Source organism: Desulfobulbaceae bacterium DB1 (assembly GCA_001914235.1).
Classification (GTDB): Bacteria; Desulfobacterota; Desulfobulbia; order Desulfobulbales; family SURF-16; genus DB1.
Genome location: MQUF01000002.1, coordinates 115,343 through 230,312 on the forward strand (window position 1 = coordinate 115,343; position 114,970 = coordinate 230,312).

115 protein-coding genes, 1 tRNA gene, 2 pseudogenes and 1 CRISPR repeat array (2 of these 119 cut by a window edge) are annotated in these 114,970 nt (G+C 53.4%); of the genes and pseudogenes, 70 read left to right on the forward strand and 48 right to left on the reverse strand.

Annotated elements, in window-relative coordinates:
• The 3 genes from BM485_01290 to BM485_01300 form a co-directional block, all read left to right on the forward strand.
• On the forward strand, positions 1-629 hold the 3' portion of the coding sequence (locus BM485_01290; GenBank protein ID OKY76733.1) for a microcin ABC transporter ATP-binding protein. It extends 970 nt beyond the left edge of the window; only the last 629 of its 1,599 coding nucleotides appear in the window; the start codon falls outside the window, past its left edge; its stop codon occupies positions 627-629.
• 87 nt (positions 630-716) lie between these two features.
• On the forward strand, positions 717-1,574 hold the full coding sequence (locus tag BM485_01295; GenBank protein OKY76734.1) for a hypothetical protein: 858 nt from the start codon (positions 717-719) through the stop codon (positions 1,572-1,574).
• A 20-nt stretch (positions 1,575-1,594) separates the two neighbouring features.
• The gene (locus BM485_01300; protein OKY76735.1) at positions 1,595-3,343 is read left to right on the forward strand and encodes an NAD-dependent malic enzyme; all 1,749 of its coding nucleotides are present in this window, start codon (positions 1,595-1,597) and stop codon (positions 3,341-3,343) included.
• 21 nt (positions 3,344-3,364) lie between these two features.
• Here the strand turns inward: BM485_01300 and BM485_01305 are convergent, their stop codons facing one another.
• Together BM485_01305 and BM485_01310 are read right to left on the reverse strand one after the other, a co-directional pair.
• Complete coding sequence (locus BM485_01305) at positions 3,365-3,871, reverse strand: hypothetical protein (GenBank protein OKY76736.1); 507 nt, start codon at positions 3,869-3,871, stop codon at positions 3,365-3,367.
• Between the two features lie 27 nt (positions 3,872-3,898).
• Positions 3,899-6,037, reverse strand: coding sequence for a hypothetical protein (locus BM485_01310; protein ID OKY76737.1), 2,139 nt, complete (start codon positions 6,035-6,037; stop codon positions 3,899-3,901).
• Positions 6,038-6,403: 366 nt separating this feature from the next.
• On the opposite strand from BM485_01310, the gene BM485_01315 reads away from it, so the two are divergent.
• The gene (locus BM485_01315; GenBank protein OKY76738.1) at positions 6,404-6,727 is read left to right on the forward strand and encodes a hypothetical protein; all 324 of its coding nucleotides are present in this window, start codon (positions 6,404-6,406) and stop codon (positions 6,725-6,727) included.
• 93 nt (positions 6,728-6,820) lie between these two features.
• Positions 6,821-8,809, forward strand: coding sequence for a hypothetical protein (locus tag BM485_01320; protein ID OKY76739.1), 1,989 nt, complete (start codon positions 6,821-6,823; stop codon positions 8,807-8,809).
• A 65-nt stretch (positions 8,810-8,874) separates the two neighbouring features.
• Here BM485_01320 and BM485_01325 read toward each other — a convergent pair whose 3' ends face one another.
• Positions 8,875-9,915, reverse strand: coding sequence for a lysine 2,3-aminomutase (locus BM485_01325; protein OKY76740.1), 1,041 nt, complete (start codon positions 9,913-9,915; stop codon positions 8,875-8,877).
• Positions 9,916-9,993: 78 nt separating this feature from the next.
• Between BM485_01325 and BM485_01330 the strand changes: the two genes are divergently transcribed.
• The 7 genes and pseudogenes from BM485_01330 (at position 9,994) to BM485_01360 (ending at position 15,308) form a co-directional block, all read left to right on the forward strand.
• Entirely contained in the window at positions 9,994-10,947 is a 954-nt protein-coding gene (locus BM485_01330; protein ID OKY76741.1) for a radical SAM protein, read from the forward strand.
• A gap of 400 nt (positions 10,948-11,347) precedes the next feature.
• The gene (locus BM485_01335) at positions 11,348-11,578 is read left to right on the forward strand and encodes an addiction module antitoxin RelB (protein ID OKY76742.1); all 231 of its coding nucleotides are present in this window, start codon (positions 11,348-11,350) and stop codon (positions 11,576-11,578) included.
• Positions 11,575-11,898: a hypothetical protein gene (locus tag BM485_01340; GenBank protein ID OKY76743.1), complete on the forward strand. Its 324-nt coding sequence runs from the start codon at positions 11,575-11,577 to the stop codon at positions 11,896-11,898. The genes BM485_01335 and BM485_01340 overlap by 4 nt, the downstream gene beginning before the upstream one ends.
• A gap of 272 nt (positions 11,899-12,170) precedes the next feature.
• Complete coding sequence (locus BM485_01345; protein ID OKY76744.1) at positions 12,171-12,866, forward strand: transposase; 696 nt, start codon at positions 12,171-12,173, stop codon at positions 12,864-12,866.
• Positions 12,867-13,172: 306 nt separating this feature from the next.
• Positions 13,173-13,247, forward strand: a pseudogene (locus BM485_01350) (hypothetical protein).
• An 800-nt stretch (positions 13,248-14,047) separates the two neighbouring features.
• Positions 14,048-14,743: a transposase gene (locus BM485_01355; protein ID OKY76745.1), complete on the forward strand. Its 696-nt coding sequence runs from the start codon at positions 14,048-14,050 to the stop codon at positions 14,741-14,743.
• Between the two features lie 145 nt (positions 14,744-14,888).
• Positions 14,889-15,308 carry a hypothetical protein gene (locus BM485_01360; protein ID OKY76746.1) on the forward strand — a complete coding sequence of 140 codons (420 nt, stop codon included), beginning with the start codon at positions 14,889-14,891 and terminating at the stop codon, positions 15,306-15,308.
• Between the two features lie 3 nt (positions 15,309-15,311).
• On the opposite strand, the gene BM485_01365 is transcribed toward BM485_01360, so the two are convergent.
• Entirely contained in the window at positions 15,312-15,932 is a 621-nt protein-coding gene (locus tag BM485_01365) for an IS630 family transposase (GenBank protein OKY76747.1), read from the reverse strand.
• A gap of 5 nt (positions 15,933-15,937) precedes the next feature.
• Positions 15,938-16,444 carry an IS630 family transposase gene (locus tag BM485_01370; protein ID OKY76748.1) on the reverse strand — a complete coding sequence of 169 codons (507 nt, stop codon included), beginning with the start codon at positions 16,442-16,444 and terminating at the stop codon, positions 15,938-15,940.
• 656 nt (positions 16,445-17,100) lie between these two features.
• Between BM485_01370 and BM485_01375 the strand changes: the two genes are divergently transcribed.
• From BM485_01375 to BM485_01400, 6 genes are all read left to right on the forward strand, one after another.
• Positions 17,101-17,652 (forward strand): isochorismatase, encoded by a 552-nt coding sequence (locus tag BM485_01375; protein ID OKY76749.1) that lies wholly within the window; start codon positions 17,101-17,103, stop codon positions 17,650-17,652.
• A 72-nt stretch (positions 17,653-17,724) separates the two neighbouring features.
• Complete coding sequence (locus BM485_01380; GenBank protein ID OKY76750.1) at positions 17,725-17,976, forward strand: hypothetical protein; 252 nt, start codon at positions 17,725-17,727, stop codon at positions 17,974-17,976.
• A 176-nt stretch (positions 17,977-18,152) separates the two neighbouring features.
• A complete protein-coding gene (locus tag BM485_01385) occupies positions 18,153-18,800 on the forward strand; it encodes a hypothetical protein (protein ID OKY76751.1) in 648 nt (215 codons plus the stop codon).
• 5 nt (positions 18,801-18,805) lie between these two features.
• A complete protein-coding gene (sdhA, locus tag BM485_01390) occupies positions 18,806-20,722 on the forward strand; it encodes a succinate dehydrogenase flavoprotein subunit (protein OKY76752.1) in 1,917 nt (638 codons plus the stop codon).
• A gap of 6 nt (positions 20,723-20,728) precedes the next feature.
• The gene (locus tag BM485_01395; GenBank protein ID OKY76753.1) at positions 20,729-21,493 is read left to right on the forward strand and encodes a succinate dehydrogenase/fumarate reductase iron-sulfur subunit; all 765 of its coding nucleotides are present in this window, start codon (positions 20,729-20,731) and stop codon (positions 21,491-21,493) included.
• A gap of 98 nt (positions 21,494-21,591) precedes the next feature.
• On the forward strand, positions 21,592-22,563 hold the full coding sequence (locus BM485_01400; protein ID OKY76754.1) for a C4-dicarboxylate ABC transporter substrate-binding protein: 972 nt from the start codon (positions 21,592-21,594) through the stop codon (positions 22,561-22,563).
• 193 nt (positions 22,564-22,756) lie between these two features.
• On the opposite strand, the gene BM485_01405 is transcribed toward BM485_01400, so the two are convergent.
• Entirely contained in the window at positions 22,757-24,598 is a 1,842-nt protein-coding gene (locus BM485_01405; GenBank protein OKY76755.1) for a hypothetical protein, read from the reverse strand.
• A gap of 9 nt (positions 24,599-24,607) precedes the next feature.
• Entirely contained in the window at positions 24,608-25,303 is a 696-nt protein-coding gene (locus tag BM485_01410; GenBank protein ID OKY76756.1) for a DNA-binding response regulator, read from the reverse strand.
• Positions 25,304-25,787: 484 nt separating this feature from the next.
• Between BM485_01410 and BM485_01415 the strand changes: the two genes are divergently transcribed.
• The 6 genes from BM485_01415 to BM485_01440 all read left to right on the forward strand — a co-directional run bounded on the left by BM485_01415 (position 25,788) and on the right by BM485_01440 (position 32,638).
• Positions 25,788-26,837 (forward strand): phosphate ABC transporter substrate-binding protein, encoded by a 1,050-nt coding sequence (locus tag BM485_01415; GenBank protein ID OKY76757.1) that lies wholly within the window; start codon positions 25,788-25,790, stop codon positions 26,835-26,837.
• 351 nt (positions 26,838-27,188) lie between these two features.
• A complete protein-coding gene (locus tag BM485_01420) occupies positions 27,189-27,848 on the forward strand; it encodes a phosphate transport system regulatory protein PhoU (GenBank protein OKY76758.1) in 660 nt (219 codons plus the stop codon).
• Between the two features lie 17 nt (positions 27,849-27,865).
• Positions 27,866-29,254 (forward strand): phosphate ABC transporter permease subunit PstC, encoded by a 1,389-nt coding sequence (locus BM485_01425; GenBank protein ID OKY76759.1) that lies wholly within the window; start codon positions 27,866-27,868, stop codon positions 29,252-29,254.
• A 24-nt stretch (positions 29,255-29,278) separates the two neighbouring features.
• Complete coding sequence (locus BM485_01430) at positions 29,279-30,556, forward strand: phosphate ABC transporter, permease protein PstA (protein OKY76760.1); 1,278 nt, start codon at positions 29,279-29,281, stop codon at positions 30,554-30,556.
• Between the two features lie 33 nt (positions 30,557-30,589).
• A complete protein-coding gene (locus BM485_01435; protein OKY76761.1) occupies positions 30,590-31,639 on the forward strand; it encodes a phosphate ABC transporter substrate-binding protein in 1,050 nt (349 codons plus the stop codon).
• A 135-nt stretch (positions 31,640-31,774) separates the two neighbouring features.
• Complete coding sequence (locus BM485_01440; protein OKY76920.1) at positions 31,775-32,638, forward strand: phosphate ABC transporter ATP-binding protein; 864 nt, start codon at positions 31,775-31,777, stop codon at positions 32,636-32,638.
• Between the two features lie 21 nt (positions 32,639-32,659).
• Here the strand turns inward: BM485_01440 and BM485_01445 are convergent, their stop codons facing one another.
• From BM485_01445 to BM485_01455, 3 genes are read right to left on the reverse strand one after another with little or no spacing between them, the layout of a single operon-like run.
• Entirely contained in the window at positions 32,660-33,091 is a 432-nt protein-coding gene (locus BM485_01445; GenBank protein ID OKY76762.1) for a hypothetical protein, read from the reverse strand.
• Positions 33,088-33,648, reverse strand: coding sequence for a hypothetical protein (locus BM485_01450; GenBank protein ID OKY76763.1), 561 nt, complete (start codon positions 33,646-33,648; stop codon positions 33,088-33,090). Before BM485_01450 ends, BM485_01445 begins: the two co-directional genes overlap by 4 nt.
• A 6-nt stretch (positions 33,649-33,654) precedes the next feature.
• Positions 33,655-34,536, reverse strand: a complete 882-nt coding sequence (locus tag BM485_01455; GenBank protein ID OKY76764.1) for a hypothetical protein — start codon at positions 34,534-34,536, stop codon at positions 33,655-33,657.
• Positions 34,537-34,676: 140 nt separating this feature from the next.
• Between BM485_01455 and BM485_01460 the strand changes: the two genes are divergently transcribed.
• Complete coding sequence (locus BM485_01460; GenBank protein ID OKY76765.1) at positions 34,677-35,168, forward strand: DtxR family transcriptional regulator; 492 nt, start codon at positions 34,677-34,679, stop codon at positions 35,166-35,168.
• Between the two features lie 179 nt (positions 35,169-35,347).
• Positions 35,348-35,533, forward strand: coding sequence for a hypothetical protein (locus BM485_01465; protein OKY76766.1), 186 nt, complete (start codon positions 35,348-35,350; stop codon positions 35,531-35,533).
• A gap of 200 nt (positions 35,534-35,733) precedes the next feature.
• Here the strand turns inward: BM485_01465 and BM485_01470 are convergent, their stop codons facing one another.
• The 5 genes and pseudogenes from BM485_01470 to BM485_01490 all read right to left on the reverse strand — a co-directional run bounded on the left by BM485_01470 (position 35,734) and on the right by BM485_01490 (position 39,968).
• Complete coding sequence (locus BM485_01470) at positions 35,734-36,927, reverse strand: aspartate aminotransferase (GenBank protein ID OKY76921.1); 1,194 nt, start codon at positions 36,925-36,927, stop codon at positions 35,734-35,736.
• Between the two features lie 31 nt (positions 36,928-36,958).
• Positions 36,959-37,768: a tRNA pseudouridine(38-40) synthase TruA gene (locus BM485_01475; GenBank protein ID OKY76767.1), complete on the reverse strand. Its 810-nt coding sequence runs from the start codon at positions 37,766-37,768 to the stop codon at positions 36,959-36,961.
• 22 nt (positions 37,769-37,790) lie between these two features.
• A complete protein-coding gene (locus BM485_01480; protein OKY76768.1) occupies positions 37,791-38,828 on the reverse strand; it encodes an N-acetyl-gamma-glutamyl-phosphate reductase in 1,038 nt (345 codons plus the stop codon).
• 107 nt (positions 38,829-38,935) lie between these two features.
• Positions 38,936-39,775: pseudogene (locus tag BM485_01485) on the reverse strand (hypothetical protein).
• A 118-nt stretch (positions 39,776-39,893) separates the two neighbouring features.
• Positions 39,894-39,968: transfer RNA gene (locus BM485_01490), tRNA-Gly, on the reverse strand.
• A 240-nt stretch (positions 39,969-40,208) separates the two neighbouring features.
• On the opposite strand from BM485_01490, the gene hisB reads away from it, so the two are divergent.
• The 3 genes from hisB to BM485_01505 are packed head-to-tail and all read left to right on the forward strand — an operon-like array spanning position 40,209 to position 42,215.
• A complete protein-coding gene (hisB, locus tag BM485_01495) occupies positions 40,209-40,802 on the forward strand; it encodes an imidazoleglycerol-phosphate dehydratase (protein OKY76769.1) in 594 nt (197 codons plus the stop codon).
• Positions 40,803-40,829: 27 nt separating this feature from the next.
• Complete coding sequence (locus tag BM485_01500) at positions 40,830-41,465, forward strand: hypothetical protein (GenBank protein OKY76770.1); 636 nt, start codon at positions 40,830-40,832, stop codon at positions 41,463-41,465.
• Between the two features lie 30 nt (positions 41,466-41,495).
• Positions 41,496-42,215: a hypothetical protein gene (locus tag BM485_01505; GenBank protein OKY76771.1), complete on the forward strand. Its 720-nt coding sequence runs from the start codon at positions 41,496-41,498 to the stop codon at positions 42,213-42,215.
• 6 nt (positions 42,216-42,221) lie between these two features.
• Here BM485_01505 and BM485_01510 read toward each other — a convergent pair whose 3' ends face one another.
• Positions 42,222-42,644 carry a hypothetical protein gene (locus BM485_01510; protein ID OKY76772.1) on the reverse strand — a complete coding sequence of 141 codons (423 nt, stop codon included), beginning with the start codon at positions 42,642-42,644 and terminating at the stop codon, positions 42,222-42,224.
• Positions 42,645-43,053: 409 nt separating this feature from the next.
• On the opposite strand from BM485_01510, the gene BM485_01515 reads away from it, so the two are divergent.
• The 14 genes from BM485_01515 to BM485_01580 all read left to right on the forward strand — a co-directional run bounded on the left by BM485_01515 (position 43,054) and on the right by BM485_01580 (position 58,680).
• Positions 43,054-44,679, forward strand: a complete 1,626-nt coding sequence (locus BM485_01515) for a hypothetical protein (GenBank protein OKY76773.1) — start codon at positions 43,054-43,056, stop codon at positions 44,677-44,679.
• Positions 44,663-45,538 carry a hypothetical protein gene (locus BM485_01520; protein ID OKY76774.1) on the forward strand — a complete coding sequence of 292 codons (876 nt, stop codon included), beginning with the start codon at positions 44,663-44,665 and terminating at the stop codon, positions 45,536-45,538. Before BM485_01515 ends, BM485_01520 begins: the two co-directional genes overlap by 17 nt.
• Positions 45,525-45,995 (forward strand): hypothetical protein, encoded by a 471-nt coding sequence (locus BM485_01525; protein ID OKY76775.1) that lies wholly within the window; start codon positions 45,525-45,527, stop codon positions 45,993-45,995. Before BM485_01520 ends, BM485_01525 begins: the two co-directional genes overlap by 14 nt.
• A 231-nt stretch (positions 45,996-46,226) precedes the next feature.
• On the forward strand, positions 46,227-47,300 hold the full coding sequence (locus BM485_01530; protein OKY76776.1) for a hypothetical protein: 1,074 nt from the start codon (positions 46,227-46,229) through the stop codon (positions 47,298-47,300).
• Positions 47,301-47,389: 89 nt separating this feature from the next.
• Positions 47,390-49,132, forward strand: coding sequence for a hypothetical protein (locus BM485_01535; protein ID OKY76777.1), 1,743 nt, complete (start codon positions 47,390-47,392; stop codon positions 49,130-49,132).
• A 31-nt stretch (positions 49,133-49,163) separates the two neighbouring features.
• Positions 49,164-49,538, forward strand: coding sequence for a hypothetical protein (locus tag BM485_01540; protein OKY76778.1), 375 nt, complete (start codon positions 49,164-49,166; stop codon positions 49,536-49,538).
• A 94-nt stretch (positions 49,539-49,632) separates the two neighbouring features.
• Positions 49,633-50,082 carry a four helix bundle protein gene (locus tag BM485_01545; protein OKY76779.1) on the forward strand — a complete coding sequence of 150 codons (450 nt, stop codon included), beginning with the start codon at positions 49,633-49,635 and terminating at the stop codon, positions 50,080-50,082.
• A 296-nt stretch (positions 50,083-50,378) separates the two neighbouring features.
• A complete protein-coding gene (locus tag BM485_01550; GenBank protein ID OKY76780.1) occupies positions 50,379-50,822 on the forward strand; it encodes a hypothetical protein in 444 nt (147 codons plus the stop codon).
• Entirely contained in the window at positions 50,791-53,217 is a 2,427-nt protein-coding gene (locus tag BM485_01555; GenBank protein OKY76781.1) for a hypothetical protein, read from the forward strand. The genes BM485_01550 and BM485_01555 overlap by 32 nt, the downstream gene beginning before the upstream one ends.
• Positions 53,214-53,984 (forward strand): hypothetical protein, encoded by a 771-nt coding sequence (locus BM485_01560; GenBank protein OKY76782.1) that lies wholly within the window; start codon positions 53,214-53,216, stop codon positions 53,982-53,984. The genes BM485_01555 and BM485_01560 overlap by 4 nt, the downstream gene beginning before the upstream one ends.
• Positions 53,981-55,909 (forward strand): hypothetical protein, encoded by a 1,929-nt coding sequence (locus tag BM485_01565; GenBank protein ID OKY76783.1) that lies wholly within the window; start codon positions 53,981-53,983, stop codon positions 55,907-55,909. The genes BM485_01560 and BM485_01565 overlap by 4 nt, the downstream gene beginning before the upstream one ends.
• Before the next feature lie 53 nt (positions 55,910-55,962).
• Positions 55,963-57,123 carry a type I-C CRISPR-associated protein Cas7/Csd2 gene (locus BM485_01570; protein OKY76784.1) on the forward strand — a complete coding sequence of 387 codons (1,161 nt, stop codon included), beginning with the start codon at positions 55,963-55,965 and terminating at the stop codon, positions 57,121-57,123.
• Positions 57,120-57,815 carry a CRISPR-associated protein Cas4 gene (locus tag BM485_01575; protein ID OKY76785.1) on the forward strand — a complete coding sequence of 232 codons (696 nt, stop codon included), beginning with the start codon at positions 57,120-57,122 and terminating at the stop codon, positions 57,813-57,815. Before BM485_01570 ends, BM485_01575 begins: the two co-directional genes overlap by 4 nt.
• Before the next feature lie 34 nt (positions 57,816-57,849).
• Positions 57,850-58,680: a phage antirepressor protein gene (locus BM485_01580; protein ID OKY76922.1), complete on the forward strand. Its 831-nt coding sequence runs from the start codon at positions 57,850-57,852 to the stop codon at positions 58,678-58,680.
• A 38-nt stretch (positions 58,681-58,718) separates the two neighbouring features.
• Here BM485_01580 and BM485_01585 read toward each other — a convergent pair whose 3' ends face one another.
• Positions 58,719-58,988 (reverse strand): addiction module toxin YoeB, encoded by a 270-nt coding sequence (locus BM485_01585; GenBank protein ID OKY76786.1) that lies wholly within the window; start codon positions 58,986-58,988, stop codon positions 58,719-58,721.
• On the reverse strand, positions 58,978-59,256 hold the full coding sequence (locus BM485_01590) for a prevent-host-death protein (GenBank protein OKY76787.1): 279 nt from the start codon (positions 59,254-59,256) through the stop codon (positions 58,978-58,980). Before BM485_01590 ends, BM485_01585 begins: the two co-directional genes overlap by 11 nt.
• A 124-nt stretch (positions 59,257-59,380) precedes the next feature.
• On the opposite strand from BM485_01590, the gene BM485_01595 reads away from it, so the two are divergent.
• Positions 59,381-60,370 carry a hypothetical protein gene (locus BM485_01595; GenBank protein ID OKY76788.1) on the forward strand — a complete coding sequence of 330 codons (990 nt, stop codon included), beginning with the start codon at positions 59,381-59,383 and terminating at the stop codon, positions 60,368-60,370.
• Positions 60,371-60,415: 45 nt separating this feature from the next.
• Here BM485_01595 and BM485_01600 read toward each other — a convergent pair whose 3' ends face one another.
• Complete coding sequence (locus BM485_01600) at positions 60,416-60,805, reverse strand: twitching motility protein PilT (protein OKY76789.1); 390 nt, start codon at positions 60,803-60,805, stop codon at positions 60,416-60,418.
• Entirely contained in the window at positions 60,792-61,061 is a 270-nt protein-coding gene (locus BM485_01605; GenBank protein OKY76790.1) for an AbrB family transcriptional regulator, read from the reverse strand. Before BM485_01605 ends, BM485_01600 begins: the two co-directional genes overlap by 14 nt.
• Positions 61,062-61,145: 84 nt before the next feature.
• Here BM485_01605 and BM485_01610 point away from each other — a divergent pair, with 84 nt between their 5' ends.
• Genes BM485_01610 through BM485_01620 form a run of 3 tightly spaced genes read left to right on the forward strand, consistent with a single transcriptional unit; the run spans position 61,146 to position 63,109 of the window.
• Entirely contained in the window at positions 61,146-61,787 is a 642-nt protein-coding gene (locus BM485_01610; protein OKY76791.1) for a CRISPR-associated protein Cas4, read from the forward strand.
• A complete protein-coding gene (locus tag BM485_01615) occupies positions 61,784-62,815 on the forward strand; it encodes a subtype I-C CRISPR-associated endonuclease Cas1 (GenBank protein OKY76792.1) in 1,032 nt (343 codons plus the stop codon). Before BM485_01610 ends, BM485_01615 begins: the two co-directional genes overlap by 4 nt.
• Positions 62,816-62,818: 3 nt before the next feature.
• Complete coding sequence (locus tag BM485_01620) at positions 62,819-63,109, forward strand: CRISPR-associated endonuclease Cas2 (protein OKY76793.1); 291 nt, start codon at positions 62,819-62,821, stop codon at positions 63,107-63,109.
• A 184-nt stretch (positions 63,110-63,293) separates the two neighbouring features.
• A CRISPR array of direct repeats spans positions 63,294-67,094; the repeat unit is 32 nt; unit sequence GTCGCCCCCCGCGCGGGGGCGTGGATTGAAAC.
• 40 nt (positions 67,095-67,134) lie between these two features.
• Here BM485_01620 and BM485_01625 read toward each other — a convergent pair.
• The 7 genes from BM485_01625 to BM485_01655 form a co-directional block, all read right to left on the reverse strand.
• Positions 67,135-68,760 carry a hypothetical protein gene (locus BM485_01625; GenBank protein OKY76794.1) on the reverse strand — a complete coding sequence of 542 codons (1,626 nt, stop codon included), beginning with the start codon at positions 68,758-68,760 and terminating at the stop codon, positions 67,135-67,137.
• Positions 68,761-68,803: 43 nt separating this feature from the next.
• Entirely contained in the window at positions 68,804-69,736 is a 933-nt protein-coding gene (locus BM485_01630) for a cobalt ECF transporter T component CbiQ (protein OKY76795.1), read from the reverse strand.
• Complete coding sequence (locus BM485_01635) at positions 69,726-70,346, reverse strand: cobalamin biosynthesis protein CbiM (protein ID OKY76796.1); 621 nt, start codon at positions 70,344-70,346, stop codon at positions 69,726-69,728. The genes BM485_01630 and BM485_01635 overlap by 11 nt, the downstream gene beginning before the upstream one ends.
• Positions 70,347-70,353: 7 nt before the next feature.
• Positions 70,354-70,716, reverse strand: coding sequence for a hypothetical protein (locus BM485_01640; protein OKY76797.1), 363 nt, complete (start codon positions 70,714-70,716; stop codon positions 70,354-70,356).
• 9 nt (positions 70,717-70,725) lie between these two features.
• A complete protein-coding gene (locus tag BM485_01645) occupies positions 70,726-71,052 on the reverse strand; it encodes a hypothetical protein (protein ID OKY76798.1) in 327 nt (108 codons plus the stop codon).
• A 23-nt stretch (positions 71,053-71,075) separates the two neighbouring features.
• A complete protein-coding gene (locus BM485_01650) occupies positions 71,076-71,879 on the reverse strand; it encodes a hypothetical protein (GenBank protein OKY76923.1) in 804 nt (267 codons plus the stop codon).
• A gap of 160 nt (positions 71,880-72,039) precedes the next feature.
• Entirely contained in the window at positions 72,040-73,302 is a 1,263-nt protein-coding gene (locus BM485_01655) for a hypothetical protein (GenBank protein ID OKY76799.1), read from the reverse strand.
• A gap of 249 nt (positions 73,303-73,551) precedes the next feature.
• Here BM485_01655 and BM485_01660 point away from each other — a divergent pair, with 249 nt between their 5' ends.
• Genes BM485_01660 through BM485_01670 form a run of 3 tightly spaced genes read left to right on the forward strand, consistent with a single transcriptional unit; the run spans position 73,552 to position 75,979 of the window.
• Positions 73,552-73,971: a nickel-responsive regulator gene (locus BM485_01660; protein ID OKY76800.1), complete on the forward strand. Its 420-nt coding sequence runs from the start codon at positions 73,552-73,554 to the stop codon at positions 73,969-73,971.
• A 32-nt stretch (positions 73,972-74,003) separates the two neighbouring features.
• Positions 74,004-75,143 (forward strand): cysteine desulfurase NifS, encoded by a 1,140-nt coding sequence (locus BM485_01665; protein OKY76801.1) that lies wholly within the window; start codon positions 74,004-74,006, stop codon positions 75,141-75,143.
• A gap of 17 nt (positions 75,144-75,160) precedes the next feature.
• On the forward strand, positions 75,161-75,979 hold the full coding sequence (locus BM485_01670) for a hypothetical protein (protein ID OKY76802.1): 819 nt from the start codon (positions 75,161-75,163) through the stop codon (positions 75,977-75,979).
• A 663-nt stretch (positions 75,980-76,642) separates the two neighbouring features.
• Here BM485_01670 and BM485_01675 read toward each other — a convergent pair.
• Entirely contained in the window at positions 76,643-77,263 is a 621-nt protein-coding gene (locus BM485_01675; protein ID OKY76803.1) for an IS630 family transposase, read from the reverse strand.
• A gap of 5 nt (positions 77,264-77,268) precedes the next feature.
• Complete coding sequence (locus BM485_01680) at positions 77,269-77,775, reverse strand: IS630 family transposase (GenBank protein ID OKY76804.1); 507 nt, start codon at positions 77,773-77,775, stop codon at positions 77,269-77,271.
• On the opposite strand from BM485_01680, the gene BM485_01685 reads away from it, so the two are divergent.
• The 9 genes from BM485_01685 (at position 77,774) to BM485_01725 (ending at position 85,983) form a co-directional block, all read left to right on the forward strand.
• Positions 77,774-79,009 (forward strand): hypothetical protein, encoded by a 1,236-nt coding sequence (locus BM485_01685; protein ID OKY76805.1) that lies wholly within the window; start codon positions 77,774-77,776, stop codon positions 79,007-79,009. The genes BM485_01680 and BM485_01685 overlap by 2 nt on opposite strands.
• 2 nt (positions 79,010-79,011) lie before the next feature.
• The gene (locus BM485_01690) at positions 79,012-79,521 is read left to right on the forward strand and encodes a hypothetical protein (protein ID OKY76806.1); all 510 of its coding nucleotides are present in this window, start codon (positions 79,012-79,014) and stop codon (positions 79,519-79,521) included.
• Positions 79,522-79,950: 429 nt separating this feature from the next.
• Positions 79,951-80,259 (forward strand): hypothetical protein, encoded by a 309-nt coding sequence (locus tag BM485_01695; protein OKY76807.1) that lies wholly within the window; start codon positions 79,951-79,953, stop codon positions 80,257-80,259.
• A gap of 103 nt (positions 80,260-80,362) precedes the next feature.
• Positions 80,363-81,874, forward strand: a complete 1,512-nt coding sequence (locus tag BM485_01700) for a cytochrome B (protein ID OKY76808.1) — start codon at positions 80,363-80,365, stop codon at positions 81,872-81,874.
• 62 nt (positions 81,875-81,936) lie between these two features.
• The gene (locus tag BM485_01705; GenBank protein OKY76809.1) at positions 81,937-82,845 is read left to right on the forward strand and encodes a hydrogenase; all 909 of its coding nucleotides are present in this window, start codon (positions 81,937-81,939) and stop codon (positions 82,843-82,845) included.
• A gap of 18 nt (positions 82,846-82,863) precedes the next feature.
• Positions 82,864-84,525: a hypothetical protein gene (locus tag BM485_01710; GenBank protein ID OKY76810.1), complete on the forward strand. Its 1,662-nt coding sequence runs from the start codon at positions 82,864-82,866 to the stop codon at positions 84,523-84,525.
• A gap of 96 nt (positions 84,526-84,621) precedes the next feature.
• The gene (locus BM485_01715) at positions 84,622-85,065 is read left to right on the forward strand and encodes a hypothetical protein (protein OKY76811.1); all 444 of its coding nucleotides are present in this window, start codon (positions 84,622-84,624) and stop codon (positions 85,063-85,065) included.
• A gap of 17 nt (positions 85,066-85,082) precedes the next feature.
• Positions 85,083-85,415 carry a hypothetical protein gene (locus tag BM485_01720; protein ID OKY76812.1) on the forward strand — a complete coding sequence of 111 codons (333 nt, stop codon included), beginning with the start codon at positions 85,083-85,085 and terminating at the stop codon, positions 85,413-85,415.
• Complete coding sequence (locus tag BM485_01725) at positions 85,363-85,983, forward strand: hypothetical protein (protein ID OKY76924.1); 621 nt, start codon at positions 85,363-85,365, stop codon at positions 85,981-85,983. The genes BM485_01720 and BM485_01725 overlap by 53 nt, the downstream gene beginning before the upstream one ends.
• A 69-nt stretch (positions 85,984-86,052) precedes the next feature.
• On the opposite strand, the gene BM485_01730 is transcribed toward BM485_01725, so the two are convergent.
• The 6 genes from BM485_01730 to BM485_01755 are packed head-to-tail and all read right to left on the reverse strand — an operon-like array spanning position 86,053 to position 91,835.
• On the reverse strand, positions 86,053-88,197 hold the full coding sequence (locus BM485_01730; protein ID OKY76813.1) for an alpha-glucan phosphorylase: 2,145 nt from the start codon (positions 88,195-88,197) through the stop codon (positions 86,053-86,055).
• Positions 88,198-88,227: 30 nt separating this feature from the next.
• Positions 88,228-88,518, reverse strand: a complete 291-nt coding sequence (locus tag BM485_01735; protein ID OKY76925.1) for a MerR family transcriptional regulator — start codon at positions 88,516-88,518, stop codon at positions 88,228-88,230.
• Between the two features lie 26 nt (positions 88,519-88,544).
• A complete protein-coding gene (locus BM485_01740; protein OKY76814.1) occupies positions 88,545-89,492 on the reverse strand; it encodes a cytochrome C biogenesis protein in 948 nt (315 codons plus the stop codon).
• Positions 89,493-89,506: 14 nt separating this feature from the next.
• Positions 89,507-90,232 (reverse strand): hypothetical protein, encoded by a 726-nt coding sequence (locus BM485_01745; GenBank protein ID OKY76815.1) that lies wholly within the window; start codon positions 90,230-90,232, stop codon positions 89,507-89,509.
• The gene (locus BM485_01750; protein ID OKY76816.1) at positions 90,217-91,587 is read right to left on the reverse strand and encodes a CoA-binding protein; all 1,371 of its coding nucleotides are present in this window, start codon (positions 91,585-91,587) and stop codon (positions 90,217-90,219) included. Before BM485_01750 ends, BM485_01745 begins: the two co-directional genes overlap by 16 nt.
• A 2-nt stretch (positions 91,588-91,589) precedes the next feature.
• Positions 91,590-91,835: a hypothetical protein gene (locus tag BM485_01755; GenBank protein ID OKY76817.1), complete on the reverse strand. Its 246-nt coding sequence runs from the start codon at positions 91,833-91,835 to the stop codon at positions 91,590-91,592.
• Between the two features lie 212 nt (positions 91,836-92,047).
• Here BM485_01755 and BM485_01760 point away from each other — a divergent pair, with 212 nt between their 5' ends.
• The 3 genes from BM485_01760 to BM485_01770 all read left to right on the forward strand — a co-directional run bounded on the left by BM485_01760 (position 92,048) and on the right by BM485_01770 (position 95,264).
• On the forward strand, positions 92,048-92,464 hold the full coding sequence (locus tag BM485_01760) for a secondary thiamine-phosphate synthase enzyme (protein ID OKY76818.1): 417 nt from the start codon (positions 92,048-92,050) through the stop codon (positions 92,462-92,464).
• Positions 92,465-93,021: 557 nt separating this feature from the next.
• Entirely contained in the window at positions 93,022-94,827 is a 1,806-nt protein-coding gene (locus tag BM485_01765) for a hypothetical protein (protein OKY76819.1), read from the forward strand.
• A 41-nt stretch (positions 94,828-94,868) separates the two neighbouring features.
• Entirely contained in the window at positions 94,869-95,264 is a 396-nt protein-coding gene (locus BM485_01770) for a hypothetical protein (protein ID OKY76820.1), read from the forward strand.
• A 126-nt stretch (positions 95,265-95,390) separates the two neighbouring features.
• On the opposite strand, the gene BM485_01775 is transcribed toward BM485_01770, so the two are convergent.
• The 8 genes from BM485_01775 to BM485_01810 all read right to left on the reverse strand — a co-directional run bounded on the left by BM485_01775 (position 95,391) and on the right by BM485_01810 (position 101,554).
• Positions 95,391-96,797, reverse strand: a complete 1,407-nt coding sequence (locus tag BM485_01775) for a sodium:proton antiporter (protein OKY76821.1) — start codon at positions 96,795-96,797, stop codon at positions 95,391-95,393.
• Positions 96,798-97,243: 446 nt separating this feature from the next.
• Positions 97,244-97,537: a hypothetical protein gene (locus BM485_01780; protein ID OKY76822.1), complete on the reverse strand. Its 294-nt coding sequence runs from the start codon at positions 97,535-97,537 to the stop codon at positions 97,244-97,246.
• Between the two features lie 240 nt (positions 97,538-97,777).
• Positions 97,778-97,975 carry a hypothetical protein gene (locus tag BM485_01785; protein ID OKY76823.1) on the reverse strand — a complete coding sequence of 66 codons (198 nt, stop codon included), beginning with the start codon at positions 97,973-97,975 and terminating at the stop codon, positions 97,778-97,780.
• A 23-nt stretch (positions 97,976-97,998) separates the two neighbouring features.
• A complete protein-coding gene (locus BM485_01790; GenBank protein ID OKY76824.1) occupies positions 97,999-98,253 on the reverse strand; it encodes a hypothetical protein in 255 nt (84 codons plus the stop codon).
• A 273-nt stretch (positions 98,254-98,526) separates the two neighbouring features.
• Positions 98,527-99,384, reverse strand: coding sequence for a hypothetical protein (locus BM485_01795; GenBank protein ID OKY76825.1), 858 nt, complete (start codon positions 99,382-99,384; stop codon positions 98,527-98,529).
• Positions 99,377-100,498, reverse strand: a complete 1,122-nt coding sequence (locus BM485_01800) for a hypothetical protein (protein ID OKY76926.1) — start codon at positions 100,496-100,498, stop codon at positions 99,377-99,379. The genes BM485_01795 and BM485_01800 overlap by 8 nt, the downstream gene beginning before the upstream one ends.
• Before the next feature lie 286 nt (positions 100,499-100,784).
• Positions 100,785-101,018, reverse strand: a complete 234-nt coding sequence (locus BM485_01805) for a hypothetical protein (GenBank protein OKY76826.1) — start codon at positions 101,016-101,018, stop codon at positions 100,785-100,787.
• 62 nt (positions 101,019-101,080) lie between these two features.
• Positions 101,081-101,554 (reverse strand): hypothetical protein, encoded by a 474-nt coding sequence (locus BM485_01810; protein OKY76827.1) that lies wholly within the window; start codon positions 101,552-101,554, stop codon positions 101,081-101,083.
• A 335-nt stretch (positions 101,555-101,889) separates the two neighbouring features.
• Here BM485_01810 and BM485_01815 point away from each other — a divergent pair, with 335 nt between their 5' ends.
• The 4 genes from BM485_01815 to BM485_01830 all read left to right on the forward strand — a co-directional run bounded on the left by BM485_01815 (position 101,890) and on the right by BM485_01830 (position 107,627).
• The gene (locus tag BM485_01815; protein OKY76828.1) at positions 101,890-103,332 is read left to right on the forward strand and encodes a hypothetical protein; all 1,443 of its coding nucleotides are present in this window, start codon (positions 101,890-101,892) and stop codon (positions 103,330-103,332) included.
• Positions 103,329-104,702, forward strand: a complete 1,374-nt coding sequence (locus BM485_01820; GenBank protein OKY76829.1) for a Fis family transcriptional regulator — start codon at positions 103,329-103,331, stop codon at positions 104,700-104,702. Before BM485_01815 ends, BM485_01820 begins: the two co-directional genes overlap by 4 nt.
• Positions 104,703-104,858: 156 nt before the next feature.
• Positions 104,859-105,260 carry a hypothetical protein gene (locus tag BM485_01825; protein OKY76830.1) on the forward strand — a complete coding sequence of 134 codons (402 nt, stop codon included), beginning with the start codon at positions 104,859-104,861 and terminating at the stop codon, positions 105,258-105,260.
• A gap of 48 nt (positions 105,261-105,308) precedes the next feature.
• Positions 105,309-107,627: an endopeptidase La gene (locus BM485_01830; protein ID OKY76831.1), complete on the forward strand. Its 2,319-nt coding sequence runs from the start codon at positions 105,309-105,311 to the stop codon at positions 107,625-107,627.
• Positions 107,628-107,639: 12 nt separating this feature from the next.
• Here BM485_01830 and BM485_01835 read toward each other — a convergent pair whose 3' ends face one another.
• Complete coding sequence (locus BM485_01835; GenBank protein ID OKY76832.1) at positions 107,640-107,927, reverse strand: hypothetical protein; 288 nt, start codon at positions 107,925-107,927, stop codon at positions 107,640-107,642.
• 488 nt (positions 107,928-108,415) lie between these two features.
• On the opposite strand from BM485_01835, the gene BM485_01840 reads away from it, so the two are divergent.
• The 4 genes from BM485_01840 to BM485_01855 all read left to right on the forward strand — a co-directional run bounded on the left by BM485_01840 (position 108,416) and on the right by BM485_01855 (position 110,504).
• Positions 108,416-108,901, forward strand: a complete 486-nt coding sequence (locus BM485_01840; protein ID OKY76833.1) for a hypothetical protein — start codon at positions 108,416-108,418, stop codon at positions 108,899-108,901.
• An 11-nt stretch (positions 108,902-108,912) separates the two neighbouring features.
• The gene (locus BM485_01845) at positions 108,913-109,137 is read left to right on the forward strand and encodes a hypothetical protein (protein ID OKY76834.1); all 225 of its coding nucleotides are present in this window, start codon (positions 108,913-108,915) and stop codon (positions 109,135-109,137) included.
• Between the two features lie 295 nt (positions 109,138-109,432).
• Positions 109,433-109,750 (forward strand): hypothetical protein, encoded by a 318-nt coding sequence (locus BM485_01850; GenBank protein OKY76927.1) that lies wholly within the window; start codon positions 109,433-109,435, stop codon positions 109,748-109,750.
• 19 nt (positions 109,751-109,769) lie between these two features.
• Positions 109,770-110,504 (forward strand): hypothetical protein, encoded by a 735-nt coding sequence (locus BM485_01855; GenBank protein OKY76835.1) that lies wholly within the window; start codon positions 109,770-109,772, stop codon positions 110,502-110,504.
• A 109-nt stretch (positions 110,505-110,613) separates the two neighbouring features.
• Here the strand turns inward: BM485_01855 and BM485_01860 are convergent, their stop codons facing one another.
• The 4 genes from BM485_01860 to BM485_01875 all read right to left on the reverse strand — a co-directional run.
• Complete coding sequence (locus tag BM485_01860) at positions 110,614-112,893, reverse strand: hypothetical protein (protein ID OKY76836.1); 2,280 nt, start codon at positions 112,891-112,893, stop codon at positions 110,614-110,616.
• Between the two features lie 13 nt (positions 112,894-112,906).
• On the reverse strand, positions 112,907-113,092 hold the full coding sequence (locus BM485_01865; GenBank protein ID OKY76837.1) for a hypothetical protein: 186 nt from the start codon (positions 113,090-113,092) through the stop codon (positions 112,907-112,909).
• Positions 113,093-113,230: 138 nt separating this feature from the next.
• Positions 113,231-114,622: a hypothetical protein gene (locus BM485_01870; GenBank protein ID OKY76928.1), complete on the reverse strand. Its 1,392-nt coding sequence runs from the start codon at positions 114,620-114,622 to the stop codon at positions 113,231-113,233.
• Between the two features lie 241 nt (positions 114,623-114,863).
• Positions 114,864-114,970, reverse strand: partial view of a ribosome biogenesis GTPase Der gene (locus BM485_01875; protein ID OKY76838.1) — the 3' end only. It continues 1,237 nt past the right edge of the window; the window shows 107 of its 1,344 coding nt (coding positions 1,238-1,344); its start codon lies off the right edge, out of view — the gene reads right to left on this strand; its stop codon occupies positions 114,864-114,866.

Consider the following 114,970-nt stretch of genomic DNA (forward strand, 5'->3'; position numbering starts at 1 on the left):
CCACCCTTGGTCTCGCCATTCTCAGGCTGGTCCACGGCACGGGAACGATTCTCTTCCAGGGTGACGATATTCTCCGAAAAAAAAGCGGAGAAATGCAGACCTTGCGCAGCCGGCTGCAGATCGTTTTCCAGGACCCCTTTTCTTCCCTTTCCCCGCGTTTCACCGTTTTTCAGATCATTGAAGAGGGACTGAAGGTGCACAAGATCGGCGGCACGAAAGAAAAAAGGCGGGAAATCGTTGAATCCGTGCTGCACGAAGTCGGTCTGACCGCCGAAATAGCCGACCGCTACCCCCACGAATTTTCCGGCGGACAACGCCAGAGAATCGCCATTGCCCGCGCCATTGCCCTGAAGCCGACGTTCATTGTGCTTGACGAGCCAACCAGCGCGCTTGATATGACCATCCAGGCGCAGATCATCGATCTGCTCCGTGAATTACAGAAAAAATACGCCATCACCTATCTCTTTATCTCCCATGACCTGCGGGTGGTCAAGGCCCTGGCCGAGGAGGTGGCGGTGATGAAGGACGGCAAGATTGTCGAAAGCGGCCCCTCAGCCCGCATCTTCGCCGATCCGGCCCATCCGTATACGCAAAAACTGTTCGGCGCGGCTTTTGACCTCAAGGCCTAAATAACGCTTGTTATTCATTTTCTTTTTCCAGTATCATGACTGGTAAAATTACTCATTTTTTTCAACCCCGATAATGAAGGATCAACGATGAACAAAACATTTACCCTTGTTGCCTCCCTGCTGTTTGTCAGCTTCTTTTTCACCTGTCCCGCCATGGCGGCCCAGAACCCCTGGGAAATGAAGCTGCCCTTCCAAGAGGCAACCATCGACTACACCCTCACCGGTTCGGAAAACGGCACGGAAACGCTTTATATCCGGGATTACGGCAAGGAGCGCGCCAGATACCGCAAGACAACCACCAAGGTCATGTTTGTCACCACAGACACCAATGAGGCCGAGATTACCACCCCGGACTGGATTTACACCATTGACCTGAATGCAAAAAGCGGAACAAAAACGACCAATCCCGTTAAATTCATGGTCGAGGAATACAACCGGCTGTCAAGCAATGAACAGCAGATGGTCGATAAGAACGCCGAGGAAATAGGCATGTCCGCCCTCCAGGGCATGCAGGGGTCCGTGCAGCAGAATGCCGGAGAAATCCTGGGATATAACTGCGACCTGGTCACGGTTGCCGGCACCACCAGCTATTCCATCCACGGCACGGATATCCCACTGAAATCGGATGTCAACCTGATGGGCATGCAATTTTCCTCCGCCGCCACCGCCATCAACAAAGGGCCGGTGAACGGGGATGTCTTTACCCCGCCCGCCGGTGTCGCCGTCGAACATGATGTGCAGGCTGACGAAGCTGCCCGCGCCATGGCAAAATCAACCATCGACACCCTGAAATCCCCGGATGCCAAAGAGAAAATGCAGCAGCAGGCCGCCTCGATGGGAGCGGCGCGACAGGATGCGGGTACGCCGCCGGCAGGCCAGGGCGGCACAAACGATCAGGATGTGCGGAAGGCGATGGATGCAATCAAGGGCCTCTTCGGCAATTAACAAAAAACAGGGTTGAAATTATGACGGAAGACATGTACGCATTCAAGTATGGCGAATACGGCAATACCGAATCAATTATCGTCAAAAAAACCGGGCTTGCGCTCCAGTATTTCAACCACATCAACAAAGGAACGGCCTTTACCGAAGATGAACGCAAACGTCTCGGCCTTGACGGCGCTTTTCCGCCCTCTCCCCGTCCCCTTGCACTGCAGGTGGTCAACAGCGCGGAAAAGGTGCGAAACAAGGAAAACGACATTGAGCGCTACATTTACATTCGCGCCCTGTACGACCGCAACACCACCCTGGCCCACGCCCTGATTCAAAGCGACATCGAAAAACTGATGGGCATCATCTACACCCCCACCGTGGGACTCGCCTGTCAGCGTTATTCCTCCATTTTCCGCACCGCCAACGGCATCCATTTTTACCCCGGCAACATCGACCGGGCCGAGGAAATCCTGCGCAGCTACGTGCACCTGGGAATCAGGGTGGCGGTGGTCACCGACAACCAGGGAATCCTGGGCATCGGCGACCAGGGAGCGGGCGGCATTGCCATCTGCCTGGGCAAACTGATGCTTTATACCCAGGGGGCGGGAATTGCCCCTTGGCACTGTCTGCCGGTTTCCCTTGATGTGGGCACCAACAACAAGGCCCTGCTGGAAGATGAATACTATCTCGGCTGGCGTCATTCCAGGCTCTCCGGCGACGAGTATGTCAGATTCGTCCAGCGCTTTGCCAAGGCGTTCCGGGCCGTCTTTCCCAACGCCCTCTGCCAGTGGGAGGATTTTTCCAAGCAGAACGCCTTTGCCATTCGCGACGCCTACCTGCATGACCTGATTTCCTTTAATGACGATATCCAGGGCACGGGTGCGGTAACATTGGCCGGCATCCTGACCGCCATGCGAATTAAAAAAGAAAAGCTGGAGGATCAGGTCTATCTCATCCATGGTGCCGGTGCAGGCGGGGTGGGCATTGCCGAACAGATTGAAACCGCGTTGCGGGAAAAAGGCTTAAGCCCCCAGGAAGCCCGGCGCCGGATCTTTACCCTGGACAGCCGCGGACTGGTGACGACAACACGCAACCTTGAACCCTATAAGGAAAAATTCGCCAAGGATCCGGCCGGACTCCCCTGGTATCAACAGGACGGGGACGGCTCCCTGGTCAATGTGGTGAAAAACGAAAAGGTGACGGTTTTAATCGGCACCTCCGGTCAGGGTGGTTGTTTTACCGAAGATGTGATAAAGGCGTCTCTCGGCAATACGTCACGACCGGTCATCCTGCCGCTCAGCAATCCCACCTCCATGACCGAGGCCCTGCCCGAGGACATTTACCGATGGACGGATGGCCGGGCGCTGGTCGCCACCGGCAGCCCCTTCCCGCCGGTAACCCATAACGGCCGGACATACAGGGTCGCGCAGTGCAACAACGTTTTTGTCTTTCCCGGCGTCGGACTCGGCATCATTGCTTCCGGGGCCAAGGAGGTGTTGCCCTCCTTTTTCACCGCCGCGGCTCATGCGGTTTCCCGCTGCGTCACCGATGAGGCCATGGAACGGGGTGAACTGCTGCCGCCGGTGGCAACCCTGCGAGAGGTCAGCCAAAAGGTGGCCCAGGCCGTGGGCCTGACGGCAATCACCGCCAATGTGGGTCGTCTTTGCGCCTTCAGCGACTTCCAGCATGACAATGACCCAAAGCGGCTGGCCGCCCTGATTGCCGGCATGCGCTGGGATCCCGAGTACCTGCCCATCGAGGTGAGGCACTTTTCACTTTAGCGCACTTCAGGCACTTCCCTGTCACTCCTTGCCGTGACGGCGGAGAAAGGGCACCCTGTCAATTTCCGGCAGGTGGGAGCTGCCGACCGCCGTGATCAACCAGAACCGCTCCGGTGTTTTCTTGATCTGCGCCATCAATGATTCCGACACCCAGTGGGAATCATCAATCAAATTATAAAAGGCGGAGTCAACCCCGAAAAAACCGTCCAGCATGTGGGCCACGGAGTGGACGATCTTGCTGAGATACCCTTGCGGCATGGCGTTCCAGCGGCCCATATCACCAAAACCTTCCTCCTCGAGTTCACCGAGCAGTTTGGCAAGCAAACTTTTATTGCCGGCAATTGCCTTGGCAAGCATTCCGGCAAACCCCGCATCCACCCCGGCACGGGCTTGCCCTTCGTCCACCGTCACCTGTTCATAGCGGATCAGTACCGTGGCGGCAAAAAAATGGTTCACCTTGTTTATGGCCGCTCGCAGATCAGGCCCATCGACCAGAAAATAATGGGTATTGATGAAATCGGAATCCATTGTCTCCTCATTTTTTTACGAGACCGGTTACAGCGCCTCATTTTTCGGCCGATACACAATCAAGAGAGGCCGGTGAATCGATCGGGCCACGGTTTCAGCCAGAGAACCAAAAAAGAGCCTCTGCAAAACGTTTTTGCGCAATGTGCCCATGATCACCAGGTCATGTTTTTCCGCTTCCTTGAAAATGGTTTCCTGGCGGGCCTCTGTTTTTTCCACCTGGAAACGCATTTGCGCGCTGATGTCAAGACGCCTCATCCATCTTTTTATCTCTTCTTTTTTTACGACGGCCTTATCATCGGATTCATCCGCCGAAAGCAGATACAGGATGGTGATCTGATGACTGCCGACACGGGAAAAGGCATGGACAATCGCTTCAACATCGGCGAGTTCATCCATGCTTCTGACCGGGACGAGAATCTTCTCCGTATGCAGTTCGCCGTAAAACCTTACCACCACAACCGGGCAGGCAACATTGCCCGCCACTTTTTCAAGAATTTCATGAAATCCCTGGGCGGTTCCCTCCAAGGGATAACCGAGCACCACCGCCTTTGCCCGGTTGTACTCGACCGCGGCCACCAAACCGGAAGCGACACTTTTGTCAGGGATCAGTTCGGTGACGAGTTCATAGCCGAGGCTTTTGGCCTCCTCTTTTTCGTCGCGAAACAGATTTTCAACAGCAGCCGCGTGCGCCACTTTATTTCGATCAGGCCCCACAACCCGCACCGCCAAGGGTATTGCATGATAATGATGGGCGAGTATTGTCGCGATCCGCGCCAAACCACATACGGTCAAGGGGTGAGAGGCGCCGAAGGCGACAACGCCGTCAGGCGCGGGATGGGGTTGCAGCTTTTCCCAGCTCCAGGGCACCAGGGAAACATCGGCATAGGGTCGCGGATCTTTCCCGTTCCGCTTGGTTTTCCCCCCTGTCGTTTGTTTCCGGTCCAGCCTGGAGGCTGGGACTTCACCGGCCTGCTGCGCGGCAAACCTGGCACAGAGAGGACCGGTGAGCTCGGAGAGCATGACGCCGACCAGCACCACCGGGGCGACAATCTGGGAAAAAACCGCAAGCTTCGGCTCGCTGCCGATCAGTATCACCAGACCGATGGCGACCTCGGCCTGGGGCACCAGCGCCAGGCCGAGATATTTTCGCACCGCGACCGGCGCTTTGGCAAGCAATGCCCCGCTGTATGCCCCGCTGTATTTGCCCATGACCCTGAAGGTGTAATAAACAAGTCCCAGCCAGCCGGCCTTACCGATCGCGGTGAAATCGAGATGGGTGCCGGCCAGGGTAAAAAAAAGCACATAGATGGGTGGTTCAAAGGCATTAAGCGCCCGGAACAGCCGGACATCGCGGGTCACACGGTTGATGACCGCAAAACCGGCCGCCATGCCCGCCAGCAAGGGGGAAAAATGAAAATAACGGCACAGCTCGCCGCCGAGCAGCAGCAGGGCCAGCCCGGCGGTCAGCATCTCGCCCTGCCGCCGCAGGTAACGAGACACAAACGATATCAAAAGCCCGGTGACGACCCCGGTCAGCAACGACATCCCGACTTCGTACAGGCCACCCAGCAAGGGGCCGGCCAGCCAGCCGCCGCCGTCGCCGATCAACTGCCCGGCAAGGGACGTGGCCATGCCGAAAAAGACAATTGCCAATCCGTTATCAATGGCGATGACCGCCATCAGGGTGGAGGTCAATGGCCCTTTCGCCTTGATGTCCCGCATGACATGCAGGGTGGTGGCAGGGGCCGTTGCCACGGAAACGGAACCGAGGAGAAGGGCCATGACGAGATAATCAAGGGGCTGCTGAAAGTGGGAATTGATACCGAAAAACCGGGCAGCGGCATAGGAACCGCAGCTGACCAGGAGAAAAGCCCCCATGGCCTCAAAGCAACCGATCAGGGTAATACTTCTGGCCGCGGCCAGAACACGTTTCAGCTCGATCTGTTCGCCGATGCCGAAGGCGATCAGCATCAACGCGATCCGGGTGAAATGATCGAGCTGCCGGCCGAGGCTTTCCGCCGTCACCAGGCCGAATCCGCCCGGACCGAGAAGAAAGCCGGCCAGGATGTAGCCGGTGACGGAAGGCAGTTTGAGCAGCTGTCCCGCCTTGGCAACGAACATTCCCGTTGCCAGTAAAACAGCCAATCCAAGGGTAACTTCCTGCATGAAACAGCGCTCCGCGTATTTGCAAAATTTGTAACTACTCAGGTGTTGAGGCTATAGACTGAAGACTGTCGGGCTGTCTGTACTGCATACGTTCATATTTTGTGACGTCTTTCCTTCAGCCTACAGCCTTTCGCCTATCTACCTGAATAGTTACCCAAATTATATAAAAATCAGCCTGCTTTTATTGTAATGGCAAAAAGACGATTTCACCACCCAAGAATGTTTTCCGACAAACTTCTTCTTGAATGAATCAAAAACCATGTGATAAAATTTTCGTGACACGTTCATCCAATTCCCCTCTTTCCGATTCGTAAGGATTGCCGCCGATGATCGACTTCATGCAACGGATTAAGGGAGGAAACAGTTATGCGGAAAATATTCAGCAACATTATCCCGGCCCTTGTCGGGATCGTTTTTTGCGGGGCCCCCGTTTTCGGGGCAACGGATTACAGCGCGATGTCCACCGAGGAACTGGCGCAGATGAGAGGAACCATGCGAGAGGCTCCGGCCGAGGAACGCGAGGCATTCCACCGCGAGTGGCAACAAAGATTCATGAATATGACGGCTGAAGAGCAGCGGAAATACGGTGGTCCGCCGGAAAATGCCCCACGGGACGGCTCCGGGGACGGATATGGTCGAGGCGGACAGGGAATGGGACCCGGCTCCGGCATGGGGGGAGGCAGAAGGTAAAAAAAGGATGGCTGTTTTTTTTGACAACACTACCACAATGTACTAAAAATTTAATAATACATACTGTTCCCAATTTCTTTCCAAGGAGGCCCCATGCGATTCGGACTGCGTTTCAAGGTAATGGTTATCCCCCTGCTCCTCATGACTCTTTCCACAGTTTTCCTGATCAGCGTCTCCCTGTGGGTAGAGAATCACCTCTGGTCGAAAAAAATCGAAGAACTGTCGCAGAGCCAGGCCCGGCTTGCCAAGAAAAGTCTTGCCGCCATCGAGCAGCAGGCCATCACCATCGCGGCCCTGGTATCGGAACTTCCCGGGGTGGATGAAGCGTATCAACTGGCCAAAAGCGGCCAGGAAGGCGAAGGCCGCACCCTGCTCCGCAAAAGCACGGATCCGATGCATCACAAGGTCACCGAGGTGCTCGGCGTCAAGAAATTCAAAATCCATTTCCACCTGCCGCCGGCCAGAAGCCTCCTCCGCATCTGGGAGGAACCGGGCAAAAAAGACGGTGGAGATGATATTTCCAGTTTCCGCCCCAGCATCCTGAAGGTCAATGAGGAAAAAAAGCCGCTGTCCGCCATCGAGGTAGGACGCGGCGGTTTTGAGGTGCGGGGCATCGTCCCGGTTACCGGGCCCTCGGGCGAGCATCTGGGCTCCGTCGAGACCCTGCTTGAACTCAATAAGGTTTTCGAGACGGCCCATGTTCTTGAATCGGACAACATGGCGGTCTACATGGACATCAAGGAACTTGAAATCGCCAGGGATTTCAAGGACAAACAGCTGCCGGAAACCGCCGGGTTCGTCCGCATTTATTCTTCAAAAAGTGAGGAAACCGATCCCTATGTCACGGCCGATTTCCTGCGGGAAACCGCATCCGGCCAAGCTGCGGCGGAAAAAGACGGACGTCTGCTCACGGCAATCCCTTTGCTTGATTTTTCCGGAGACATCAAAGGCGCGCTGGTCTTTGTCAGGGATGCCAGCGAAGAATTATCCTTCATCAAAAAACTGGAATGGTTTCTCATTATCGGCGGCGCCTCCCTGCTCGTCCTTGTCTGCCTCTTTCTTTACCTGTCAAGTTCGACAATCGTCAAAGGACTTTCCTCGGCCATGAGCCGTCTTGAAGAGAGCAGCAGAAACGTCACTTACTCCTCCAATGAAATCAACGAGTCAAGCCAGGCGGTTGCCTCCGGCGCCTCCGAACAGGCCGCGGCCCTGGAAGAGACATCCGCCTCCATGGAAGAAACAACCTCCATGATCAAGGCCACGGCCGCCAACTCCAACGAGGCGGACAATTTGATGAAACAGACGGCGGAAATCACCGAGCGGGCGAAAAAATCAATGGAAGAACTCATCGTCTCCATGGGAGAAATTTCCCGGGCAAGCGAGGAGACCTCGAAAATCATCAAGACCATCGATGAAATCGCCTTTCAAACCAACCTTCTCGCCCTCAATGCCGCTGTCGAGGCTGCCCGCGCCGGTGCCGCGGGCAGCGGTTTTGCCGTGGTGGCCGACGAAGTGAGAAGTCTTGCCATGCGGGCAACCGAAGCGGCCCGCAACACCGCAACCCTCATCGAATCCACCGTGGAAAAAGTAAAACGAGGCGAGATCATCGCCGGCAGTTCCAATGAGACGTTCAACGAAGTTGCCACCGCCAGCCGGAAAATCGGTGAACTGATCAACGAGATATCCATCGCCTCCCGCGAGCAGGCCCAGGGTGTCGACCAGATCAACAAAACAATCTCGGAAATGGAATCCGTCACCCAGAATAACGCGGCTTCCGCGGAGCAGTCCGCCGCCGCCTCCGAAGAACTGAAAGCGCAGGCTTTCCACATGCAGGAAATAGTCCTTGCCCTGCAAGGGATTCTGGAAGGCAAAAGCGACGGCAAAGCCGAGGCTGCCGGAAAAAACAAGGGGGGAGCCCCCCCGAAAACAATGAAAAAGAAGGCGGCTGCCGCTGCCGCACCCGGCCAGGCCAGACTGCCTCACCCCGAATCATCATTGCGGGGCACGGGGAAAGCGGCAAAGCAAAAACGGTCCCCGGAAGAGGTCATTCCTTTGGACGATGATAATTTCCAGGAATTTTAGGGGCCGTGGCCGCGCAAACCGTTTCTTTTTTCCGGCGCTGCCCGGATCAAACGGCAACGCCCTGCTTACCCGGCGTTCTCATAGAAGCAGGTTTTGCCGCAGTAATTGACGAACTCGAGCCGACTGCCGACTTTTGTCACATAGTCGGGTGAAAGAGGGATCTTGCCGCCGCCCCCCGGCGCATCAAGGGCAAAGGTGGGCACGGCAAGTCCCGAGGTGTGGCCGATCAGCGCACGCATGATTTTCATGCCATCGCTGATCGGCGTGCGAAAATGATTGGTGCCGCGGGTCATGTCGCCCTGAAACAGATAGTAGGGGCGAACCCTGATCATCAAAAGCCCCTGCATCAAATCCCGCATGGTTTGCGGATCATCGTTGACCCCGCGCAACAGCACGGTCTGGCAGCTCAGCGGAATGCCCGCGTCCGCCAAGCGCCCGCAAGCCCCGGCAGCTTCCGGGGTGATTTCCCGCGGATGATTGAAATGAGTGTTGATATACAGCGGATGGAATTTGCGCAAAAGCTTTACCAGCTTTCCCGTCACCCGCATGGGCAGGGTGCAGGGTACCCGGCTGCCGATGCGGATAATCTGTACCGAGGGAATACTCCTTACAGCGGTGAGAATCTCGTCCAGCAGTTCATCTGCCAGCAGCAGCGGATCGCCGCCGGAAACCAGCACATCCCTGATTTCCGGATGCTTCCGTATATAATCGATACCCGCCCTCACCGTCTCCCGGGAAATAACCATTCTCTCCGTCCCCACCTTGCGTTTGCGGGTGCAGAAACGGCAGTACATGGCACACTGGGAGCTGACGAGAAAAAGAACCCGGTCAGGATACTTGTGGATCAGGTTGGGCACCGGACTGAGATTTTCCTCGTCAAGCGGATCGTCAAAACAGACATGGTCTTCCAGTTCAAGACCCGAGGGCACCGCCTGTTTCCAGATCGGGTCGTCTTTGGCCTCAATCAGCCCGAAATAATACGGGTTGATCCGCATGGGATAAATCTCGGCGGTGCGGGCTATTTCCTCTGCGTCCGGCGATAAGTGAGCCGGGATGTCTTTTGCCCTGATAATGCTTTTTTTTAGAATGTTTTGCCAGCCTTGCATGGACAGACCTGAAGGATTCCTGTTAAAATATGTGAATGAAACAGACTGCTACACTATCATTTTTGACGGCAGGGCGAAATGGCAAAAAACAAAAAAAAGGCCGCGTATCTTACGCTTTATGAGTCAGGGGAGCTTGAGCGGAGAATATCCCGGCTAACGGCAGTTCTCGATGAATGCAGGCTTTGCCCCCGTCAGTGCCGGGTAAACCGGACAGCGGGAGAAACCGGTTTCTGCCGCACCGGCAAAAAGGCCATGGTCGCCAGCTACCACCCCCATTTCGGCGAGGAATCCTGCCTGGTGGGCGTCAGCGGTTCCGGCACCATTTTTTTCAGCAATTGCAATCTGGGCTGTGTTTTTTGTCAAAATGACACCATCAGCCACCAGGGGGAAGGCGTTGAAGTTGACAGCGGCCAGCTCGCGGCCATCATGATAAGCCTGCAGAAACAGGGATGTCATAATATCAATCTGGTCACCCCGAGCCATGTGGTTCCCCAGATCACGGCAGCGCTGCCCATTGCCGTACAAAAGGGACTGACCCTGCCGCTGGTTTACAACAGCAGCGGCTATGACGGGCTTGCAACACTCGGCCTGCTTGACGGCATCATCGATATCTACATGCCGGATTTCAAATTCTGGGATGCCAGTTCCGCCAAACGTTATGCCAATGCACCGGATTACCCGGAAGCGGCACGATCAGCGCTGACCGAAATGCACCGCCAGGTCGGTGATCTGGTCATGGATGACAACGGCATTGCCGAAAGAGGGCTTCTGGTTCGCCATCTGGTGATGCCCGGCGGCCTGCAGGAAACAAAAGAGATCATGGCATTTCTCGCCTCCCTCTCCCCCGCCACCTATGTCAATGTCATGGAACAATATCGCCCGCAATACAAGGCCCATGAATTTCCCCCCATCGACCGACCGCTGGATCACGGGGATTACCAAAAGGCCCTGCAGCTTGCCAAGCAGGCCGGCCTGCAAAGGCTGGAACAAAGCGGCCTGCTGTTGCTGTTGAAAAAAATGGCCCTGACCTGATCGGATTTTTCCATTTCGTTGTATGGAATGAAACATGAGATGTCGCAAGCGACACCTGGGCAGGAATAGTCTTTCGTTCTGGGAAGCCTTCCAGATCTTGACCTTCCCATTTCACATCTCTATTATATTGTTTAGTAATTCAAAAAATATGCGTCATATTTTCTTTGCAAAGTATTGCACCTAATAGAATAATGGCATTGTTGGGTTTGGAAGTATTGACTTTTATGTGCGGATAAAAGCCAAAAGCGGGCTTGACCACTTTTTTCAGTTTTCTTTTGCCGACCTCAATGCTGGTATGCATTTTTCATTTATCGCCAACACCACAAATATGGCTATTGATAGAACGAATTCCGTCCAGCTAATAACTTGTTCGGCCAAACAGAGAAAGGAGAATATGCATATGTCCACGAGACTAACTGAAGCAATGGCGGTGGCCATGGAACTGACCCTTGAAGAACGAGCCCAGCTTGCGGGAAAACTCTTGATGAGTCTGGATGAACCTTCTGAATCGGAAATCGAACGGCTTTGGCTCGAGGAGGCTGAACGCCGGATCGAGGAATTCCGGTCCGGAAAAGTTAAGGGCATTCCCGCGGACGAGGTGTTTCGCCGCGCTATTGCGGACATCTCATGAACACGGAGTTCCTTCCTGAGGCCGACGCGGAGTTTCGTGAGGCAGTTCGGTACTATGAGGAAGAGGCTCCTGGCGTCGGCATGGCCTTTATCGCAGAGGTTCACAGGGCGATCTCGTTAATCGTTCAGAACCCCGACGCGGCCGTTGCAGTCGTCAGTGGCATCAGGAGGAAGGTTCTCCATCATTTCCCTTACAACGTCATGTACTCCGTGGAAGCCGCATTGGTCGTGATCGTGGCGGTGGCTCACCAGAAGAGACGCCCGAGATACTGGCGAGGCAGAGTCAAGAAGCTGAAGGAACGAAGAGGCCAAATAGGGTAGCCGGGGGATTCTCTTCCCCAGCCCCCACACCACCTAGCAAGCGCATGCGCAAAGGCGTGAACCTTTTCGTGTATGTCCCCTTTTCGTGGTGATATCTACTTGGTGGTCCGAAACAATGTATACCGTATTTCCAGATGGCGAAATTGATGACCAAGATATGGAGCAACTGAAAGAGCTTCTTGATGTCCTGGACCATCAATTGGATAAAAAATGGATAAAAAAGGGACAGATTTATTTTTGACATTCCTTTCGGCGGATGGTAAGTTTTTTTTATGCCACGTCGAGCCCGAATAGTTCTACCAAACTGTCCGCACCACATCATTCAGCGCGGTCACAACCGACAGGTGGTGTTTGCTGGAGATGCTGATTACCTGTATTACCTTGATAATCTCCGGGAATGGAAAATCGAGTTGGGATGTAAAGTTTACGCCTACTGCCTGATGACCAACCATGTCCATCTCGTTATCGATCCGGGAGATCAAGCTGAAAATCTGGGTCTGCTCATGAAACGGGTAGCTGGCCGCCAGACCCGCTATGTCAACAAGATGGAGAAACGGAGCGGTTCGCTCTGGGAAGGCCGTTTCAAATCAAGCCCGATCAATGCAAATGAATATCTGCTTGCCTGCTGCAGGTACGTGGAGTTGAATCCAGTACGTGCGGGTATGGTTGAAGACCCTTCTCAATATGCCTGGTCAAGTTGTCCTGCAAAGACCGGCATCAAAGAACAGTCATGGCTCGATCTCGATCTTTTCTATCTGGGCCTTGCTGATACTGCAAATGAAAGGGCTGAGAAGTACGCAAAATGGCTTTGTGGGACCGTTCCAGATGGGGAATGGAAATTGATCCGTGAGGCGACTCAACGGGGACAATTGACGGCGAACAGCAAGTTTGAAAAAGAAATTTCACGAAAATTGGGTCGCCGAATTGAATTGCGCGGCCCAGGACGGCCCAAGAAGAATAAAAAATAAATCTGTCCCCTTTTCGCTTTATTTCACATCTCAATTATATTGTTTAGTAATTCAAAAAATACGCGTCATATTTTCCTTGCTAAGTATTGCACCTAATAGAATAATGGCATTGTTGGGTTTGGAAGTATTGACTTTTATGTACGGATAAAAGCCAAAAGCGGGATTGACCACTTTTTTCAGTTTTCTTTTGCCGACTTCAAATACCGGTATGCATTTTGCTTTTATCGCTAACACCACAAATATGGCTATTGATAGAACGAATTCCGTCCAGTTAATAACTTGTTATGGCAGTAAACGGAGATCGTTGTGAGCAAGCCTGGCAGAAATGATTCTTGCCCCTGTGGTAGTGGTAAAAAATACAAGCGGTGCTGCATAGACAAAAAGCCACGCGAGCGCTCCGTAATGATTGGGTCTTCCGAGCCCCTTCGCGGTGTCTACTACGACAAAGAAAAAATGGAGTTTACCGGAATAACCCATGACAATCGTTTGATCAAGCCTGTCGTGACTTATTCGCAAACGCACTACGAAAGTGAGTCGGGAAAAGAAAGGGTCATCACTCGCATCCATGACAAGGTTGTGGACGGCGAACCTGATATCCTCCGGCACCTGTCTTCCACTTTTGACGTCATTGTAGCCATGGACACAAATACAAAAGAAATTGCGGGCGAGAGAATATCGGCATGTGGCATCGTTCACTGCATTCTGCAGCGTCTTCCTGATGCCGAGCGTGAAGGCTACTATGCGAGCTTTCCTTGGCAGAACACGCTCTTGTTTAGAAACTCCTCAGTCGTTCCCGATTTGGCCATGTTGCCCAACAAGCGCAAAGGACTAACAGCCGGTTTCGAGTTTTACCAGTGGCCCACCAGGGCCGATAGTGCCTCGTTGCCGCTTTCAGTGGCCAAACTGGCTGGATTATAGCCGATTTTGCTGTTTTTAGACAACACCGCTCCATTGCAGCTGCGGGCTAGCCCCGGCAAGCTTTCTGATCTTTGACAAACTATCCCCCCGGCCAGCCGCCGGCGACAGTTACTCCAGTTGCTGCAACTTGCCGCCCCGACCGACAACGGATAAAACGGATAAAAAGGGGACAGATTTATTTTTGACATTCCTTTTTCAGCGGAGGATAAAAAAGGGACAGATTTATTTTTGACATTCCTTTCGGCGGATGGTAAGTTTTTTTTATGCCACGTCGAGCCCGAATAGTTCTACCAAACTGTCCGCACCACATCATTCAGCGCGGTCACAACCGACAGGTGGTGTTTGCTGGAGATGCTGATTACCTGTATTACCTTGATAATCTCCGGGAATGGAAAATCGAGTTGGGATGTAAAGTTTACGCCTACTGCCTGATGACCAACCATGTCCATCTCGTTATCGATCCGGGAGATCAAGCTGAAAATCTGGGTCTGCTCATGAAACGGGTAGCTGGCCGCCAGACCCGCTATGTCAACAAGATGGAGAAACGGAGCGGTTCGCTCTGGGAAGGCCGTTTCAAATCAAGCCCGATCAATGCAAATGAATATCTGCTTGCCTGCTGCAGGTACGTGGAGTTGAATCCAGTACGTGCGGGTATGGTTGAAGACCCTTCTCAATATGCCTGGTCAAGTTGTCCTGCAAAGACCGGCATCAAAGAACAGTCATGGCTCGATCTCGATCTTTTCTATCTGGGCCTTGCTGATACTGCAAATGAAAGGGCTGAGAAGTACGCAAAATGGCTTTGTGGGACCGTTCCAGATGGGGAATGGAAATTGATCCGTGAGGCGACTCAACGGGGACAATTGACGGCGAACAGCAAGTTTGAAAAAGAAATTTCACGAAAATTGGGTCGCCGAATTGAATTGCGCGGTCCAGGAAGGCCCAAGAAGAATAAAATATAAATCTGTCCCCTTTTCGTGAAGTTTAATATTTCTTATAACCACTGCTTTCACTGCGACGGCAAAAAGTTGCCGCGCGTGAAGCTGGCGTTAGGCAATCAAAATGAACCAATCAGAAAGTTGTGTTGCTCATATTGATATTCTTGGCATGTCAAAGTTAGTGGAGAAGAACTTTGATGATGCATGGGGGGTGCTGTCTGACTTAGTTCATGTTCGAAACGAACAACGATTCAATCAATATGAATTTACCGATAAAGGCGAAATATTTAAGGTAGCTGAAAACATTCACTTCATTACATTTTCTGACACACTTTTTTTATTTACAAACAGCACATCGCCTATCGAATTAAAATCATTAATTATTCTAGTAACAGAAATTTTCCATAAGGCATTATTCAATTGTGTTCCTGTCAGAGCTGGAATTGGCCTTGGCCGATTCAATGTCAATTTTGAAGAATCTATGTTTGCTGGCCCAGCTTTAATTGATGCCTATTACGCAGGAGAAAATGCAAAATGGCTTGGGATCACATTTTCAGAGCCAGCTGGCAAAGCGGCTAGTACTAAGTAACTTTTATATTTTCGGATACAGATGTTGGAGCTTTATACGAGCATCCGATGTTTTGAACTGCCAAACAATTTTCTTCGCGCTATTGTTTCTCGCTTTTTCCCAGGCAGCAACATGGGCCTGCATGACCGCCATTTCTGGTATCCGGCGATCAAGACACTGTCCCTTGAGAACACTGAGTTCGATTTCCGCCATGTTGAGCCAGCTTCCGTGCTTGGGTGTGTAATGAATTTCGAGTCTTTCCGCCAACCGCCTCGCCTCTTGGGGTTCGAAGGCTTCATAGAGTGAGGCGATATTATGCGTGTTCAAATTGTCCATAACCAGACGAACCTTGCAAGCATGAGGATAACGCTCATCCAGCATTTGCTTGATCTGTGCCGCCCAATCTTTACGGGTTCGCCGTTCCGTGACCGCTACATGGCGCCGACCGGTCAGCGGTTCAACTTCCATAAATATTTCTGCCACGCCATTTCTGACGTATTCATCGTCGATGCACCGCGTTTGGCCTGGTTTTCCTGGTATTGGCTCTCGAACTTCACCAATCAGCTGTTTGGAAGATTCGTCCATACAAACCACTGGATACTCAGGATCATATGGGAAATGGTACACTTCCAAAACATCTTCCATCGCCGCTACAAAGGCTGCGTTACCTTTCGGCGGGATTTTCCAGTATTTCTTGCGGTGAGGTTGAAGTTCATTTTTTTTAATGCCCGCTGCACTGTCATGTGCGAAACCTTATCAGCAAAACCCAATTCAACTGCTTTTTCCGCAAGTAGCCTGACTGTCCATCGCTGGCGTCCTTCCGGTGCTTCGGAACACGCCAACGCAATCAATCGTGCCTCAAATGCCCCGTCAAAGATAACCTCTCTTGGCGGCTTCTCGCTTGGCTTGCGCTCCAAAGCAGCCTCGAGTCCTTCTTCGACAAAGCGCTTCTTCAGGTGTTCAATTGAGCGGCTGGTTACCCCCAGGGCATCAGCTACATCAGCGACTTTCCATGCCAAACCTTCTGGACCGGCGTCACATAGAAGCAAAGCACGGGCGTGTCTGAATCGCCTGGCCTCGATTCTCCCCCTTTTCGTCAATGCCTCAAGCTCGCTGCGTTCCTCTTTGGTCAAAGTAACTCTGTATCTCGGTGACATGATGGCCTCCTTATGTTGGATGCCATCAGTATATCACCACGGACAATAAATGCGAACTAATTAAGGTTACATGGTACTAGTTCTTTAGACCTAACTTCTGGCACACAACCCTCAATCATTGAGTGGGATGTACCAATTAAGAATGGGACAAAGCCCTCTTACGTCGTCAATTGGCCAGCTATATTCGCAACTGACTTAAAGGTGGCACCGCCTATTTCTGTTGAGCTTTTTTATAAGGCTTTTGAAAGCTCATTTGGTCCTTTTTCATCATTAGATGAAGATATAAGAAGAAAGTACGAAAATACCGTTGAGTTCATGAACAATAGGCTATTAAAAGTCAACATGCCTAACGAACAAGGTCAGATTGTGCAAGCGTAGCGCGCCACAATCTGACCTTGTTCGTTAAACACGCATTAAACACGCAAAGGGGGACAGATTTATTTTTGACATTCCTTTCGGGTCCTTTTTCTCGGCGGATTGGCCGTATTCGAGCATCCACCGGTATATCGAGGCGGGGATGATGAATCACGATTGGAGCGGTGGAATCTGCGGCAACGATCAAAACGGCTATGGAGAGAGAGAATGATGTTGTTGGGGTTCGTTCCTCACCCCAACCGTGCTGAAAAAATCATTTCATGGTTGCAGGAGTTGGAAAGATGAAGCGTGCATTGTTAGTTATTGATGTTCAGAACGAGTATTTCACAGGGAAACTGCCAGTGTCTTATCCTCCTGGAAGCATGGACAATATTCTGGCAGCAATGGACACCGCAACGACGAATCAAATCCCCGTGGTGGTGATCCAGCATGCGGCCAAGTCGCAAACCTCGCCTGTCTTTCGGAAAGGCAGCCCGGAATGGGAACTTCACCCCGATGTCAACAGGCGGCACAGAGACACGCTGATTGAGAAAAACTGGCCGGATAGTTTCACGGAAACGAAACTGGAAGAATGGCTCAAAGGTAACGGCATCGATACACTCACCATATGCGGATACATGACGCAAATGTGTTGCGATACCACGGCGCGACGCGCTTTCCATCTCGGCTATGCCGTTGAGTTTCTCTCCGACGCCACGGGAACTTTGTCGTTCGAGAACGAGGCTGGGGCCGTGACAGATGAAGAACTTCATCGAGCCATACTGGTGACGCAAAACCGCTTCAGCAAAGTGATGAAAACCAACGATTGGGTCAGTGACGTCCGGAGCGAGTAAACCAACAACGCGCCCAACAAAGCAAATCAACTCGTGAAGAACCAATAGGGACGTCCCCATCAACTCCCACGGGTGATTTACACGACCAACACCATTGAATCGCTGAACATGTCTCTGCGAAAGGTAACCAAAAACCGGGGCTCCTTTCCTGATGATGAGTCGATGTCCAAACTGCTTTACCTGGGGCTGACGAATATTTCGAAACGCCGGACAATGCCGATCAAGAACTGGAAATCAGCCTCTTTTGCTTTATTCTGCGGCAACATATGGTTAATTCCACCCGTTGCCAGCAACAATCCCACTCATTCTTTTTCATTTGATTAGGTATTTCTACTGGTCATTTTTTTGATGATACAGTATAGTTTTTCTTCTTTGACTTGCCCGAAACACGTATCATTCTCATGCGAGGATAGAAAAACAATTCAGAGCGCTTGTCGGCAGCCGAAACCCCTTGTTTTTCAAAGGAATCTCAAGGCAGCAACAGCGCACAAACATTTCAAATGATCATTACACGCTTTTTCCGAACATCCGTCGGCCGCAAAAGTATCATGGCGGCAAGCGGGGCCTTTCTCAGCCTCTTTCTCATTATGCACGGGCTGGGCAATGCAACTGCATTTTTCGGACGTGAGGCGTTTCTTGCCTATGCCTCCCGGCTGCACTCACTGGGCGTCCTGATCCATGTTTTTGAATTCATCCTGCTTGCTGTTTTTCTCCTCCACATCGCAACCGGCCTGACCCTGTTTGTGGAAAACATGCAGGCCCGCCCCGTTCGTTATCTGGTAACGAAATCATCCGGCGGACGCACCCTGGGATCACGCTCCATGCCTTACAGCGGCATGGTTATTCTTATTTTTCTTGTCATCCACCTGATAAATTTTCAATTTACCGACCACCCCGGCTCCGTTGCCGAGATGATGCGGGATCTTTTCCGCATCCCGGTGTATGCCTTTTTTTACATAGCCTCCCTGGCCGTCCTTTTCTTCCACGTCAGCCACGGTTTCTGGAGCCTGCTGCAGACCCTGGGGGTAAACCACCCGACTTATGACGCGACCATGCGCAACGGCGCCCTGATGATATCGCTGCTCGTGAGCGCCATATTCATCTTCATCCCGTTCTGCACCCTGCTGCTTGATAATTTCCTTCTCTAAAGATCATGACTATACTGGACGCCAAGATACCCGAAGGACCGCTCGCTGAAAAATGGGACAGCCATTGCTTTAAAAGCAGGTTGGTCAATCCGGCCAATAAACGCAAATACCGGATTATCATCGTCGGTTCCGGGCTCGCCGGCGCCTCGGCCGCGGCAACGCTTGCGGAACTGGGCTACAATGTCGAGGTTTTCACCATCCATGACAGCCCGCGCCGGGCCCACAGCATCGCCGCCCAGGGCGGTATCAATGCGGCCAAGAATTACCGGAACGACGGCGACAGCGTCTTCCGCCTCTTTTACGACACCATCAAGGGCGGCGACTTCCGGGCTCGGGAGGCCAACGTGTACCGCCTGGCCCAGATCAGCAACAACATCATCGATCAATGCGTGGCCCAGGGTGTGCCTTTTGCCAGGGAATACGGCGGCACTCTCGCCAACCGCTCCTTTGGTGGGGCCCAGGTCTCCCGCACTTTTTACGCCAGGGGCCAGACCGGCCAGCAACTGTTGCTGGGGGCGTACAGCGCCCTGATGCGGCAGGTTGAATCAGGCAGGGTTGTCATTCATTCGCGCCGGGAAATGGTTGATCTGGTGGTTGAAGAAGGAAAAGCGCGCGGCATCATCACCCGCGATATGCGCAGCGGCGCAATCAGCAGCCATGCGGCCCATGCGGTCGTGCTGGCCACCGGAGGCTACGGCAATGTTTACTACCTGTCCACCAATGCCATGGCCTCCAATGTCACGGCGGCCTGGCGCGCCTGTAAGAAAGGCGCCTTTTTTGCCAACCCCTCCTTTGTCCAGATTCATCCCACCTGCATTCCCGTGCATGGGGACTACCAGTCAAAATTAACCCTGATGAGCGAAAGCCTGCGCAACGACGGCCGGGTCTGGGTGCCGAAAAAAGCCGGCGACAACCGTCCGCCCACGGAAATCCCTGAAGAAGAACGGGATTATTATCTGGAAAACAAGTACCCCGGTTTCGGCAACCTGGTGCCCCGGGACGTGGCCTCACGCAATGCCAAGGAGCAATGCGACCGGGGCAAGGGGGTCGGCGCGACCGGCCTGGCCGTTTATCTCGATTTCGCCGATGCCGTCAAACGGGACGGCATGGAAATCATCCGGCGCAAGTACGGCAATCTCTTCCAGATGTATGAAAAAATCACCGCCCAGAACCCCGGCGTTCAGCCGATGATGATTTATCCGGCTGTTCATTACACCATGGGCGGTCTCTGGGTCGACTATAACCTGATGAGCACGATTGACGGGCTTTTCGTGCTGGGTGAAGCCAATTTCTCCGATCACGGCGCAAACCGGCTCGGCGCAAGCGCCCTGATGCAGGGGCTGGCCGACGGCTATTTTGTCCTGCCCAACACCATCGGCAATTATCTGGCCGCATGCAGCCGTGACCAGCCCTGCCCCACCGCTGCCCCTTTTGTCGAGGCCGAAGGAAAAGCAAAACGGACCATTGACGACCTTCTTGCCGTTAAGGGAAAACGGACGGTGGACGACATCCATCGTGAACTCGGGAAACTGATGTGGGATGCCTGCGGCATGGCCCGAAATAAAGCCGGTCTTGAAGCTGCCCTGCAAAAACTGCCCGAAATACGTGGCGAATTCCGAAACAATGTGCTGATACCCGGCAAACCGGACCAGCTCAACCAGTCCCTTGAACGTGCGGGACGATTGGCCGATTATCTTGAATTTGCCGAAGTGATGCTGCTTGACGCCCTAAACCGGCAGGAATCATGCGGCTGCCACCTGCGCGAGGAAAGCCAGACCGAGGAACACGAAGCCAAACGTGACGATGAAAAGTATTGCTACGTGGCGGCCTGGGAATATCGGGGAAATGAAAAATCACCCCGGCTGCACAAGGAGCCCCTGGCCTTTGAAAATGTCACGCCGAGCCAAAGAAGTTACAAATAGAGACGTATGGGAAAAAGCGAAAAAATCAACATAACACTTGAAATCTGGCGTCAGGAAAATGCCGTTGCCAAGGGCGACTTTGCCCGCTACAGCCTGGACGCAATTTCAACCGACATGTCCTTCCTCGAAATGCTTGATGTGCTGAACGAAAAGCTGACCCTGGAAGGCCGGGAGCCGGTTGCCTTTGATCACGACTGCCGGGAGGGGATCTGCGGCATGTGCGGCGCGGTGGTGAATGGCCGCCCCCATGGTCCGCAAAAAGGCACCACCCTTTGCCAGCTGCATATGCGCCATTTCAACGACGGCGACCATCTGGTCATCGAACCTTTCCGTTCGCGAGCCTTCAAAGTGGAACGGGATCTGATGGTTGACCGCGCAAGTCTTGACCGCATCATCCGGGCCGGCGGCTATGTATCGATCAATACCGGCAGCGCGCCTGACGCAAACGCGCTTCCCATTTCCCAGAAAATCGCGGAACAGGCCATGGACGCAGCCGCCTGTATCGGTTGCGGCGCCTGTGTTGCCGCCTGCCCCAATGCCTCGGCCATGCTGTTTGTCAGCGCCAAGGTTTCCCAGCTGGCCCTTTTGCCCCAGGGGCATCCGGAGCGGCGGGAAAGAGCGCTCAACATGATCCGCCGGATGGACGAGGAAAAATTCGGCAACTGCGGCAATGAAAGGGAATGCGAGGCAGCCTGCCCCAAGGGCATCAGTATCCGCCACATTGCCAGATTAAACAGAGAGTTTCTCAAGGCGGCCTTCCTGGCGGAATAAAAACCGCACATTACCCAACCAACCGTCGAGAGCGTTGTGCCGAGATCCGCACGAACAAAAAACAAAACCCGGATGATTAAAACAAAAGGTGGCAGATCATGAAAAACAAAGCGATCAAGACTCTGCTTGCTGTCTGCGCAATGATGGTTGCAATCATGGCACAGCCCGCAACCGGTCACGGCAAGGACGTTTACATCTTCGGCAGCGGTCCGGCGGGCGGCACCTTTCAGTTCATGACGTCGGCAATCGCCACCTATGCACCGGTGAAAGAGATCCGGGAATTCAGCCTGGTTACCAAGGCGTCGGCCGGATCCGTGGAAAATCTGCGCAAGGTTGATTCCGGCAGATATGCCATGGGTGTTGTTTATTCCGGCGAGGTCTACATGGGGCGAAACGGCCTGCTGCAAGATGATCCGACCAAATATGAAAACGTCCTTGCCGTCAGCTACTTCTATGGCGCGCCGGCTCAGCTTGTTGTCGGCAAGGATTCAGGTGTCAAAAAGGTACGCCAGCTTGTCGGCCTTAATGTCGGTGTCGGCAATACCGGCTCCGGGGCCTTCGCCAACTGCGAACGTTTTTTCAGCCATCTGGGCATGTGGGACAAGATACAAAAAAAGAGCATGGGATATAACGATGCGGCCATCTCCTTCGGCAACAACCAGCTCGATGCCTTCTGGCTTTTTGTCGGTTATCCGGCAAGTGCCATTACCATGCTGGCCGAGTCCAACAACATCGATTTGGTTGATCTTTCCCAAGAAGCCGAGGAATCGGGTTTTTTTAAGAAATATCCTTTTTTCACCAAGGTTGTCATTCCGGCCGGAACCTATAAAGGCGTTGACAGGGATGTACATTCCTACCAGGACTCCGCCCTGTGGGTGGCAAACAAGGACGTTCCCGAAGAGGTCGTTTACACCCTGCTCTCCAAGATTTACACCGATGCCGGCCTGGCTCACATGCGCAAGGTAAAGAAAACAGCCGCGGCCATGAGCATCAAGGACGGCATCAAGGGAATCGTCACCCCGCTCCATCCCGGAGCCATCAAATTCTGGAAGGAAAAAGGGATTATGTGATGTGCTTTCAATTCCCCTTCCAAAATAAATCAACGGGAAGAGAAAATTCCTTCCCGTTGATCCCCGCGCAGGCTTATAACTACAGAAAATCATAGTATCATTTGCCGGCGAATCGGCAAGCGGGTTGCCTTCCCCAATGGATGACACATCATCTTTTTGCCGGGCTGTGTTGATGAACCGCAAGCCCCGTTCATCACGCAGCCGGCAGGATGATGGAAAATATTGATCCCTCGCCTTCGCGGCTTTGCACGGAAACATCCCCGCCGTGAGCCTGGACAATATGCTTGACGATGGCAAGCCCCAGACCGGTGCCGCCGAGCTTGCGGCTGCGGGCCTTGTCACTGCGGTAAAAGCGTTCAAAGAGGCGGGGCAGATGTTTTTTGGCGATACCCACGCCGAAATCCCGGACGCTGATGACGATTTGCCCGGTCCCATCCGCAAGCTGTTTTTCTTCGGCCCGGATGATCACCTCGCTGCCCTCCTCGCTGTATTTGATGGCATTGACCACCAAATTAACCACCGCCTGCTCCAGCAAAGTGGCATTGATTCCGGCCTGCAGATTCTCGGGGCAGGAAAGGGTGATGCGGATATTTTTTTGCGCCGCCTTCATCGTGCAGGTCAGCACGGATTCTTCCAGCACCGGATACAGCGTTTCCCTTTTCAGCTCCACCCCGCTGTCGTCAGACTGCTCTTCGATCCGGGAAAGAGACAGCAGATCCTCGATGATGGCATGAAGCAGGTCACTTTGCTTGAGAACAATCTTGAGGAAGGAAACGGCTTCCTCCCTGTTGTCTAGTGCCCCGTCGAGCAAGGTTTCGATATATCCCTTGATGGATGTGATCGGTGTTTTCAATTCATGGGAAACATTGGCGACAAAATCTCGCCGCACATTCTCCAGACGCCGCAGACGGGTGACATCATTGAACACCACCAGCACGCCGTTATTCTTGCCGCTGCCGTCGTTCAGGGGCACGCCGTTGGTTTGCAGATACCGCTCCTGCTGCCCTTCCAGGGAAACGATTTCGCCCTGAAGAGGGTTGAGGCCGGCAAGAATCTCCTTGATCTGCCGCTGCAGCTCAACATTTCGAATTATCTCCTGGAGAAGTTTGCCCTCGGCTTCTTCCTGATCAACATCAAAAATTTTAGCCGCCGCCTGATTCATTCTGATAATCCGCTCTTCATTGTCAACGGCAAGAACACCCTCGGTCATGCAGGCAAAGACGGTTTCCAGTTCACTGCTCTGCCGGCTGATGGTTTCAATGCGCTCATTGAGTTGGGCGGCCATCCTGTCGATGGAGTCGGCCAGAGCGGCAACCTCAAGCGACGCGGATTCACTTTTCCGCAGGGACATGCCCTGGGTGAAATTGCCCTGGGAAAAACGCGCGGCACTTTGCCTGATCTCCTCAAGTGGCTTGCTGATTCTGCGCGACACAAGAAGCGTCATGAAAGCGGCAAGAAAAACCACCGCAACAGCGCCCATCGCAATTTTTGTCCGCACATCACGCAGCGTCCGGCTGATCACCGTGACGGGAACCGCCACCCGTAAAACGCCTGCGACCCTGCCGCTGACTCCTTCCGTTCGTTCCGGGATGTGCCCGGTTGCCGGGAGAGGAAGGGCCACATACAGCATATTTTCCTTCAGGGTTGTGCTGAAACGGACGGAATGCCCGATTGCGCCGCCGTAAGCGGCCATGATTTCCGGTCTGAGCTTATGGGGTTCCATGACATCCGGATTCTCACTGGAATCGGCAACAACTTTACCGGAAAGGTCAACAATGGTTATCCGTATTCGCGCATCACGTCCGGATTTGCGGGTAAAGCTGCGCAGCTCGTCAATCCGGCCGGCGGAAAACAATTCGTTCATCCGGTCTTTCACCAGATATGCCTTGGCTTCCAGCGAAGAGGTCCTCTGCTGGTAAAAAAAATTCCGCAGAGTGGCGGATCCATACCAGGCAACGGCCAGCATGGCGATCAAAGTAATGACCAGGTTGGCGGGAAAAATCTGCCAGATCAGCTTTTTATGTTTATACTGCATCGTTTCCCCTCACGCCTTGAAGCGGTACCCTACCCCGCGGACGGTTTCAATAGAGCCGCCCGCCTCACCCATTTTTTTGCGCAACCCGAATATCTGCACATCTATTGCCCTGGGAGTGACAAGAAAATCATAGCCCCGCACCGCATCAATGATCTGCTGCCGGGTATAAACCCAGCCCGGCTTGCCGGCCAGCAGATGCAGAATACCGAATTCGGTCATGGTCAATTGCAGGAGTTCGCCGTTCAGCCTGACCTCATGCCTGCCGGGATGAATTTCAAGTCCGTGAAGCAGAATTGCAACCGCTTTCTCTTCCGCGACCTCCCCTGTTTCCTTCTTGCGTCGCAGCAGCGCCTTGATCCGGGCGATGAGCACCTTCGGGCTGAATGGTTTTGTCACATAATCATCGGCGCCGCAGTCAAGACCCGCAACCACATCATCCTCTTCTCCCTTGGCGGTGAGCATCAGAACGGGAACTCCATGCGGATTTTCACTTTTCTTGATGGCCCGGCAGACATCAAGCCCGCCCATGCCCGGCAGCATCAAGTCAAGCAGGATACAATCAACATCGCCGCCCTTGAGTTTTTCCAGGCCTTCTTCACCCGTATCAGCGCAGACGACATGAAACCCGGCTTTGATGAGGTTATAGCTGACCAGCTGCTGAATATCCTCATCATCTTCAATTATGAGTATGTTCGCCTTGCCCATATCCGACTCCTGCTTGTTGACCCATCATATAAAAAAACAGCGGCGCCGAGGGTACCGCTGCGCTTTCTCTAAATACCCCGTAACTATCCAGCAGCACCGCATCTGCTTTGTCATCGGCCTGCCCGCATACCCAGTGTATAGCGGCCAAGCCTCTCTCGGAGTCTGCGCTTACCGGCGCATCTGCGGCACTACTGAACAGTTACAGTGCGTGGTTTTATGTACTTTGTCGCCACTACGCTGGATAGTTACAATACCCCTTTACCTTTATGCATATTTTTTCTTCCCGCAAGCCGATTCCCAACCCCTCATCAAATATTAACCATCTCCTAACCAAGTCCCAATAATACTCTCGTATTCTGACAAAAGTAAAAGCGTCAATAATTATTCCAAATTTTTCATGGACGCTGGGATGGTTCCCTTACAAAAACGATTTGCAATCAAACGGCAGCAGTATTTTTTATTCACATTCTTTATGGAGCAAACTATGAAAAAGAAAAGCATCTTTCTGGCAGCAGCATTCATGGCCGGCATGTTCAGCGCATCAGCGGTTCAGGCGGCGGGACGGGACTACATCAGCATCGTCGGCTCTTCCACCGTCTATCCGTTTGCCACTGTAGTGGCGGAACAACTCGGCAAGACATCGAATTTCAAAACCCCGAAAATCGAATCAACCGGCACAGGCGGCGGCTTCAAACTGTTTTGTGCCGGGGTCGGGGTTGAACATCCGGACATGACCAATGCCTCCCGCGCCATCAAAAAATCTGAATTCGACACCTGCCAGGACAATGGCGTAAAAAATATCGTTGAAGTCAAAATCGGCTATGACGGAATCGTGCTGGCCAATTCCAAGAAAAGCGCGCCCATGCAGGTGTCGCGCCGGGATATCTTCCTGGCCCTGGCCAAGGAAGTTCCTGACCCGAAAGGCGGCGACACGCTTGTTCCCAACCCCTATAAAACATGGAAAGAAGTCAATTCTTCCCTGCCGGCCGTTAAAATCGAGGTGCTCGGCCCGCCCCCCACCTCCGGAACCCGTGATGCCTTTGTCGAGCTCGCCATGGAAACCGGAGCCGAAACATTTGACTTTATCAAGGATATGAAAAAATCGGACAAGGACCGACATAAGGCGGTTACCCAAAGCGTGCGGGAAGACGGCGCCTATGTTGAAGCCGGTGAAAACGACAACCTGATCGTGCAGAAACTTGATGCCAACCCCAATGCCTTCGGCATTTTCGGCTTCAGCTTTCTTGACCAGAACGGCGACAAGATCCAGGGTTCAATGGTGGAAGGCAATGCCCCCACCTTTGACAACATCGCCGCCGGCTCGTATCCGGTTTCCCGTCCCCTTTTCTTCTACGTCAAGAAGGATCATGTGGGGGTCATTCCCGGCATTGCGGAATATCTTGCCGAGTTTACCAGTGAAAAAGCCTGGGGAAATGAAGGATATCTGGCGGACAAGGGCATGATCCCCATGCCCGAGGAAGAAAGAAAATCCGTTGCCAAGGACGTGAAGGATCTGAAACCGCTCAGCTTGTAATTTTTTTCTCGCCCTGAGAAAAGGTGCCGCAGGGATTGGGAAGACAACGTTTTTCTTGAGTCGTCCTGATCTCTGCGGTAATAATTTGGGGGCAGAATGCGGCAATGGATGCACCATCCGATACCCATCCCCGGCGGGATGAGAGGCAAGCAACCACATGGTTCCGCTTGGAATTATCCATTCTTTATATGCATATTTTCCCGGGCCCCGCAAGTTGATTCACCGAGCCTAACGCAATCTTAACAATCTCCTAATCAAACCTAAATTTTTCTCTCGTAGTATCGCTGAATGTGGTAGCTTTAAAGAAAATTAACGATAACTATCACAACATAAGCAAAGGAGAAAAACTTCATGGCCCGCCATCACACCTTTCATCGAGAACTTGAAAAACTGAACCAGAAGCTGTTGAGCATGGGAGCACTGGTGGAAGAACGGGTCCGCATGGCTGTCACGGTGATTGAGACCCATGATGAAGAGATGATCCAGAAAATTATCCGCTCCGACTATGAAGTCGATGACATGGAAGTGGAAATCGAGGAGGAATGCCTGAAAATCCTCGCGCTGCATCAGCCGGTGGCAAGCGACCTCAGGCTTCTCATCACCGTCATCAAAATCAACAATGAAATTGAACGCATCGGCGACATGGCCGTCAATATCGCCAAACGGGTGGAAGGTATCAGCAAAAGCAGCTGCGCCGTCAAAAGCGGTTTCGACTACAGTGAAATGTCGGAGCATGTCATCACCATGCTGAAAATGAGCCTTGACGCCCTGGTGCATCGCGACGCCGCGCTCGCCAGAAAAATCTTTTTCATTGATGACGAAGTGGACGCCCTGCGCAACCTGGCCTATGAAACGGTTATCAAAATGCTGGGCAAATTCCCGGAACACCCGGGATGCATGATCAATAATTTTCTTCTCGCCCGCCATCTCGAACGTATTGCCGATCGCGCAACAAATATTGCCGAAGAGGTGATTTACCTTGTTGAAGGCGAAATTGTCCGCTTCCGCTGATACCCAGGGCAACGATTATGATTTCCTCATATATTTTGCCGACCATTCTTTTGTTTGCCGTCAGTTTCTATTTTCTCGGCCGTTCCAAGGCGTTTGCCGTGGCGAAAAACCGCGGCGGCGTCAAAGGGCTCCATTCCCTGCCCGCGCACTACGGCATGTTGACGGCTCTCTGGTGCGCCCTGCCCGCTTTGCTCATCCTGGCAGTCTGGCAGACAAGTGAATCACCGATTATCAGCTCGCTGGTTGCCGCCGCTCTGCCGCCGGAAATCGCCGCTCTGCCGGAAAGCCGGCTTGGCCTGATTCTCAACGACATAAAAAATATTGTTTCGGGCAACATCGTTTCCGGGGAACCGGAACCTTATGTGCTGCAGGCCGCCGAGCACTACCGGGCCCTGCAGTCTCTTTCCGGCAGGGCCATGGCCGCGGTTATTCTGGCCTTTATGATGGCCGCGGGCTCACTTATTTACCGAAAAATCACCCCCTCACTGCAAGCCCGCAACAAGGTTGAAAAAGTTTTCCTTTTCCTGCTCTTTCTTTGTTCAGCCTTTGCCATCCTCATCACCGTGGGAATCATCCTTTCCGTTCTTTTTGAGGCGATCCGTTTTTTCAAGGTGGTTTCGCTGCATGAATTTCTTTTCGGCCTTGACTGGAGCCCGCAGACCGCGATGCGCAGCGATCAGGTCGGATCGAGCGGGGCGTTCGGGGCCGTGCCCGTCTTTGCCGGCACGGCGCTTATTTCACTGATCGCCATGATGGTTGCCGTGCCGGTTGGCCTCATGTCGGCAATTTACCTGTCGGAGTATGCAACCAACCGCACGCGCTCTTTTATCAAACCCCTGCTTGAGATACTGGCGGGCATCCCCACCGTGGTGTACGGTTTTTTCGCGGCCCTGGTCGTTGCCCCCTTTCTCCGGGACAGCGGCGCCGTTTTCAACCTGCCGATTTCTTCCGAAAGCGCCCTGGCCGCCGGTGTGGTCATGGGAATCATGATTATCCCCTTTGTCTCATCGCTTTCCGATGATGTCATTCATGCCGTTCCCCAGTCAATGCGGGACGGCTCCCTTGCCCTGGGCGCGACAAAATCGGAAACCATTAAAAAGGTGGTCATCCCCGCCGCCCTGCCCGGTATTGTCGGCAGTATTCTTCTTGCGGTATCACGGGCCATCGGCGAAACCATGATCGTGGTCATGGCCGCCGGACTTTCCGCAAACCTGACGGCCAACCCCTTTAAGGCGGTGACCACCGTCACCGTTCAGATTGTCACGCTGCTGGTGGGCGACCAGGAGTTTGACAGCCCGAAAACACTTGCCGCCTTTGCCCTTGGCCTGTTTCTTTTCATCTTTACTCTTCTGCTCAACATTATTGCCCTGTACGTTGTACGCAAATACAGGGAGCAATATGAGTAGCCGTCCGCCGGAAGGAGACACTTTATGAACAGTTCTCGGCAAAACGCCGCCACCATCGATAAAGTCAACAAGGGACTGCAACGCCGCTATCGGTCCGAACGCCGCTTTCGCAGATTCGGCATGACGGCAATCATCCTTTCTCTCGGTTTTCTCGCCCTGCTCTTTTTGTCTATTGTTTCAAAGGGATACACGGCATTTTTGCAAACTTATATTCAGATTGATGTCTTTTTCGACCCGGCTGAATTTGCCGACGAAAACCTGGCCACGGCGGATTTTCCCGGCCTGGTTAAATCATCACTGCGGGAGATGTTTCCCGATGTAACGGACCGACGCGGCAAAAAGCAACTTTACGACCTTGTCAGCTCAGGCGCGGCATTTCGCCTGCAGAATATAATCAAGGACAATACCAGCCTCATCGGCACCAAACAGAAAATATGGGTTCCCGCCAATGATGATGTGGACATGCTCTCTAAAGGCTACATCGACCGGTCGGTTCCTGAATCGGAAAGACGTATCACGGATAATCAGCTCGGCTGGCTGGACCGAATGGAAAACGAAGGCCGTATTGAAAAAAGATTCAACATGATATTGCTCACATCCGGTGATTCACGGGAACCTGAACTTGCCGGTATCTGGGGAGCAACGAGAGGATCATTCTACGTCCTGCTTATCACCCTGTTTCTTTCCTTCCCTGCCGGTGTCGCCGCCGCTGTCTATCTCGAAGAGTTCGCGCCCAAAAACAGATGGATCGACATTATCGAGGTCAACATCAACAATCTGGCCGCAGTGCCGTCCATTGTCTACGGCCTGCTGGGGCTTGCCGTGTTCATCAACTTTTTCGGCATGCCGCGCTCAACATCCCTGGTGGGAGGCCTGGTCATGACCCTGATGACCCTGCCGGTTATTATTATTGCCAGCCGCGCGTCCCTGCAGTCGGTTCCTCCTTCGATTCGTGAAGCGGCTCTCGGTATCGGCGCCTCAAAAATGCAGATGGTGATGCACCATGTTCTGCCGCTCGCCCTGCCCGGCATGCTGACCGGAACCATCATCGGCATGGCCCGCGCCCTTGGCGAAACCGCGCCTCTGCTGATGATCGGCATGGTCGCCTTTATCGTCGACATCCCCGGCGGATTTACCGACCCGGCCACCGCCCTGCCGGTGCAGATTTACCTTTGGGCGGACAGCCCGGAACGGGCCTTTACCGAAAGGACATCAGCGGCGATCATGGTGCTTCTCGCCTTCCTCATTTTCATGAACGCGGGAGCGGTTTATTTACGAAAACGTTTTGAAATTAAATGGTAGGGATTTTTTTCACTTTGTCCCAAGGAGAGCACAATGAAAAAGAAAAGCATTTTCTGGGTTTCCGCATTCATGGCCGGCATGTTCGCCACCTCGGCGGCCCATTCGGCAGGCCGCGACTACATCAGCATCGTCGGTTCTTCCACCGTCTACCCCTTTGCCACGGTGGTGGCGGAACAACTGGGAAAAACGACGAATTTCAAAACCCCGAAGATCGAGTCAACCGGCACCGGCGGCGGCTTCAAACTGTTCTGCTCCGGAATCGGCGTGCAGCATCCGGACATGACCAATGCCTCCCGCGCCATCAAAAAATCCGAATTCGACACCTGCCAGGCGAAAGGAGTCAAGGATATCATCGAGGTAAAAATCGGCTATGACGGAATCGTGCTGGCCAATTCCAAAAAAAGCGCTCCCATACAGGTGTCGCGCCGGGATATCTTCCTGGCCCTGGCCAAGGAAGTTCCTGACCCCAAAGGCGGCGACACGCTTGTTCCCAACCCCTATAAAACATGGAAAGACGTCAATCCTTCCCTGCCGGCCGTTAAAATTGAAGTGCTCGGCCCACCTCCCACCTCCGGAACCCGTGATGCCTTTGTCGAGCTCGCCATGGAAACCGGAGCCGAAACATTTGCCTTTATCAAGGAAATGAAAAACTCCGACAAAGACAAACACAAGGCGGTCTGCCAAAGCGTGCGTGAAGACGGCACCTACATCGAAGCCGGTGAAAACGACAACCTGATCGTCCAGAAGCTTGATGCCAATCCCAGTGCCTTCGGCATTTTCGGCTTCAGCTTTCTCGAACAGAACGCAGATAAGATTCAAGGGGCGATCGTGGAAGACTATGCTCCAACCTTTGAAAACATCGCAGACGGCACATATTCCGTTTCACGTCCCCTCTTCTTTTATGTCAAGAAAGCCCATGTGGGGGTTATTCCCGGCATCACGGAATATCTTGCCGAGTTTACCAGCGAAAAAGCCTGGGGTGATGAAGGTTATCTGACCGACAAAGGCATGATCCCCATGCCGGAGGAGGAAAGAAAATCCGTTGCCGCGGACGTCAAAGAGCTGAAAGCGCTCCGCATGTAACGATGAGGCCATCGTTTCCTTGATGACTTCCAAACACCGGGGGATCAGGGGGCATCGCAATTTTTTTTTATGCCTTTCCCTGGTCTCCGTGATACTATTTCAGGATAAATCAGAAAAATGGAAGCAACATTCAATATGACCCGCAACCAATCATCCATCCAAACCAAGGAGAATGTTTTGTCGCAAAGCCAGGACAAGGTTCTTCACAAGAAACGTGAAACAGTCGGCAACCCCTTCGTGGAAACCCCCCGCATGACCTGCCGGGAGGTCTATGTCTATTACGGCGAGAAGATGGCGATCAACAATGTCAGCATTGATATCGCCCGCAACGAGGTGATTGCCATGATCGGCCCTTCCGGCTGCGGCAAATCCACCTTTCTTCGCTGTCTGAACCGGATGAATGATACGGTGGAAGGCTGCAGGGTCACCGGGGATATCCGGATCGACGACATGGATATTCACGATAAAAGCGTGGATGTTGTGCCGCTTCGCGCCAGGGTCGGCATGGTTTTTCAGAAACCGAATCCCTTTCCCAAATCCATTTACGACAATGTCGCTTATGGTCCGAAAATTCACGGGCTGGTGCAGAACAAGACGGAACTCGATGAAATCGTCGAAACGTCCCTGAAAAAGGCCGGCCTGTGGGAAGAAGCAAAAGACCGACTGAACCAGCCCGGCACCGGACTTTCCGGCGGCCAGCAGCAGCGGCTTTGCATTGCCCGGGCCATTGCCGTGAGTCCCGAAGTGATTCTCATGGATGAACCATGCTCGGCCCTGGACCCCATCGCCACCGCCAGGATCGAAGAGCTGATCGCGGAACTGCGGGAACACTACTCCATTGTCATTGTTACCCACTCCATGCAGCAGGCAGCCCGGGTTTCCCAGCGGACCGCCTACTTTCACCTGGGCGACTTGATTGAAGTGGGAAAAACGGAGCGGATATTCACCAACCCGCGCCATCAACTGACCGAGGATTATATCACCGGCCGTTTCGGTTGATTTCTTGTTGTATTTCCGAGTCTAGAGACTCTGCAGAATATTTTTCACCATGTTGCCGTCCGTCATACCCGCGAAATGAGCCATGATCGGCTTCATGGCCTGCATCTTGTTGCCGAACTTGGCAAAATCGATATTGGCGGCGATCCATTGCTTAATTTCTTCCTCGCTTGCCTGCCTGGGCAGATATCCCTCCAGAATCCGCATGTATTCGGATGGCTCCTGCCCGGTATGGGCCAGGGTTTCGGCTTCCGATTTGATCAGCTTGCGAATGATGCTGATCACCTCGGCATCATCGAGCTCCTTTTTCGCCTGCCGGCCGAACTCGCCGAGCAACACGCGCAGCGCCGAGGTCCTGGCCTCGGTTTGGGCCTTCATCGATTGCTTTAAATCACTTTTTATTTTTTCCTGCAGCGACATGTTTTTCTCCTTTTCTCTTTTCAAATCCAAATTCATTGCCCTTCCAGGCGGATATTATCAAAAAAAAGCACAATTGGTTTTTCCGGTTGATGGACAAAAAGAGCCAGACTGGTGAGCGATGCGGCATCCATCAGCCGGCCGGTGCCGGAAGTCCGCAGCCCGGCAAGCTCAACAGCAAAAACATTGGCTCCCGGCAGGGCGTCAAAACGACCGTTTGCCCGGTCTTCATAAGGCGGGCCGTCCTTGCGGTCGTCTATTCGATAGGAAAGCCGTATCGCCTGTTCTCCCGGATTGTAAATATCAACCAGCAAGCGTTTCCCGCCCCGGCAGCCTTCTTCCAGGTAGCATTTGAAGCCGGGATAGTCAAAATGAGGATACATCTCCAGCCTGAGGCTGTATTGACCGGAAGTGGCATGGCGCGTATCCCGCTCCATGAACGTGCCGCACTCCCAGTGCAGATGATCGAGCTCCAATTCATTTTCAAAGTCGAAAATCGAACGATTTGCCGATTCATCATATCCCCCCGACGAACAGGAGACAATGGCCAAAAACAGGAAAAGAGCAAAAAAAACGCGGATGAAAGCAAAGCGCATATCTCTTTACCTCCCTTGAAAGCTGATGACGGTTATTTCCGGCGGTACCCCGAATCTGAAAGGAAAAGAGCCGGTGGTGCCGATACCACGGTTCACATACAACCACTTGTGACCGCCATCGCTGAAAAGCCCTGCCCGGTATCGGGGATAATCGACGACATGGAGTCTTTCCCAAAGAAAATCAGGCAACCGTATCTGTCCTCCATGGGTGTCGCCGGCAAGCCAGAGCCGCGGCCTATCCCCCAATGCCTCGTCCCAGCCGTCCGAAAAATGATTGAGCACCAGGAGCGGACTGTTCTGGTCGGGCAGGCCGTGAAAGGGTGTTTGCCGATCAACGGCATTCCCCTCGTCTTCGACAAAAAAACCGGCAACAACCATCGTCCGTCCGGACTCGTCAAGATCGACCGTGCGGCATGAGTTCTTAAACATTCTGGGATGATCTCGCTGTTGATGTACATTGCCGGCGGTATGACAGAAAAGGCACTGCTGCCTGCCGGCAGACATGTCGGAATCGCCGAGCACGCAATAGACCCCGAGCGGCGCATGCAGGCTCTCGACAAACGCCATGGCCGGGGCCGGATTTTTCTCCCATTGCACCATGTCCCCGGTGATGACGATGAGATCCGGCTTGAGGTCGGTCACCATCCGGGCGAGCTTGGCTTCACGTTTGCCCGGATGATCAATGTGGAGATCGGAAAGCTGGACGATTTTCGTTTCTCCCCAGGCGCGCCATAATATTTCATCAGGGATGACGACATGTTCAACCACGATCCTGTTCGGCTCGATCCAGCAAGCATAAGAGAAAGCAATCATTCCGATAAATAACGACAAAAGAAAAAATCGACGCATGAAAAAAACCATTTTCAACAGGATAGACGGCAGCGGCAAAAGGGCAAATGGATCTTTTTTACCCCGTCAAACAAAAAAAACTGGCATCAACGGCAACTCAACTGTATGATATTAACTACTTACAGGTGTCAATTTAACTTTTTGGTGTTGCTTTCAGATGCGGCATATCGCAAAATATCATGAAAAAAGAAACACGCCTGAGTGCAAGTCTTGAAGACTACCTTGAGGCGATTGCCCTCATCATCAAAGAAAAGAAGGTGGCCAGGGCAAAAGAAATCGCTTCCCGACTCAATGTCAGTCGGTCATCAGTGACCGAGGCGTTCAGAGCTTTAGCCCAGAAAAAACTGATCAACTACGCCCCGTATGAGGTCATCACCCTCACCACCACGGGGCAGGAAATGTCGGCGGACATCATCCACCGTCATCAGGCCCTGAAGAATTTTTTCATCAAGGTCCTTGATGTGGATGAAAAGCTTGCCGACATCGGGGCCTGCAAAATAGAACATGCCGCACCCAGAGAAATTATCGACCGCATGATCAGTTTTGTCCAATTTCTTGAACAATGCCCCCGCGGCGGCACGGATTGGATTGAAAGTTTCAGTTTATTCTGCAGGGACGGCAAAATCAGCGATGACTGCCGCAACTGTATCACGAAATGTCTTGTGAAATAATGACGTCTTTGCCGCAAGCCATGGCGCCCGATTTTCGTATCGATTCATAGAGTTATCGTTTACGATACGGCGGACCAAGGTTTTTTGCAAGACCGTTGCATAATGGGCCGGCATTTGATTGCCGATCGGCTCTTTATTTGCTGCTTGAAAAAAGGACAAGAACTTACCGAGGAACGGAGATGGACGGACAATACAAACCGGGATGGTACATTCACCCCAACCTTGCCTTGATCAAAATATACCAGAGTGGTCAGAGCTGGGTGTATCGCTGCTACAGCTCAAGCGGCCAGAAAGCACTTTCCAAGGAGCGGCCCCTTGACCAATGGACCTGGGCTCTCAGCGAACCCAGCCCGGAAGAATATTGAGACCGTCGTCAAGGCGGGAAGGGCTCACCCTGTTGCAATCAAACGCGTCCGCATCGACCATCCGCCGCAATGGCACCACGACACAAAGAGCCGCAACGAATGAATTTCGTTGCGGCTCCTGATTTTTCCCGACAATGCCGCTCTTTACGGCCAAAAAACTTCGATCGCAGTCATTACCCCAAAACCGATTCAACCCTGAATCAGTCAAGCTTTCCCAGCGCCTCTTTCAACCTTTTCATCCCATCGGTTATTGATTCCATCGAAGTGGCAAAGGAAAAGCGCACAAACTCATCGGCACCAAACGCTGCGCCGGGAACCGTCGCCATAAAACTTTCTTCCAGCAGATACTCCGACATCTCGACCGAGCCGCTGATGACCTTGCCTTTGAACTTACGGCCGTAATAGGCGGTAAAATTCGGAAAAACATAAAAGGCGCCGCTTGGTTTCACACAGGTGATCCCTTCAATCGAGGTCAATTCCTTGACGATATAATCAAGCCGGGGCACAAACGATTCCTTCATCATCCCCGGAAAATCCTGCGGTCCTTCCACAGCGGCCAGGGCTGCCTTCTGGGCGATTGAAGAAGCATTTGAGGTCGACTGACTCTGGATTTTATTCATGGCGGCAATCACATGTTTCGGCCCGAGAGAATAACCGATGCGCCATCCGGTCATGGCAAAGGACTTGGACACGCCATTCAAGATGATGGTCTGATCCTTCACCTTTGGTTCCACGTCGAGAATATGGGCGAGAGGACCTTCATCGTAGACGATGGTGTCATAAATATCATCGGAGATGATGACCCAGCCCCGTTTCATGGCCATTTCGGCAACAACTGCCAATGCCTTGGCGGAAAAAATTCCTCCGGTGGGATTTGACGGACTGTTGAGAATAATGCCGCGGGTCTTGCCGGTCGCGCACTTATTCAAATTTTCCGCGGTCAGATCGAAATTATCCTTTTCAGACAGCGGCACAAAAACCGGGGTCGCACCGGCAAGCAGCACGATGGGCGGATAGGAAACCCAGTATGGAGTCGGGATGAGCACTTCGTCTCCCGGTCCGAACATGGCCTGGGCCATATTATAAAGCCCGTGTTTGCCGCCGCAGCTCACCTGTACCTGGTCCGCTTCATACTTCCAGCCCCTGTCCCGGGCGTAGCGGGCGACGATTGCCTCACGCAGTTCCGGAATACCGGGAACTGCGGTATAACGGGTAAAGCCTTCATCAATGGCTTTTTTACCGGCGGCGCATACATGCGCGGGAGTATCAAAGTCCGGTTCGCCGACGCTGAAATTCAAAATATCAGCACCGGCGGCCTTCATGGCCTTTGCCTTTGCATTCACCGCCAGGGTGGGTGAGGGTTTGATCAGTTTCATCCGATCCGCCAGCGCAATCTGTCCTTCCATATCCGTCCCCTTTCCTTTTTTAAAATCCATGCCGTATTCCAGCATCATCATAAAAAACATTTTTCAGAAACAGGCCGCAGGCTGGTGCGGTTGGAGCGGCCATCGCCCTGTCTCTCAACTCAAAAAGCCGGACAAAATCTTCGACCTCCATGCGATTTCGGCCAACTTCAATTACCGACCCGATGATATTTCTTACCATTTTTCGCAAGAATCCGTCACCGCAAATTTCAAAAACATATTCATCCATGCACGATTCATTGATCTGAAGCGTTGCGGAAAATATATGCCGCGTCGCCCCTCGGCCGCCGACCTTGGCCCTGTCCCGGGATCCCACTGCCTCAAAAGAGCTGAAATCCTTGCTGCCGCGGATAAAAGGCAGGCACCGGCATGCCCTGTCCAGATCAAACGGGCCGGGAAGATGGGCGCAATACAAACGGCGGTGGGGCAAAATCAAACTGCCGGTTGAAAAAAAATACTGGTAAATTTTTGCTTTGGCACTGATACGCGAATGAAAATCTTCACTGACATCCTCAACCCGGAGTATCTTGATTGACGCAGCAAGCAAACTGTTCAACCCCTGTTGAAAGGCATGACAGGTAATGGCGGATGAGGTTTTGAAATGAGCCGTCATACCCAGGGCGTGCACCCCGGCATCAGTTCGCCCCGCGCCGTGAACGACAATATTTTCTCCGGTCATCACCGCAAGTTTTTTCTCAAGGGCAGCCTGAACCGTCGGAGCGTTGTTCTGGCGCTGCCATCCCGCATAGTCGGTGCCGTCAAAGGCGACGGTCAGCTTGATATTGCGGCAGTGTACGGAGTGAACACCCATAAGACAAAGGGGCGGAAAGCTATCAAGGAAAAAGGGGGACTGTTTCAAGCCCGAGGGATTCGGCGAAACCGCAAACCAGATTCATATTCTGAACCGCCTGACCGGCAGCCCCTTTCACCAGATTGTCTATGGCCGACAGCAGAATTATTCTGCCGGTCCGTGGATCATATTTAAAAGCGATATCACAGTAGTTGCTGCCGCGAACATACTGGGTGGCGGGGAAAACACCGGGGGGGCAGACCCGGACAAATTTTTCATTACGATAAAATTCGTCGTACAAAGGGGCAAGTTCGCCCGGATCGACACCGTCGACAAGGCTTGCGTACACCGTGCTCAATATTCCGCGCGAGATCGGCAGCAAATGAGGAGTAAAGGAAATGGTCAGTTTGCTTCCGGCAAGCTTGCTCAGTTCCTGCTCGATCTCCGGCGTATGGCGATGCTGGGCAACCTTATAGGCGCGAAAACCATCGGTTACCTCGCAAAAAAGGCTGTTGACCTGGGCACTGCGTCCGGCTCCGGACGTACCGGACTTGGAATCGGCGATAATGGTATCAAGCTTCACCCACCCTTTTTTCAGTAAAGGGGCAAGGGCAAGAATAATCGACGTCGGATAACATCCGGGGTTCGCCACCAGACGTGAACCGGCAATACGATCTCGGTTGAGTTCGGGCAGTCCGTAAACCGCCTCATCAAGATATTGCTTGGCCGTATGGGCCTGATACCATTCTTCATAAACAACGGGATCATCGATACGGAAATCAGCGCTGAGATCAACAACTTTTTTCCCGGCCTCGAGAATGGAAGGCACGAGGGCCATGGCGGTCTGGTGGGGAACCGCGGTAAAAAACAGATCCGCCCTGCCGACCAGATCATCGATCTTGAGGTCTTCACAGACAATGTCCGCGATCCCGGCCAGATGGGGATAGACATCGGACATTTTTTTGCCCGCATACTGACGGGACGTGGCAACACATAATTCCGTTTCCGGATGAAGTGCCAATATGCGTGCCAACTCACCACCGGTGTAACCCGATGCACCAACAATACCTACACGAACCATTTTCTTCTCCGCTCAGTCGCCAATCAGACAAAAAAAAAGGGAAAAGCGAAATATCTTTCGCTTTTCCCGTTTAAGGACAGTTCATTCAATAAGATGAATAAATCAGATCAACGTTTCGAGAACTGGAAGCTTGCACGGGCAGCTTTTCTGCCGTATTTTTTCCGCTCTTTGGCGCGTGCATCGCGGGTGAGAAAACCAGCTTTTTTCAAGGCCGGACGATTTGCACTGTCAACCTCCAGCAATGCTTTCGCTATGCCATGACGAAGCGCCTCTGACTGAGCAGACTTGCCGCCGCCTTTCAGAGTGGCATAAACATCGAATTTTTCGATCGTATCGGTGAGAACAAACGGTCTGACTGCTGATTTCTGGTCAATAGCGCCACCGAAATATGCAGCAAAGCTCAATTTATTGACATTAATATCGCCCTTACCCGGTCTCAACCAGACCCTGGCAATAGCTGTTTTTCTTTTACCCGTGGCGTAGAATTGCTGCTCTGACATAATTACTCCAGTACTCTCTTATATTTCGAGTTTTTCCGGTTTCTGGGCTTCATGGGGATGCTCCGAACCGGCATATACTTTCAATTTTTTCAGTTGGGCGCGACCCAATGTATTTTTGGGAAGCATGCCCTTCACCGCCTTGAAAAGAAGCTCTTCAGGGCTTTCGGCAAGAATTTCCTTTGCCGTTCTTGTCCGGAGTCCGCCCATGAAGCCGGAATGATTGTAGTACAACTTTTCATCAAGCTTCTTGCCGGTAAGACGGATCTTGTCGGCATTGACAACGATGACGAAATCCCCGTTATCCTGAAAAGTGCAGAAGGTGGGTTTGTGTTTGCCGCGAAGCCGGTATGCAATTTCAGAGGCAAGGCGACCGAGAACCTTACTTTGCGCATCAACCACAAACCAGTTCCGTTCAATCTCATTGACCGGAGTTAAATACGTTTTCATATGCTGACCCTCAAATACTGCTTATCTTACCATTCGCAGGAGAATGAAAATCCCAATCAAACAAATGGAAATATTGACAAAAAAAGGTCCGAAGCATGTTCGAACCTTTGAATTTACCTGGAGCGGGAAACGAGATTCGAACTCGCGACTTCAACCTTGGCAAGGTTGCACTCTACCACTGAGTTATTCCCGCTTTTGTTTTTTTGTGTATGTGCGAAAAACACAGTGAATATACGGTCGACATTCTTTTTTGTCAACAAAAAATTCACCTTTTTTTATCTGCATTCCGGATGGATTGAAATTGCTTTTTCAGGAATGAATCAAATATGATATTATCAAGAAAATGACTTGCCACTCATTTCCTGACGATGTAATTAATATAATCGATAATTACCGGCACGCACTAAAAAAATCAAATTAAATCAAATTAATAATGGAAAACAAACGCCAGAGCGCCATCACCCGCAAAACAAATGAAACCGACATCGCCCTCAGTCTCACCCTGGACGGGTCCGGCAAGGCATTACTGAAGACCGGGGTCCCGTTTCTCGATCATATGCTGACCTTGTTCACCGTCCACGGTTTTTTCGATCTCACCGTTACCGCTCACGGCGACACGGAAATAGATGATCATCATTCCGTCGAGGACATCGGCATCTGCCTGGGTCAGGCATTGAAAGCCTGCCTGCAGGATTTCAGCGCCATCAACCGTTACGGTCACTGCACCTTGCCGATGGACGAGGCATTGGCACGGGTGACGCTCGACCTGTCCAACCGACCGTATCTCCATTATGATGTCGTCCCCTGCGACCAGAAGGTCGGCTCCTTCGACTCCGCCCTGGTCCAGGAATTCCTGCGGGCCCTGTCCCTGCACGGCGGCATGACGCTTCATGTTGAAGTGCCTTACGGGCAAAATACCCACCATATCCTTGAAGCAATCTTTAAAGCGCTGGGAAGAGCCCTGGACCAGGCGACATCACCCAATATCCGATCCCAGGGACCCCTTTCATCAAAAGGATCCCTTTAAAATTTTCGAACCGCTGGAGGTTTTCCGTTGAAACGTTTCGCATCTTTTTCATTTTTCCTTGTTCTTGTTTTCATGTTTTTTTCCCTGGCCGGATGCGCCGGAAAAAAACAGGCCGCTGCTCCCGAAGAACCGGCAAAGACCGTGAATTCCATTGCCGTTCTCCCGGTTGAAATCCAAAAAGCGGAACAGGGGTACGACTACATCACCACCCGCCAGCTCGAATCAGGCGCCGCGGTTTTAACGGAACTGGCAAAAGAGATTCTTGCGGAAAGGAGCGGCATCCGGTTTCTGAGCTCCTCGCAGCAAGAAACCCTGCTGAGCGATTTCCATGGCACCCCGAATGAAATGACCCGGCGGATCGGCGAGCAGATCGGCACTGACGCGGTACTGCTCATTACCGCCATCCGCTTCAGCGAACGCGACGGCGGTGAATACTCAGTCAACCAGCCCGCCTCGGTCTCATTCAAATACCAACTGTTTCACGTTGCCACCGGGAGCAGCCTCTGCATGGGAGTATTTGATGAAACCCAGCAGACCCTGCTTTCCAATCTTTTTTCATTTTCCAAGGCCTCAAGCCGCGGTTTCAAATGGATAACCGCCCGGCAACTGGCCAGTGAGGGAATGAAAGAAAAACTCGACGACTGCAAGTACCTCGCCCGCTAGACCACGCTTGCCCGGCCCCTTGCAGCCATCATGTCCCTTCCGAAAATCATTAATCGCCTTATCGGCAAGGCAATGCACGACTACCGGATGCTGGCCGACGGGGACCGGGTCATGGTCGCCGTTTCCGGCGGACTGGACAGCATTGTCCTGGCGGCGATACTCCGAGAATGGCAAAAAAAGGCACCGATCAGCTATCACCTGACCGCCGTGCATCTTGATATGGGTTTTCCCGAGGGAAGCGTTGCGTCCGCAACCGAAAGACAGCTGTCAAAGCTGGGAATTGACGTTATCGTTGAAAAGACAACCTTCGGACCTGACGCCCTTGCCGCGGAAAACGGCAAAAGCGGCTGTTTTTACTGCGCCCGCAACCGACGGACCCGGCTTTTCAACCTGGCAAGAGAAAAAAAGTGCAACAAGCTGGCCCTGGGCCATCACAAAGAAGATATCATCGAAACCTTTTTTCTCAACCTTTTCTACAGCGGCAACCTGAGTACCATGGTGCCGCGACAGCCGCTGTTTCACGGCAACCTTCACGTCATCCGCCCGCTCGCCTACCTGAACAAGGAACAGGTGAAAACACTCGCCCGCCTTTTCGAAATCAGCGCCGCTGAAAATCCCTGTCCCCTTGCCGGCAGCTCCAAACGCGAAAAAATACGGGCAATGCTGCAGGAGCTGTACGGCAAGGATCAACAGCTGGAAAGCAATATCTTTGCGGCACTTTCCAATGTCCGCACAGAGTATCTGCTTTAACAACCGTTAAGCGGCCATCCGCCCCGCGTATTCCCTGAGGAAATGGGCGGAATCAGCCACGGCGTCAAAGTCATTGAAGTACAGGCCGCCGAACTGGTTGGAACAGTGGGGGCAGCCGCGCAGCCATAAAACATGATGGCGGTATTTGTTCCTGGCCATCTTCCGGTAAACCCATTGGCTGCTGCAGCACTCAAAACAGTACAGCAATGTCCATTCATTTCCGAGCAGGGCGGTGGCGCAATCATGACAGACCGGGACAACCATTTCCCGCACCGCGACATCCGTTACCGCATTTTCCGCGTAGCCGAACGGCATGATAATAAAATCGCTTGCCGGAAAATTTTCCCGGTGGGTATCCGGCCCGTGATTCAGTTCACAGAATTCATGAGTGAGCTCCGCCAGAAGCTGAAGTTTGTCTATCTCGTTCACACTGCCTCCTCACGCTGGTGTTCAGCTTTTTTCCGAGGTTTTCGAGAAATTCGATGACTCCCTGCTTAACTGTTCGGATAGAAGTTACACTTTGATAAATCCTTTTTTGCCCTGGCAAGCTTCACTCCGGCATGCTAAAGTGAGTCACCTGAAAAAACAGACTTACTTTCAATCTTTTGCAATCCATGTACCACAACGCGTGAATGCGGAAAACCGGAACAAAAAAGCACCGCATATCAACGTTTTACAATTTCAAAATCAGCAAACAGATACATGGTTTCCCGAAAACCGAATATAATCGGTTGCGAAATTTCATTATACGGGAATCAACTGTACGAAAAATTGGACATTTGCCCCATGAATTGGGCATTTGCCCAAAAAATCTTTTTCTTCACCACCGGCAATCATGTTGAACAATCTCCGCTTTGAAGAGCAGATAATCAATAACAGCCATACCGAATTCCCGGCGCGCTACATCGCCGCGTGCAACCTGCGCAGGCTCATTGCGCAAAATCCCGAACAGACACACCTCGACACCATCCGTAATCTCGAAAAACTGATGTTTGACCAACGACTCGTCAAACAACGCCAGTCGTTTTTTTTCTTTCGGGAAACCGCGGGCGCCATTGCCGAGTCAATGACCGGAGGACATGACGCACTTGCCCTTCAGGCCCTTCACTCCTTCAGAAACCTTCTCCGCAACGCAACCGGCACATCCCTCCGGGCGGCAACGGAAGCCCTCGGCTCCTTGCCGGTAACGCTCGCCCCTCCGGCCATTGCCCCCTGCCCCGCCGCCCCGCCGCCGGAAATAAGCTGGGACGACATCACGGAACGGCTGAGTGTTTCAACAAACGCCACCCCTTTCTTTGCCGGCAGAAGCCTGATCCAGCCGCTTGCGGGCAACGACCGGCTGCTGGTCGCCAAATTCCTCCGCAAGGACGAAAACAGCGAAAACCTCCGCACTGAAACGGCGTGGATGCATTCCTTGCGCGAAACAAGCGCCCTGCTGCCGAACAACTTCCATGTTCCGCGCCCTTTTACCAGGGGAGACGCCTCCCTTTTCCGCCTCAGCCGCCTTCCAGTCAGCCCGCCCGACCGACTGGAGCTCCACGAGCCATACACGGCGATTTTTTATGTTGCCCGCAAGGACTATTTTTCCTATGCAAATGAACCGGAGAACTTCGCAACCTTCCGCCAGGCCGACACCATCATGGGACTCAACAGCCTGATTCTCGGGCGGCTGGCGGCGCGCGGCATCATCCATACCGCGCCGATCCCGCTTTTCCATAACAGGGTGCAGCGCCACCGCAGGGAAGACAACGGCCTTTACGACTGGCCCCGGGCCGGCAGGCTCGATCAATGGCTGGCCTCATGCCGCTTCCCGAATCTCGGCCTGACCGGCATCAGGGATTTTGAACATTTCGCCGCCCTGCATCAATCCGGAGAGCGATTTTACTGGCATATCGGCTGCCACATCCTGAGCCTGCTGCTGGTGGCGGCAAGTTTTTTCCGCAACAAAAACAAGGAACTCGCCGGACTGGATTGCGCGGGAAAGCCGGTTGACGCACGACACCTCTTTGACACAATTCACCTCAAGCAACTTCTGCGGACAATCCTGCTCGGCTATTATGAAGGATTTACCGGCAAGCCCCTTGAAGGAGAACTTCCCGTCAACCTGGACATCCTGTCATCGCGGATGATCGAGGAGATGGGGGTTGACCGCAGCATGGAAGAAATGCTGCGCCAGGTCGACCAGCAGCAAATGAGTGACGAGGAATTCCGCGACTTCCTCTTGGCGCGGGGATTCACCCCGGAAAAAGCCGATCTCGCCGCAAAAGGGGTGGCGGATATCGTTCTTTTGACCGGCCCGCACCTCGGCGGCTTCAACCAGCAGATATCCATTCCGGAACTGATCGAGGCAACCGCGACCATGGCGGCAACCTGTGTCCTGGGCCGCTATCTGCGGGACACCAAGCCCATGGTCAACCAACAGCACGAACCCGGAACTTTCGGCCGATATGAAAACAACCCTTGATTGCCTCCCCTGCTTCCTGAAACAGGCCCTGCAAACCGCACGCCTCACCACCGTTGCCGCCGGAGTGCATGAAGAAATCATGAAACAGGCCATCGCCTTTCTCGGCCGGGTGAACTTTTCCCTCAGCCCGCCGGAAAATGCCGTTGCCCTTTACGAAATGATCGCGGCAATTTCCGCCTGCAACGATCCCTTCATTGAATTGAAAAAGGAAAGCAACCGTTTCGCCCTGGGGCTCAAGCCGCAGGTCCGCAGACAGATTGACGAATCCACCGACCCCCTTTATGCCGCCCTGCTCTTTTCCATGGCCGGCAACATCATCGACTACGGCTCCCTGCACCAGTTCGACATGGAACAAACCATCCGCCAGGCCCTGGCCCTGGAGCCGGTTATCAATGATTTTCCGGCGTTTACCGCCGACCTCGCGCACGCACGAAGGGTTCTCTACCTGGCTGACAACAGCGGCGAACTCGTTTTCGACTCCCTGGTCATTGAGAAGCTGGGCAAAGATGTCACCTTTGTCGTCAAGGAGCGGCCCATCATCAACGATGCGCTGCGCGAGGATGCCCAATCCTGCGGCCTGGAGACAATCTGCACGGTGATCAGCAACGGCACCGGCTGCCCCGGCACGCCGCTTGCCGCCTGCTCGGACGAATTCCAGCGCCTCTTTCGCGCAGCGGATCTCATCATCAGCAAGGGTCAGGGCAACTTTGAAACCCTGTCAGAGGTACAGGCCCCTCTTTATTTTCTGCTCACCGTCAAATGCCCGGTGGTGCGGGACCATATCGAGCAGATATCCGGCCGCACGGCGGACATCGGCCGGACCGTGCTGCTCAAAGGAATCCATCATGAATGGAAATGACCCATGCCCCTGCGGCTCCGGCACTGCTTTTGCCGGCTGCTGCGCCCCGTTTGTCAGCGGATTGAGCCATGCACCCACGGCCGCCGCGCTGATGCGCTCCCGGTTCACCGCTTACGTGGTCAAAAACAGCGAATACCTGCTTGCAACCTGGCACCCGACCACCCGGCCTGATTCCATCGCCCCCGAGTCCATCCCGCACTGGACCCATCTCGAACTGATTCACGACGAAGAAAACGAAGACGGCCGGGCCCGGGTTGAGTTCAAGGCCCGGGCATTTTCCCTGGGCCAGGTGCTGGTGCTGCATGAGATCAGCCGTTTTGTGAAGGAAAACGGCCGCTGGTACTATATCGACGGCGAGATCAAGGACGCGCCGCGCACAACCGCCGTCAAAATCGGCCGCAACTCCCCCTGCCCTTGCGGCAGCGGTAAAAAATTCAAGAAATGCTGCGGCCCCTGATCCGCCACTCATAACAAATTATTCCCCTTTTCCCTTCCCGCTTTTCCTTTGTTGCCGTTTTGTTTGCCTAACCCTACACAGGTGTGCAAATAACCTCCCACGAGAATTTCTCCGTTAACATTCAAAAAAAAAATTGGTAGGACGCTATTTGTCCGAGCGGATCATGTACACTCTGGATTATCGTAGGACAATGCAGCGCTGTTCTGAAAAATTCCAACAAAAGGTGAACAAATGAGCAAAAAACTTGACGAAATACCGACAGTAAGTCCCTCAAATACCAAAAAAGAAATTCTGGAAGCTTACAATCAACTTGTGGAAAAATTTGATAATCGCGCCGAGGAAGAGTTGCAACCTGAAAAGGAAAAGGAAGTACGACGAATCAGGGAAGTGACCGTTGTTGCCGAAGAACTTGCCGGAGTCAAGGTGAGCGAGGCCATAGGCTCGATCAAGACCGGCATCAGCACCGCCTTGACCGATATCGCCGCCAGGATCGAGGAGCAGACAGAGCGTTACCGAAAAACCAAGGAGGCGGTTGCGGCAAAGGAGAAAGAGCTTGCCGAAATCTTTGAAATTGAAAAATCAGCATATTCCCTGGCAGCTCTCCTCGAAGCTCAGAAACAAAAAAAGACCGCCTTTGAGGAAGAGATGGCCACCCGCAGGGAGGAGCTGGAATCTTCGATAAAGCATGACCGCGCAACGTGGGAACAGAAACAGGCCGAAGCCGTCGCCAGGGTGAAGGAACAGCAGGAGCAGCTTGAAAAGGCCCGGCGCCGCGAACAGGAAGAGTATGACTACAAGCTGATGAGGGAGCGGGAACAGAAGACAAATGCCCTGCAGGACGAGATCAACCTGCTGGAGAAAGAGCTGCACCTGAAGAAGGAAGAATTTGAAAAGAAAGTTGCCGACAGAGAGGCGTATTTAAAGGAACGCGAGGCGGTGGTTACCCAGCAGGAAAAACGCATCGTTGCTCTTGATATCCAGGTGGAGAAATTCCCCAGGGAACTGGAGGAGGCTATCAAGAAAACCGTCAAGGAGACCACGGAACGGTTGACCGCTGCATATACGAAAAACGAGGAACTGCTGCGCAATACCCTGGAAGGTGAAAAAAATGTGCTCACCACGAGGATACAATCCCTGGAGCAGACTGCCGTTGATCAGAAAAAACAGATTGACCTGCTCGCCTCCCAGCTCGACAAGGCCTATGGCAAGGTACAGGATATTGCCATTAAGGCGGTTTCAAGCCCAAGAGAACGTTATTACAATGAATCTCCGCCAAAAGGAACCGCACAGAACGACGGCAAGTAAATGACCGGTTGCATCGATCAAGCCGTTCGCGCATTGAAACGTGTCAACGCTGGATCATTCATCCCTGAAAATCAGGTATTGGAAGAAAGATGAAAACAACAAAAATCGCACTCAAACCATATCTTGAAAAAATCGAACAGCTCTGCGAACCACTCGGCAAGGATGCGCTTGCGAGACTGCTCCTTGAATTGGCAAGAGACATTGTGCCGGAAGAACGGACGGACTTCCTCCACTCCATCCTTTCCCATGTGTCCAAGGGTTCGAAACGGCTTTCAGTTACGCCAACCATTCCCGAAAAAAAACTGCTCGCCCAAATCGGGGATTTGCGGCAGGAAATTCTCACCCGCATCCAATCCATTGAGGACGGTTCCTACTGGGAGGACCCGGACGAGGACTGGCAGGATTCCTATTATGATGATGGCGACCCGGATCTGCTGAACGATGAACAGAAGGCCACACTTACCGCTTTCTTCATTGACGGCGGCCATCTTTTCATGGCCGGGAATAAAAAATCCGCGCAGGAAGTGTACCATGCCCTGCTCTCCTTGGTAAATGAGGTCGAAGCATACGGTTTTCTTCCTGAATTGAACGTCGACCTGCGGGAAGCACGGGCGCGCTATGCCAGATGTGTTTATGAATCCGCTCCCGAAAACAAACGCGTTGAATCAATGCTGGCCGCCATGGAGGCCGACCTTGAAAAATCCGACATGGGCGGATTGCTGGATGACGACTTCCCCCTGTTGCAGGATGTGATCGATGCCGAAACCGGCGCCCTTGAAGATTTCGGCCAATTCCTGCCTTCCTGGAAAAAGGCACTGGAACAAAAAGATTTTCACATGGATCGGGTTGCCGACCTCTGCCTGGAAGCAGCCTTTCTGACAGAAGGCGTGAAGGCCGTGGCAAATCTCGCCCGTTCCTGGCAGGCAAAACAACCGCGGGGGTATCTCTCCTGGCTGCTGCAACTTGAAGCCGGCGAGGACTGGACGTCCCTGAAGAATGCATGTCAAGAGGTCCTCAATATTTTACCGCAGGGTTCGGATCGCAGGAAGGCTGCGAACTCCCTGATCAAAACCGGTAAAAAACTCGGGGAGAACGGCGTGATCCTGGAAGGCTACCGGGAAAGATTCAGATCGCAGCCGGACGATGGCGGTCTTCTTGACCTGGCGGGTGAGGCCGCCAGACAACAGGTTAGAGAAAAAGAGCTGGCGGAAATCTGTTTGTTTCTTACCAAACGGAAATCCGGACACAGTGAAAGCGCTCTGCTGGTCAAGGCCCTGCTCATGGCAGGCGCAGTCGACGAGGCCTTCAAACTGTGCAAACAAAATAAAGCCGTCGGCTGGTCCCATGGCAACGCAACCGGCCTGCTCTTTGCCGGAGTATTGTATTTGGCATCCGGCGGTCATGCCGACTGCGGCCTGATCCGCGACATGCTGCGAGACTATGGAGAGTGTATTTCCATGGATTCCAGCAATTTTGACGAACCTGAAAACGAAACAAAGCTCTCCGGTTTCCAGGAAATCATACGCGGACTTGGCCTGGCTGACCCGGCAAGCCTCGACTTGAACCTTTACCGGCAATGGGCCGAAACCATCGGGGAAAATCGGGTTAACCATATTGTTTCCAACAAACAGCGGACAGCCTATGACCGGGCCGCAAAAGCACTGGCCGTCCTGGCCGAGGTAATGGCGGCCACCGGCATGAAAAAAGAGGCCCTGGCTTTTTTACAAGGTTATTGCAAGACCCGCTACAATCGCCATGTTGCCTTTCGGAGAGAGGTGAAGCAAGCGGTCGAGCAATCCAGAATCCTGCGCGGCATGGAAGCAGGATTGTAAAGGAACCGATCAAATTCTTGAACATTGGAAGATGAAAAAGGAAAGCAAAATGGTCGAAGAAAACTTTGGAAACCTGAAAATCCGTCAACCGCCGTCGAAAACGTCAGAATCACCCTGCCCTTGTGCAGAAGCGGTAAAAAATTCAAGAAATATTGCGGTCCGTGATCCGCTCCTTTTCATAACAAATTGTCACTCCTTTTTCTTTGCAATTTTTTCCTGTTGCAGTATCCTTTTCCTAACTCTTTTTAAAATATCGAGGCTAAAAAATCTTCAACCATGCGAGCCCCTGATTTTTTTTACGCTTCATTCGAAAAAAAAATTGGTAGGACGCTATTTGTCCGAGCACGTCGGGTATACTTGGAAAGAAACGCTGAAACGTTCAAACGCTGAAACGCTGAAACGCTGAAACGCTGAAACGCTGAAACGCTGAAACGCTGAAACGCTGAAACGCTGAAACGCTGAAAAAGCAAACAACCCAAGTTTAAAAAAGGAAGAAAAAAATGCCCGGACAATCCTTCGAAGACCTGGAAATCTGGCAACTGGCTCGTTCCTTAACCGGCAAAATATACAAACTTACCGCGAACGAACGTTTTTCAAAGGATTTCGGCCTTTGCAGCCAGATTCAGCGCGCTTCCGTATCGGTCATGTCAAATATCGCCGAGGGTTATGAGCGAGGAGGCAACCAGGAATTCATCCAGTTTCTCGCCATTGCCAAGGGAAGCTGCGGCGAGGTTCGATGTCAGCTTTATGTGGCCCTTGATCAGGGATATGTCAAACGCGAACATGCAGACTCCCTGATTGACCAGCACAGGAAGCTCTCCATCATGGTCCACAAATTCATGGAGCACCTCAAAGGCAGCAGATTCAAGGGCCCAAAATACAAGGAACCGAAACCAGATCCGAAAATGGCTGAATTCGACGCCCTGCTGAAGGAATGCATGAAGAAATAACGATCAAGCGGGAAAACGCTCCAACGTTTAAACGATCCAACGTTTAACCGCTGGAACGATCACACACTGAAACGGTGAAACGAGCTCACGCTGAAACGCTTGACCGTTTAACCACTGGTCCGCTGAAACGCTTGATCGCTGGAACGTTGAACCGCTTGATCGCTTTATCGCTGGAACATTGAAACGCTTGATCGTTTGATCGCTTGATCGCTGAAACGTTGAATCGTTTGATCGCTTGATCGTTTGATCGCTGGAACGCTGGAACGCTGGAACGTTCCAATACAGGAGGAAACCAGATGAACCGCCGCAATTTTTTCAAAACCGCCCTGTCCGGCCTGGCTTTTTTCGTTCTTTCCCGGCCGAAAAAATCAGCCGCAAAAAAAACCATCCCTCTGTTTTCCTGCCATGTTGCCGGTTTCCAATATTATGACGGCCCGCGCCTTATCAACAGCCTGCGCGCCGGAGACCAACTGTCTCTCACCCGCGAACCCGCCAATCCCCACGACGACAAGGCCATTGCCGTTTATACCGCTGCCGGCCGGAAACTGGGCTACCTCCCCGCATACATCAACGAAACCCCGGCCCAACAGATGGACAAGGGAAAACATTTCACCGCCCTGGTGAAAAACGTTGATACCGATGCCCCGCCGTGGGAGATGCTGGAGATGACGGTGGTTATGTTATATCTAACGTTAAGGAGAACAAAATATGAACCCCATAAATTCATTACTTGCCCATAAAGATCAAACCCTTATCTCTCATTTGGAAGGCGTGAGTCAAAAAGCAGGGTTTTTTGCAACTGCATTCGATGCATCGGAACAAGGAAAGTTGGCGGGGCTTCTCCATGATCTCGGCAAGGCGGAGACGGAGTTCCAGAAACGTATTCGTACCTCTGACCAAGACGGCGAAAAACAACCACATGCTCATCATGGAGCGGCCTACGCCCTTCGTCAAAGTGAACCAGCCCAATGGCCAGTCGCTCTCGCTGTGAATGGTCATCACGCAGGGCTCCACAATCGAGGAGATGTTGACCAGAAAGCGGAAGCATACAGAGAAATGGCAAAGTCCTGCCTGTTAAAAATTCGGGAGAATCACCCTGATTTCACTGTTCCATTATTGCATGACATGTTGCCGGGTTGGCTGCAGGACCTTGATTTTTTTCCAGGAAACAGAGGGAACGGATGGCTGGCCACCGATCTTTTTACCCGCTTCCTGTTTAGTGCATTGATAGACGCGGATCGGCTGGACACGGAGGAGCATGCGGAGGATGGAGATAAAAAAAATGAGGCGAGGCAATGGAAACCTTTTAAACCCGAGTCGTTGCTTCTGCGTCTGGAAGAAGAGCTGAAGGAGCGGGCCGAAAAAGCAAAGTCTGAGGGAAAGGCTTCCGGGGAGGTCCTGGCCGTCCGTCAGGAAGTAGGGAATCTTTGCAGGGATTCTGCAGGCAAGGATCGTGGCCTGTTTTCCCTAAGTGTTCCGACCGGTGGCGGCAAAACTTTGGCTTCCATGCTGTTCGCCCTGCATCACGCCGTTCATCACGATAAATTCGCACAGAGAAACAAACAGTTCCGCCGCATAATCGTTGTCATTCCCTATCTCAGCATCATCCAGCAAACCGCCAAGGCGCTTCGGGAGATTTTTGAACGCGATGAAGCACTGAAAGGACGTGTTGTTCTTGAACATCATTCCCAGGTGGAAGACGAGCCGGACCCGGCTGGGAAGCAGAAAGATAAGAAAGAGGCTGAACCTTCATACGACACCATTTCTGAACGTCGGCGCCTGGCGGCCGAGAACTGGGATGCTCCCATCGTCGTGACTACAAGCGTCCAATTCTTCGAATCCCTGTTCTCCCGTCGTCCGGCCAAGGCACGCAAACTTCATAACATCGCCCAATCGGTCATTATATTTGATGAAATTCAGACGTTGCCGCCACTCATGCTCCAGCCGATTCTGCATGCTTTGTCCGAACTTGCCAACCCCCAAAGGCCTTACGGATGCACAATGGTCTTTTGTACGGCCACCCAGCCCGCTTTGCATAAAAGCGAGGATTTGCCCACCGGCCTTGAGAATGTGCGGCCCATCGTGCCACCGGAAAAGGCGCGAGAACATTTTGCATCGCTGCGGAGGGTGGCGTATCGATGGCCGGAAGATAATGAAAGCATTTCATGGGAGGAACTCGCGGGTTCGATTTTGAGGAGGGATGCCCAGCAAGCTCTGATAGTCGTCAATACTCGCAAGGCGGCCCGTGAACTTCATCAGGCATTCCGTGAGAAACTCGGCAATGATGCGGACGGACTCTTTCATCTCTCCACCTGGATGATGCCCGCCCACAGAGTTGAAATTCTAGAGGAAGTAAAACGCCGGCTTGATCCGAAGAACTTCAAAAACAATGGTCGTGAACGGTGCATCCTGGTTTCCACCCAGTGCATTGAAGCTGGTGTTGATGTGGATTTTCCGGCGGTATGGCGGGCTCTTGGCCCTTACGATTCTATCGTTCAGGTTGCCGGAAGGTGCAATCGCAATGGTTTGATCAAGAATCCGGACGAAGCTGTAGTCCAAGTCTTTCATCCCAAAGATAGCAAGTCGCCCAAGGGACTATATAGCACCGCCATTGCCCAAACCGAACTGCTACGCAAAATGGGGCTGGCTATTCCGGAAAACCCCGATTCCTTCACCGCGTACTTCCGGTTGCTCTATCAACTTTCGGTCCCGGACGAGTGCGGCATCCAGCGTGCGCGAAGTCGTTTGCAATTCAAAGAAGTGGACGAGTTGTTTGAGTTTATCGAGCAAGACACGATTTCGGTGCTCATCTGTAATCAGTATGTTGACTATGCTGGTGAGAAATTTAAGAAGACAGCGGGAGGTAAGCTTTACGAGGAGGCACAGACGAGACGTGGTGGAAAAGGCAAAATTATGGGATATTTCACCCGCGAGGATTGGCGGAATATCCAGCCGAATATCATTAACCTGCCATCTCGCAGTCTCAAAGATGAAAAAGTTAGAGGAAAACTTGAAAAAGCCTTTAATGATGAAACCTCTGGGCTTTATGTCTGGTTGGGCAAATACCATGCTGGATTCAAGGGCACAGGAATAGACTTTGAGGGGGCAATGCCAGTGGAGGGGTTAATATTATGATCAGCGAGCCAATACGTTTACAAGTCTGGGGGCCATATGCCTGCTTCACCCGGCCGGAGTTTCATGTCGAGAGGGTGAGCTATCCGGTCATAACCCTTTCTGCGGCCCGCGGCATTCTTGAGGCAATCTTCATGAAGCCCATTGAGAAGCCGGAAAGTAAAAAGCGCACCGACAAGGAAGGATTCCGTTGGCATATCCTGCGGATCGGCATCGTGCATGAGGGTTGCATGATGCCGATTCTGAGAAATGAACTTGGTTACCCATCGCACAATTATACGGGGTTTGACATCAGTGACATGCAAAATGTCCGTACCCAGCGTCACAGCCTGATTTTGCAAGGAGATAAAATCGGTAACGGAGAGAGACGACTTGAATATCTCATTGAGGCGGTCATCGAGACCAATGGGGCCAATATGGGCAAGTATGCAGGGGCATTTGTGCGGCGAGCCGGCAAAGGGCAATGTCATCACCGGCCGTATTTCGGTTGCCGCGAGTTCCCTTGCAACTTCGAACTGGCGCCCGAGGCCGAACCAAGCGCCAGCATCAACAAATCGTATGGGGTCATGTTCCGTGATTTTGATTTCGATCCTGTCTGGGAGCACTGGACCAAGAACGGAAATGATCGGCCCACTGTATGGCGGGATGCCGGTGGGCGGACCATCTCTCCGGTGCCTGAAAAACCGGTTATGGCGGTCGCAGAAAGAGGGTGGATTACCGTAGCCAAGATTGTTGAAGAAAACGGGGAAAAGGAGGTGACCGGAATATGATCACTGAACTTCTTCAACTATATGAGCGGATACAGCGTGTAATCAACACAGATGAGCCTTTTGCCAGGCGCCGAATTCATTGGGCTATCGACTTGGACAAACATGGAGAGGTGATAAGCGTTTCGCCTACCATTTCACGCAATACGGATGGAAAGGGAAAAACGAAGGAAGTGCTGGGCAAGGAATACCGCTGTCCTGCCGCGTTTTTTCTCAAATTGAGAAACACGAATGTTGTGGCTGCTGCTGGAGGCGGCAATATTCCGCCCGAATTAATGTCAGGTAAGCCTTTGCAGATTTTCGGTGAAGAACCGGTCGTCAAAAAAGACAGGCAAGGGAATGTCCTTGAGAAGAAGGTCAAAAAAGCTGAAACGGGCACCCCTAAAAGCAATCATCAGGCATTTCTGGACCTCCATGATCGTTTTTTAGCCTCACTCCCACCTGAACAAACACAGGAAGCTGAATGGACCGCTTTAAGGATGTTCTTCGAAAAAAGGAAAGGTATCCCATTTAACGCATTTTCGGATCAGAACCTGGCCCAACTTACGAAAGATCAACGATTTTCTTTCCGTATCAATGGCCGGTTACTTTTGCAGCATCCCCAGGCGACTGGTTGGTGGCGAGATGAAATAAAAAAGCAGCGTGAAAGTGTTCGGCAATGTCTTCCTCAAGGTAGAGATCCTTTCGACCCTGCCACGGACGATTCTGTGCTGTCCGTGCGGTTTCCGCATATTCAGGGGGTTCCTAATGGCGGGGGATATTGCCCGATAGCCTCTTTTGACAAAGCGCCAATGCAGTCTTTTGGCCTTGGAGAAATCACAATGCCGCTGGGTTTGGAAACTGCGGAAAAAGTAAGCGCGGCACTCAACTGGCTTTTGAGCGACGAAACTTCATACAAACGCATGGGCGACGCAGTTGTTGTCTTTTGGGCAGTTGATAAAAGTGCCGCCAACTCGCCACCCCAGGCGTTAAACTTTGGCGATTTGCTGTCTGAAGCGGATCCTCTCCAAGTACGTGAATTCCTCAATAATGCATGGGGAGGGTATGCGCAATTTCCAGAAACATCAAAATTTCATGCAGCGGTTTTGTCATCTCCCCAGTCCCGCATCACTATCCGAAGCTGGCATACCGAAACACTTCCGCAGGCCGTAGCGCATTTTAGAAAGTGGTTGGGGTTGACATCACTTCTGAATCAGTGGGGGGATGAAATGCCAATAGCTATTGGCCAACTGGCAGCCTGTACCGTCCAAAAAGGGAAAAATAGCAAGCCGCTGCCACGCACATACACCGAGTTGTTTGAGGCGGCCCTTTTCGGCAGGCCATTGCCGTCCCGTCTTTTTTCGGCGGCACTTCAACGGCAGGGCCTTGAATTGGTCAAGGGGTGCGACAAGAAGACAAGAAAGGAATTTGAAGAGCGGTTGCGTGCCCGAACGGCGCTGATCAAACTTCATTTCGAACTTAACAATCGAGGAGGAGGTATAACTATGGAGAACCACACAAGTCAGAAGGACAGCGCCTATATGTGCGGGCGTCTGCTGGCGCTGCTTGACAAGATCCATGTCGAGGCACACAAAGGAAGCGGCGGGACGAACTCGTCCCCGGCCAACAGATCCTACGCCGCCGCCTCCACGACGCCGGCCCTTATCTTTCCCCAGCTCTGCAAGCTGGCACGCTATCACTTGAACAAGGTCGGCGGCGGGTGGGCAAACTGTCTTGAGCATGGATATGAGGCCGAAACAGGCGAACAGGTTGAAGGATTGAAACAGGTGGTTGTCCGACTTCAGGATGCTGCGGGCGGCACTTTCCCGCGTACTTTGTCGCTTGAGCAACAAGGGCGTTTTGCCATCGGATTTTATTATGAACGTTGCCGCAATTGGCCACACGCAAAAAAGAAGAACATTGTCACCAGTGATGAGAAGCACAACTAGCAACCTAAAATGCAAACAACCATTTGGATCGCTGACAAAAAGGAGCCAGGAATATGACAGAGCAAGCACAGAGTAACGAAAATGGCATAAAATTGCATCACAATATTATTACGCTTCCAGAAGGCAAGAGCGCTGGGGATGTTGTCGGGGAGCGGCATGACATAGTGCTGTTGACTGAAGTCGTGAAATCAAATCCGAACGGCGACCCGGACACCGGCAACATGCCACGCCTGCAACCGGATACCATGAAAGGGCTTATGACCGATGTGTGCCAGAAACGAAAAATCCGCAATTTTTATAGTTTGTACATGCCGTCAGGGGCGTTGTTGGATCATCCTGTGAGTGGATATCAAATCTTCATTCGAGAAAATGCCGTGCTCCAAAATCTTATGGAAGATGCTGATTTGGCCGAGACGGCAAAGAATATCTTCGATAGTTATTCAGAACCCAATAGAGGCAATTGGGTGCAGCCCGCAAGGGGGAGGGCTGGCAGCAGTGAATTCATTGTTCGTTCCTATCGTGATGCCCTGTGTCAGACATTTTTTGATGTCCGTGCATTCGGCGGAGTCGTTTCCACGGACGGTCCACTGAAGGGCAGCTTCTACGGCCAGATTCGCGGCCCCATCCAGTTCGGTTTTGCTGAAAGCCTTGATCGGGTCCTTCAACTTGATTTCACTATCACTCGTTGTGCATCGGCGAGTGAAAAGGAGGCAAACCAGGCGGGTGAAAGTGAAGGTGAGAGCGAATCAAGTGGCAACCGCACCATGGGGCGCAAGCATGTCGTGGATTACGGCATTTACCGGAGCCACATTTATCTCTCGCCGGCTTTTGCGGCAAAGACGGGTTTCACCTATTACGACCTCGATAATTTTCTTTTTGCGCTCCAGCACATGTTTTCCGATGATCGAGCGGCCGCACGGCCTGGTGGGATGCGGGTTGTTGGTCTTGTGGATTTTCAGCATTCCACCCCTCTGGGTAACGAACACGCTCATAAATTGTTCGAAATGGTGAATGTCCATCGCGCTGATGTGGGCGATGATGGCAACATCAAAAAAGAATTCCCGCAATCCATCGCAGACTATTGCGGCGAGGCCCCCAATGGTGCAGTGCGGGAAAAGGATCAGGGCGGTCCTGGAAACGAGCTAATCACCGCCCGCAAAATCATTTGGGAGATTCCGGCATGTCATGGAGAGAAGTGCACAGTGCGGTCATGAAAAGGAAGGAGGCGCCTGATCGATTTTTTGATGAGGCCGACCTCCTTCCCCTTTCCCGGCTCGCGGACCTTGAGTTTTGCGAACGGCGGGCGGCATTGCATCTGATCGAAATGGTGTGGGAGGACAATGTCCACACGGCGGAAGGCGCGGTAATACACCAGCGCGCCCACGGCGACGAATCTCCAGAAAAACGGGGCGGCCTGGTCATCGTTCGTGGTTTGTGGCTTCGATCCTTACGGCTAGGACTCTCAGGCAAGGCAGATATCGTCGAGTTCCATCGTGCGGACGACGCTGATGCCATGGGAGCCGTGATTCCCGGTTATTCTGGCCGATGGATGGTCTATCCGGTTGAGTACAAACCAGGACGGCTGAGGCACCAGCGAAGTTTCCAGATTCAGCTCTGCGCCCAAACCCTTTGTCTGGAGGAAATGCTCCGGTGCGTGGTGCAGGAAGGTGCCCTGTTTTACGGCAAAAATCGGCGACGCCAGGTGGTACGCTTCGATGATCAATTGAGGCGCGAAACCGAAGAAACGGCCATCCGCCTCCACGAGCTGGTCCGCTCCGGCAGGACGCCGTCGGCCCGCTATGAAAAGAAGTGCGACAGTTGTTCTCTCATGCACCTCTGTCTGCCGAAGGTGGCTGGAGCGGGCAGGAGCGTCGGCAGCTATTTTGCGCGGATGTTAGCGGATTGAGTCAATTATAGGGTGGAATAAAACGATGCAAGACATGAAACCCAACCTGATTGTTTTCAAGGGAAAAGAAATAAGACGGACGATTCACAATAATGAATGGTGGTTCTCGGTTGCCGATGTGGTGGCAGCATTGACAGATTCAACGAATGTCAGTGACTACATCAAGAAAATGCGGCGGCGTGACAATGAGTTAAGCAAAGGGTGGGGACAAATTGTCACCCCCCTTTGGCTGGAGTCCGAGGGCGGCAAACAGAAAACAAACTGCGCCAACACAGAAGGTATCTTCCGTATCATCCAGTCCATTCCTTCCCCAAAGGCCGAGCCCTTCAAGCGCTGGTTGGCCAAGGTCGGTTATGAGCGGGTGCAGGAGATCGAAGATCCGGAACTGGCAACGAAACGGACCAAGGCGCTTTACCGGGCCAAGGGCTATTCGGAAGCGTGGATTGAAAAACGGATGCGCGGCATCGCCGTCCGGGCCGAACTGACCGATGAATGGCAGACCCGGGGCGTGAACGGCGAGCCGGAATACGCCATCCTGACTGCGGAAATTTCCAAGGCCGCTTTTGGTTTGACCCCGTCCGAATATAAGGAATTGAAAGGACTGGAGCGGGAGAATCTGCGCGACCACATGAACGATCTGGAGCTGATTTTTTCCATGCTGGGTGAAGCGGCCACCACCGAGATCGCCCGGAGGCAGGATGCGCAGGGCTTTGGCGAAAATAGAACGGCGGCCCGCAAGGGTGGCCGGATTGCCGGGGAGGCGCGGGAAAAACTGGAGGTCGAAACCGGAAACAAGGTCGTATCCTCGGAAAACTACCTGACCGAACCGGAAGGCAGGAAACGACTGAAGGGCAAAAAAGATTGATACAATTCAGGAAAAAAGCCTGCGCCCTGCCAAATCTCTCAATAATGATACCGGGCCTGGAGGAAATCGATCCGGTCATCGCGGACGAGATAGACAAGGCGGTGTTCCTGGATGAGGCGGCGGGACCAGACGCCGGGGGCAAGATACTTGAGAGGTTCCGGTTTGCCGATGCCGGTGAAGGGATCGCGCATGATGGCCTCGATCAGGTCGAAGGCGCGCAGCGCCACCTTGCGGTCACTCTCAACACAGTGGCGCAGGTCATCACGGAACTCCGGCTGGAAGACGGCCTCGCGGTATTTACTTCTCAATGCCGCTTTCCTGGCGGAGGATTTCCAGTGAAGACGGTTCCCCCTCGCGTTTGAGGGCGCGGTCCAGGGCGGAGAGCAACCTTCCGGCGTTTGCCGGGGAGCGGAGCAAATGGGTTGTTTCAATGAGGCTTTCCAATTCATCGGCCGCAATCATGGCGACACTGCCTCCCTTGCGGCGGCTAATGACGACGATTTCCCGGTTTTCCGTGACCTCGTCGCACAGGCTGGCAAAATTGGCCCGTGCATTGGAATATGTTGTTTGGAGCATGGTGTCCTCCTGGTAGTTATTGTACAGGAATATTGTACAATAAGGTGCTTGCGTCAGCAATGGGTAATATGAAAAATTTCATGGATGGGTCGTAATGATAGAAAAAACTGGAAAACCAGAAGACATGCCTGCTGATTTTGGCGAAGTCATCCTGTATCAATCCGAGGAAGGGAAATCAGCGCTCGATGTCCACCTTAAGGACGAAACCGTCTGGCTGACCTTGAATCAGATTGCTGATCTGTTCGAAAGGGATAAATCCGTTATATCCCGTCATTTTCGCCATGTCTTCCAGAGCGGAGAATTATCAAGGGAAACAACTGTTGCAAAAAATGCAACAGTTCAAAATGAAGGTGACAGGCAAGTAACACGGCAGGTCGAATACTATAATCTGGATGCCATCATCTCCGTGGGCTACAGGGTAAATTCAAAACGCGGCACCCAGTTCCGCATCTGGGCCACCTCCGTCTTAAAAGACCATCTGGTGCGCGGCTATTCGCTCAATCAACAACGGCTGGCGGGAAAAGGCGTGGACGAGGTGCGGCAGGTTTTACGTCTGCTGGCCGGTACGCTGGAAAGTCATAATCTGGTGAGCGATGAAGGCCGGGCGGTGCTGGAGGTTGTCAACCGCTATGCCAGGACCTGGCAGCTTCTTTTGCAGTATGACGAAGATAAACTGCCGGTCCCCGGAACAAAACACGATGTGCGAGCCGCCTTGGAGATCGACCAGGCCAGGCAGGCCATTGTCACCCTGAAAAACGACTTACTGACCAGGGGGGAGGCGACCGACCTTTTCGGCCAGGAACGGGGCCACGGCCTTGCCGGCCTTATCGGCGCGGTGCAGCAGTCATTCGGCGGCCGGGATCTTTATCCGAGTGTTGAGGAAAAGGCGGCCCATCTCCTCTATTTTGTTATCAAGGACCATCCTTTTTCTGATGGCAATAAACGGATCGGCTCCTTTCTCTTCCTGTTGTTTCTCAAAACAAACGGGCTGCTGGAGGGTGGGAATTTCGATAACCGGGCGCTCGTGGCTCTGGCCCTGTTGACTGCGGCCAGCGAATCAGGTCAGAAGGGAATATTGATCCGGCTGATCATGAACCTGATTGCAGAGGAATGATAAAATGTCCCCGCTATCAGGCGGGATGTACAGGAGGAAAATCTCTCATGGCATTTTTACCACACATTTACCCAGGCCATTGGAGCGGCGGATGAAATCAGCGTCAAAGGTGGCGAAATGGCCGCAATCTTTGCAGCATGCAAGATGGAGGGCATCGGCAAAATCAAGCCCTTTACGGGTCCATTCCAAAGCGGAAAATAAGGTGTCAGGATTTTTCGTTTTGACGTTCGTCAGACTGAGGAGTTTTATAAATGCGTCACAGATTTCATTGGACTTAAAACTATATGCAAACCGCAAGACCCATTCAGTTTCGAGAATAACGGTGTCGGAAATAAAAACGGTGTCCTTATCGAAAAGAGCAAAGGCCTTCTGGAATTGGTCTTCATCGTCGCGGGTCAGCAGCCGGACAAGAATATTTGTATCAACCCCTGTCACCGGCACTCTCCATTGCGCCTTTTTTTATGGCCTCATCCATCTCTTTCAGGCTTTTTGCCGGTCCGTTATATTTGAGACAGGCGGCCACGTCAGAAAGAGTTGTTGCCGGATATGGATATGGCCGGGTTGGTCGCAGAAGAATGCCTTCAGCAATGTCAATCACTTCCAGCGTCTGACCTGGTTCCAACTGATGGGCGTCTCGCAGCGGTTTAGGGATTATAATCTGACCCTTATTGGAAAGTACGGTTGTTGCCATGGGTGATCTCCAGATATGAATGTTGTAACAATACCTTAGATAGCAATACCTGTTTTGTCAACAAGAGGTTCCCGGTCAAAGCAAATGAAAACATTCACCGAAGATGAGCTCTTGCCTCTCTCTGCCCTGCAGCATCTGCTTTTCTGTCCACGGCAGTGCGCCCTGATTCACATCGAACAGCAGTGGGAGGAAAACCAGTTCACCGCCCAGGGACGACTGATGCATGAACGAGTTGACCAGTCGGGCAGGGAATCACGAAAAGATGTCCGCGTTGAATACGGCATGCCCCTGCGCTCCCTGCGGTTGGGCCTGATCGGCAAGGCCGATGTCGTCGAGTTTCACAGGATGGATTCAGGAGAAGGCTGGCAGCCTTTCCCGGTGGAATTTAAACGTGGTAAGGAGAAAAAAGAAAACTGGGACAAGGTGCAGCTCTGCGCCCAGGCCGTCTGCCTTGAAGAGATGCTTGGGCTTGCGGTTCCGGCAGGCGCGCTTTTCTACGGCAAGAACCGCAGGCGGCAGGACGTTATCTTTACCGGCGAGCTGCGGCGGGAGACGGAAAATACCGCGTTGCAATTGCACGAACTTATCAGCGCGGGCAAAACACCGGCCCCGGTTTATAGCAAAAGATGCGATTCCTGCTCGTTTTATGAACTCTGTCTTCCCAGAATACTGGAAAAGAAGAAAAAGGTCGGCCGGTATCTGGATCAGGCTTGCGAGGTCCAATGAAAAAACATCTGAACACACTTTTTGTCACCACCCAGGGTGCGTATCTGGCCAAGGAAGGCGAAACGGTAGCCGTCAAGGTAGACGGCAAGGTGCGTCTGCAGTTGCCGATTCATACCTTGGGCGGCATCGTCTGTTTCGGGCAGGTATCCTGCAGTCCCTTTCTCATGGGATTCTGCGCCGAAAATGACGTTGCCATAAGCTTTTTGTCCGAACACGGGCGTTTTCTGGCCAGGGTGCAGGGGCCTGTTTCCGGCAATGTCTTGCTGAGGCGCGAACAGTACCGCTGGGCCGATGACCAGCAGAAATCAACGTCTGTCGCCCGATCAGCCGTAATCGGCAAGATAAGCAACAGCCGGACGGTGCTGCAACGCGTCCTGCGCGACCATCCGGGCAAGATCGATGTGCCGGTTCTGCAGGGTGCCATTGACCGGCTCAATTCCATCCTCATGCATGTCCGCGAAGACATCACGCTGGATACCATCCGAGGCTACGAGGGCGAGGCCGCCCAGGTGTATTTTAATGTTTTTGACAATCTGATCACTTCGCAAAAGGAGAATTTCATTTTTCACGAAAGAAGCCGCAGGCCACCGCTGGATCGGGTAAACTGCCTGCTGTCCTTTCTTTACACCATGGTCATGCACGATGTCAGATCCGCCCTGGAGTCCGTCGGCCTTGATCCGGCTGTCGGATTTCTGCACCGCGTCCGCCCCGGCAGGCCAAGCCTTGCCCTGGACATGATGGAGGAATTCCGCTCGTTTCTTGCCGACCGTCTCGCCCTGTCGCTGATCAACCTTTCCCAGGTGAAGGACAAGGGTTTCCGGATCATGGAATCAGGTGCGGTTTTCATGGATGACGAGACACGAAAAACAGTGCTGGTTGCCTATCAGAACCGCAAACAGGATGAGATCATGCATCCTTTTATAAAAGAAAAAATGCCGGTCGGCCTGTTGTTCCATACCCAGGCCCTGCTCCTGGCCCGGCATCTGCGGGGTGATCTTGACGGATACCCTGTATTTCTCTGGAAATAACATATGTTTGTTCTGGTAAGCTACGATGTGTCGACTATGGATAAAGCGGGCCAGCGCAGGTTGCGGCGCGTGGCCAAGGCCTGCAAGAATTTCGGCCAGCGGGTGCAGTTCTCCGTTTTTGAATGCATCGTTGATCCGGCGCAGTGGACGGTTTTCCGGCAGGTGCTGATTGACGAGATTGATCCCGGAACAGACAGCCTGCGCTTTTATTTTCTCGGCTCGAACTGGCAGCACCGGGTGGAGCATGTCGGGGCCAAAAAAGGGATTGATCAGGAGGGGCCGTTGATTGTTTGATACGAGGCGCGAACCCCAAGCTCCCATGAAATGACGGGCAGGTTCGCGCAGTCTGTAACTATCTGAAAAAATGTTGTTTATGGCCGATTTATTTTATCCGGCATGGGTATGTCGGTGGTATTTCTTTCTGATTCGCGGAATTGTGAAAAAAAGAGGAGGTGAAAGAACGGTTTGAAAGGAAACAGTCGCCCCCCGCGCGGGGGCGTGGATTGAAACCCATCGGGGTACCCATCTCTACCCGACCTCGCCGTCGCCCCCCGCGCGGGGGCGTGGATTGAAACGTTTTTTTGCGCACAATATATTGTGTGTGTCAAGGTCGCCCCCCGCGCGGGGGCGTGGATTGAAACATTTTTGCACCCCGCTGTGGCGGGCCTTTCTTGATGTCGCCCCCCGCGCGGGGGCGTGGATTGAAACAGACTATCATCAATGACGACTTGGCTGCATTGACCGGTCGCCCCCCGCGCGGGGGCGTGGATTGAAACATCGACTGCACTTACACAGCCCTGCTCGGTCCAGGTCGCCCCCCGCGCGGGGGCGTGGATTGAAACACTGGTGACGGTGGGCGGCACCGGCACCCAAACGAGTCGCCCCCCGCGCGGGGGCGTGGATTGAAACATAACCGTGGTTGCGGTGCATAGTGTTTTCGTCCGTCGCCCCCCGCGCGGGGGCGTGGATTGAAACAGCAATGTACTTGCTGACGCAACCATCGACGTCTGTCGCCCCCCGCGCGGGGGCGTGGATTGAAACAGGTGGAGGAGATCACCCGCAAGTACGCCGGGATGTCGCCCCCCGCGCGGGGGCGTGGATTGAAACGGTTGGTGACGGTGAAGATGATGTGCCGTTTTAGGTCGCCCCCCGCGCGGGGGCGTGGATTGAAACAGCAATTAACGTCACAAATCCCTTCATTCTTTAAGTCGCCCCCCGCGCGGGGGCGTGGATTGAAACTTTTTAATGAAAGGAAGAGAGAAAAAGACGATCCTGTCGCCCCCCGCGCGGGGGCGTGGATTGAAACACTCTTAATATGCCGGTCATCTCGACTACGGCACGGTCGCCCCCCGCGCGGGGGCGTGGATTGAAACGCTTCCGTATTGCCGTCGGAGTCAGACATCGTTGTCGCCCCCCGCGCGGGGGCGTGGATTGAAACACGGATAAGGAAAAAGCCACCCTGCTCAGGGCGGTGTCGCCCCCCGCGCGGGGGCGTGGATTGAAACCACCGCGTGGACCTATGATGTGACCTGCACTGACGTCGCCCCCCGCGCGGGGGCGTGGATTGAAACCGCCGCCACATCAGGACCGACCGCGATCATGATGTCGCCCCCCGCGCGGGGGCGTGGATTGAAACCCCTACTCCTGACACTGACGCAGCAATCCACAAGATGTCGCCCCCCGCGCGGGGGCGTGGATTGAAACACCAAGGCAATGCTTGAAAATATATACGATTATGTCGCCCCCCGCGCGGGGGCGTGGATTGAAACATTAAGATCGCAACACTCCGCTGCATCAACTGATGTCGCCCCCCGCGCGGGGGCGTGGATTGAAACTCTCACCAAGGATGAAATGTCCCGCCGTAAGGCCGTCGCCCCCCGCGCGGGGGCGTGGATTGAAACTCGTGAGTTTTTGATGCGGCATAGGAACCCTTGTGGTCGCCCCCCGCGCGGGGGCGTGGATTGAAACCATCGTTACCTGATCTGCCGGGATAGCCGACGTAGTCGCCCCCCGCGCGGGGGCGTGGATTGAAACCCCAAAAAGCGCATCCCCGCATACAGAGTGCCGAGTCGCCCCCCGCGCGGGGGCGTGGATTGAAACTTTTCCAAGGCATGGGAGGTGGAAGACCCGTCCGGTCGCCCCCCGCGCGGGGGCGTGGATTGAAACGCATAACGGCCCTGGTTGACGGTATCGGCTGTTGTCGCCCCCCGCGCGGGGGCGTGGATTGAAACGCAAACGCGGATAATTAATTATTAACACATTAACGTCGCCCCCCGCGCGGGGGCGTGGATTGAAACTTGGCCGCCAGCGTCGAATCAGACAATGCCGCCCAGTCGCCCCCCGCGCGGGGGCGTGGATTGAAACGGTCAAGAGCTGGACTCCCGTCTCCTGGCCGAAGTCGCCCCCCGCGCGGGGGCGTGGATTGAAACGCCGGGAACGGGACCGCTGCATCAGGAGCGAATAGTCGCCCCCCGCGCGGGGGCGTGGATTGAAACACCACGAACCTCACCGCCACTCGTTTATGTCGCGTCGCCCCCCGCGCGGGGGCGTGGATTGAAACGGTGCAGAACCTGACCCGGCATCTCACCGGGCTGGTCGCCCCCCGCGCGGGGGCGTGGATTGAAACGATGTTCTTGCGATTGATAAACGGCACGGCGCGCGTCGCCCCCCGCGCGGGGGCGTGGATTGAAACAAGACCCACGACCTGGTGTCAGTGTCCGAGACCGAGTCGCCCCCCGCGCGGGGGCGTGGATTGAAACATCAAACGGTCATTCGGCTGCGGCATCACCGGGCGTCGCCCCCCGCGCGGGGGCGTGGATTGAAACATCACGTCGATGACCGCCATGAGTTCGCCCCGGGTCGCCCCCCGCGCGGGGGCGTGGATTTTAACCACCGTCTGCCCCGGATATACCACAGATCGGCAGGTCGCCCCCCGCGCGGGGGCGTGGATTGAAACGCGAGGTCGCCAGTGGTAAACGGCGTGTTGAGGAGTCGCCCCCCGCGCGGGGGCGTGGATTGAAACAGATGATGTTGATTGAGCAGATCCACGGCCCGGTGTCGCCCCCCGCGCGGGGGCGTGGATTGAAACCTCTTTGTCGGCGATGGTCCGGCCAAAGACATACAGTCGCCCCCCGCGCGGGGGCGTGGATTGAAACAATCGGTCTTGCGGCCATTGATTTGCTGACCGGATGTCGCCCCCCGCGCGGGGGCGTGGATTGAAACCTACGAGAGGTTTAACGTTACTGCGGGGCAAGTGTCGCCCCCCGCGCGGGGGCGTGGATTGAAACACCTGTCCATCCCAGCCCTTTTTGTCCAGAAAGACGTCGCCCCCCGCGCGGGGGCGTGGATTGAAACTCCGAATTCAGGGCGTTCCATCGCAAAGACGGGGTCGCCCCCCGCGCGGGGGCGTGGATTGAAACCGCTGTCGGATCCGTCTCCGTGTACGAAGTCAGAGTCGCCCCCCGCGCGGGGGCGTGGATTGAAACAACCATGATACCAAGTTGCCAATCGTCAATATGGTCGCCCCCCGCGCGGGGGCGTGGATTGAAACAAACCTGCCACGGTCGTCCGGGAGGTTGAATGTGGCGTCGCCCCCCGCGCGGGGGCGTGGATTGAAACGAGCTATCCACGCGGCCCCGTCCCACTGCAAAAGTCGCCCCCCGCGCGGGGGCGTGGATTGAAACTTATAATGCCTGGTAGTTGTGTCGCTGCACCTCTGTCGCCCCCCGCGCGGGGGCGTGGATTGAAACAGCTTAGCGCCCAACAGTTCAGCCGCCGCCAACAGTCGCCCCCCGCGCGGGGGCGTGAATTGAAACCCGATACGATTGGCCGCCATGGCCATGCGCTCTCGTCGCCCCCCGCGCGGGGGCGTGGATTGAAACGATCGTTGCTCTATCGCTAACCATACCGGCAATGGTCGCCCCCCGCGCGGGGGCGTGGATTGAAACTCCCAAAACTTCTCAGTGGATCGGACCGCAACTGCGTCGCCCCCCGCGCGGGGGCGTGGATTGAAACCCCATGGCCTTTGCGGCGAGCTGGAACGCACCCGTCGCCCCCCGCGCGGGGGCGTGGATTGAAACCATTAACTCCTTGTGTTGTTCCCATTTAGCCAACAGTCGCCCCCCGCGCGGGGGCGTGGATTGAAACCAAGGTGGCGACGCTGATGTATGCCCATACCCCGGTCGCCCCCCGCGCGGGGGCGTGGATTGAAACCTCCGCCACTGGTTGCGGGCAACCGGGAACATTAAGTCGCCCCCCGCGCGGGGGCGTGGATTGAAACGATAATTGAGGTTTAGGCACTTGAGACACTTTAGGCACTTTTATCGGGACTGCAGCTCCTGAATACGGCGGCAACACTCGTTGTTGTACGTGTAATCGAGCTCGTTGATCGCCTGGAGATGCTGATCGGTGACAAATTCCCCGGTGGAGTAATCCCGGATAATTTCTCCCCGGTGCATGACCAGGGTGCGGCTGGTCAGACGGGTGATGAAAAAGAGATCATGGGTTACGAGAAGAACGGTCAGCCGCAGATCTGCCAGAATTTGCAGCAGGATTTCTTCTCCCTGCGGGTCAAGCCCGGCAGTGGGTTCATCCAGGATGAGCATTTCAGGGCGCATGCCGAGCACCGAGGCGATGGCCAGCCGTTTTCGCTCGCCGCCGCTCATGTGGAGCGGCACCTTGCCTTCAAATCCCTGGAGATTCACCTGGGCCAGGGCATGTGCCACCCGCTCATCCAGTTCTTTTCCCCTGATGCCCATCTGCCGGGGACCAAAGGCGACTTCCTCCCAACAGGAAGGGCAGAAAAGCTGGTCCGCCGTATTCTGAAAAACCATGCCGATGCGCTGCCATAAATTTTTGCGGCGGGAGCCGGTGACGATATTGCCGTGCAGCAGGAAATAGCCGTCACCCCGATTGATTCCGAGCAGACAGGCGGCCAGGGTTGATTTTCCCGCGCCGTTTTCCCCCACCAGGGCAATGGTCTCGCCGGAACGAACAACAAGATTGACATCATGGAGTCCGGGGCTGCCGTCCGGATAGCGGAATGAATAATGCTGCAGCTCCAGGAGCGGTGTTTCCTCCGCCCCCACGGGCAGATGGTGACCACTCCTGTCATGGGCATGGGTCGCCACCTGGTGGTGATGATGGTGATGCGGTGCTTTCTCATGGTGCCCGCCGCAACAGGTAAAGCGGAAGGTAAAATCAAGCCCGTGCTCGCGCAGGGAAGCAGGCTGGGACACCAGATCACGGAAAGCGAAATCATGATGCAGGCAACCGTCGGCCATGACCACCGCCCGGTCGCACAGATCATACAAAAAAAGAAGATCGTGATCGATGATGATCAGGGTGCCCTGATAATCCGCCAGCAGTTTTTTGAATATCTTTTCCTGCAATGGATCAAGGCCCGCGGTCGGCTCGTCGAGGATGAGAACCTCCGGATTCATCGCCGTGACAGCGGCAAATGCGGCCCGTTTTTTCTGGCCGTGACTGAGCAGATGGGCGGGCTTATAAAGAAGATGATCAAGCCCCACCGCGGCAATCTGCCGTTTCACCCGGGCATCGACAATGTCTTCCGGCAATCCCTGGTTCATGGGGCCGAAGGCGACGTCGTCGTACAAGCTGTTGCAGAAAAGATGATCATCCGGGTCCTGAAACAGGACACCGACGTTAAGCCGCAGTTCCCGCAGCAGTTCGCCCCGCGGGGCTTTGCCTTTATAGGTCAGCGAGCCGTGTTGACAGGGATGCAGGCCGTTCAGGTGCCTGGCCAGGGTGGTTTTGCCCGAGCCGTTGCGTCCCACCAGGGCGATACGGTCTCCCTGGTGGATTTGCAGCGAAACATCCCGCAGGGCAAGGGTGCCGTCCGGATAGCGGAACGACAGGCGATCAAGATCAAAAAGCGGCATCCGGTCCTGACGGCGGGGCGCGCTGTTGTCATCCATGTGGTGCATGAAGTTTACCTGCTCCCGGTCGCGGGAAAATCGGCATCGCGCATTACCACGTCGAATATCCCCGGAATCTGTCCAGCCAAATCAGGGCAAGGCCGATCATGGCCCAGAGAAGCGCCTTGCACCAGTCTTTTCTCGTGGTTGCGAAATGCGTAAAAGAGGGAAAGGAGCCGTTGTATCCCCGGCTCAGCATGGCGTCATACACCCTCTGGGTCCGGTCGAAAGAGCGGACAAACAGCATGCCGAAAAAATTTCCCATGCTGTGCATGGTGGCAATGTCGGTTTTCGGACGAAATCCCCGCACCCGCATGCTGCGATAGATGCGTTTTGTTTCATGAAGAAAAACAAAGATATAACGGTGGGTCAAAAGAAGCATCTGGCTGATTGAGTCGGGTATTCCCAGCCGGGACAGGGCTTGCAGCGTCACCGGCAAAGCGGCGGTGGCCAGCAGCGGTTCCATCATCAAGCCGATGGCGCAGGCCTTCAAAACAATCCGCAAGGCCACGGCAAAACCGTGGCCGTGAAAGGGAATGCCGTGCAGAAACGGCAGGTACAGAAGGATTTCGCCTTGCCGCAACGGCGAGGTAAAGGGCACGACGAACAGAAACATGGCAAGAAAACCGGCCATGGCACCAAGTCTTTTCACGGTGCGACGCAGCGGAATGCGGCAGGCGATGACGGCGACTATACCGATGCAGAGCGCCATGGCACTCCACAGAAGGCTTTTCAGCGAAGCAACCGCAAAACAGTAGAAAAAAATGGTGGCGATTTTAACGCGGGGGTCCCAGCCGTGGAAAAACGAGGAGCGATCCGCGTATGCGTCAAGGGCGGGAAGTGTCCAGTCCGCCGTTGCCCCCTGAAAACGGACACCTGGTTTTTTGCGCACAATCAGCAGAACCGCGGCAAACACCAGCAGAAAAGCACCAAGTATGACCCCGAATACGGCACCGGAAAGATAGATTTCAAGATTACCGGTCATGCCGCGGGAAACCACCCGGATTGAGCAATTCCGGTTTCACCCGGAAAAGAAAGGAAATGATAAAGGCGGAAACCCCCGCTTCAATACAGACAACCGGAAGATGGGCAAGCAGCGCCAGTTTGGCGACGCCGAGAAAATCCTCGCCGGCGGTGAACAGCAAGGCGGCGAGAATGACGGCGGACAGCAGGGTCCCCAGCCCACCGGCCAGGCCACCGGCAATTGTATGCATCTTCAAGGTCTTGCCGCGCAGCAGGCGGAAAAGCAGACCGCAGAAAACGGCAGGCAGCCCCATCATCATCGCATTGGCGCCGAGCGCGGTCAATCCGCCGAATTGAAAAAGGATGGATTGCAGAAACAGGCCCAGGGTTATGGAAAGAAAGGATACCGGCCCGAGCAGCGCCCCGACGATGCCCGGCAACAGCAGATGCACACTGGTGGGGCCGAAAGGCAGATGAATGAGGGAGGCCACGAAAAAAGAGGATGTGACCACGGCGATCCTGGGCAGATCTTCCGCCCGCACCTGTTTGAGACTCAAGGCCGCACCGGCAAAGGTCAGGGCAAAACCTGCGAGAGTCACACTTGTGGGAAGCACCCCGTCGGAAATGTGCATGCGTTATCTACCCGTTTTTTTCGCTCTTTGTTTTTCGTCGCGCCGTAAAAAAGGCGGCAAGGCCGAGAAGGCCGAAGATATAGCCGACACCGGCCACCGCTTCCCGCCATCCCGGCTCTTCGAGGTTCCGGCTCAGTGCGCCGATTTCTCTCTTGATCTGCTGCAGTTCCCGGGATAATTTCCTGTCCTGCTCCTCCAGCAACCTGACAGCCTCCAGGCAACTGTCCCGTTGATCTCCGGCGGATGCAAGGGCAGCCACTTCTCCCTTCCCTGCCTGCGCAAAGGCGGGGGCGGCCACAAAAACAGCCGGCAGAAAAAAAAGCGGCAGAAGGCGAAAAAAAACGGTTTCCCATTTCATCATTTTTTGCATGGCGCTCTCTTACATATCCTCTTTTTTCAGCAGATACGTGTTCCTGTGTCCCATGGAGGCATTAATAACAATGGTCAGGTTTTCCCTGGCGGGAAGGGCAAAGGAAAATTTTCCTTCGGTATCTGTTTTGCCCTCCAGGAGCTTCGTATCGGCAGGACCAAGAACCTCGATGGTGCCCCCCGCCACCGGGCGGCCGTCCGGAAAATAGCTTTCCGTATACACCGTATCCCCCTCGACGTAGGCAAAAACATTAACCTTGTGGGCCAGAGCCGGGTCCGCCGACAGGCAGGAAATAAAAAGGAAAGGCAGGAAAATTTTAAAAATCATGTTTTGCATGGCATTGCTCAAGACCAACGGGATTATTTCATATCAATGGTATGCACCCAGTAGACGGCGCCTATTTCAACCCCTTTTTCCATCCCATCCTTTTTCAGCTTCCACTCCGCTTGGTTCAGGGCGGAAAATCCCCACCATCCGGCCCTCGGCATGGCATAGGAAAAGACACCGTCGGCATCGGCTTTGACCACCTGGGTGACATACGGATCACTGGGCGGCAAAACAACCGTCTTATTGCCCGGCGACTCGTTGAGATATTCAATTTCCACCTCGGCATGGGGCACCGGCTTTCCTTGCAAAAGCACCCGGCCGGTGAAGATATTGTTCGTCCACAGCCCGTAGGGCCGGGTCAGGGGAACAATTTCCGTCTCCAGCCCCACCGCTTCATCCCAGCCCTCTTCCAGGCCCAGGGCATTGACACAGACCTTGGCATAATGAACGATAAAGAGATCCTCGGCCGGTTCCCAGTAGGGAACGGGTTCCACAAAGAATGTATAATCCCCGGGGCGCTTGATCGGATAAGCTGTTTGCCAGAAGGTGAATTCTCCCTGCTGATCCGCGCTTTTGCCCTTTGCCGCCCTCAGAGTCGGGAGAAGATCGATTTTTTCACCACGGTGGACCACGCCGAATTGCTTCGGTTTTTCCATTTCCATGTAATGCTGTTCCAGGGGATGAATGAATTTGACCTCAAGGGCCACTGTTTTGTCGTCCTGCCGGCTGACGATGTCATCGGCGGGGATGATGGCCCCGAAATGGGCATCGGCTGATGCCGGGCGCAACGCGAAAAAAAGAGCGGCCACGGCAATGGTTGAAAAAATTTTCCGCATGAAAATCGTCTCCTCTTGTTTTTTCATTTGTAACTATCCAGGTAGATAGGCTGAAGGCTGTAGACTGAAGGAAAAGCGCCTAAAATATGTAATACGACAGTACCGGCAGCCCTATAGCCTTCAGTCTACAGTCTAAACAGCTGGATAGTTACTTTCATTTTTAAAACTCCACTCCCAGCTGCAGGGTGGTTGCGTGGGCATCGTTGCCGGTGCCTCCGTCTTTTTCCTCATAATCCTCATCATGGAGATATTCCAAAGCGAGATTGGTGTTATCAAAAACGGCAAATGTCACGGCGGCGATATAGCGGTCTTCCGGCAGGCCGAGATCAACCGCTTCATGCGAAGACTGATAGCCGAGGGCAAAGGTGGTTGCCCGGCTGAACAGCTCGGTGGAATACGCGGCTTCAATGTTCCAGGCCGCGGGCCGGGCCCCCTTCCCGTGAAAGCCGATTTCATCCGCCGCAAAGTCATCAAGGGCCGCGACATATTCACCGATCAGGGTGAAAGGTTCGGCGGTAAAAACGGCGTAAAGGGACAATCCGTTCACATAATCGTCCACCGCGTCAAGATCCATTTCCTCTGCAAGATAGTCGCCGATGCCGTCCGTATCGGCCATGTTGTTGAACCAGCCCATGCCGACATCAAGAGCCATGGCGTCCTTTTCCAATCCATACCCGAGATTCGCCCCATAGCCGTCAATTTTATCGTCGTCGTCCCGCGCGGTGATGTCGCCGTTGAAACCATAAAGGGAGCCATACAACCCTCCCGTCTCAAACCCGATCTGCAGCGCACTGTCTCCGGTTTCGCCGATTTCCAGGGTGAGCGGATCGGAAATCATGTTGGTTTGGAAAAAACCAAAGGGCACATACATCTTGCCCGCGCTCAGATACGCAGGGAATTCATCAAGATTTCCAATGGTTACGATCCCTTCGTCAACCGTGACGTGATTATCCTCTTCGCCTTCTTCATACAGTTCGCCTTCTTCATACAGCAGGAGAAGATGGGCGCTTGCCCATTCCGATATCGTGGCATCGAGGCCGATTTCCACGGTGGACAGGGTTATATCACTCCAGTCGTCCTCGTTGAAATCCTCACCCGCTCCGGCCGCGACTTCAACAAGTCCGCTCAATTCCACCCGGTCGGCGAGAACCGCGATTGAACGGCCGGAGTCATTTTTCAGTTTCTCAACCCTGTCGCTCACGCCATTGTCGGCCTGGTGAGATTCTCCTCCTTCTTCCTTTTGCGTCGCCATCTTCCGTTCCAGGGCATCACTGAAATCTCGTGCATCACGTGCGGTCAGCACCCCTTTGGCCTGCAGCAGCTCAAGCAGCATCTCCGTTTCCGGCGACAGTGCCTGGACCTGGTGCGCACCGCAGAATATGCTCCCTCCAACCATGACCGCCGCAACTATTTTCTTTTTCATCTCTCCCCCCTTTCACATTAACACGAAAATCAAAATTGTAGCACGAAAATACCCCATCAACAAACGAAGTCAAGTGAAAAGTGACACGTAATGAAGCATTGTAGCACCAATCAGCCGCAATGTGGAAAATCAGTTACATACCCTGTTGAATTTGCCTTGCCGGACCCGGCAAATATTGCTAAATCAAAATACTGTTGATTCGGGAAAAGCCGGAGGCAACCACGAAGACAAGGAAACTAAGGAGAACCTATGAGCGCCACAACCCGCTTCGGCGTGTCCATTCATGATGATCTTTTACAGCGTTTTGATGAACTGATTGCGGCCAAGGGCTACCAGAACCGGTCGGAAGCGATCCGCGACCTCATCCGTAACGCCCTGATCGAGGAAGAATTGTCCGATGAGGAGACGGAAACCGTCGGCAGCATTTCCCTGGTTTACAACCACCACACCCGGGATCTCGGCGAAAAACTGACCCAGCACCAGCACTCGCATCATAAAGCGATAATTTCCGCCCTGCATGTCCATCTGGACGCCCACAACTGCCTGGAAATCATTGTCGTCAAGGGCCGGGCCAAGGATATCAAGAAAATGGCGGACGAATTGATCGGCACCAAGGGGGTCAAGCACGGCAAACTGATGATGACCACCTCCGACAAAATTCCGGCCTAGCCGAGCCCGCATGCTTACCAAGGAGGGCGATTATGGCACATCCCATCTATCTTGACTACAACGGCACCACGCCCCATGACCCGGAGGTAATTGCCGCCATGCGCCCCTTCCTGGAGCACGACTTCGGCAACCCTTCAAGTTCCCACTGGTACGGCATCGCCCCGCAACGGGCGGTGCAAAAGGCGCGGGCCCAGGTGGCGGAACTGCTGGGCTGTGTTCCCGAGGAAATCATCTTCACCAGCGGCGGCACCGAGTCCAACAACCATGCAATCAAGGGAATTGTCGCCGCCGCGCCAAAGGGAGCCCACATCATCACCTCGGCAATTGAGCATCCGGCGGTGCTTGAGGTCTGCCGCCGGCTCGAAACATCGGGCGCAGCCACCACCTCTGTTCCGGTTGACCGATACGGACTGGTTGACCCGGAGGACGTGGCCCGCGCCATCCGGCCGGAAACGGTGCTCATCACCATCATGCACAGCAACAACGAGGTGGGCACCATTGAACCGATCGCGGAAATAGCGGAAATCGCCCGCCGCCATTCCCTTCTCATCCACACCGACGCGGCCCAGTCGGCCGGCAAGACGCGACTTGACGTCAACGAACTCGGCGTTGATCTGCTTTCCCTTGCCGGGCACAAACTTTACGCACCCAAGGGCGTGGGAGCGTTGTATGTGCGCCGGGGCGTGGAACTTGCCCCGTTCTGCCATGGCGCCGGTCAGGAAAACGGCCGTCGGGCCGGCACGGAAAACGTGCTGGAAATTGTCGGCCTCGGCACGGCCTGCGATATCGCCCGCCGGGACCTCACCGCCAACATTGATCACATGCTTTCCCTGCGGAACCGACTCCATCAGTGCCTGGCCGCCCGGCTGGGCAACACCTTTCGTCTCAACGGCCATCCGGAAAAAAGGCTCGCCAACACGCTCAACCTCTCCTTCAAGGATGTGGAAGCCACCCGCATGCTGGAGGAAATCGGCCTGGAAGTGGCGGCTTCGGCCGGCGCCGCCTGCCATTCCGGCACGGTGCGGATATCCCATGTGCTGCGGGCCATGCAGGTGCCGGACGAATGGGCCAAGGGCACCCTGCGTTTCACCGTCGGCCGCATGACAACGGAAACGGAAATCGACAGGGCAGTCGACGTGATCGGCAACGCCGTTCTCCGGCTTCGCGCCTGAATCCTTTGCCGCCGAAAATGGCACCAATCATCCGTCATCTAACCATCGCGCCCGGTGACCGGCAATCCGCCTGCGACCTGCTCTCGGCAGAAACCGGTCTTTCCCGGAGCAAAATCAAGGAGGCCATGGCAAAAGGCGCGGTGTGGCTCGAAAAAAAGAAAGGAAAACGCCGACGCCTGCGCCGGGCCACGGCAATTCCGCAGACAGGAAATATCCTGACCCTCTACTACGACGAAACGCTCCTTGCCCTTGTCCCGCCAGGGGCCCGCTGTCTGCATGACCAAGGCCATTACAGCGTCTGGCACAAACCGGCGGGCCTCATGTCGCAGGGTACGGAGTACGGCGACCACTGTTCCCTGCTGCGTCAGGCGGAACTCTTTTTCCACCCGCAGCGCCTGGTTTTTCTCGTCCACCGGCTCGACCGCGAAGCGGAAGGCCTTATGCTCATAGCGCACAGCAAGGAGGCGGCGGGGAAACTCTCCACCCTTTTTCAACAAAACCTGATCAGGAAAAGCTACCTTGTCGAAGTGCGCGGCAATCTGTTTGCGCGAGAGGAAACAAAAATCGATATCCCACTGGACAACAAACCGGCGCAGACCGAGTATCAGGTGCTGTCCCATGACCCCCGATCCAATACATCCAAAGCCGTTGTCCGGATAAAAACCGGCAGGCTCCATCAAATCCGCCGCCATTTCGACCTCATCGGATTTCCGGTAATGGGTGATCCGCGTTACGGATCCGGCAACAAAACCAGCCGGGGCCTGCAACTGATTGCCGCCGAACTTCTCTACATCTGCCCTTTTACCGAACGCGAGACGGTTTTCTCCCTCCTGTAAACCGATAACATCATCATGCATGTACCTTCACGAAAATCGGATTCAACTTTCTGCTGCCGCGGCATTGCAAAACCTTCATTTCAGCAAAAATATCAATCAATGTTACAATGACGATTATCCGAATAACGCAACCTGCATGGCGCCATTCTTTATTTCCACGGGTTATTGTTGTTTCCTGTAACTTCATCCGGATACAATTATTGATTCCCTCCCATTTTTTTTGATTTAAATCGGGGTTGCTATATTCCCGCGAAAACAACTTGAAAAACCTGAAGTCAATATCCTGCTATTCGCCTGTCTTCTTCATCTGCTTCTTCATGTGTCATGAAATGTTACAAAAAGATGTATCAAGAACACACCCACTTTCCTTCATCATCATCCAGCTTCTTTCTCAAAAAGAACAACCCACCAAACAACATAATGATATAACAAACAATTTATCGATTTCTTCCGACATCAATCCTATCTGGCAGATTAATTGCTATTGTGAATTCTGATGCAGGAATTTTTTTTGCCGCCATGGAAATCATGTCGAATTTTTAACCATGCAATCTCATGATTAAAATCCAGGTAAGGCAAAATAAGATCGAACCTCAGCGAGCAAAGGAGCAAAAAAATGCCATTATCTCTCAAAGATGCAACACGCCTAGTACATTGTATATGTTAAAGTTTCGGATAAAGCCGTTTTAGTTTTATTCGCGCATCATCTGTTCTAAACTGCCAATCAACCTTAGTCTGGCGGTTATTTCGATCAATGTTCCATGCCGCCACTTCAGCTCGCATCTTCTCGATACAATCAATCCGGCCTGCAAGGCATTGCCGCTTCAATACACTGAGTTCAATCTCTGCTATGTTCAGCCAACTCCCGTGTTTCGGGGTGTAGTGTATTTCAAGACGTTCCGCCAAGCCCCTGGCTTCTTCAGGTGGGAAAGCCGCATAGAGCGAGGCCGTGTCGTGTGTATTGAGGTTGTCCATGACCAAAACTACTTTCTTGGCATCGGCATAACGCTCTTCAAGCATCTCTTTGATGAAATGGGCCCAATCAATCCGTGTCCGCTGTTCAGTAATTTTTACCTTGCGCTTTCCCCCAAGCGGTTCTACCTCAAGTAATATGCTTGCGACCCCATTGCGAACATATTCATCATCCATCAGAACAGGATGGCCAGGGGCTGCCGGAATAGGCTCATGCACCTCCCCGATTAACTGTACACTCGATTCATCCATGCACACAACCGGGAATTCTTGACTATACGGACGCGCATAAACTTCGAGTATATCTTCCATTGCCGCTACAAAACTGGCGTTTTGATCCGGCGGTATCTTCCAGTATTTGCTTTGGTGAGGCTTAAGTTCATTTTTTTTAAAGTGTTACATACCGTCATCGGAGAAACACTCGTTACCATCTTCAGCTCGACCATTTTCTCAGCCAACAGACGTACTGTCCATCGATTTTTACCTTCTGGAGCATCCGAACATGCCAAAGCCAAAAGATGTGCTTCAAATTCTCCTCCGAATTGAATTTCTCGCGGAGGGGTCTCGCGCTCCTTACGTTCAAGGGCGGCAGAAAGACCTTCTTCAACAAATCGTTTCTTTAAGTGTTCTAAACTCCGCGTCGTTGTCCCTAAAGCTTCTGCGACCTGAGTGACAACCCACTTCGGTCCATGTTCCCCCGCATCAAGCAGAAGTAATGCTCGAGCATACAGTACGGTGCGGGCTGCCCTTTTCCCTTTAGTTGAAATAGCCTCCAAATCTTCCCGTTCCTCTTTTGTTAATGTCACTCTGTATCTTGGTGCCATGTCGTCCTCCTTGTATTTTGAAGACGACTATAACAAATATCACGCAAAAATACGAAAACTTAAATTTTACATTGTACTAGCAGGACTGGAACTTAATGCGCTTCATTACGCCGGTGTGATGCCCGCCGTGTTGGAAAAATCCAGTCTTAAGCCAGAAGGAACACCTGTTTTCGACATCAACGGCACACTCCTCTTCTACCGCGTTCCCATTATTCGTGGACGCAGGAACCTCGGCTACACCGATATTGGAGCGCATGAGATTCTTGGAGAGCCATTACTGTCAGTGTCTACCGGAACCAGCTGGAATGAGACCGCAATCATCAAGGAAGCTGCAACCGCGGCACGAAAAGCACAACGCGCTTTCAAATTCAACAGTATCCGCTTTGTTGCCTACAGTTTTCCAAAAATTGGGCTTCAATTCCTCCAGGACGGAAAAGAAGTTCTGTTGCTGGAATGGAAAAGTTGGGCGAAAGTGCCGACAATGGCCACTCGGAATCGCAAACCCATGGAACCATCCAACTTCGAGCGGTGGAGCTTTATCGATGAAATGCCCGCGACCGTGAAACGGAAGAACACCCAAAATTTCAATAAGCGTGTGGAGACATGGGAAACCCCCGCCTTTCGCAAGCTCGACACCTCAATCATAACGAAAACCGTCTTTGAGCTGCCGAAAATTGCTATAAAGCTTTCCGAGACAAAGCAGGTTCACTATTCTCCTCGAGCAGAGGATCACCAGCCATGTTACGAGCTTCGGGGACAACAAACAGGTGTCTGGTGCGTTGCCGCAAGCGCGGAAATGCTCCTCAACTTCTATCGTTACCAGTACGACCAGCCTCGTCTGGCCAAGGAACTTGGACTGGGAACCTGTAGCGTCCCGAACGGCCTGCCGTACTCTCAGGTAGGCAAGGTTGTAACAGTCCTCGAGAAACTGACTTCCAACAGCCTTGATGTCACCATGATCACCAATCCAGGCTGGTCGACATTCCAGGACGAAATTCGGGCAAACCGCCCCTTGATCAGTTTCGTCCCCGGTCATTCGCGAACGGTTGCCGGGTTCACGCAAACCCTGCTCACCTTGCCCGGTCAGCTCCCATTCAAAGGCTTGCTCGTGTATGACCCTTGGCCGCCTACGGATTGCGATCATCCAGAGGCTGGTGGTGTCATTACCAAGTGGGAGAACTTCGCTACCCAGACATATCAGTACGCTTACTCGGCTGTTTTGAAACACGTCTAGCCATGGACGAAGTGATCCATATCGCAAAGATCCTTGCTCAAGCGCAAGATCTCCTCCGGTGCGGGAAGATCGGAAATTCCATGGTCCGGAAGTCCGCCATTATCGGCACCCCCATGGAAATCCTGACGTTGAAAGGCGATCTCCACTCATGGTTCGTACCAGTTACACTCGGCGACCGTCTTGCCGGTTTTTTTCAGTTCCTCTCCGATCTGACATTGATGCGCTACTCCAGCTTTCAACGACGAGATGACAGCATTGAAGGCTGCCCGGCAGCGGATTCTTGGCTTGACGAGGAAACCATCCGGCACCTTGCCCAAAAGAACGCTCGCCCTGGAGAAACCGTTGAAAACACCTTCCTCACTTTTGATCGAACGCCTTCACGATTGGCGTGGGCTGCCGTACTCACGTCTGCCGACGGAAAGAAACGGACTCTCCATATAGCAGGGCAGACGGTATGGGAAGCAACAAAAACAGACAATGACGCCGAATCATTTGCAGGACATCTTTCATAACGTTTTCACAATAGGTTACCGGCAAATTTCACATCTCCCGCCGGAATAAAGCTGAACAGCCCATAGGTTGTTCAGCTTTATTCATAACTTGAAAAAGAATCTTACCGGCTGGGAAGGAAAACCTTCCACTGAGTAGTCACAAAGCAGGAGCTTTTCCGCCCCACAGCAAAAAACTCCCACATTAAACTGTTATTTCAACATGTTAGTCGAAAAGACCCGTAAACCCCTCATGATTTTCATAATTTCAGAACTCCTGATGTCGTAGCGTGATTCCAATAAGTTATGTCACTATTTCTGATTCCGGCCTGTTACCGGTTTTAGCGCCTGAAATACTTCAAGTACTTAGCGTGCCGAAAATTAAAGGTGTTATCTGATCAGAAAGTACCGCCACTTCAAGTACTTTAGGCATTTTAAGTACTTGAGGCACTTTTGTCGAACCACAATTCCGGCATCAAAGTAAAATCCGCCCTGATCAGTTTTCCCATGCTGAAATTGTCCCATTATGTCGACAGGAAACCGGGCAAAGCCGGTAAAATCCCGCGAGAAAAACTCGGGTCGGATTACGAGCTCAACATTGATGAGTCCGTAAAAAATCTTTTTTTACCACTGAGAGCACAAAGTGCGCAGAGAAAATATTTTAAATTGCAGTATGTTACCTCTGCGTGCTCCGTGGTCTCTGTGGTTGATTTTCAGTTTTTACGAAACCATCAACATTCAAAAGCTGAAGATTCATCATAACGAATTAAAAAAAAAGATAAAAAAATTGACTTCCCTGATTTTACCATGAAATAATCTCCTACCATGTTCAGACTACAGAGAGAAAAAAAATGGAGAATATTCTATGAAAATCGATCTCGGCCCGGTGACACGACTTGAGGGCCATCTTAATGTCAGGACGACAATCACCAACAATGTTGTCGAAGACGCCCAATGCATCGGCGAAATGTTCAGGGGGTTTGAAATTATCCTGCGCGGCCGGGATCCACTGGACGCGCAACAGATCACCCAACGCATCTGCGGCGTCTGTCCGTATGCCCATGCCATTGCCTCGTCGTATGCCCAGGAAAAAGCCTATGGCCTGAACACTCCGGCCAACGGGCGCATCCTGCACAACCTCATTCAGGGCGCCAACCATCTCTATGATTATCTGCTCCATTTTTATCAGCTTTCCGCCCTGGATTTCGTCGATATCACCGCGGTGCTGCAATATCAAGGGACTGATCACGATCTGGTCAAGGTCAAGGAATGGGTGAAGGCCGAGCTTGCCTCGGGCAAACCCTTTCCGGCAGCCCCTTTTCTGCCGCGCCTGTCAGGCCGCTATATCGAAGATACGGAAGTGAACATCGGTGCCTTGAAGCACTATCTGGAAGCAATGGAGCTGCAGAAAAAGGCGAACCGGGCCTCCGCCATTTTCGGCGGAAAATTTCCCCATGCCACCGCCGTTTTTCCGGGCGGCTGCGCCCAGACCCCGGAAATCGACATGATTACCGCCTATCAGGCGCTGATAGAAGAGGTGCGGGATTTCATCCACCGGAAATATATCCCTGATCTGGTCACCGTGGCCGGGGCCTTTCCCGAATACTGGGACATCGGCGCCAGCAAGGGCGATTTCATGTCATTCGGCCTCTTGCCCTTTGGTCCGCAACCTGACAGCAAAAGACTTTTTTCTCCCGGTATTCTCGCCGGCGGCACGATCTCTCCCGTTGATTTCAGCCGGATTACCGAGGATGTCAAATACGCACGATATTCTTCGCCGTCCGGACTTTCCGTCCCGGAAGGCGAGCTTGTGCCGGATGTTGACAAGGCTTCCGCCTACTCATGGGTAAAGGCGCCCCGTTATAACGGCCGGATGGTGGAAGTGGGCGCCGCGGCCAGGGTGCTGGTGGAATACCATCAGGGCAATAACCTGCAGGTGAAAAAGCTGGTTGACCATTTTGCCGGTATCGCCGGTATTACCCCGGATAAATTGAATTCCGTGCTGGGCCGGCATCTGAGCCGGGCCATCTGCGGGGCGGTCATTGCCGATTTCCTGCTGGAGGAGTGCGAACGAATTGAACCAGGCAAACCCGGCGGGGCGGAGATCGTCGTCAGCGCCGAGGGCGAGGGATACGGCGCCACCGAGGCCTCCAGGGGCGCCCTGCTCCACTATATCCGCCTGAAGGACCATAAGGTTGAAAAATATGAATGCGTGGTGCCGACCACCTGGAACTGCTCGCCCCGAGACGACAAGGGCAATCCCGGGGCACTGGAATCAGCTCTGATCGGCACCCGGGTCGAAAATCCGGAAGAACAAATCGAATCGGTGCGAATCGTTCATTCCTTTGATCCCTGTCTTGCCTGTGCCGTGCATTAATCCGGGCGAGGCGGAAATCCCCATGGCAGCTTCTGCCTGTTCCAATCCAAGGAGTCAACATTATGCTTGATCGACGTGAATTTGTTAAACTGGCCGCTGCCTTGACTACGGCTTTCAGTATAAGCAATCTGCCCGAGCCGGTTGCCGCCGCCTTGAAAAAAATCAATCCCGAGGCGATTCCCAAGCTGCTTTATCTGCAGGGCCAATCCTGCACGGGCTGTTCCATTTCCCTGCTGCAGTCGGAATCGCCCTCGCCCCTGACCATGATAACCGACTATTCCCAACTGGCCTTTCATGCCGACCTTTCCGCCACCTCCGGCAAGCAATCCATTGATTTGATCGAAAAGTTCATTTCCGGCCAGGCGGGTGAATACATTCTCGCCCTGGAAGGATCTATCCCGGATTCAATGCCCATAGCCTGCATGATCGGCCATAAGACCCTGGCCGCCTATCTTGAAGAAGCGGCCCGCACCATGAGTGCGGCGGTGGCCATCGGCTCCTGCGCCTGCGATGGAGGTATCCCCGCAGCGGAAGGGAATCTGACCGGCGCCATCGGCCTGCAGGAGTTTTATGCAAAACGCAACATCGATAAAACAGTGGTGAACATCCGCGGCTGCTCCGTTCATCCGGACTGGGTATGGCAGACCATCGTGCACCTGGTGAAAATAGGACTTCCCGAACTGACGGAAAACGGATCACCCAGCCTTTTTTATGCGCGTTCCATCCATGAAACCTGCCCCAGATATCATGATTTCCAACAGGAAATTTTCGCGCAGAAACTGGGAGACAAGGGTTGCCTTTTCAAGCTCGGCTGCCTCGGCCCGCAAACCATGGCCGACTGTTCATCACGCTGGTGGAACGGGGGACGAACCTGGTGTATAGACGCCAATGCGCCATGCATCGGCTGCGCCTCTCCCCTGTTTGCCAGAAAAAAAGACATGCCTTTTTACAGGATCAATCGTCAGGGATAAGGATCAGGAGATAACGAGATGGCCCAGAGACCGCGTACAAGTTTGTCGATCACAATGAAACTGGTTCTTGCCGTGGTGGCCGTGCTTTTTGCAGCACTGGTTGCGGGAACATTTTTCCTGACCCGTTATGTAAAAACGGAAATGACCACCGCCTATATGGATTCGGTTGAAACCCTGTCCATATCCCTGCAGCAAGGGGTCAAGGATTCACTGGAACGGGGGCAAATGGAAAATTTCCAGAAACTGCTGCTCAACCAGAAAAAAATTGCAGGCGTCATGGATGTGTCGCTGTACGACCGGAACCTGGTGGTCAACCTGTCATCCTCAGGTGCTGCAAAAAAGGGGCAGGTCCTTGATCACCAATTACAAAAAGAGGTGAATGCTTCATCCGAACCGCTCTGGAAGATCGGCGCATCGGATGTGTGTATTTTTATTCCCCAGATCGTCACCGCAGACTGCGTGCGGTGCCATCCGGCCTGGAAGGAGAAAGAACATGGCGGCGTCATTGCCCTGACTTTCGACCTCACCCCGCTCAATCGCTCTTTGTCCCAACAAAAAATGATGCTGACAATCGGCAGCGCCGTGCTTCTCTTGATGGTGAGCGGGCTTATTTTCATACTGGCCCGTTCCGTCACCAAACCTGTGGTGATGATGACCCAGGCCATGGAGCGGCTGGCGGACGGTGACGTCAACGTGACGATACCCGCCCAGGAAAGAGACGACGAGATCGGTAAAATGGCGGATGCGGTGCAGGTTTTCAAGAAAAATGCCGTTGAGCGGCAACGCCTGGAGATGGAACAGGAAGAAAACAAACGACTTGCCGAGCAGGAAAAAACCAGCTTGATGCATAAAATGGCCGGGGATTTTGAATCAAGCATCGGCCGTTTGATCACGGATGTTTCCGCCGCGGTGCATGACATGGAAGAAACCGCCAGGGTCATGTCCGGAAATGCGGAGCAGGCCAGGAAAAAATCCAATGATGCGGCGACATCGGCCGGCGAGACATCGGCCAATGTCATGAATGTCGCGGCATCCACCGAAGAATTGTCCGGCTCTGTCGGAGAAATAAATAAGCAGGTCTGCCAATCCGCGGAGATTTCCCGGCAGGCGGTGGAGAAGGCGGAGAGGTCGAACCAGTTGATTGCCGGCCTGGTGGACTCATCCCGAAAAATCGGGGAGGTGGTGCAGCTTATCACCGAGGTAGCCGGACAAACAAAACTGCTGGCCCTGAATGCCACCATCGAGGCGGCGCGGGCCGGGGAAGCAGGCAAGGGATTTGCGGTTGTGGCCAACGAGGTCAAGGAACTGGCCAGGCAGACCACCATCGCCACCACGGAAATCAGTGAGCAGATCAGCGGCATCCAGGGTGCCACCGATAATGCGGTGGAAGCAATTCAGGACATCAGCGCGACAATTGAAGAATTGAGCAAAATCGCCGCCACCATATCCAGGGCAGTGGACGGCCAGGGCAATGTCACCCGGGATATCGCCGTGAACACCCAACAGGCGGCTGCCGCCACCCAGGATGTATCAAAGAATATCTCCGTTGTGGCCGAGGCGACGGAGGAAACGGGCGAGGCATCCAACCACGTTCTGGAGGCCGCGTCGATACTGTCCGGCAAAGTTCGCATGCTGCATGACGAAGTGGAAAAATTCCTCAGCCAGGTTCGTTCTTCATAGCCGTGCGATTCTCACCCTGAAGGCCAATGACAAAAAACATGCAGATGCGGCACCCGGGAATCAGCAGAAGTTTGCCGGGTTGCCGGTGAGGAGATCATGGAATTTTTCGCCTTTGCCGACATTGTCACAAGCCAGGAGGAAATCAGGAACAAAGTGTCTTTCGACAATCTCCCGATTTTCTGCGAGGAAATTGAGGCGGTGGATGCGGCTGAGGAATTGGGCAGAGTCGTTTATTTCCGGCACTGGGGACGTTTTCACCTCCGGCGGGAGACCATTATGGGCGGTGTGCGTTTTTCCGTGCCGGACTGCCCAAACGCCCTGGCCTGGACCGTGACCACGGGCTATCCGCCCCACCCGGAAAAAATAGTCCTGCATGCTGCCGTCAACAGGACCGGGCATGATGCTGAATTTATTGCCGCAACCCAGGAACTGCTGAACGCTTTCCAGGCCGGACTTGAAAAAAACTTCGGCAGCGAGTCGGCCATGGCGCCTCCCCGCCCCTTTGTGATAACCGACCTGCGGAGGCAGACCACGGATTAACGGCAACAAGGACGGATATGAAAACAACGTTTCTCATTGTCTCCGCCGCAATCAGCGCCTTCATTCTCCTGTTCATTGTTCTCGCCGTGATGTCCAGGTCGGGAAAGGCCCCGGGACTGACCGAAGGACGTCTCGCCAAATGCCCCGATACCCCGAATTGCGTCTGCAGCGAGCAAAAAGACGATACCAGGCATTTCATTGCCCCCATCATGATCCCTTCCGCCGTCACGATTGACAGCCTGGCCCTTCTCAAAACCACAATCCGGGAAATGGGCGGCACCCTGCGGGCGGAAAGCGATAATTACCTTGCATCCACTTTTTCGTCGCCCCTTTTCGGATTTGTCCGATGACTTGGAAATCCGTCTCGATTTGAGCGAAAAAGTGGTCCACATCCGTTCCGCCTCCAGAGTCGGTTATAGTGATGCAGGTGCCAACAGGAAGCGCAGCGAAGTGCTCAGGAAACGTTTTAACAGGGTGTTCCGTGTCCTGAAACTTGTTCAGTACCTGAAAGAGGCGAACCTGCTTATCAATGCCCTGCGAGCCAGCCTGCGCAAGATCACGGTTTTTCTTTTCACCGTTCTGACCATGGTGGTTATTTTCGGTTCTCTGATGTACGTTATTGAAGGGGAGGGAAACGGTTTCACGAGTATTCCGCGCAGTATCTACTGGGCCATTGTTACCATGACGACCGTCGGCTACGGCGACATCTCCCCGGTAACCAGCCTGGGACAAACGCTGGCATCACTTATCATGATCATCGGCTACGGCATTATCGCCGTTCCCACCGGCATCGTTTCTGTCGAAATGTCCCAGGCATGGAAGCACAAGCCCGTTTCAACCCAGGCCTGCCCGGAATGCAGTGCCGAAGGACATGATCATGACGCAAAACACTGCAAATATTGCGGCAGCAAGCTCTGATTTCAGGCAAAAGCCGGGTTTGTGCATGCATCCAGCCGCCCGGCATCATGGAAGGACCAACCGGCAACATCACAACTCGTTGGGAAACAGCACCGCCTTGCTGTAAAACTTCTCGGCATAATCCCGCACCATCCTTCGCGCCGAAAAATGGGCCGCGACACTTTTGACGGCGTTTTTCATGATCCTCACCCAGCCGCTGGGGATGCCGTTTTCCTCCACCTGATAGTAGAGGGGGATAATTTTTTCTTCCAGCAGCTGATACAGAGCCGCGGCATCCCTCGCATTCCGCTCTTCCCCGTCCCCGCCGCCGTCAAATATCCAGCCGTTTTTGCCGTTATACCCCTCCAGCCACCATCCGTCCGGGATGCTGACCTGGGGAACGCCGTTCAGGCACGCCTTCATGCCGCTGGTGCCGCAGGCCTCCATGGGCGGCACCGGGTTATTCAGCCAGACATCGACGCCGTGAACCAGATACTGGGCGAACTGTTCACCATAATCCTCGACAAAGGCGAGCCTGCCTGAAAAATCAGGATTGCGGCAGGCATTGAAAATCTTTTGGAGCAGCAGCTTGCCGGCCTCGTCATCCGGATGGGCCTTGCCGGCAAAGATAATCTGCACCGGCTGATTCGAATCGCTCAGCATCCTAATCAACCTGTCCGCATCATGCAAAAGCAGATCAGCCCGTTTGTAGGTGGCAAAACGTCGGGCAAAGCCGATGGTCAGCACTGACGGATCAAGAAAGGTGCCGCCGGCAATCGGGATGGAGGGATGAATGCGGTCATTTGCCCAGCGCTGTCTCACCTTCTCCCGAATGACGGTGAACAGCTTGATTTTCAGCCACATATGGGTTTTCCACAACTCATCATCCGGGATTTCATCTATCATTTCCCAGAGGTAGGGATTGTCATGATCCTCCAGCCAGTCGGAACCAAGATACTTGTTGAACAGCAGTTCGAATTTCGGCTCTATCCAGGTGGGGATATGAATGCCGTTGGTGACATAATCGATAGGTGGGTGGGCGGTTTCCTTTTCCGGCCAGAGTCCTTGCCACATGCGACTCGCCACTTCGCCATGCTTTCTGCTGACGCCGTTTCGGTACCCGGAAAGCTTCAGGGCCAGCACCGTCATGTTGAACCCCTCATCAGGCTCTTCAGGATGGATGCCAAGCTGCAAAAAGGAATCCCGATCCAGCCCCAGCGACGGCCAGAACGACTGAAAATACTTTTCCATCAAGGCGGTCGGGAAAATATCATGGCCGGCGGCAACCGGGGTATGGGTGGTGAAAATGGTTGTTTTTTTGACATGATCAAAGGCCTGCGCAATCGACATGCCGCCCTTTATCCTGTCCCGCAGTCTTTCCAGCAGGGCAAAGGCGGCATGGCCTTCATTCAGATGAACAACGGCGTGCTCGACCCGCAGTGTTTCCAGCACCTCCATGCCGCCGATGCCCAGGACAATCTCCTGCTGCAACCGTTTCTCAATGTCTCCGGTGTACAGCCGGGATGAAATTCCCCGGTAAACGGGCGCATTGATGTCAAGATCGGTATCAAGCAGATAAAGAGGTACCCGGCCCACATCAACTCGCCAAACAGCGACATACATGGGCGGGTCTATGACCGGCACCTGAACGACGAGCTGGTTGCCCTGCGCATCACGCACCCTGCTGATGGAGGCCTGGTTGCGGTCAAGCCGGATCCGGACACTCTCCTGCATGCCGTTATCGTTGATGCGCTGATGGAGGTAGCCTTCTGGATACATGAAGCCGATCGCGATCAGCGGCACATTGAGGTCACTGCATTCCTTGAGGAAATCGCCGGCCAGAAATCCGAGACCACCGGCATAAAACGGCAATGAATGATGCAGGCCGTATTCGGCACTGAAATAGACAACCTTGGTGCGGGCCGGATCGCATTCCTCGGGAAAAAGGGAGCATCCCTGCTTGGTCATGTATTTGCGGAAACGGGACATGACCAGATCGTAATATCGTTTGTAATCCGGATTATCGGCCGCATCCGCCAGCGCCTGCCGGGAAACCTCCCGCAGCATTTTGTCCGGATTATGGATGCTTTCCTTCCAGGCCTGCCGGCTGATCATCTTGAAAAGCGCACGGGCGGCGGGATGCCAGCTCCACCAGAGATTTTCCGCAAGATCAGCCAGTCCTGCCAGTGAGGGGGGAAGGTTGGGAAACTCCTGCGAGACATTATGATTGTTCATAAAAAATTTCCTCCCCGGACAAAAAATGTGTTATCTCAGCCGCCGCAGCTCCTCAAGCTCCTCCAGGAGGTCGACAATGACCGCGGCGCCGGGCAGGTTGACCCGCAGATCCTGCTGCAAGCGGATCGCCACCTGAACCCGGCGAATCTCATAACTTCGGAAACGCCACTCCATCGGCTCCCGGCCGTGCGGCTCAAGCAGGCCTTCCTCGACCATTTCCATTATGGCCGCATCGCTGACATCACAGATTCGGCACAGGTCATACAAGGAAAGCAGGGTCTGATCGTCCAGCACCATGCCGGTTACGGCCAGGCACGTCATGTCTTTTGTCGTTTGTTTCCCCATTTTCATACCCCTAAGGAACTTCTGGGATTCATCGGCATGAGAGAAGCCATCTTCCGGTACAGCTCTTTTTCCTCCTGGGTTGTTGCCTTGGGCACAACCACCTTGAACTCGATAAACTGATCCCCTGGCGTTCTCCCCGGCAGACCTTTGTCCTTGAGCCGCATTTTCCGCCCCGACTGGGAGCCGGCTGGGATTTTCATGTCAACCTTGCCGCCCAGGGTCGGCACGGTGATTGTGGCGCCAAGCGCCGCTTCCCAGGGAGTAATCGGCAGCTCAAGATAGACGTCCTTCTTTATCACCTTGAAAAAGGGGTGGGGATTAAAAACGATTTCAATAAAAAGATCCCCGCGCGGTCCTCCCCCCAAACCCTGCCCCCCCTGCTCCGCCAGCCGGATTGACTGGCCCTCCATGATCCCTTTGGGAATTTTCACATGCAGGGTGCGCGGCTTGACAAGGACACGGCCGGACTCGTCCATTTCAGAGACATCCAGGGAGATGATTTTGACCGCGCCATGAAAGGAGTCCTCAAGATCAACGGCGAGCCGGGCATGGTGGTCCTCGCCCTTGGCGCGGATTGTTCCCCGGCGGGAAGAAAATGACGTCCGGCCCGGGGCCCCGCCGAAAAGCTGTTCGAAAAAATCGCTGAAATGGGCGCCGCTCTCTGTAAATCCGCCGCCGCTGAAGTCAAAACCGCCCTGCCAGTCAGGAGGTGGCCTGAACTCCTGGCCTTCCCTCCAACCAGTACCGATCTTGTCGTAGGCCGCCCGTTTTTCCGGGTCTTTCAACACCTCGTAGGCCTCGCCGATTTCCTTGAACCGTTTCTCTGCCTCCGGCTCCCGGTTGACGTCAGGGTGGAATTTCCGGGCCAGCTTGCGGTAGGCCCGTTTAATTGCATCCTGGTCGGCATCGCGCTCAACTCCAAGCGCCTTGTAATAATCTTTGTATTCCATACCTTGTCTCTCGCTTAGCGGACGTTCGGTTCCTTCTCTTTTTCAGGGCGGAATCTGGCGTCAAGCATGATGCGGGCATCGGCGATGACGCAGCCCTGCTCGGAACAGAGCAGCGGATTCAGATCCACCGATTCGACAAAAGAGGATATTTCACCAAGCAGCTCGGAAAATCCAAGCAGAAATTCCACCAGCTTTTGCCGATTGATTCCCGGTTTCCCCCGGTAGCCGGCAAGCAATTTACCGCCTTTGAGTCCATCGAGCATGGAAAGGGCATCTTCGGCGGTCAACGGCGCCATCCTGATGGCCACATCACCGTAAACCTCGACCGCGGTGCCGCCGATACCGAGCAGAAGCACCAGCCCGAACTGGTAGTCCGCCTTGGACCCGACAATAAGTTCATGGCCTGTCACCATTTCCTCGATCAGGATACCGCTGAAATCCGGGAGACGGCTCATCCGCTGAAAAAAGGAGCCAAGTTCTTCATCATCGGCAACTCCCACCGCAACGCCCCGCACCTCCGACTTGTGAACAACGGAGGGCGACACAACCTTTGCCACCAAGGGGTAGCCTATCTCGGCGGCACCTGCCCGGGCCTGTGAAACATCACGCGCCCAGACAAAACGGGGAACCGGCAGCCCGGCCAGTTGGAAAAGCCGTTTCGCTTCCGGCTCCATCACCCAGCCGTGTTCCAGGGATCTGTTTAAAATTGCGACAATTTCTTTATTCAGCACAGTCGGCATCTCCTGAGGACCTGGGTCATGCGCACGGCGCTTTCAATGGATGAGGCGACCGGCACGCGATTGAGCTCAAATCCTTCGATCAGCATGCGATACTTTTCTATATGGGGAACATAGGCGACAAGCGGCTTGCCGTGGCGCCGGTACACCTTGCTGAGCCGCGCCCCGATATCCGCGCTTATTCCCGGCAGATAGGGCAGCATGAGCAGCAGGATGGAATCAATTTCGTCAATGGTGCACATCGTTTCCACTGCCGCGACAAAGTCGTTTTCCACCGCGCTGCCGGTCAGATCAATGGGATTGGCAAGGGAGGCGATCATGCGGATATTTTCCGAAAGATCTTGTCGCATTTTCCGTTGCACATCTTCATTGAAAGGGGGAACCGCAAGGCCCGCGCCGACACAGGCGTCAACGGCGATTGCTCCGTGACCGCCGCTGCCGCTGACGACACCGACCCGGCCCTTGGTAACGAGATCAGGATAGCAACTGAGCGCTTCGCAGTAGGAAACGAGATCAAGCTCAGTGGCTGCCTCGATGATGCCATGCTGGGCAAGAACGGAAGAAAAAACGCGGTAGTCGCCGGCCAGGGATGCGGTATGGCTTGATACCGCCTGGCCCCCTTCTCTTGTTTTCCCGGCCTTCAGCACGATGACCGGCTTCCGGCACTTGCGCGCATAAGTAACAAAATCGCGGCCTTCATTCCGGGCAAATCCTTCCACATAAAAGGCAATAACCCTGGTGCGGGGATCCGCTTCAAGAAATTCCAAAAACTGCAGTTCGCGGAGAAAGGCCTTGTTGCCGATACTGACCGCGCGCGACACCCCCACCCCTTCCTTGGCGAACTTGACCAGCAGATCAACAAGAACGCCGCCGCTCTGACTGACAACGGCAACGTCGCCGGCAAGCGGCTGCACCATGCGCTCGACCGGCAGGAAAAACGTATCAACCTGTCCGGGACAGTAAATCCCCAGGCAGTTCGGCCCGACAAAGGGGAAATCGGCCTTGATTGCCATATCAATCAGTTGTTGTTGCAGATCATGCCGTCCTGACTCGGCAAAGCCGCCGGAGATGATGATGGCGCTGCCCACCCCGGCCTCGATGCAATCGGCAAGAATGGCGGGGACATATTCAGCCCGCACCGCGATAACGGCAAGATCGACCTTGGCCGGAATCGCCGAAACGGACGGGTAAACCGTTTCGCCGTCCAGCGTCCCTCCTTTCGTATTGACCGCGTAGGTGGCGACAGGATATCGGAGCAGGTTCTTGGAAAAGATGACGTTGGCCGGATGCCGGTCATTACTTGCTGAAACGCCGATTACGGCAAGCGATCCGGGGCTGAAAAGCGGGGATAGATCCATTGTTATCTCCGATCGCTATTTGACACGCCGGACAAATCAAGTTTCTTGCCGGTGCTTCTGCCGATCTGAAAGGTTGCCAGCAGGTAACCGATCAGGATGCCGATGCCGAAAACGAGAAAGAGAAGAAGCGCGCGGGAAAGAGAAAGCTGCCAGAAGAAAAAACGGATGTTCATCGTTTCCGTATTCTGCAGGGTGAAGATGATCACCCCTAAAAGCAGCGCCATTAAAAGACCGAGTCTGGCTTTCATACATCATGCTCCCGAGAAAAAAATGAAAGAGCATTTCCCGAAACAAATGGAAAATACAATTGACCTGCCATGGTGGACAATACTGTCTTCAAGTATAGCAAAAAAACGGGCAAACCCAAAAGAGTTTGTCGGGCGGCTGCCGGATTGCGGGGATCATCCATGAATGATATGATACACCATCAGTCAAAAGATCTTTTCCAGGAGAAATTTTTATGAAGAGCTACCACAAGGAATTATGGTTCGAGGTCCCCGGCAGGAGGGCATTTATCAACATCACGCCGCAGGTGGAAAAATGCCTGGCGGAAAGCGGCATCAAAGAAGGGCTGCTGCTCTGTAACGCCATGCACATCACCGCCTCTGTCTTCATTAACGACGACGAATCAGGGCTGCACCACGACTACGAGGTGTGGCTGGAAAAACTGGCCCCGCATGAACCGATTTCCCAGTACCGCCACAACGGGTACGAGGACAACGCCGATGCCCACCTCAAACGCCAGGTGATGGGACGCGAGGTGGTGGTGGCGGTGACCGAGGGCAAACTGCATTTCGGCACCTGGGAACGCATCTTTTACGGCGAATTCGACGGCCGCCGGCGGAAGCGGGTACTGGTGAAGATCATCGGCGAGTAGTTCACAAAGTGGAGCAATATTTCCTGCGCTGCCGCCGTATTTTTTTCATCCCGCCGCTCCGCACTCACCAGTTTCTGACCAGCTGGTGACCAGAAACTGGTGAGTGCGGAGTCAGTTCCGAAAACGTATCATTAACATTCTCATTACGGAATCAAATTACAATTCAGATTTCCCATATTTTCCGAAATGAATGACTCCTCATTCCTCTAGGGCCTATCACGCAAATTGACAATTCATACCCAATGCCACATTGGGTAGTTATCTTCAATATTACCTATTATTTTCAATAGTTATGGCACCCAACTTACTCAATACAGCCTGCTATATGTCAGCTGCATATATTTTTTTCACTTCCCGGGAAGCAAGTGTCCACGTTTTTGTAACGGCAAACGCCGTTGCAGCTAAACCAAAAACTCGTATGATTCAGGGCTGAAAAACAGTCTTTGTCCGTATGGGAAAAATGATTACGAATGGACCTTCGCAAGTGATTCACTCAAGTGGTCTGTTCCGCAGACTGCTGGATCTTTGCGCCACAATCACAACCTTAGGAGGGTTGAGTGAAAATGAAGAAAAAAAATATTTTGCTGACTTCCGCCTGTATGCTGTTTCTCTTTTCAAGCCATGCCCAAGCGGCGAAACCCGTACCACCGCCACCACTTCCCCACGGGGATAAAATCCAGCAATATTCCGGGCCTGAGACATGTCTGGCATGTCATCCCGCTTCCATTGCCGACGAAATCTTCACCTCGGTACATTTTTCCGCCAGGACTGCCAATCCGACCATGGATTATCCGGGAGGGGGCAGCCACGGCATGCTTGACCGGGCCTGCGGCCTGCCCGGCACCACACTCATGGCAAATAACTGGGCCGGCACCGCTGTTTCGCCTGAAGATGGAATCACCACCCGGGACGATGGCTGCGGCAACTGCCATATAGCCTATAAACCGCCGATGCAGTACATGACCCCGACCGAGGCATTACCGGATCTTGACTGCCTGCGCTGTCATGCCCTGGTTTACGGCGATGAATGGACCCATCAGGAAAATATTGACCTGTATGGCGAAAATAACGATATCCAGGAGCGCCATGTCACGACGCTTGCCGACGGCAGCAAGATCTGGACCCAGGACCGTTCCCTGAAAACCGCTCAGTCCGTCGGCAAGCCGGTTACCGTCGAGGCCTGTCTGCGTTGTCATGAACATGGCCTGAGTGGTTACAAGCGGGCTACTCCCTACACGCCGGCTACCGATGTTCATGCAAACAAGGCGCTTCTCTGCACCACATGCCATCAGGTAAGCCAACATAAAATTGCCAGGGGCAACTATGTGACAGACGGCATGGCCAATGACCTGCCATCCGTCGAAGTCGCCTGCACCAACTGTCACAGCGCCACCACGCCTCACAGCTTGAACTTCGCGGCAGATCTGAACAAGCATGTCGCCAATGTGACTTGTGAAACCTGCCACATTCACCAGATGGAAGTCACCCCCCGCAACATTTTCCGCCGCGGCTGGGCTCCATATACACTCAATCCTGCCACCGGGGCGTGGGATACGACGCCGCCCACAACCCAGGGAATGGAATACCCCGGATTCTGGGATGCCTATACGGAATATCATCCGGAAACAAATGGCCGGCCGGAAATACGATGGTTTAACGGCGGCGCGTCCATGCTGGCCCAGCCTTTCGGGGCTTATGCAGACAGACGAAGCGCGGGAGGCAATTCCCGACTCTTTTCGTTCAAGCCTTTTGTCAGCGGCATGCTTTTTGACGCCGCCTGGCTGCCTGGCCCGCAATCAGATCCAAATTTTGATCAGGTCAATGGCACATGGCCAAGTTCCATGAAATATTTTTTCGAACAAAACTGGGCGAAATTTTTGCAATTGGGATTTGTTTCCGCAGCCTATCCGACACCGACCGATTACTTCGGCGCCAGGCCGGACATGGCCATCATGCTCAACAATTTCCCGATGATGCTGCAGTTCAACAGAGTCGTTTATCTTGAACAAGCAGGAAATGTCATCGGCAATCCCGTACCTGGTCCGCAAAGCGCCGCAACCTATCCCGGCGTGGCAAAGGCAATTAACAACGGCATGGGACGCATGGCTCTTGACATGGGCTACTTTCCTCCTGAGACGGATATCGAACAGGCAGGTTCCTTCATGTGGTCAGGAAATTTCTTCGGCATGTGGGTACCGGTGAACATGGACCAGAATTCCTCATTTTTCGGGGAAGTCGCATCATTTATCACCATGAGCCACGCCATTACCAGCAATACGGGTATACGGCCGAGGCATGTTTTGCCTGCCATTATACCAGTGAAGAATACAACGGCAACGTCACTCCCGGAAATAAGTATCTGAGTTATGCCGCGCTTGACTACCCCGACCTGGACGCAAACGGCATGATCGACCCCATGTATGACCGGGTCCTGGAAACATGCGACGATGGCGTGGACAATGACGGTGACGGACTGACCGACTGCGCCGATGCCGATTGCGCGGCCGTATGTCCCGTGCCGGAAATATGCGATGATGGGCTGGATAATGATCTGGACGGACTGATTGACCTGGCGGACCCTGACTGTCAGGGTTCTCCTCAAACGGAAACGATCTGCAGCGATGGTCTTGATGACGACGCGGACGGATCGACGGACTGCGCGGATAGTGATTGCGCCGGCATCCTGCCATGCGGTGCCGAAGGGAAAACAACAACCTGCTCCGACGGCATTGATAACGACGGTGACGGCATGATTGACTGTGCTGATCCGGGATGCATCAAAAACAAGGTCTGCCTCTAACAAAGGGACTTGCCCGTTTGCGCATTGGCAGCCGTCAATGATCAAGGTTGAGAAAAAGGGCACGTAAAAAAACCGGGGTTGCGGGTTTTTCCGCAACCCCGGTTTCACGCCGGCGACAAGAGTGGATCAAAACAAGTCGGCATTGATGATAAAATGAACGAAGATGCCGGCCGCATAGCCCAGGGCAATGACCGGCGTCCATTTCAGATGTCCGAAAAAGGTGTACATGCCGCGCGCCTGACCCATGAGGCCGACCCCGGCGGCCGAACCGATGGAAAGCATGCTGCCGCCGACACCGGCGGTAAGTGTCACCAGCAGCCATTGCCCTTGGCTCATCTCCGGATTCATGGTGAGCACCGCGAACATCACCGGAATATTGTCGACGACAGCGGAAAGAATGCCGACCATGATATTGGCGTAAGTTGCCCCCCAGCCGGTGTACATGGTATGCGAGGCCATGGCCAGGTAACCGATGAAGCCAAGGCCGCCGACACAGAGAATAACCCCGTAAAAAAACATGAGGGTGTCCCACTCGGACCGGGCAATGCTGCGAAAAATATCAAAGGCCACCGTATCGCCGAGCTGCTCATCCACCTCGCCTCGTCTTCTTTTCGGGGATTCTCCCGCTTTTTTGTGTGTTTTCTTGAGATAAAAACCATAAAATTTCAGATAGGCGAGTCCGGTCATCATGCCGAGCATGGGGGGCAGATGAAGAAAATTATGAAAACTTACCGCCGTGCAGATGGTGAGGATGAACAGGCCGACGACAACGAAACCGCCCCGCTTCATCTTGATATCCACCTGGCACGCGGTAGGATTCACTTTCGGCACGGCGAATACCATGAAAACGGCCGGCACCAGCCAGTTGACCACCGAGGGAATAAAGAGGTTGAAAAAGGTCCAGAAATCGACAATCCCCTTCTGCCAGACCATCAGGGTGGTGATGTCGCCGAACGGACTGAAGGCGCCGCCGGCATTGGCGGCGACAACAATATTGATACAGGCAAGTCCGACGAATTTGGCGTTGTCCTTGCCGATGGCCAGGACCACGGCGCACATGAGAAGGGCGGTGGTCAGGTTGTCGGCGATGGGTGAGATGAAAAAGGCAAGCACGCCGGTGATCCAGAAGAGCTTGCGGAAGGAAAATCCGGCGCAGACCAGCTTGACCCGCAGCGTTTCAAAGACCAGCCGTTCCTCCATGGCATTGATGTAGGTCATGGCAACCAGCAAAAAGAGAAGGAGTTCGGCGTATTCAAGGATATTGTGGCGAACGGCAACTTCCGCCGCGTGGTTCATCCCCTGTCCGGCATAGACATAAGCGATCATACCCCAGATGAGTCCGGCGGCAAGCAGAACCGGCTTTGATTTACGCAGGTGGGTAAACTCCTCGCCCATGACGAGTCCGTATGCCAAGACGAAAATGAACAAGGCGGCATACCCCACCCAGTGCGCCGTGAGATTAAGGCTTTCAACATGACCACCCCCGGCCGCGGCCAGAACGACACCCGGCAATCCTGCCGCCAGACCGGCCATCAGTGTTAGAATATACGCAGTTTTTGACACCGTTTCCCTCCCTCCTTCGTTAAATCAAGTAAAAAAGCCCTCATCCCCGCGGTGTTCCGCCGGAACAACAGAAACTATAAAAACGAGATATTATCCAACAAAGACTTGAAACAACAGGCACTCATGGAAAAAGATGGGTTCATGCCTTGCGGCTTCCCCCTTCCCCGATTCCCATTGCTTCATGGCGAAAGCGGAACAGATACGACCGGCTGACCGCTGATTTCAAATTAAGCTCTTTCTGCAATACACTATTGTACATGATACCAACGATAATACGAAAAATCTTTACACAAATTCACCGACACAGCAAACAAAAAGGGGGCTCACCGAATACGGCAAGCCCCGATCCATCGGCATATGCCGCACCTCGCAAAAAGAAAAGGAGTGCGGCATATGCACGTATATTGGGTGGACGGTTATTCCTCTGCGGCAGGAACCTCTTTCGAATTCAGATATTTAGAATAAATCGGCAAAACGGCAACAAAGGCGACAGCGACGATGAGGTACTCATGCTCCCTGATATGGGAATAAAAAACAACGAGAATCTCGCGCAAATTCTCGTATTCCCTGAGGTAGCCCATGGTGGAAAAAAAATGTCGGATCATTTCAGAGACCTGCCAGTTTGCTGCGGCAAGACCGCTGACCAGCATAGCAAAAATCCAGCCGAACATCCCCCCGATTGCCGACATGCTCAAGAAAAAAATGACCATTCTCTTACTTGATATTTCTGAAGTCATGATCGTTCTCCCATCTGCATACTCTTTTCTGCGGGTACGGATCTGACTAATAATTTTACGATAACTTCCAGATATTACATCATGTTATCAATTGTCATTTTGAACCAATGAAAGTCACATTCTTGTAAAATTATACAGCTAGTCGCTACACTCTGACGTCAGGCACTTACCCATATTTTTTCACACTTGAATATCAACGTGTCATTATCGTGATTATAAAACCGGAAACCAGTGAAATCCAGCCGTGGTCACGCCGATGGCGACGTGTCGCGGCTGGAGCCGATCAGACCAAGGCTGCTGCCCTGTGCCGTTTGTGGAGTGGTGAAACACGAGAAACTTTCCCACGGCTTCGGCCATGCCGCCGGACGTTTTTTTGCTGCGCGCGGATTGCGTTTGCTGCGGTTTTTGCACTTGATTTCATGGCGATCCTCCTTTTATCGGATTGTCGACCTTTCATCTGTATTAGTGAACAGCACCAGTCGTGCCAAGGGTTGTGGAAAAGCTGATGTTTCTCGGGCTCGATGATAAAGATTTTTCAATCTGCCTGACTCGAAAGGTCCGCAACTGACTTCCGCGTTCACCGGCCAAAAAATGGTGCGGGTAACTTGCTGAAAAAACAGGATATTACTCCTCGCAAATCCCATCATCCTTATCTTTTCCCCCAGGAGTTGCAGAGAAATCACCAGCATTGATTCCTTCCGGATAATTGCAAATGCCGCGCGAGCATGCAGGGTGCGACAATTTGTCAGGTTACACATCGTATACACAGTGTTCAACCGCCGCAGTTCTGTGGCAGGGTGACACAACAATGGTGTAGCGGAAAGAGGCAGTCGCCATGCCGGGCAAACAAAAAGGGGGGCTGCCGAATCGGCAGCCCCCCTGGGCCTCTTAGGGTTAGAGGTACTTCCCCAGGGTGGGAGTCCTGGGAAACTTCAATAATCTCTTTTCAAAAGACGGTCACTTTATTTCAGATGACTGACCAGCACGGGACAGGGGGACAGACCGACGACATGTTCGGTGACACTGCCCATGAGCAACCGGGTCAACCCTTTCCGACCGTGTGATCCCATGACGATGACGGTGGCTTGTGTATCAAGGGCCACCTGGGTTATGGCCTCAAAAGGCTCACCTTCTTTTACGTAGGTCGTGACGGGCACGCCTTCGACTTCACCGCGTTTTTTGATCTCGGCCAGCCGCTCAGCCGCCTTGTCGGCAAGTTCCTTGGCTGCTTCCGGAGCCAGGGCGGAAAACTCGTCATTGGTATACGCCACAGAAACCGCGCAAAGCACCGAGTTCCTTTCCTTGGCCAAGGCGAACGCCAGATCTTCCGCCGCCGCACTGTATGACGAACCGTCCGTAGCCAGCAGAATTTTTTCCCAACTGATACGTGACTGACTCGGAATAACCAGAACATCTTTCGGGGTATGCCCGATGACCCGTGCGGTAACGCCGCCGATCAGATCCCGCTCGATGTGGCTTCGTCCCCTGCGCCCCATGACAATGAGGTCGCATCCTTCGTCTTCGGCCACGGTGACGATCCTCTCGTACGGTTCACCCTGTTCCAGATTGGTGAGGATATGAACATCCTCATCCGCGGCAATCTCCTTGGCCTCGGCCAGCAGCTTCTGGCCGGGCCCCAGCATGGTTTCTTTTATATTACTCACGCCGATCAGTTCAAGATCGCCGCTATAGGAAGGTACTACTGCAAGAACCTTAATCCAGCTTCTGTCCAGCCGCGCCAGGCGGCAGGCCTGGCGCAGGGTGTTCCGGGAAGAGTCAGAGCCGTCATAGGCAACAAGTATCTTCCTGTATTTAGCCATTATGTACCTCTTGTCGTGCAAGCTCCAATTCGTCCTTTTTCGCCTTGCTCATGCCGCTGATCATGGCGGCGGTGATGATAAGGCCGGATGACAACAAAGCAGCAAGCAGCGACCAGAAGCTGACCTGCTCCAAGAACCTCGCCATGGCGGGATCAAGCGGGGCGCGCATACCGACATCAGCCAGATACCCGGGAACGAGCACGCCGCGGCTGACGGCAACAATCAGCATGACCGAAGCCATGACGATCTTGATGATGTAGTCCTTGACATAGGTGGTACCGAGCGCTCCAAGCTGCACGCCGATCAGCGATGCGGAAAGAAGCAGCAGGGAAAGCCGGATGTCGATCAAGCCGGAAAGACCCCACTGCAAGGAACCCCAGGCGCCCATGACAAAGGCGATACCGAGCTCGGTTGCACTGGCCACCATGGCGGAGGCACCGATGACATAGATCATGCCGGGCACGCCGACAAAGCCGCCGACGGCGATTGTGGCAGCGAGCAAACCGGTGCACAAACCGACCGGAATGGTAATCCAGGCGGAAATCCGCACCTTGGCCACCTTGAAATGCATCATCGGCGGCAGGTTGATTTTCTGCAGACGCAGGGCAAGCTTTGAGGTCTGATGACCACTTTCATCGCCGTCCTTGCCCTTGGCAAGCTTCATGGCGTCATAGGCAACGTAACCGCCGACCACCACCAGGACGACGACGAAAACCGCGCTGACGTAGAGGTTTGATCCGGCATTACCCCAGGCATGGAGAATGGCCTTCTGCACCTTGATGCCGATCTGCACGCCGATAATGGCGGTAACAGCCATGGTGAAGGCAAGCTTCAGATCAACCTGGCCGTATTTCCAGCGTTTATAGGTGCCCACCATGGCCTTGGGGAACTTGTGGCACATGTTGCTGGCAACAGCGACAGCGCCCGGCACGCCAAGGCTCATCATGGCCGGAGTGAGAACAAAGGCGCCGCCGGAACCGATAAAGCCGCTCAGCAGGCCGCCGATCAGACCGACCGCGATCAGCGCCAGAAGATTTTTCGGCGTCATGTCAAGAAACATGCGGGAGACGTCCTTGACAACGCCTTCACCGGCATGTTTGTCAAGATTAACCATGAATTTCTCATCAAGCGGCAGGTCCTTTGCCTTCATTTCAGGTTGCAGGACAAGAGTCATCGTCTGGTCCGTTCCGTCACGCTTAAAAAGGGCGGTATGATTGACGTCGTCGACCTGGAGGAACACACCCTTGAGCAGATCCTTGGAAGGGCCCGCGCCGCCGGCGGCAAAAACCGCGGATCCCAGCGGCAGCATGAAAAGGGTTGTAAACAGTATAATCAGTAATTTTTTCATTGTATTTATTGCTCTCCTCAAAAGTAATGACTTCGTAAGTCAGTGCGGAAAATCAGTGTTTCTTTGCTTCCAGACCCAGGGAGCTCAGCAGATTGCTGGCAAAGGCGCCGTGGACAAAGGAAAAGAACAACGCGGTCAAAAGCGGAAACGCCGTGTACCAGCCTCCCATGGTAAAGGTATCCATTACCAGCTTTTCATTTCTGAAAACCAGGATATAGGCCGTCAGCGATATCGCTCCAAGAATTATGGTCGGTAAAATGGGTTTATGTGACTTTTTGTTTTGCATTTCTCTCAACTCTCCTCAGTTTCTTAAAAGTTATGACCTTATGGTGCTCGTGTTACAACGATTTATGCCGGTAACGGATCTTCCAGGATCACCACCGGGCATTGAAACCGCCTGACAAGATCCTTTTCCGTTTTCCGCAGATTTTCCTTCCGTTCGGACATCTTGAAAATAAAGAGCATGATGTCCCGCCGTGTTGCGGTATGCCGGATAATTTCCTCGTCAAGGCTTGATTTACCGAAAAAGAATTCATAAAGAATTCCCCGTTTGGCAAACCCCTGCTTCATTTCCTGCAAACTCAGGGAATCATCATCATGGGCTACGGCCAGGTCCTGCAGGGTTGCGGCAGGAAACACCTGGATGATTTCCAGCCCTGTTCCCAGGCGTTCGCACATGCTCAACGCATAGGTAACGGCTTTGGGCGTCAGCTGTATTTCATCCGTGCCGAGCAGAATTTTTTTATGGGCATTCTTTCCGGCCCGGAGAAATTCCCGTGCGCTTTCCGGCTCGTTTGCTTCGGCAAAGGCGGCAGCAGCCATGGAATCCTGCAATACCTTGAAGATGTTTGCCATTTTTGCATCTCTCTCAAATAAATTTTTTACGCTTGAATATGTTCTTCCGGTTACGCGCGTTTGATGCGGCATATAAGCAACAGCCATGCCAACACATAAAATCGTTTATTTTCAGTGAGTTATCTCTATTTCTCCCAAAACCATAAACGTTGCCTTTTGCAACGCGGCTTCCACCTCTCCCCCGCAACAATCCGATTTCATAAAAGAAAACAAAAAATGTTGCGAAAACGAACATAACGTTGCGTATCGCAACAAATGGTGTATTATAGGCAAAACAAAGTAAAAATATACGCGAGAAAAAAATGCAGACTGCGGTGTTGAGCATCAGACGAAAGGTTGTGTACGGGTCGGGCCTGATCCTGTTTCTCGTCAGCTTCACCGCGTTCATGATGTACCAGATAGTGCTGCAGGTGGAACACAAGGTCGCGGTGGTTGAGATCATCGACGATATCCTCAGGACGACCCTGGAACTGCGTCGCTATGAAAAGAACTACTTTCTCTACCGGCAGAAGAAAGATTTTGAGGATGCCCTCTATTACTGGCAAACCCTTCAGGATCAACTGCACTCTCATGACGCGGAACTGAACCGTCTCGCCCCCGCCTCCCAGGTGCACTCCATATTCCGCGCTCTGGCATGCTACAAGGATGGCCTGGTGAACCTGGAAAGGTTAGACTCGCAGACCCAGGACGGGAAACTGTACAACTCGCTGCAGGACGTGGTACGACTCAACGGCAAGAAACTGACCGATTTTGCCGAGCAGACCGTCCTGGGCGAACGGGCTTCCATCCGAAACCTGTTGCAGACAACCCGTTCCATTCAGGTTTTTTCCGCCATCGGCTCAATCGCCCTGGCCACCATCATGGCAATCATTCTGGGCAAAAAGCTGGTCACATCCCTGCGACTGCTGGAGGGCTACACCAGAAAAATCTCCCAGGGCGAAATGATTGACCCGCCATACACGAATGCGGAAGAAGAAATCAGCGTGCTGCTGCGCGCCTTTCAGCGGATGAACAGGGAATTGCAGATTCGCCAGCGCCAGCTCGTTCAGTCGGAAAAACTGGCCGCCCTCGGGACCCTGTTGGCCGGTGTGGCGCATGAACTGAACAACCCCTTGTCCAACATCTCCACCTCCGCCCAGATCCTGAGCGAAGAGATCGAGGAGGGGGATCTGGACTTCAAGAAAAACCTCCTGCGGCAGATCGACGCCCAGACCGACAAGGCCCGGGACATCGTTCGCACGCTGCTGGAATTTTCCAGGGTAAAGGAATTTCACAAGGAAAACATCAATCTCAGGCTGCTCATGGATGAAACCATGCGCCTGATCAAAAGTCAGGTCGGCAAAGGCGTGGAAATTGTCATTGATATTCCTGACGACATCACGGTCAATGTCGACAAACAGCGGATGCAGCAGGTTTTTCTGAATCTCATAAAAAACGCAAGCGATGCCCTGGAAAACTCGGGTCATATCTGGCTGACCGCCCAGAAATCACAATCCGAAAACGGCAATGTGGTTGAAATCATGGTGGAGGACGACGGACCGGGTATCCCCGAGGATATGCGGGAAAAAATCCTAGAACCTTTTTTCACCACCAAGGATGTGGGAAAGGGTTCCGGCCTCGGACTTTATGTTGTCCATGACATTATTGAGTCCCATGGCGGAGAATTGAGGATTGAAAGCAGTCCGGGTGCGGGAGCAGCGTTTATCATCTGGCTCAAGGATGAAAGCAACGGAGAAGAAAGATGAACCAAGAACCAAAACGGCTTCTGGTGGTTGATGACGAGGAAGTCGCCCTGACCAACCTGGTCTATATCCTGAAAAAAGAAGGCTATGACGTTACCGGCTGCACAAAAGGGCCCGATGCCCTCCGCTTGCTGGACAAGCACGAATACGACCTGGTCATCACCGATCTGCGGATGGAGAAAGTCGACGGCATGGAAGTCCTGGCCAAGGCCAAGGAAACCCACCCCGACATCGAGGTTTTGATGATCACCGGCTATGCCACGGTGGATACGGCCATCGAGGCCATGAAGGCAGGAGCATTTCATTATATCGCCAAGCCCTACAAACTTGACGAGGTCCGCAAGGTCGTGCATGAGGCCCTGGAAAAATCCGGATTGAAGCAGGAAAACAGGAAGCTGCGGGAACATCTCAAGGTCTTTCAGGGTGAAAACCGCCTGGTCGCCAACAATCCGCAGATGCTGAAGTTGCTCCGCACCGCGGAACAGGTTGCCGGAACGGACAGCAACGTGGTGATCTGCGGCGAGTCGGGCACAGGCAAGGAGCTCATCGCCCGACTTATCCATTCAGCCAGCCACCGGAAAAACGAGCCGCTGTTGTCGATCAACTGCGGCGCCTTCAGCGAAGAACTGCTGACCAACGAGCTTTTCGGCCACGAAAAAGGGGCATTTACCGGCGCGAATTCATTGAAAAAAGGGCTGATCGAAATGGCGAACGGCGGCACCCTTTTTCTTGATGAGGTGACGGAGATGTCACTCACCATGCAGGTGAAACTGTTGCGGGTCCTGCAGGAAAAAGAGGTTCTGCGCGTCGGCTCCACCACGCCGGTCAAAATCAACGTCCGCTTTATCTCCGCCACCAATCGAAACCTGCAGGAAGAGGTGCATGCCGGCCATTTCCGCCATGACCTTTATTTCAGGATCAATGTCGTCTCCCTTACCCTCCCTCCCCTGGTGGACAGGAAAGACGACATTCCCCTGCTGGTCAGCCACTTTCTGAAAAAATATTCCACCTTGACCGGCAAGAACGTCGAAAGCGTGTCCAGGGAGGTGCTGGACATTCTGATGAAATATGATTTCCCGGGCAATATCCGCGAACTGGAAAACATCATTGAACGAGGTGTGGCCTTGACCAACGAACCCGTTATCCAGGCCTCCCACCTGCCGGAGGATCTGCGCGGCATGGCGCTGAAAACCTTTCGCAGAAAAGAGGGCGGCGACATCCCTACCCTGGAGGAGCAGGAACAATCCTATATCCGCTGGGTGTTGCAGGAAACGGCGGGCAACAAGACCGTGGCCGCCAAAATGCTCGGCATCGACCGCGTTTCCCTTTGGCGCAAGCTGAAAAAATACGGTTTGGAGGAGGATGAGGGCTAAGTCCCCACTCCGGCGTAATCGACCGCGCCGCACCCTTCATTTCAAGGGATCTCCCCTTTCCCGCAACTCTCCCCGAACCCTTTTCTTGACAATCCTTCCCGGAATGAAGCATCATTGAAGCAACAGCAATGAAATTTCCCTGGAGAGGATGTTGCCATGACAACCATTTATGATTTTTTCAAGCAAAGCAGGATTTATCAGCCCGGCGAGATCATCATCCGGGAAGGGGAACAGAACAGGGATCTTTACGTTCTTTCCGAAGGCACGATAGAGGTCTCATTCACGGACGATCAGCAAAAAGTGGTGGTTACGCACATCACCCCCCCGGAAATACTGGGAGAGATATCCTTCCTTTCCGGTTCCCCGCGCACCGCAACCATAACCGCCAAGACCCGGGTGGAAATGTATATCTTGAATTACGACAGGGTGAAAGACGAGATGGACGAGATCCCGCCCTGGTTGCGGCTCATCCTCAACACCCTGACAAAACGCATGCAGTCCTGCGGTCAGAAGATCAAGGAAATGGAAACCCAGATACGAAGGCTCGGCGGAGCATAAATCACGGACTTCATTTTTCCGTCAACCCATTTGACGACATCCCTTTCCATGATCAATTCGACCCGCACCTACACCCTGCCGATACTCCCCCTGAAAAGCTCCGTTGTCTTCCCCCATGTCGCCCTGCCGATTTCAATCAATCGTCCGGCCTCCCTGGCCGCGGTCGAAGAGGCCCTGGCGAGCGGCAACAAGATGGTGGCGGTTCTCGCCCAGAAGGATCCAACCGTCGAAGACCCGAAAATCGACGACCTTTACCACATCGGCTCGGCAACGGTCATCCAGTTGATCGGCCGTTTCGAATCCATGACCCAGATCGTCATCCAGGGCACGGAACGAATCCAGGTGGCGGAAATCGAACCGGCAAAATCATTCCTCAAGGCCCGTTTCAGGGCGATGCCCATGCCGGTTGACCAGGGTGTCGAGGCAGAGGCCCTGCAACGCGAGATTCTGGATCTCACCGCCAAATATTTTTCCCTGGGCCATCCGGAGGTCGAGCTGAACGTGCCCCGGTTTGTCGTTCCGGGGGAAGACTTCATGAAACTAGTCTATCCGCTGGGGCAACTGCTTTCCCTGGACGTGACAAAGGCCCAAAACCTGCTCGAGGCTCCCGGTTCCGTCGCGGCCATGACTATCCTCCGCGGCCACCTGCATCATGAAATCCAGATCCTGCGAATTCGCAAGAAAATAGCCGATGAAGCCCAGTCGGAAATGACCAGGGAGCAGAAAAAATACATTCTGCGGCAGCAGCTGCAGGCCATTCAACAGGAACTGGGGGAAAAAAGCCCGGCAGAAGCGGAACTTGCCGATCTGCGAAAAAAGCTGGAAGAAGCGAAATTACCCGACACCATCCAGGACGAAGTCCGGCGCGAACTGTCCCGCCTGCAACAGATTCCCAACTCCTCCCCCGAATACCAGGTCGCCCGTGCCCATCTTGAACTGGTGCTGGAACTGCCCTGGCGCAAGACAACCACTGACAACCTCAGCCTCGCCAATGCCCGACAAGTGCTCGATGAAGACCATTTCGGCCTTCAGGAGGTCAAAGAACGCATTATTGAACAGCTTGCCGTTATGAAACTCAATCCGTCGGCCAAGGCGCCCATCCTCTGTTTTGTCGGGCCGCCGGGGGTGGGAAAAACATCACTGGGTCAATCCATTGCCCGCGCCCTGGGCAGAAAATTTGAACGTTTCAGTTTGGGCGGCATGCATGATGAAGCGGAGCTGCGCGGCCATCGTCGCACCTATATCGGGGCGATGCCCGGCCGGATCATCGAGGCGGTGCGCCGTTCGGGGTCCGCCAACCCGCTCATCATGCTTGACGAGATTGATAAACTCGGCCGCGATTTCCGGGGAGACCCCGCCGCGGCCCTGATGGAAATTCTTGATCCGGCCCAAAACTGCGCCTTCCGGGACAATTATCTGGAGCTGCCATTTGATCTTTCCAAGGTTTTTTTCATCACCACGGCAAATTCCCTGGACACGGTTCCGAAACCGTTGCTCGACCGCATGGAAACACTGCGGCTCTCCGGCTACAGCGACGAAGAAAAAATGGAAATCGCCCACCACTATCTTTTCCCCAGGCAACGGCAAGAGGCGGGACTCAAAAAAGACCAATTTTTTGTCAATGACGACACCCTGATTGCGGTCATTCAGCGTTATACCCGTGAAGCGGGGGTACGTGAACTTGAACGGATGCTGGGACGGCTGGCCCGCAAGGCGGCGATTCACTTTGCCGAAGGGCATGACGAACCTTTTATTGTCGGACCGGATGATCTGCCGCAGATGCTGGGACCGGAACGTTTCTTCCTGGAAAAATTGCGCCGGCAGCTGCCCCCCGGTGTGGCTACCGGTCTTGCCTGGACCGAGTCGGGCGGCGACGTGCTTTACATTGAGGCGATCCAACTGCCGGATGGAGAAAAGTTCACCTTGACAGGACATCTCGGCGAGGTGATGAAGGAATCAGCCACAACAGCCAACAGCTATGTATTGGCCCACGGCGAAGAAATCGGCATCAAAAAGAAACAAGGCGCGGTTCACATCCATGTGCCGGCCGGGGCAATCCCCAAGGACGGCCCCTCGGCTGGAGTGACCATGGCGGTTGCCCTGGCCTCGCTTTACAGTGGAATTCCGATCAGGCACGACACGGCCATGACCGGAGAAATCACCCTGTGCGGCCTGGTTCTGCCGGTGGGAGGCATCAAGGAAAAGGTGCTTGCCGCACGAAGAGCAAAAATCTTGCGCGTCATCCTGCCCAGGGAAAACGAAAAAGATCTGCGCGACCTGCCGGATCATGTCCGGAAAGAAATGGAATTCATCTTTGTCGACCGCATCGAGGATGTAATCAACGAGGCGATTTTGCATGCAATCTAAAAAAACGTCTGCTTACATTTTCCTTTTAAACAGGGCCTCAAGCTGTTTTTTTACGTCATCCGCACCACCAGCCCCCCCTGCTTGATCGTCATCCGCCGGACGAAAATACTCGCAAAAATTCGCCAGGTCCTTGTCGATCACCAGCTCGGCGCTCGACTCCCGACAATCATTTTCCGCATTGAGATCATAAAAAAAACAATTCTTGCAGATGTGCAGATCAGCGCCGCAATGGGGACATTCATCGCGGAAATATATCTTCTTATCCGTTTCAATTTTATTGTGACAGGTTGCGCATCGCATATGTGATTATAAAATCTCCTCAACTTTGGCGGACTCGCATAAATCGCTTCCCCGCTGCTAAAAACCCGACAACCGGATTAAGTCGGCGTGTTGCTTGCGGGAACCGGAAACAGCTTGTTCAGCGACAGATGAGCCATGGCACTAAACTTTAAAATACGGTATTTCTTCCTCCAACTCAAGTCAATTGATGAGAGTGAATAATTAGAGTGAAATTATCATTTCGCGTCACCATCAATCAAATTCCTTTCCCATCCCCAGATACTGTTCACTCCACGTGCTGGATTCTGGTGACCTGTCGACCTTACCCTCGCCGCTACATTGTGTCATTCAGCTGCCAACAGGCCGATATCTCGAGCATTATGACAGAATGAATCTTACCTAAATCAAGGCATGATATTTGCTCAAATTACACGCGGCTCTCCGTTGCCGACTTCACACCCTGAAAAAACCGGTAGTTAAATAATACTATTTACAATGAGGTGAACAAAATGAACAAAAAAGCAATAAGCGCTTTGCTTGCAACAGGGATCGTCCTGTTTGCTTCCGGCGGCAGCGCCCAGGCCGAACTTATCCGTCGGGGCCCGAATCTCGTTTATGACTCGGAAAGAAATATTACCTGGTATGAAGCGGCGTACGGCCCGGTCGACTACCTGACCGCCCTGGCCTGTGCGGAAAATTTGTCGGTGAAATACGACGGCATGATTTACGACGACTGGCGGCTGCCTGCCGCACCGCAAACCAGCTGGGAAGAGGCCCGCGGTTTCGTCGGTCTCGAACTGACCATTGACCCTGTTACCCTGGAGGGACAGGAAGATTTCAGCGAACTCGCCTACCTCTTTCACCGGCAACTGGGCAATTATTCAGCTGCCGCGCCGGGAGAAAACGGCGAGTATGGGTTGATCAACACATTCCCGTTCAAAAACCTGCTGCCGGTTATCTACTGGGTGTCGGACGAGGGGGGGGGATTTACCTGAATGAAAATGGAGTGCCCGTTTATTCCTGGTTTTTCAATTGCTCCACCGGCTACCAGGGACAGTTGTCGAAATCAAGCCCCTTTTACGTCATTGCGGTGCGGGATGGAGACATCGGCACTTATTCCGAACCGGATTCCGACGTTCCGGAGGATTGCGGCGACGGTTTCGATAACGACGGCGACGGGCTGATTGACTGCCAGGAGTCGAATTGCTGCACCGTCAAACGCATTCAGTAGCATATTTGTTTTCATTGTGATGCCGGTATCAGGGGGAGATGGCGAAATTCCGCCGTCTCCCCTCCAACGACTCCCCCCCTCTCCGCCCAGATATTCCGTTTCACGTTTGTATCGAAACAAAAGTTGTTCTTTTCCGCAATTTTCAACAAATGACTTTGCCTTTTTCCCTTCTTTTACCATATACTTAAAAACAAGTTTTTTTCAGTTTCGCCGAAATCGGAACATCTCATTTCATCGGCTCTGTCGGCGTCGTTCCGTCCGCCGGAGCCTTCCCATGCAATCGAGACAAGGAGCTATCATGAAAAAAATGTCCGCCCTGCTGACCCTGTCGCTCGTCGCACTCTGTTTTTCCCTTGCCGCCCAGGCGGAAGAATCTTCCCTGGAGTTGGGAAAACAGCTTTTTAACAATCCCGGACTTGGCGCCTCGAAGAACGACAAAAGCTGCAACTCCTGCCATGCAGACGGCAAGGGGCTGGAAAAAGCGGGCGCCGATCAGCACCTGGCGGAAATCATCAACAAGTGCATCAAAGGCCCCATGCAGGGCGAAGGGATCAACGAAGGGACCGTTGCCATGCAATCCCTCGAACTCTATATTCAATCATTAGCCAAGTAGTTGTTTTCAAGGAGAGAACATGACTCAGATGATGTTTTACGATTCAATTGTCAGACTTGACATCACAAAACACAAAAACACCAAATTTACCCCGGTGACGGATTATTCCTTTGCCGCTGCAACCAATTCAATTCCGATAGCCGGGGTGGAGTTCATCGAGTCATCGAAAGAATACCCCATCACCTTCATCAAAAACAGCCAGGGACAATTCATCCCCACCGTCATCGTCGGATTGCAGAACGAGCAGAATCTGTTCGTCGACGCCAAGGGACAATGGACCGCAAACTATATCCCGGCCTATGTGCGCCGCTATCCTTTTGTGCCGTCCACCAGCAACGAACCCGACAAGCTGAACATCTGCATCGATCAATCATACAAGGGATTTGACGCGGAAAAGGGCGAACCCCTTTTCAATGAAGACGGCAGTCCCGCACCGGTGCTGCAGAATATGACCAACCTCATCCAGGACTACCATGTGCGGATGCAGCACACCAACGATTTCACCACGCGCTTGGCGGGTTGCGACCTTCTCCAGGAAATGAAGGCGGAATTCGGCAGCAAGGAAAACGGCAAAAGTTTTCGCCTTACCGGCTTGTACATGATCAACGAACAGAAGCTGTTGGATCTGGATCAGGAAAAAGCCATGGATTTTTTCAAAAAAGGGGAATTGGCCTGGGTTTACAGCCACCTCAATTCACTGAGCAACTTCCGCAGACTTTTAGACAGGTTCTTTGCCCTGCAGAAAGCAAGCTGAAAACAGTTTGTTGTTTAAACGCCGCCCACGGCAGGCACGGAGATCACAGAGAAACATCTTAAAAGGGTATTCGCTCTGTGATCTCTGCGAACTCCGCGGTTCATTCCCATCACCCCGCTGCCGTATAGGCCGCCTCCATCCGCCAATGATGGAAAATGCCGGTATCCGCCCCGGCCAGATCAGCAACCTTCAACATCCATTGTCCGCGCAGTTCTTTCCCGATCAACGGCCTGAGTGATTCCTCGGTGCCGGTGCCGTACGTTTTTTTGATATCACGCCGGCTTGCCCCGGTACGATTGTGCAGGATGATTTCATCGCCTGACGGGCTGACCAGGATAACGAGCAGATCACCGATCCAGCTATGGGAGATGTCAACCGTCACGTCAAGATGCAGGATCCGACCAGACTCCTCGATGGTCAGAATATCGAAAATTCCGGCCGGATTGTTGTCCGGAATCGGCAATTCAGCCGCGCTCTCCAGCAAAAGCGACTGCCGGACACGCTTTTCCACCGCCATATTCAGCCCCCAGCTGACCAGTGTGCCGCTATCGGCAGCGGCATGATCGGAAACGATCATCCGCCATTCCCCCTGCACCGAACCACCGACAAAGCGACCAAGCTCCGGGGTTCCAATCAGGCTGTATTCCTCAATAATGTCATCCGCGGCGCCGCCGGTCCGGTCATGAAGCACCACCTCTTCTCCGGCCGGTGACACCAGTCTGACCCGCAAATCGTTGATATAGGAATGATTAATCATGACAAAGACCTTTATCTCGCGAACAATCCCGTCAACATCAACCCCAATGGAACTTGCAACGCCATGGGGATCATTATCCGGAATGGAAAGCGAAGGGCTCACCTCGTTTTCGACCAGGGTGAAGCCGGAGGCCGGCTCACCAACCCCGACCGCGGCCCAGGCGTTCTTGATTGCCGCATATTCCTTGCCCTGATCGCCGAACAACTGACGGCAGGCGTTCAGCAAGGCAAAGCGCGCCTGCTCAAAGGTCCAGCGGCTCAAGGTGGAACTGCGCAGATACTCGGTCATGGCCAGATAAAAAATCTGCTCCACTTTCCGGCGGCCGAGACCCTCGACCCGAATGCCGTGATGCTCTCCCCCGGCAACGGCAAGATAGGCAGCCTTACTGGGGATACCGCAGTTATAATGAAGCCAGCCCATGTCGTTTTTATCCGCATCAGGCTGCTCACCCGGCCGCAGGTGGATGAAATCATCCATGTGGTCGGGCAGTCCGAAGCGGGAAGGATCGGACAGATCGCGCAGGGCGTCCCCGCTGCGGAAAGGGGTATACACACCCTCTCCCATCTGCCAGTCGCTAATCTCGCCGTCATTGGTGATCATCACCCCGAAAAAATCGGCAAACGCCTCGTCCAGCGCACCGGACTGCTCGGCATAAACGAAACGAGCGGTATTCGAGGTGACGGCATGGGTGAATTCATGACCAACGATATCAAGGGCATAGGCCAGCGGCAGCCAACGGTTGCCGTCCCCATCGCCGTAAACCATCTGCTTCCGGTAACTGTTCCAGTAGGCATTATTATAGGCCTGACCGAAATGGACGGTGGACACCAGTGGCGCTCCCTTGTTGTCAAAGCTGTCACGACCAAAGGTGCCGTGATAATAATTGTACACCTCCCGAGCATTGTCATGGGCGGCCTGCACCACCGGGTCGCTTGAGCTCTGTTCGTTTTCAAGCACGAGAGTGCCGGGCAGAATCTGCTGGTTTCCCGCGGTAAAGGTGCGACGAGCCATGACTCCCCTGCTTTCGGAAAATTTATAGAGCAGAGCGTTGTCGGATGCATCCAGGAAATAATGACGCAAACCATGCTCAACGGCGACCTCGATGCCGATATGCCAGGCGAGATGAACGTTCTTGTTCCTGTCACGGTAAAGACAGAGTTCGATTTCTCTTTTTTCGCCTTTGACCGGATCCATATCTGCCATGGCCCGGCTTACGGCCTCAGCCCCGCTGACCCGCGGGTTCAAGTCCACATTCGCCGATGCCAGCCGGTTGTCCTTGTAGGCGATCACCACCCCCTTGCCGTCAATATGAACCTGGATGGACCCTTCATGCACCGCAATATTACCGACAAACTGCGCGAGACAGACATGTCGGTGCCCTCCCTGGGCATCCTCTTCCACCGAGGTGACTTCAAGCCGTTCATTCAACGTTTCATCGACGGCAAAAAGATCCCGGTTATCGGCCAGAAAGCGTAAAACGATATTCTCCACCCCTTCCGAGGAAGGCGCTGAAAGGCTGCCCATGATGAACTCGGGAACGGTTCCCGCGTCATTCCAGAATATCCGGTTGCCGGACTGCAAGGAAATAATACGCTTTTCAGCCGCCTGCTGCTTGAGACTTTGCCTGGTCATTTCATCCTCCCTGTCAGCTGCCTGATCGTGTCAGTAAAAATGCTTTTCCCGGCTCCATTGATACTGTTTTGCTTCTTTCTCCCGCAAAATATGCCGCTCTCACAGGAAAAAAAACGCCTTCATGTTTCGCCTGAACCTCGCTGGACATTCTTTGACATTTCACAAGAGGCTCCGCTGCAAATACCATGGCCGGCGGCATGCCTGGAAAGGCGCCGCCTGCCGGAACGAGCCGGGGAGAAAGAGACCTTCGAAACGTCTCCTGAATTTCAGATAGGATTGCACTGGTGCGGCCTGGCTTCCGCCGGTTTGCCGGAAAAAACCATGAGCGCGCAAAAAATTACTGCCGGATATCCACCAGCCGGGTCCGCACACTGCGGTGCTGAACAATCTGATGCTTGGCCATTTTGCGGTAAAGGGTCATGCGCGACCAATTGAGATTTTCGGCAGCCTTGCTTTTATTCCAGTTGGCGGCAAAGAGCGCGGACAGCACCTGATCCCGTTCGCTCTTGGGCTTGAACCCGCCGATGGAAAATATTTCCCGAAAAGGCCGGGGCAGACTGTCAAAGGTGATGGTGCCGATCGGGCCGTTGATATAGGTGGCTTCCAGGATGTTTTTCAATTCGCGGATATTGCCGGGCCAATCATATTTCAGCAGGGAAAACCAGGCCTTCTCCGTAAACCCGTTCAGCTGCATCCCGAACAATGCGTTAAATTCCTTAACAAATCGTGACAACAGAACAGGGATGTCCTCCCGCCGTTCACGCAGGGGAGGCAGATGCACCCGGGCCACATTCAGCCGGAAAAAAAGGTCTTTGCGAAAAAGTCCGCGCTCGACCAGATCCTCCAGGTTCTGGTTGGTGGCGGCAATAACCCGCACATCAATATCGATCGCGGTACTGCCGCCGAGTCGATGTACCCGCCTGTTTTCCAGGATACGCAGAATTTTTGCCTGGGCAAAGGACGACATCTCCCCTATTTCATCGAGAAAAAGAATTCCGCCGTTTGCCTGCTCGAATTTCCCTGCCTTGGCGGTCACCGCCCCGGTAAAGGCGCCTTTTTCGTAACCGAAGAGTTCGCTTTCCACCAACTGTTCCGGCATGGCGGAAGAATTAATGCGAATCAGGGGTCTTTTGCGCCGTTTGCTGTGCCAGTGGATGAAATCGGCGGCAAGCTCCTTGCCGGTGCCCGTTTCTCCGGTCAGAAGCACGGTGCTGTCCCGAGCCGCCACTTTGAGAAGATACTGCCGGACGCCCTCCATTTCACGGCTGACGCCGACAAAATCAGGTTCATCGATCCGTACTTTGCTTTTCTCGGCAGAAGCAACATCGAAAGCCGAGGCAACATCATGCAGATGATGTTTGATGCTGCGGACCAGCTCCTCTGAGGGACGGGAACCGGAAAAATAATCAGTGGCGCCGAAACGGAGGGCCGCGACCGCCTTTTCTTCCGAACCGTATTGGGCAACAAGAAAGATGGGAACTTCCCGTCTGAAGGATTTCAACAGCTCCAGATAATGGATTCCGTCGAGCGGATCACGGAGCGAGGAACAGATAACAACTGCGTCAACCTGGGGAATTTCCGCAAAATCCTGCTGTTCCTCGCCGGAAATGATTTTTCTGACGAGAAAATCCGCTTCCTGGAGGTCGTGCTGCAAAGCACGGCAAAAATTCTTTTCTTCACCGATAAGCAGCAGCAGCGATTTCGTCTGTCGTTTGAAGGGATAAAGCATTAGAGGGGCCATAACGAACTCATCATTTTTCTGCATGTAGAATGAACAATTTGTACGACATGTCGTCCCGGCGAACTCTTAGGGGAACCTGCTCTCATTATATGCTTTTTCTACTAATTACAAAGTATTTATTTAAAATTACTCCAAAAAAAAGAGGGATAAAACCAAAAAGTGTTGGCAAAGAGAGACACTTCGACCCCAAAAAGACGCAAAAAAAGAACTGTGGGAAAATAAAAAACGTTCAACCATATTTCTTGCGCAGTCTCTCTTTCATGATGAGCTTGATCGGCACCTTGTCCAGTCCGAGTCCGGCGCGGAACTGATTCACCAAAAAACGCTCATAGGAAA

Excerpts from the sequence above, each read along its gene's own strand:
- BM485_01295 (OKY76734.1), top strand. The coding sequence starts at position 717 with ATGAACAAAACATTTACCCTTGTTGCCTCCCTGCTGTTTGTCAGCTTC.
- BM485_01300 (OKY76735.1), top strand. The coding sequence starts at position 1,595 with ATGACGGAAGACATGTACGCATTCAAGTATGGCGAATACGGCAATACC.
- BM485_01305 (OKY76736.1), bottom strand. The coding sequence starts at position 3,871 with ATGGATTCCGATTTCATCAATACCCATTATTTTCTGGTCGATGGGCCT.
- BM485_01310 (OKY76737.1), bottom strand. The coding sequence starts at position 6,037 with ATGCAGGAAGTTACCCTTGGATTGGCTGTTTTACTGGCAACGGGAATG.
- BM485_01315 (OKY76738.1), top strand. The coding sequence starts at position 6,404 with ATGCGGAAAATATTCAGCAACATTATCCCGGCCCTTGTCGGGATCGTT.
- BM485_01320 (OKY76739.1), top strand. The coding sequence starts at position 6,821 with ATGCGATTCGGACTGCGTTTCAAGGTAATGGTTATCCCCCTGCTCCTC.
- BM485_01325 (OKY76740.1), bottom strand. The coding sequence starts at position 9,915 with ATGCAAGGCTGGCAAAACATTCTAAAAAAAAGCATTATCAGGGCAAAA.
- BM485_01330 (OKY76741.1), top strand. The coding sequence starts at position 9,994 with ATGGCAAAAAACAAAAAAAAGGCCGCGTATCTTACGCTTTATGAGTCA.
- BM485_01335 (OKY76742.1), top strand. The coding sequence starts at position 11,348 with ATGTCCACGAGACTAACTGAAGCAATGGCGGTGGCCATGGAACTGACC.
- BM485_01340 (OKY76743.1), top strand. The coding sequence starts at position 11,575 with ATGAACACGGAGTTCCTTCCTGAGGCCGACGCGGAGTTTCGTGAGGCA.
- BM485_01345 (OKY76744.1), top strand. The coding sequence starts at position 12,171 with ATGCCACGTCGAGCCCGAATAGTTCTACCAAACTGTCCGCACCACATC.
- BM485_01355 (OKY76745.1), top strand. The coding sequence starts at position 14,048 with ATGCCACGTCGAGCCCGAATAGTTCTACCAAACTGTCCGCACCACATC.
- BM485_01360 (OKY76746.1), top strand. The coding sequence starts at position 14,889 with ATGTCAAAGTTAGTGGAGAAGAACTTTGATGATGCATGGGGGGTGCTG.
- BM485_01365 (OKY76747.1), bottom strand. The coding sequence starts at position 15,932 with ATGGAAGATGTTTTGGAAGTGTACCATTTCCCATATGATCCTGAGTAT.
- BM485_01370 (OKY76748.1), bottom strand. The coding sequence starts at position 16,444 with ATGTCACCGAGATACAGAGTTACTTTGACCAAAGAGGAACGCAGCGAG.
- BM485_01375 (OKY76749.1), top strand. The coding sequence starts at position 17,101 with ATGAAGCGTGCATTGTTAGTTATTGATGTTCAGAACGAGTATTTCACA.
- BM485_01385 (OKY76751.1), top strand. The coding sequence starts at position 18,153 with ATGATCATTACACGCTTTTTCCGAACATCCGTCGGCCGCAAAAGTATC.
- sdhA (OKY76752.1), top strand. The coding sequence starts at position 18,806 with ATGACTATACTGGACGCCAAGATACCCGAAGGACCGCTCGCTGAAAAA.
- BM485_01395 (OKY76753.1), top strand. The coding sequence starts at position 20,729 with ATGGGAAAAAGCGAAAAAATCAACATAACACTTGAAATCTGGCGTCAG.
- BM485_01400 (OKY76754.1), top strand. The coding sequence starts at position 21,592 with ATGAAAAACAAAGCGATCAAGACTCTGCTTGCTGTCTGCGCAATGATG.
- BM485_01405 (OKY76755.1), bottom strand. The coding sequence starts at position 24,598 with ATGCAGTATAAACATAAAAAGCTGATCTGGCAGATTTTTCCCGCCAAC.
- BM485_01410 (OKY76756.1), bottom strand. The coding sequence starts at position 25,303 with ATGGGCAAGGCGAACATACTCATAATTGAAGATGATGAGGATATTCAG.
- BM485_01415 (OKY76757.1), top strand. The coding sequence starts at position 25,788 with ATGAAAAAGAAAAGCATCTTTCTGGCAGCAGCATTCATGGCCGGCATG.
- BM485_01420 (OKY76758.1), top strand. The coding sequence starts at position 27,189 with ATGGCCCGCCATCACACCTTTCATCGAGAACTTGAAAAACTGAACCAG.
- BM485_01425 (OKY76759.1), top strand. The coding sequence starts at position 27,866 with ATGATTTCCTCATATATTTTGCCGACCATTCTTTTGTTTGCCGTCAGT.
- BM485_01430 (OKY76760.1), top strand. The coding sequence starts at position 29,279 with ATGAACAGTTCTCGGCAAAACGCCGCCACCATCGATAAAGTCAACAAG.
- BM485_01435 (OKY76761.1), top strand. The coding sequence starts at position 30,590 with ATGAAAAAGAAAAGCATTTTCTGGGTTTCCGCATTCATGGCCGGCATG.
- BM485_01440 (OKY76920.1), top strand. The coding sequence starts at position 31,775 with ATGACCCGCAACCAATCATCCATCCAAACCAAGGAGAATGTTTTGTCG.
- BM485_01445 (OKY76762.1), bottom strand. The coding sequence starts at position 33,091 with ATGAATTTGGATTTGAAAAGAGAAAAGGAGAAAAACATGTCGCTGCAG.
- BM485_01450 (OKY76763.1), bottom strand. The coding sequence starts at position 33,648 with ATGCGCTTTGCTTTCATCCGCGTTTTTTTTGCTCTTTTCCTGTTTTTG.
- BM485_01460 (OKY76765.1), top strand. The coding sequence starts at position 34,677 with ATGAAAAAAGAAACACGCCTGAGTGCAAGTCTTGAAGACTACCTTGAG.
- BM485_01465 (OKY76766.1), top strand. The coding sequence starts at position 35,348 with ATGGACGGACAATACAAACCGGGATGGTACATTCACCCCAACCTTGCC.
- BM485_01475 (OKY76767.1), bottom strand. The coding sequence starts at position 37,768 with ATGGGTGTTCACTCCGTACACTGCCGCAATATCAAGCTGACCGTCGCC.
- BM485_01480 (OKY76768.1), bottom strand. The coding sequence starts at position 38,828 with ATGGTTCGTGTAGGTATTGTTGGTGCATCGGGTTACACCGGTGGTGAG.
- hisB (OKY76769.1), top strand. The coding sequence starts at position 40,209 with ATGGAAAACAAACGCCAGAGCGCCATCACCCGCAAAACAAATGAAACC.
- BM485_01505 (OKY76771.1), top strand. The coding sequence starts at position 41,496 with ATGTCCCTTCCGAAAATCATTAATCGCCTTATCGGCAAGGCAATGCAC.
- BM485_01520 (OKY76774.1), top strand. The coding sequence starts at position 44,663 with ATGAAAACAACCCTTGATTGCCTCCCCTGCTTCCTGAAACAGGCCCTG.
- BM485_01525 (OKY76775.1), top strand. The coding sequence starts at position 45,525 with ATGAATGGAAATGACCCATGCCCCTGCGGCTCCGGCACTGCTTTTGCC.
- BM485_01530 (OKY76776.1), top strand. The coding sequence starts at position 46,227 with ATGAGCAAAAAACTTGACGAAATACCGACAGTAAGTCCCTCAAATACC.
- BM485_01535 (OKY76777.1), top strand. The coding sequence starts at position 47,390 with ATGAAAACAACAAAAATCGCACTCAAACCATATCTTGAAAAAATCGAA.
- BM485_01540 (OKY76778.1), top strand. The coding sequence starts at position 49,164 with ATGAAAAAGGAAAGCAAAATGGTCGAAGAAAACTTTGGAAACCTGAAA.
- BM485_01545 (OKY76779.1), top strand. The coding sequence starts at position 49,633 with ATGCCCGGACAATCCTTCGAAGACCTGGAAATCTGGCAACTGGCTCGT.
- BM485_01550 (OKY76780.1), top strand. The coding sequence starts at position 50,379 with ATGAACCGCCGCAATTTTTTCAAAACCGCCCTGTCCGGCCTGGCTTTT.
- BM485_01555 (OKY76781.1), top strand. The coding sequence starts at position 50,791 with ATGAACCCCATAAATTCATTACTTGCCCATAAAGATCAAACCCTTATC.
- BM485_01560 (OKY76782.1), top strand. The coding sequence starts at position 53,214 with ATGATCAGCGAGCCAATACGTTTACAAGTCTGGGGGCCATATGCCTGC.
- BM485_01565 (OKY76783.1), top strand. The coding sequence starts at position 53,981 with ATGATCACTGAACTTCTTCAACTATATGAGCGGATACAGCGTGTAATC.
- BM485_01570 (OKY76784.1), top strand. The coding sequence starts at position 55,963 with ATGACAGAGCAAGCACAGAGTAACGAAAATGGCATAAAATTGCATCAC.
- BM485_01575 (OKY76785.1), top strand. The coding sequence starts at position 57,120 with ATGAAAAGGAAGGAGGCGCCTGATCGATTTTTTGATGAGGCCGACCTC.
- BM485_01580 (OKY76922.1), top strand. The coding sequence starts at position 57,850 with ATGAAACCCAACCTGATTGTTTTCAAGGGAAAAGAAATAAGACGGACG.
- BM485_01590 (OKY76787.1), bottom strand. The coding sequence starts at position 59,256 with ATGCTCCAAACAACATATTCCAATGCACGGGCCAATTTTGCCAGCCTG.
- BM485_01595 (OKY76788.1), top strand. The coding sequence starts at position 59,381 with ATGCCTGCTGATTTTGGCGAAGTCATCCTGTATCAATCCGAGGAAGGG.
- BM485_01605 (OKY76790.1), bottom strand. The coding sequence starts at position 61,061 with ATGGCAACAACCGTACTTTCCAATAAGGGTCAGATTATAATCCCTAAA.
- BM485_01610 (OKY76791.1), top strand. The coding sequence starts at position 61,146 with ATGAAAACATTCACCGAAGATGAGCTCTTGCCTCTCTCTGCCCTGCAG.
- BM485_01615 (OKY76792.1), top strand. The coding sequence starts at position 61,784 with ATGAAAAAACATCTGAACACACTTTTTGTCACCACCCAGGGTGCGTAT.
- BM485_01620 (OKY76793.1), top strand. The coding sequence starts at position 62,819 with ATGTTTGTTCTGGTAAGCTACGATGTGTCGACTATGGATAAAGCGGGC.
- BM485_01625 (OKY76794.1), bottom strand. The coding sequence starts at position 68,760 with ATGCACCACATGGATGACAACAGCGCGCCCCGCCGTCAGGACCGGATG.
- BM485_01630 (OKY76795.1), bottom strand. The coding sequence starts at position 69,736 with ATGACCGGTAATCTTGAAATCTATCTTTCCGGTGCCGTATTCGGGGTC.
- BM485_01635 (OKY76796.1), bottom strand. The coding sequence starts at position 70,346 with ATGCACATTTCCGACGGGGTGCTTCCCACAAGTGTGACTCTCGCAGGT.
- BM485_01640 (OKY76797.1), bottom strand. The coding sequence starts at position 70,716 with ATGCAAAAAATGATGAAATGGGAAACCGTTTTTTTTCGCCTTCTGCCG.
- BM485_01645 (OKY76798.1), bottom strand. The coding sequence starts at position 71,052 with ATGCAAAACATGATTTTTAAAATTTTCCTGCCTTTCCTTTTTATTTCC.
- BM485_01650 (OKY76923.1), bottom strand. The coding sequence starts at position 71,879 with ATGCGGAAAATTTTTTCAACCATTGCCGTGGCCGCTCTTTTTTTCGCG.
- BM485_01655 (OKY76799.1), bottom strand. The coding sequence starts at position 73,302 with ATGAAAAAGAAAATAGTTGCGGCGGTCATGGTTGGAGGGAGCATATTC.
- BM485_01660 (OKY76800.1), top strand. The coding sequence starts at position 73,552 with ATGAGCGCCACAACCCGCTTCGGCGTGTCCATTCATGATGATCTTTTA.
- BM485_01665 (OKY76801.1), top strand. The coding sequence starts at position 74,004 with ATGGCACATCCCATCTATCTTGACTACAACGGCACCACGCCCCATGAC.
- BM485_01670 (OKY76802.1), top strand. The coding sequence starts at position 75,161 with ATGGCACCAATCATCCGTCATCTAACCATCGCGCCCGGTGACCGGCAA.
- BM485_01675 (OKY76803.1), bottom strand. The coding sequence starts at position 77,263 with ATGGAAGATATACTCGAAGTTTATGCGCGTCCGTATAGTCAAGAATTC.
- BM485_01685 (OKY76805.1), top strand. The coding sequence starts at position 77,774 with ATGTCGTCCTCCTTGTATTTTGAAGACGACTATAACAAATATCACGCA.
- BM485_01680 (OKY76804.1), bottom strand. The coding sequence starts at position 77,775 with ATGGCACCAAGATACAGAGTGACATTAACAAAAGAGGAACGGGAAGAT.
- BM485_01690 (OKY76806.1), top strand. The coding sequence starts at position 79,012 with ATGGACGAAGTGATCCATATCGCAAAGATCCTTGCTCAAGCGCAAGAT.
- BM485_01700 (OKY76808.1), top strand. The coding sequence starts at position 80,363 with ATGAAAATCGATCTCGGCCCGGTGACACGACTTGAGGGCCATCTTAAT.
- BM485_01705 (OKY76809.1), top strand. The coding sequence starts at position 81,937 with ATGCTTGATCGACGTGAATTTGTTAAACTGGCCGCTGCCTTGACTACG.
- BM485_01710 (OKY76810.1), top strand. The coding sequence starts at position 82,864 with ATGGCCCAGAGACCGCGTACAAGTTTGTCGATCACAATGAAACTGGTT.
- BM485_01715 (OKY76811.1), top strand. The coding sequence starts at position 84,622 with ATGGAATTTTTCGCCTTTGCCGACATTGTCACAAGCCAGGAGGAAATC.
- BM485_01720 (OKY76812.1), top strand. The coding sequence starts at position 85,083 with ATGAAAACAACGTTTCTCATTGTCTCCGCCGCAATCAGCGCCTTCATT.
- BM485_01730 (OKY76813.1), bottom strand. The coding sequence starts at position 88,197 with ATGAACAATCATAATGTCTCGCAGGAGTTTCCCAACCTTCCCCCCTCA.
- BM485_01735 (OKY76925.1), bottom strand. The coding sequence starts at position 88,518 with ATGACGTGCCTGGCCGTAACCGGCATGGTGCTGGACGATCAGACCCTG.
- BM485_01740 (OKY76814.1), bottom strand. The coding sequence starts at position 89,492 with ATGGAATACAAAGATTATTACAAGGCGCTTGGAGTTGAGCGCGATGCC.
- BM485_01745 (OKY76815.1), bottom strand. The coding sequence starts at position 90,232 with ATGCCGACTGTGCTGAATAAAGAAATTGTCGCAATTTTAAACAGATCC.
- BM485_01750 (OKY76816.1), bottom strand. The coding sequence starts at position 91,587 with ATGGATCTATCCCCGCTTTTCAGCCCCGGATCGCTTGCCGTAATCGGC.
- BM485_01755 (OKY76817.1), bottom strand. The coding sequence starts at position 91,835 with ATGAAAGCCAGACTCGGTCTTTTAATGGCGCTGCTTTTAGGGGTGATC.
- BM485_01760 (OKY76818.1), top strand. The coding sequence starts at position 92,048 with ATGAAGAGCTACCACAAGGAATTATGGTTCGAGGTCCCCGGCAGGAGG.
- BM485_01770 (OKY76820.1), top strand. The coding sequence starts at position 94,869 with ATGATCGACCCCATGTATGACCGGGTCCTGGAAACATGCGACGATGGC.
- BM485_01775 (OKY76821.1), bottom strand. The coding sequence starts at position 96,797 with ATGGCCGGTCTGGCGGCAGGATTGCCGGGTGTCGTTCTGGCCGCGGCC.
- BM485_01780 (OKY76822.1), bottom strand. The coding sequence starts at position 97,537 with ATGGTCATTTTTTTCTTGAGCATGTCGGCAATCGGGGGGATGTTCGGC.
- BM485_01790 (OKY76824.1), bottom strand. The coding sequence starts at position 98,253 with ATGCTGGTGATTTCTCTGCAACTCCTGGGGGAAAAGATAAGGATGATG.
- BM485_01795 (OKY76825.1), bottom strand. The coding sequence starts at position 99,384 with ATGGCTAAATACAGGAAGATACTTGTTGCCTATGACGGCTCTGACTCT.
- BM485_01800 (OKY76926.1), bottom strand. The coding sequence starts at position 100,498 with ATGGTTAATCTTGACAAACATGCCGGTGAAGGCGTTGTCAAGGACGTC.
- BM485_01805 (OKY76826.1), bottom strand. The coding sequence starts at position 101,018 with ATGCAAAACAAAAAGTCACATAAACCCATTTTACCGACCATAATTCTT.
- BM485_01810 (OKY76827.1), bottom strand. The coding sequence starts at position 101,554 with ATGGCTGCTGCCGCCTTTGCCGAAGCAAACGAGCCGGAAAGCGCACGG.
- BM485_01815 (OKY76828.1), top strand. The coding sequence starts at position 101,890 with ATGCAGACTGCGGTGTTGAGCATCAGACGAAAGGTTGTGTACGGGTCG.
- BM485_01820 (OKY76829.1), top strand. The coding sequence starts at position 103,329 with ATGAACCAAGAACCAAAACGGCTTCTGGTGGTTGATGACGAGGAAGTC.
- BM485_01825 (OKY76830.1), top strand. The coding sequence starts at position 104,859 with ATGACAACCATTTATGATTTTTTCAAGCAAAGCAGGATTTATCAGCCC.
- BM485_01830 (OKY76831.1), top strand. The coding sequence starts at position 105,309 with ATGATCAATTCGACCCGCACCTACACCCTGCCGATACTCCCCCTGAAA.
- BM485_01835 (OKY76832.1), bottom strand. The coding sequence starts at position 107,927 with ATGCGATGCGCAACCTGTCACAATAAAATTGAAACGGATAAGAAGATA.
- BM485_01840 (OKY76833.1), top strand. The coding sequence starts at position 108,416 with ATGAACAAAAAAGCAATAAGCGCTTTGCTTGCAACAGGGATCGTCCTG.
- BM485_01855 (OKY76835.1), top strand. The coding sequence starts at position 109,770 with ATGACTCAGATGATGTTTTACGATTCAATTGTCAGACTTGACATCACA.
- BM485_01860 (OKY76836.1), bottom strand. The coding sequence starts at position 112,893 with ATGACCAGGCAAAGTCTCAAGCAGCAGGCGGCTGAAAAGCGTATTATT.
- BM485_01865 (OKY76837.1), bottom strand. The coding sequence starts at position 113,092 with ATGCCGCCGGCCATGGTATTTGCAGCGGAGCCTCTTGTGAAATGTCAA.
- BM485_01870 (OKY76928.1), bottom strand. The coding sequence starts at position 114,622 with ATGCTTTATCCCTTCAAACGACAGACGAAATCGCTGCTGCTGCTTATC.